The sequence below is a fragment of the Pseudophaeobacter profundi genome, from assembly GCF_029697505.1.
GTDB lineage: Bacteria > Pseudomonadota > Alphaproteobacteria > Rhodobacterales > Rhodobacteraceae > Pseudophaeobacter > Pseudophaeobacter profundi.
Map to the genome: position 1 here is coordinate 1 of NZ_JARJEF010000013.1, position 91,122 is coordinate 91,122.

89 protein-coding genes, 1 tRNA gene and 1 pseudogene are annotated in these 91,122 nt (G+C 59.3%); 57 read left to right on the forward strand and 34 right to left on the reverse strand.

Features of this window, described 5'->3' with window-relative positions; genetic code table 11:
* Nucleotides 1-113: 113 nt before the first annotated feature.
* The 4 genes from P2081_RS17135 to P2081_RS17150 form a co-directional block, all read right to left on the reverse strand.
* Nucleotides 114-428 carry a hypothetical protein gene (locus P2081_RS17135; protein WP_278924088.1) on the reverse strand — a complete coding sequence of 105 codons (315 nt, stop codon included), beginning with the start codon at nucleotides 426-428 and terminating at the stop codon, nucleotides 114-116.
* Nucleotides 425-898, reverse strand: a complete 474-nt coding sequence (locus P2081_RS21325) for a plasmid mobilization protein (protein WP_438826545.1) — start codon at nucleotides 896-898, stop codon at nucleotides 425-427. The genes P2081_RS17135 and P2081_RS21325 overlap by 4 nt, the downstream gene beginning before the upstream one ends.
* Entirely contained in the window at nucleotides 895-1,752 is an 858-nt protein-coding gene (locus P2081_RS17145) for a hypothetical protein (protein WP_278924090.1), read from the reverse strand. The genes P2081_RS21325 and P2081_RS17145 overlap by 4 nt, the downstream gene beginning before the upstream one ends.
* A gap of 155 nt (nucleotides 1,753-1,907) precedes the next feature.
* A tRNA-Arg gene (locus P2081_RS17150) sits at nucleotides 1,908-1,984 on the reverse strand.
* 180 nt (nucleotides 1,985-2,164) lie between these two features.
* On the opposite strand from P2081_RS17150, the gene P2081_RS17155 reads away from it, so the two are divergent.
* Both P2081_RS17155 and P2081_RS17160 read left to right on the forward strand, forming a co-directional pair.
* Nucleotides 2,165-3,190, forward strand: coding sequence for a LacI family DNA-binding transcriptional regulator (locus P2081_RS17155; protein WP_278924091.1), 1,026 nt, complete (start codon nucleotides 2,165-2,167; stop codon nucleotides 3,188-3,190).
* Nucleotides 3,190-4,404, forward strand: a complete 1,215-nt coding sequence (locus P2081_RS17160) for a winged helix-turn-helix domain-containing protein (RefSeq protein ID WP_278924092.1) — start codon at nucleotides 3,190-3,192, stop codon at nucleotides 4,402-4,404. Before P2081_RS17155 ends, P2081_RS17160 begins: the two co-directional genes overlap by 1 nt.
* A 14-nt stretch (nucleotides 4,405-4,418) precedes the next feature.
* Here P2081_RS17160 and P2081_RS17165 read toward each other — a convergent pair whose 3' ends face one another.
* The 6 genes from P2081_RS17165 to P2081_RS17190 form a co-directional block, all read right to left on the reverse strand.
* The gene (locus P2081_RS17165) at nucleotides 4,419-4,868 is read right to left on the reverse strand and encodes an acyl-CoA thioesterase (RefSeq protein ID WP_278924093.1); all 450 of its coding nucleotides are present in this window, start codon (nucleotides 4,866-4,868) and stop codon (nucleotides 4,419-4,421) included.
* A 159-nt stretch (nucleotides 4,869-5,027) separates the two neighbouring features.
* Nucleotides 5,028-6,533, reverse strand: a complete 1,506-nt coding sequence (locus P2081_RS17170; protein ID WP_278924094.1) for a TRAP transporter large permease — start codon at nucleotides 6,531-6,533, stop codon at nucleotides 5,028-5,030.
* A complete protein-coding gene (locus P2081_RS17175) occupies nucleotides 6,530-7,111 on the reverse strand; it encodes a TRAP transporter small permease (RefSeq protein WP_278924095.1) in 582 nt (193 codons plus the stop codon). Before P2081_RS17175 ends, P2081_RS17170 begins: the two co-directional genes overlap by 4 nt.
* 74 nt (nucleotides 7,112-7,185) lie before the next feature.
* On the reverse strand, nucleotides 7,186-8,232 hold the full coding sequence (locus tag P2081_RS17180) for a TRAP transporter substrate-binding protein (RefSeq protein WP_278924096.1): 1,047 nt from the start codon (nucleotides 8,230-8,232) through the stop codon (nucleotides 7,186-7,188).
* Nucleotides 8,233-8,819: 587 nt separating this feature from the next.
* Nucleotides 8,820-9,518 (reverse strand): fumarylacetoacetate hydrolase family protein, encoded by a 699-nt coding sequence (locus P2081_RS17185; protein ID WP_278924097.1) that lies wholly within the window; start codon nucleotides 9,516-9,518, stop codon nucleotides 8,820-8,822.
* Nucleotides 9,519-9,585: 67 nt separating this feature from the next.
* Complete coding sequence (locus P2081_RS17190; protein WP_278924098.1) at nucleotides 9,586-10,200, reverse strand: helix-turn-helix domain-containing protein; 615 nt, start codon at nucleotides 10,198-10,200, stop codon at nucleotides 9,586-9,588.
* 282 nt (nucleotides 10,201-10,482) lie between these two features.
* On the opposite strand from P2081_RS17190, the gene gcvT reads away from it, so the two are divergent.
* The 6 genes from gcvT to P2081_RS17220 all read left to right on the forward strand — a co-directional run bounded on the left by gcvT (nucleotide 10,483) and on the right by P2081_RS17220 (nucleotide 18,977).
* A complete protein-coding gene (gene gcvT, locus P2081_RS17195; RefSeq protein ID WP_278924170.1) occupies nucleotides 10,483-11,580 on the forward strand; it encodes a glycine cleavage system aminomethyltransferase GcvT in 1,098 nt (365 codons plus the stop codon).
* Nucleotides 11,581-11,615: 35 nt separating this feature from the next.
* Complete coding sequence (gene gcvH, locus P2081_RS17200; protein WP_278924099.1) at nucleotides 11,616-11,981, forward strand: glycine cleavage system protein GcvH; 366 nt, start codon at nucleotides 11,616-11,618, stop codon at nucleotides 11,979-11,981.
* A gap of 172 nt (nucleotides 11,982-12,153) precedes the next feature.
* Nucleotides 12,154-15,015 (forward strand): aminomethyl-transferring glycine dehydrogenase, encoded by a 2,862-nt coding sequence (gcvP, locus tag P2081_RS17205; RefSeq protein WP_278924100.1) that lies wholly within the window; start codon nucleotides 12,154-12,156, stop codon nucleotides 15,013-15,015.
* A 111-nt stretch (nucleotides 15,016-15,126) separates the two neighbouring features.
* Complete coding sequence (locus tag P2081_RS17210; protein ID WP_278924101.1) at nucleotides 15,127-16,125, forward strand: helix-turn-helix domain-containing protein; 999 nt, start codon at nucleotides 15,127-15,129, stop codon at nucleotides 16,123-16,125.
* 106 nt (nucleotides 16,126-16,231) lie between these two features.
* Nucleotides 16,232-18,532, forward strand: coding sequence for a heavy metal translocating P-type ATPase (locus P2081_RS17215; protein ID WP_438826546.1), 2,301 nt, complete (start codon nucleotides 16,232-16,234; stop codon nucleotides 18,530-18,532).
* Between the two features lies 1 nt (nucleotide 18,533).
* On the forward strand, nucleotides 18,534-18,977 hold the full coding sequence (locus tag P2081_RS17220; RefSeq protein WP_278924102.1) for a MerR family transcriptional regulator: 444 nt from the start codon (nucleotides 18,534-18,536) through the stop codon (nucleotides 18,975-18,977).
* A gap of 97 nt (nucleotides 18,978-19,074) precedes the next feature.
* Here the strand turns inward: P2081_RS17220 and trhO are convergent, their stop codons facing one another.
* A complete protein-coding gene (trhO, locus tag P2081_RS17225; RefSeq protein ID WP_278924103.1) occupies nucleotides 19,075-19,986 on the reverse strand; it encodes an oxygen-dependent tRNA uridine(34) hydroxylase TrhO in 912 nt (303 codons plus the stop codon).
* Between the two features lie 179 nt (nucleotides 19,987-20,165).
* Here trhO and pncA point away from each other — a divergent pair, with 179 nt between their 5' ends.
* The 8 genes from pncA (at nucleotide 20,166) to P2081_RS17265 (ending at nucleotide 29,640) form a co-directional block, all read left to right on the forward strand.
* On the forward strand, nucleotides 20,166-20,771 hold the full coding sequence (pncA, locus tag P2081_RS17230) for a bifunctional nicotinamidase/pyrazinamidase (protein ID WP_278924104.1): 606 nt from the start codon (nucleotides 20,166-20,168) through the stop codon (nucleotides 20,769-20,771).
* A 273-nt stretch (nucleotides 20,772-21,044) separates the two neighbouring features.
* Nucleotides 21,045-23,138: a PAS domain-containing hybrid sensor histidine kinase/response regulator gene (locus tag P2081_RS17235; protein WP_278924105.1), complete on the forward strand. Its 2,094-nt coding sequence runs from the start codon at nucleotides 21,045-21,047 to the stop codon at nucleotides 23,136-23,138.
* Nucleotides 23,139-23,212: 74 nt separating this feature from the next.
* Entirely contained in the window at nucleotides 23,213-24,502 is a 1,290-nt protein-coding gene (pncB, locus tag P2081_RS17240; RefSeq protein ID WP_278924106.1) for a nicotinate phosphoribosyltransferase, read from the forward strand.
* Between the two features lie 779 nt (nucleotides 24,503-25,281).
* Complete coding sequence (locus P2081_RS17245) at nucleotides 25,282-26,241, forward strand: dihydrodipicolinate synthase family protein (RefSeq protein WP_278924172.1); 960 nt, start codon at nucleotides 25,282-25,284, stop codon at nucleotides 26,239-26,241.
* Between the two features lie 32 nt (nucleotides 26,242-26,273).
* Nucleotides 26,274-26,675: a proline racemase family protein gene (locus tag P2081_RS17250; protein WP_278924107.1), complete on the forward strand. Its 402-nt coding sequence runs from the start codon at nucleotides 26,274-26,276 to the stop codon at nucleotides 26,673-26,675.
* A complete protein-coding gene (gene dctP, locus P2081_RS17255) occupies nucleotides 26,672-27,736 on the forward strand; it encodes a TRAP transporter substrate-binding protein DctP (protein WP_278924108.1) in 1,065 nt (354 codons plus the stop codon). Before P2081_RS17250 ends, dctP begins: the two co-directional genes overlap by 4 nt.
* Before the next feature lie 56 nt (nucleotides 27,737-27,792).
* Nucleotides 27,793-28,326, forward strand: coding sequence for a TRAP transporter small permease subunit (locus P2081_RS17260; RefSeq protein ID WP_278924109.1), 534 nt, complete (start codon nucleotides 27,793-27,795; stop codon nucleotides 28,324-28,326).
* An 18-nt stretch (nucleotides 28,327-28,344) separates the two neighbouring features.
* Nucleotides 28,345-29,640 (forward strand): TRAP transporter large permease, encoded by a 1,296-nt coding sequence (locus P2081_RS17265; protein WP_278924110.1) that lies wholly within the window; start codon nucleotides 28,345-28,347, stop codon nucleotides 29,638-29,640.
* 427 nt (nucleotides 29,641-30,067) lie between these two features.
* Here the strand turns inward: P2081_RS17265 and P2081_RS17270 are convergent, their stop codons facing one another.
* Nucleotides 30,068-31,138: an Ldh family oxidoreductase gene (locus tag P2081_RS17270; RefSeq protein WP_313790354.1), complete on the reverse strand. Its 1,071-nt coding sequence runs from the start codon at nucleotides 31,136-31,138 to the stop codon at nucleotides 30,068-30,070.
* A 112-nt stretch (nucleotides 31,139-31,250) separates the two neighbouring features.
* Here P2081_RS17270 and P2081_RS17275 point away from each other — a divergent pair, with 112 nt between their 5' ends.
* The 3 genes and pseudogenes from P2081_RS17275 to P2081_RS21330 all read left to right on the forward strand — a co-directional run.
* Nucleotides 31,251-31,931: a GntR family transcriptional regulator gene (locus P2081_RS17275; RefSeq protein ID WP_278924112.1), complete on the forward strand. Its 681-nt coding sequence runs from the start codon at nucleotides 31,251-31,253 to the stop codon at nucleotides 31,929-31,931.
* A gap of 103 nt (nucleotides 31,932-32,034) precedes the next feature.
* Complete coding sequence (locus P2081_RS17280) at nucleotides 32,035-33,546, forward strand: aldehyde dehydrogenase (NADP(+)) (RefSeq protein ID WP_278924113.1); 1,512 nt, start codon at nucleotides 32,035-32,037, stop codon at nucleotides 33,544-33,546.
* 498 nt (nucleotides 33,547-34,044) lie between these two features.
* Nucleotides 34,045-34,723 (forward strand): annotated as a pseudogene (locus P2081_RS21330) (BCCT family transporter); the annotation flags it as partial.
* Between the two features lie 208 nt (nucleotides 34,724-34,931).
* Here the strand turns inward: P2081_RS21330 and P2081_RS17290 are convergent.
* Together P2081_RS17290 and P2081_RS17295 are read right to left on the reverse strand one after the other, a co-directional pair.
* Nucleotides 34,932-35,264 (reverse strand): GYD domain-containing protein, encoded by a 333-nt coding sequence (locus P2081_RS17290; protein WP_278924114.1) that lies wholly within the window; start codon nucleotides 35,262-35,264, stop codon nucleotides 34,932-34,934.
* Nucleotides 35,265-35,462: 198 nt separating this feature from the next.
* A complete protein-coding gene (locus tag P2081_RS17295; protein WP_278924115.1) occupies nucleotides 35,463-36,233 on the reverse strand; it encodes a FadR/GntR family transcriptional regulator in 771 nt (256 codons plus the stop codon).
* 208 nt (nucleotides 36,234-36,441) lie between these two features.
* Between P2081_RS17295 and P2081_RS17300 the strand changes: the two genes are divergently transcribed.
* The 4 genes from P2081_RS17300 (at nucleotide 36,442) to P2081_RS17315 (ending at nucleotide 42,245) form a co-directional block, all read left to right on the forward strand.
* On the forward strand, nucleotides 36,442-37,650 hold the full coding sequence (locus tag P2081_RS17300) for an aminotransferase-like domain-containing protein (RefSeq protein ID WP_278924116.1): 1,209 nt from the start codon (nucleotides 36,442-36,444) through the stop codon (nucleotides 37,648-37,650).
* 76 nt (nucleotides 37,651-37,726) lie between these two features.
* Nucleotides 37,727-38,011, forward strand: coding sequence for a hypothetical protein (locus P2081_RS17305; protein WP_278924117.1), 285 nt, complete (start codon nucleotides 37,727-37,729; stop codon nucleotides 38,009-38,011).
* Between the two features lie 146 nt (nucleotides 38,012-38,157).
* Nucleotides 38,158-41,613, forward strand: coding sequence for a chromosome segregation SMC family protein (locus tag P2081_RS17310; protein WP_278924118.1), 3,456 nt, complete (start codon nucleotides 38,158-38,160; stop codon nucleotides 41,611-41,613).
* Nucleotides 41,614-41,774: 161 nt separating this feature from the next.
* A complete protein-coding gene (locus tag P2081_RS17315; protein WP_278924119.1) occupies nucleotides 41,775-42,245 on the forward strand; it encodes a YbjN domain-containing protein in 471 nt (156 codons plus the stop codon).
* A 111-nt stretch (nucleotides 42,246-42,356) separates the two neighbouring features.
* Here the strand turns inward: P2081_RS17315 and P2081_RS17320 are convergent, their stop codons facing one another.
* The 4 genes from P2081_RS17320 to P2081_RS17335 form a co-directional block, all read right to left on the reverse strand.
* Nucleotides 42,357-43,526 carry a lytic murein transglycosylase gene (locus P2081_RS17320; protein ID WP_278924120.1) on the reverse strand — a complete coding sequence of 390 codons (1,170 nt, stop codon included), beginning with the start codon at nucleotides 43,524-43,526 and terminating at the stop codon, nucleotides 42,357-42,359.
* Nucleotides 43,527-43,566: 40 nt separating this feature from the next.
* Nucleotides 43,567-44,478: an adenosylcobinamide-phosphate synthase CbiB gene (cbiB, locus tag P2081_RS17325; RefSeq protein WP_278924121.1), complete on the reverse strand. Its 912-nt coding sequence runs from the start codon at nucleotides 44,476-44,478 to the stop codon at nucleotides 43,567-43,569.
* Entirely contained in the window at nucleotides 44,475-45,449 is a 975-nt protein-coding gene (locus P2081_RS17330; RefSeq protein WP_278924122.1) for a threonine-phosphate decarboxylase, read from the reverse strand. Before P2081_RS17330 ends, cbiB begins: the two co-directional genes overlap by 4 nt.
* A 126-nt stretch (nucleotides 45,450-45,575) precedes the next feature.
* Nucleotides 45,576-46,550 (reverse strand): glutathione S-transferase family protein, encoded by a 975-nt coding sequence (locus tag P2081_RS17335; RefSeq protein WP_278924123.1) that lies wholly within the window; start codon nucleotides 46,548-46,550, stop codon nucleotides 45,576-45,578.
* Nucleotides 46,551-46,825: 275 nt separating this feature from the next.
* Here P2081_RS17335 and P2081_RS17340 point away from each other — a divergent pair, with 275 nt between their 5' ends.
* The gene (locus P2081_RS17340) at nucleotides 46,826-47,197 is read left to right on the forward strand and encodes a hypothetical protein (RefSeq protein ID WP_278924124.1); all 372 of its coding nucleotides are present in this window, start codon (nucleotides 46,826-46,828) and stop codon (nucleotides 47,195-47,197) included.
* A gap of 101 nt (nucleotides 47,198-47,298) precedes the next feature.
* Here P2081_RS17340 and P2081_RS17345 read toward each other — a convergent pair whose 3' ends face one another.
* A complete protein-coding gene (locus P2081_RS17345; RefSeq protein WP_278924125.1) occupies nucleotides 47,299-48,471 on the reverse strand; it encodes a MalY/PatB family protein in 1,173 nt (390 codons plus the stop codon).
* Between the two features lie 170 nt (nucleotides 48,472-48,641).
* Here P2081_RS17345 and def (P2081_RS17350) point away from each other — a divergent pair, with 170 nt between their 5' ends.
* The 6 genes from def (P2081_RS17350) to P2081_RS17375 are packed head-to-tail and all read left to right on the forward strand — an operon-like array spanning nucleotide 48,642 to nucleotide 51,604.
* A complete protein-coding gene (gene def, locus P2081_RS17350) occupies nucleotides 48,642-49,160 on the forward strand; it encodes a peptide deformylase (RefSeq protein ID WP_278924126.1) in 519 nt (172 codons plus the stop codon).
* 5 nt (nucleotides 49,161-49,165) lie between these two features.
* Nucleotides 49,166-49,672, forward strand: coding sequence for a peptide deformylase (gene def / locus P2081_RS17355; RefSeq protein WP_278924127.1), 507 nt, complete (start codon nucleotides 49,166-49,168; stop codon nucleotides 49,670-49,672).
* Complete coding sequence (gene def / locus P2081_RS17360) at nucleotides 49,669-50,166, forward strand: peptide deformylase (RefSeq protein ID WP_278924128.1); 498 nt, start codon at nucleotides 49,669-49,671, stop codon at nucleotides 50,164-50,166. The genes def (P2081_RS17355) and def (P2081_RS17360) overlap by 4 nt, the downstream gene beginning before the upstream one ends.
* An 18-nt stretch (nucleotides 50,167-50,184) precedes the next feature.
* Nucleotides 50,185-51,105 carry a methionyl-tRNA formyltransferase gene (gene fmt / locus P2081_RS17365; protein WP_278924129.1) on the forward strand — a complete coding sequence of 307 codons (921 nt, stop codon included), beginning with the start codon at nucleotides 50,185-50,187 and terminating at the stop codon, nucleotides 51,103-51,105.
* A gap of 13 nt (nucleotides 51,106-51,118) precedes the next feature.
* On the forward strand, nucleotides 51,119-51,355 hold the full coding sequence (locus tag P2081_RS17370; RefSeq protein WP_278924130.1) for a hypothetical protein: 237 nt from the start codon (nucleotides 51,119-51,121) through the stop codon (nucleotides 51,353-51,355).
* Between the two features lie 12 nt (nucleotides 51,356-51,367).
* The gene (locus P2081_RS17375) at nucleotides 51,368-51,604 is read left to right on the forward strand and encodes a GlsB/YeaQ/YmgE family stress response membrane protein (protein ID WP_278924131.1); all 237 of its coding nucleotides are present in this window, start codon (nucleotides 51,368-51,370) and stop codon (nucleotides 51,602-51,604) included.
* A 42-nt stretch (nucleotides 51,605-51,646) separates the two neighbouring features.
* Here the strand turns inward: P2081_RS17375 and P2081_RS17380 are convergent, their stop codons facing one another.
* The 5 genes from P2081_RS17380 to ispH form a co-directional block, all read right to left on the reverse strand.
* Entirely contained in the window at nucleotides 51,647-52,270 is a 624-nt protein-coding gene (locus P2081_RS17380) for a trimeric intracellular cation channel family protein (RefSeq protein WP_278924132.1), read from the reverse strand.
* Nucleotides 52,271-52,301: 31 nt separating this feature from the next.
* The gene (gene rnhA / locus P2081_RS17385) at nucleotides 52,302-52,769 is read right to left on the reverse strand and encodes a ribonuclease HI (protein ID WP_278924133.1); all 468 of its coding nucleotides are present in this window, start codon (nucleotides 52,767-52,769) and stop codon (nucleotides 52,302-52,304) included.
* Complete coding sequence (locus tag P2081_RS17390) at nucleotides 52,762-53,355, reverse strand: class I SAM-dependent DNA methyltransferase (RefSeq protein WP_278924173.1); 594 nt, start codon at nucleotides 53,353-53,355, stop codon at nucleotides 52,762-52,764. Before P2081_RS17390 ends, rnhA begins: the two co-directional genes overlap by 8 nt.
* Nucleotides 53,356-53,365: 10 nt before the next feature.
* Nucleotides 53,366-53,980, reverse strand: coding sequence for a LysE family translocator (locus tag P2081_RS17395; protein WP_278924134.1), 615 nt, complete (start codon nucleotides 53,978-53,980; stop codon nucleotides 53,366-53,368).
* A 166-nt stretch (nucleotides 53,981-54,146) separates the two neighbouring features.
* On the reverse strand, nucleotides 54,147-55,121 hold the full coding sequence (ispH, locus tag P2081_RS17400) for a 4-hydroxy-3-methylbut-2-enyl diphosphate reductase (protein WP_278924135.1): 975 nt from the start codon (nucleotides 55,119-55,121) through the stop codon (nucleotides 54,147-54,149).
* A 231-nt stretch (nucleotides 55,122-55,352) separates the two neighbouring features.
* Here ispH and P2081_RS17405 point away from each other — a divergent pair, with 231 nt between their 5' ends.
* Complete coding sequence (locus tag P2081_RS17405; RefSeq protein ID WP_278924136.1) at nucleotides 55,353-57,590, forward strand: ATP-binding protein; 2,238 nt, start codon at nucleotides 55,353-55,355, stop codon at nucleotides 57,588-57,590.
* A 210-nt stretch (nucleotides 57,591-57,800) separates the two neighbouring features.
* Here P2081_RS17405 and P2081_RS17410 read toward each other — a convergent pair whose 3' ends face one another.
* The gene (locus P2081_RS17410; protein WP_278924137.1) at nucleotides 57,801-58,376 is read right to left on the reverse strand and encodes a LabA-like NYN domain-containing protein; all 576 of its coding nucleotides are present in this window, start codon (nucleotides 58,374-58,376) and stop codon (nucleotides 57,801-57,803) included.
* A gap of 136 nt (nucleotides 58,377-58,512) precedes the next feature.
* On the opposite strand from P2081_RS17410, the gene folK reads away from it, so the two are divergent.
* From folK to recO, 12 genes are all read left to right on the forward strand, one after another.
* Nucleotides 58,513-59,082 carry a 2-amino-4-hydroxy-6-hydroxymethyldihydropteridine diphosphokinase gene (folK, locus tag P2081_RS17415; RefSeq protein WP_278924138.1) on the forward strand — a complete coding sequence of 190 codons (570 nt, stop codon included), beginning with the start codon at nucleotides 58,513-58,515 and terminating at the stop codon, nucleotides 59,080-59,082.
* A 72-nt stretch (nucleotides 59,083-59,154) separates the two neighbouring features.
* Nucleotides 59,155-59,508, forward strand: a complete 354-nt coding sequence (rpoZ, locus tag P2081_RS17420) for a DNA-directed RNA polymerase subunit omega (protein ID WP_278924139.1) — start codon at nucleotides 59,155-59,157, stop codon at nucleotides 59,506-59,508.
* Nucleotides 59,509-59,543: 35 nt separating this feature from the next.
* Nucleotides 59,544-61,676, forward strand: coding sequence for a RelA/SpoT family protein (locus tag P2081_RS17425; protein WP_278924140.1), 2,133 nt, complete (start codon nucleotides 59,544-59,546; stop codon nucleotides 61,674-61,676).
* Between the two features lie 32 nt (nucleotides 61,677-61,708).
* Entirely contained in the window at nucleotides 61,709-62,419 is a 711-nt protein-coding gene (locus P2081_RS17430; protein ID WP_278924141.1) for a DUF2062 domain-containing protein, read from the forward strand.
* A 96-nt stretch (nucleotides 62,420-62,515) separates the two neighbouring features.
* Nucleotides 62,516-63,262 (forward strand): pyridoxine 5'-phosphate synthase, encoded by a 747-nt coding sequence (locus P2081_RS17435; RefSeq protein ID WP_278924142.1) that lies wholly within the window; start codon nucleotides 62,516-62,518, stop codon nucleotides 63,260-63,262.
* Nucleotides 63,259-63,885 (forward strand): LysE family translocator, encoded by a 627-nt coding sequence (locus P2081_RS17440; RefSeq protein WP_278924143.1) that lies wholly within the window; start codon nucleotides 63,259-63,261, stop codon nucleotides 63,883-63,885. Before P2081_RS17435 ends, P2081_RS17440 begins: the two co-directional genes overlap by 4 nt.
* A 4-nt stretch (nucleotides 63,886-63,889) precedes the next feature.
* Nucleotides 63,890-64,321, forward strand: a complete 432-nt coding sequence (gene acpS / locus P2081_RS17445; RefSeq protein WP_278924144.1) for a holo-ACP synthase — start codon at nucleotides 63,890-63,892, stop codon at nucleotides 64,319-64,321.
* 61 nt (nucleotides 64,322-64,382) lie between these two features.
* Entirely contained in the window at nucleotides 64,383-65,219 is an 837-nt protein-coding gene (lepB, locus tag P2081_RS17450; RefSeq protein ID WP_278924145.1) for a signal peptidase I, read from the forward strand.
* Nucleotides 65,216-65,902, forward strand: a complete 687-nt coding sequence (gene rnc / locus P2081_RS17455) for a ribonuclease III (RefSeq protein ID WP_278924146.1) — start codon at nucleotides 65,216-65,218, stop codon at nucleotides 65,900-65,902. The genes lepB and rnc overlap by 4 nt, the downstream gene beginning before the upstream one ends.
* Nucleotides 65,899-66,807, forward strand: coding sequence for a GTPase Era (gene era / locus P2081_RS17460; protein ID WP_278924147.1), 909 nt, complete (start codon nucleotides 65,899-65,901; stop codon nucleotides 66,805-66,807). The genes rnc and era overlap by 4 nt, the downstream gene beginning before the upstream one ends.
* Complete coding sequence (locus P2081_RS17465) at nucleotides 66,804-67,133, forward strand: DUF1491 family protein (RefSeq protein WP_278924148.1); 330 nt, start codon at nucleotides 66,804-66,806, stop codon at nucleotides 67,131-67,133. The genes era and P2081_RS17465 overlap by 4 nt, the downstream gene beginning before the upstream one ends.
* A 45-nt stretch (nucleotides 67,134-67,178) precedes the next feature.
* Complete coding sequence (gene recO, locus P2081_RS17470) at nucleotides 67,179-67,904, forward strand: DNA repair protein RecO (protein ID WP_278924149.1); 726 nt, start codon at nucleotides 67,179-67,181, stop codon at nucleotides 67,902-67,904.
* 142 nt (nucleotides 67,905-68,046) lie between these two features.
* Here recO and P2081_RS17475 read toward each other — a convergent pair whose 3' ends face one another.
* Entirely contained in the window at nucleotides 68,047-69,732 is a 1,686-nt protein-coding gene (locus P2081_RS17475) for an acyl-CoA dehydrogenase family protein (RefSeq protein WP_278924150.1), read from the reverse strand.
* A 157-nt stretch (nucleotides 69,733-69,889) separates the two neighbouring features.
* On the opposite strand from P2081_RS17475, the gene P2081_RS17480 reads away from it, so the two are divergent.
* The 3 genes from P2081_RS17480 to dgt all read left to right on the forward strand — a co-directional run bounded on the left by P2081_RS17480 (nucleotide 69,890) and on the right by dgt (nucleotide 73,098).
* Nucleotides 69,890-70,669, forward strand: a complete 780-nt coding sequence (locus P2081_RS17480) for a sulfite exporter TauE/SafE family protein (protein WP_278924151.1) — start codon at nucleotides 69,890-69,892, stop codon at nucleotides 70,667-70,669.
* 66 nt (nucleotides 70,670-70,735) lie between these two features.
* The gene (locus tag P2081_RS17485; protein ID WP_278924152.1) at nucleotides 70,736-71,632 is read left to right on the forward strand and encodes a cation diffusion facilitator family transporter; all 897 of its coding nucleotides are present in this window, start codon (nucleotides 70,736-70,738) and stop codon (nucleotides 71,630-71,632) included.
* A 107-nt stretch (nucleotides 71,633-71,739) separates the two neighbouring features.
* Complete coding sequence (dgt, locus tag P2081_RS17490; protein WP_278924174.1) at nucleotides 71,740-73,098, forward strand: dGTP triphosphohydrolase; 1,359 nt, start codon at nucleotides 71,740-71,742, stop codon at nucleotides 73,096-73,098.
* A gap of 79 nt (nucleotides 73,099-73,177) precedes the next feature.
* On the opposite strand, the gene P2081_RS17495 is transcribed toward dgt, so the two are convergent.
* Complete coding sequence (locus P2081_RS17495; protein WP_278924153.1) at nucleotides 73,178-74,776, reverse strand: phosphoenolpyruvate carboxykinase; 1,599 nt, start codon at nucleotides 74,774-74,776, stop codon at nucleotides 73,178-73,180.
* A gap of 355 nt (nucleotides 74,777-75,131) precedes the next feature.
* Between P2081_RS17495 and P2081_RS17500 the strand changes: the two genes are divergently transcribed.
* From P2081_RS17500 to P2081_RS17530, 7 genes are all read left to right on the forward strand, one after another.
* Complete coding sequence (locus P2081_RS17500) at nucleotides 75,132-75,836, forward strand: response regulator transcription factor (protein ID WP_278924154.1); 705 nt, start codon at nucleotides 75,132-75,134, stop codon at nucleotides 75,834-75,836.
* Between the two features lie 33 nt (nucleotides 75,837-75,869).
* Nucleotides 75,870-77,585 (forward strand): sensor histidine kinase, encoded by a 1,716-nt coding sequence (locus P2081_RS17505; protein WP_278924155.1) that lies wholly within the window; start codon nucleotides 75,870-75,872, stop codon nucleotides 77,583-77,585.
* Nucleotides 77,586-77,588: 3 nt separating this feature from the next.
* Complete coding sequence (locus tag P2081_RS17510) at nucleotides 77,589-78,041, forward strand: HPr kinase/phosphorylase (RefSeq protein WP_278924156.1); 453 nt, start codon at nucleotides 77,589-77,591, stop codon at nucleotides 78,039-78,041.
* Nucleotides 78,042-78,106: 65 nt separating this feature from the next.
* The gene (gene rapZ, locus P2081_RS17515; RefSeq protein ID WP_278924157.1) at nucleotides 78,107-78,967 is read left to right on the forward strand and encodes an RNase adapter RapZ; all 861 of its coding nucleotides are present in this window, start codon (nucleotides 78,107-78,109) and stop codon (nucleotides 78,965-78,967) included.
* A gap of 21 nt (nucleotides 78,968-78,988) precedes the next feature.
* Nucleotides 78,989-79,396, forward strand: a complete 408-nt coding sequence (locus P2081_RS17520) for a PTS sugar transporter subunit IIA (protein ID WP_278924158.1) — start codon at nucleotides 78,989-78,991, stop codon at nucleotides 79,394-79,396.
* A complete protein-coding gene (locus P2081_RS17525; RefSeq protein ID WP_278924159.1) occupies nucleotides 79,397-79,666 on the forward strand; it encodes an HPr family phosphocarrier protein in 270 nt (89 codons plus the stop codon).
* Between the two features lie 33 nt (nucleotides 79,667-79,699).
* A complete protein-coding gene (locus P2081_RS17530; RefSeq protein ID WP_278924160.1) occupies nucleotides 79,700-80,599 on the forward strand; it encodes a lysophospholipid acyltransferase family protein in 900 nt (299 codons plus the stop codon).
* Between the two features lie 263 nt (nucleotides 80,600-80,862).
* Here the strand turns inward: P2081_RS17530 and P2081_RS17535 are convergent, their stop codons facing one another.
* A complete protein-coding gene (locus P2081_RS17535) occupies nucleotides 80,863-81,738 on the reverse strand; it encodes a 3-hydroxybutyryl-CoA dehydrogenase (protein ID WP_278924161.1) in 876 nt (291 codons plus the stop codon).
* 156 nt (nucleotides 81,739-81,894) lie between these two features.
* Between P2081_RS17535 and P2081_RS17540 the strand changes: the two genes are divergently transcribed.
* Entirely contained in the window at nucleotides 81,895-82,710 is an 816-nt protein-coding gene (locus P2081_RS17540) for a DUF6473 family protein (RefSeq protein ID WP_278924162.1), read from the forward strand.
* A gap of 104 nt (nucleotides 82,711-82,814) precedes the next feature.
* On the opposite strand, the gene P2081_RS17545 is transcribed toward P2081_RS17540, so the two are convergent.
* The 6 genes from P2081_RS17545 to P2081_RS17570 form a co-directional block, all read right to left on the reverse strand.
* Nucleotides 82,815-83,744: an electron transfer flavoprotein subunit alpha/FixB family protein gene (locus P2081_RS17545; protein WP_278924163.1), complete on the reverse strand. Its 930-nt coding sequence runs from the start codon at nucleotides 83,742-83,744 to the stop codon at nucleotides 82,815-82,817.
* The gene (locus tag P2081_RS17550; protein ID WP_278924164.1) at nucleotides 83,744-84,502 is read right to left on the reverse strand and encodes an electron transfer flavoprotein subunit beta/FixA family protein; all 759 of its coding nucleotides are present in this window, start codon (nucleotides 84,500-84,502) and stop codon (nucleotides 83,744-83,746) included. Before P2081_RS17550 ends, P2081_RS17545 begins: the two co-directional genes overlap by 1 nt.
* 371 nt (nucleotides 84,503-84,873) lie before the next feature.
* Entirely contained in the window at nucleotides 84,874-85,446 is a 573-nt protein-coding gene (locus tag P2081_RS17555) for a cob(I)yrinic acid a,c-diamide adenosyltransferase (protein ID WP_278924165.1), read from the reverse strand.
* A 29-nt stretch (nucleotides 85,447-85,475) separates the two neighbouring features.
* Nucleotides 85,476-85,682 (reverse strand): twin transmembrane helix small protein, encoded by a 207-nt coding sequence (locus P2081_RS17560; protein WP_278924166.1) that lies wholly within the window; start codon nucleotides 85,680-85,682, stop codon nucleotides 85,476-85,478.
* Nucleotides 85,683-85,752: 70 nt separating this feature from the next.
* Nucleotides 85,753-86,583 (reverse strand): SDR family NAD(P)-dependent oxidoreductase, encoded by an 831-nt coding sequence (locus P2081_RS17565; RefSeq protein WP_278924175.1) that lies wholly within the window; start codon nucleotides 86,581-86,583, stop codon nucleotides 85,753-85,755.
* Between the two features lie 54 nt (nucleotides 86,584-86,637).
* Nucleotides 86,638-87,366 (reverse strand): SH3 domain-containing protein, encoded by a 729-nt coding sequence (locus P2081_RS17570; RefSeq protein ID WP_278924167.1) that lies wholly within the window; start codon nucleotides 87,364-87,366, stop codon nucleotides 86,638-86,640.
* Between the two features lie 373 nt (nucleotides 87,367-87,739).
* Here P2081_RS17570 and P2081_RS17575 point away from each other — a divergent pair, with 373 nt between their 5' ends.
* The 3 genes from P2081_RS17575 to P2081_RS17585 all read left to right on the forward strand — a co-directional run.
* On the forward strand, nucleotides 87,740-90,085 hold the full coding sequence (locus P2081_RS17575; RefSeq protein WP_278924168.1) for a DNA topoisomerase IV subunit A: 2,346 nt from the start codon (nucleotides 87,740-87,742) through the stop codon (nucleotides 90,083-90,085).
* Between the two features lie 164 nt (nucleotides 90,086-90,249).
* On the forward strand, nucleotides 90,250-90,858 hold the full coding sequence (locus P2081_RS17580) for a hypothetical protein (RefSeq protein WP_278924169.1): 609 nt from the start codon (nucleotides 90,250-90,252) through the stop codon (nucleotides 90,856-90,858).
* A gap of 143 nt (nucleotides 90,859-91,001) precedes the next feature.
* A partial coding sequence (locus tag P2081_RS17585) for a GTP-binding protein (RefSeq protein WP_278924176.1) occupies nucleotides 91,002-91,122 on the forward strand: 121 nt, incomplete at its 3' end.

Genomic DNA, 91,122 nt, shown 5'->3' on the forward strand with positions numbered 1-91,122 from the left:
TCCCATGTCTATCACTCCCAATCCCCCCAACGAAAACCGTCGGGGCAGTGTGTTCACATGGGTCAATTCTCAGTGACAATTTATCGGCATACCGGGTCAGTTCTCAGTGACAATCAACAGGCCAGAGCCTCAAATAGCTCAATGGCCTCTTGCTGTGCGTCGGAACTGGGATCATCGCTCTCGGCAAAGCTGATGACGCCTGCCGTGTAGCTCCACTTGTTGGGGCTCGCGTCGATCAGGTCACGAGTTTGGTGGGGGGTGCCGTGCAGCACCTCGGGCAGCGGGTCGCGGATCTTGGTTTGCGGCTGGCCGGTGTCGTCGCGGATCAGGTTGCGGTTCTCGTCATAGGCCAGAACTTCGCGCGCTGTCAGGTAATCCACGGGAGCTGCACCGCCACCAGTGCCGGTGGAGAAGAACGAAATGATCATTCGCAGTTCTCGCCTGTGTGCGCCGCCACGATCTGCGCCAATTGCCGCTCGATGGCCACAAGCTGCGTCGCGACCTTGAGCGCATTGATCTGGTTCGCGCGGCCGGATTTGACCGCGCCGTTAATCCAGCGCGATAGCTGATTGAGGTTCCCGCCAACGCGGGTAATCGCAAAGGTCAGCTGCGGGTCAACGCGAGGGACGGGCTTGCGTCGACGTGCCTCGGTCAGCCCCAAGGCCTCGCGCATCAACGTGGCATTGGGCAGGCCAGCGGCGTGCGCCTTGGCCACAAGCGCTGCCTTTTCCGACGGGGTGCATCGAAAGATCACACTCTCGGAAAAGCCCTCTTTGACGCCGCTTGCGCGCGTCTGGTTGGGGTTTGAAGGGGAGGCTTGCCGCCCCTCACAAGTCCCGCAGATGTAATCGGTGGGTAACCTTGCTCTCTGTTCTTTGTGCGGATCGGTCGCACTCATGCCCTCAGCCCCGCGGCCTCAATTTCAGCAGGGCTGACGAGGTTTGCAGCCAACAAAGCAGTCACTTGACCCGGTGTGATGTGGCGGCACAGTGGATGTTTGTCTGTGACCCAGTCGGCCAAGCCTTTCAGCAGTTCGGCTTCTTTGGCCTTGCCCGCTTCTCGCGCCTCCTCGACGTCGTGAAGGTATTTCAACCAACGGCCAGAACTGAACCAATTGTCGGAGAAGCACGCCTTCGAGCGGGTGAAACCTTCGCTCTCGGTCGCATAGGCCCGCACGGCGTCCTCGAGGTCTTTGGCGTCCACTCCGTCGGCCAGCGCTTGGCGGATCTGTGAGAGGCAAACCGCTTTGCCGCGAATGCGATCCTCGGGATAGGCGGACAAAATCTTTTCTGAATTCTCATCTTCCACCGCCGCCTTCGCGTGCGAAGGATTTGGTTTTTTATATGGTTTATATCTGTTCTTATAAGATTTGCCCTCTGGGGCAGATGGCTTGCCCTCAGGGGAAAATGCATCATTTTCCCTTTCGGTCGGATCGATTTGCCCATTTGGGCAAATGGAGTTGCCCAGGGCATACCAACAGGTCCGGTCATAGCGATCATCGCTGAAATTGCCCTTGATGATCAGCTCTGCGCTGACCAGCTTTTCGAGCGCTGTTCGGATCTGCTTCTCGCTCAGATATGGGAACAACTCACCAAAGGCCGAGATCGAGTTGTAGGTCCAATACTGCCCGTCTCGAAGGTTGCGGCGATTGGCTTGGTTCTTCTCGATCCAGAAGGTGATGTTCTGGAAAATCACCGCTGCATTGAGACCGACACGTCCAGCGATTTCAGGATCAAAGCTATGGCGGCTCATGATTGACCCCCGAAATACGCACAAACGTGCGAATTTTGTACAGGTTTTGTACGAGAAATAGGCCGTTTCAGCCGATTTCGCCGCGAAAGCTGGCGGGACTTTCTACAAGCTTCCGCACAACATCCTGTAAATAAGTCATATTTTTCTAGTGGTTTTGGCGACCCCGGCAGGATTCGAACCTGCAACCTGCCCCTTAGGAGGGGGCTGCTCTATCCAGTTGAGCCACGGGGCCGGGCCTGATTTAGGCGATAGCAAATGATATCTGTTACCACAATGCAGCTCTGGCTGGTTGGGCGGAGTTTATTCGTCTCCAACCTGCACATATTAAATCTGCAGCCCGGTATGCCGCCCATTGTACTGACGGCGCGCACTGGCTAACCTGAAACCAACCAAAGATATGAGGCCTTTAATCGTGACCACGCAACCCAAGCGCCCGCTCACCCTTCGCGATGTATCAGAGGCCACAGGCGTGTCAGAAATGACGGTGAGCCGAGTGTTGCGCAATCGCGGCGACGTGTCGGAAAAAACCCGCGTCAAGGTGCTGACCGCTGCCAAGGAACTGGGCTATGTGCCTAACAAAATCGCGGGCGCGCTGGCCTCCAAACGGGTCAATCTAGTGGCGGTGATCATCCCCTCTCTGTCCAATATGGTGTTCCCTGAGGTGCTGACCGGCATCAATCAGGTACTGGAAAATACCGTATTGCAGCCGGTGGTCGGGGTGACGGATTATCAGCCGGAAAAAGAGGAAAAGGTCCTCTATGAGATGCTGTCCTGGCGGCCATCGGGGGTGATCATTGCTGGGCTGGAACATACCGAAGCGGCGCGGGCGATGCTGAATGCTTCTGGTATTCCGGTGGTGGAAATCATGGATACTGATGGTAAGCCGGTGGATGCCATGGTTGGGATTTCGCATCGTCGCGCTGGCCGCGAGATGGCCAAGGCCATCCTGAAGGCGGGCTATCGCCATATCGGCTTTATGGGCACGAAGATGCCGTTGGATCACCGCGCTCGCAAACGATTTGAAGGCTTCACCGAGGCCCTGGCCAAAGAGGGCGTCGAGATCGAAGATCGGGCGTTTTATTCAGGCGGTTCCGCCCTGGCCAAGGGGCGCGAGATGACGCAAGAGATGCTTGAGCGCTCGCCAGATCTGGATTTTCTGTATTATTCCAACGATATGATTGGGGCAGGTGGGCTGCTGTATCTGATGGATCAGGGCATTGATGTGCCTGGCCAGATTGGTCTTGCCGGGTTCAACGGGGTTGAGCTGTTGCAGGGGCTGCCCCGGCAACTGGCCACCATGGATGCCTGCCGTCTGGACATTGGTCGCAGGGCCGCTGAAATCATCGCGGCACAGCTGGATGACCCAGAGGCCGAGCCAGAGCGCCATGTGACGCTGACCCCCACCATTTCCTATGGTGATACCCTGAAACGGCGCTGATGACGCTGGCACGACTGGACAATTCTGCGGCGCGGCGGCTGTTCATGCAGCGCCACGCCTTGTTAGAGCCGCCAAGCGGGAGCGCCAAGGGGGCAGAGCTGTTGCAGCTGCTCACCCGGCTGGGGTTTGTCCAGCTTGACAGCATCAACACCGTGGCGCGGGCGCATGATGTGATCCTGTATTCGCGCCGTGCCAGCTATCGCCCGCAGTACCTGAGCGATCTTTATCATGGTGGGGGGGCTCTGTTTGAACACTGGACCCATGATGCCGCGATGATCCCTATGGGGTTTTATCCGCAGTGGCATCTGCGGTTTCAGCGCGATGAGCAATTGCTGCGCAAACGTTGGCGCAACTGGCGTCGTGACGGGTTTGAGCAGCAATTTGAGACCGTTCTGAACCATATTCGCGAACACGGCCCGGTCAGTTCTTCTGATCTGGGCAAGGATGAAAAAAAGGGCTCGGGCGGTTGGTGGGACTGGCACCCGTCCAAAACCGCGCTGGAGTATCTCTGGCGGACTGGCGCGCTGACAGTTGTTGGCCGATCCGGGTTTCAAAAACGCTATGATCTGACCGAACGCGTGATCGATGCGGGCCTGCACGCGCCCAGGGATCCGCTGGATCCCGCCGATACGGTGGATTGGCTGTGCAATAACGCGCTGGATCGGCTTGGCTTTGCCACGTCGGGAGAGCTCGCCGCTTTTTGGGATACCGCCAGCGCCGCCGAAGCACGGGCCTGGTGTCAGGCCGCCAAGGCGCGCGGTGAAATCGAAGAGATCGAGGTCGAGGCCGCCGATGGTAGCCTGCGCAAGAGCTTTGCCCGTCCAGATACGGTATCGCAGGCCGCCGATTTGGGGCCTGCGCCGGGGCGGCTGCGGCTTCTCAGTCCCTTTGATCCGATGTTGCGCGACCGCAAGCGGGCTGAACGGTTGTTTGGCTTTCACTATCGCATCGAGGTCTTTACCCCCGCGCCCAAGCGGCAATACGGCTATTATGTCTTTCCCCTGCTTGAGGGGCAGAAACTGGTGGGGCGGATCGACATGAAGGCCGAGCGCAGCGCCGACTGCCTGGTGGTGACGGCGCTCTGGCCCGAGCGCGGTGTCACCTTTACGGCCCCCCGTGTCAAACGGCTGGAAGCAGAACTGGCGCGGGTCGCCCGTTTTGCCGGGCTGGGCAGCGTCGTGTTTGCCAATGATTGGCTGCGCGCGCCCGTCTGACCACCAAGGGGGGGTTATTCGGGGCGCAGATTGGCCTCTATCACGGCGCGATAATCGGCAGGGGCGGGTTTGGCTTTGAACACATCGGGTTGAATGAACACGCAGGTAAAGCGGCCTTCAAAACAGAGGATCCCATTCTGGCGTGCATCAACCCGAAAGGTCACGGATTTGGTGCCAAGCGCTGAAGGCCAGACCTCACACTCCAGCCGATGCCGCGGGGTCACGGGGGAGCGGAACTCCAAGTTCATGCTGACAAAGGGTGTCCCGGTGCCGCGATCCAGTTCCATCTGGAACCAGCCGTCGCCGTCTAGCTGGTGTTCCCACCAGGCGTCGATTGCTTCCAGTGCAAAGCTGGGCAAGTGCCCGGTATAGGCGATCTGCGCCGGGTCGCAGTGGCCCCAGCCGACGCGGATAGAATGCACAAAGGTGGGGCTGTTATTGCTGTCGTTTATCGGGTGTGACATTTGCCTGTCCTTTGTCATCTGTCCTGCCGCGCCACTCTAGCTAGTGGCGCTGGGGCATACAAACGGCTTTGTATAAAAAACCCCCTCCCAGCGGCGCTGGAAGGGGGGAATTTCTGTGACAGACCAATGGATTTGTCGATCCGCGCTGCGCGGGCTGGGTCAGAGAAACAGCAGTAGCGGCAGCAGAGTGATGACCGGGAAGGCCACAAGGATGATCACCCGGATGATATCAGAGGCGACAAAGAACATCACCGCCTTGTAGGTATCGACCATGCGGGTTTTGCGATCCATCGCGTTGATGATGAACAGGTTCATCCCCACCGGTGGTGTGATCAGGCCGACCTCGACCACGATGAGCACCAGAATACCAAACCAGATGGCGACATATTCGGCCTCGATCCGGTTGACGCGGCCCTCGGTGACGCGGATGCCCAGTTCCTTCATCTGTTCGCGGGTCAGTTCGGTGCCTGTGGCGATGGCGTCCTGGATTGAGGCAAGCATCTCTGCCCCCATGCCTTCGGGCACCCCGTTGCGCAGCACCTCCATCGCGGCGTCTGCCTGCATATCAACCAGCGAGAGCAGGCCAAAATCCATCACCGAAATCACCGGAAAGAAGATCGGAATGGTCAACAGGATCATCGACAGGCTGTCCATCAGGCAGCCAAAGACCAGATAGAACGCCAGGATCAGTGCAAGCACTACCCAGGGGCTAAACCCTTGGCTGACAACAAAATCGGCCAGCTCTTGCGGTACCTTGGTCAGGGCGAGGAAGCCGTTGTAGAAGCCCGCGCCGAGGACGATGAAAAAGATCATCGCGGTAGAGCGCGCTGTTACCATGAAGCTGTCGATCAGATTGGGCCGGTCCAGCCCGCCATTCATCCAAGCGATAAGCCCAGTGCCAAAGGCACCAACCGCCGCCCCCTCGGTCGGGGTGAACAAGCCGCCGTAGATGCCGCCAACAACCAGGCCAAAGACCAGCAGTACGGGCCAGACCTTGACCAGATTACCAAGACGTTCGCCCCAGGGCACGGCGGGGCGGGTGCCTGCGGCCTCGGGGTAAAGCCGCACATAGATCGAGATCACGATGACATAGCCAATCGCCGCCAGCAGGCCGGGAATAAAGGCGGCAAGGAACAGTTTGGCGATATTCTGTTCGGTCAGGATGGCATAGATCACCAGCACCACCGATGGTGGGATCAGGATGCCCAGGGTGCCGCCCGCCGCCAGCGTGGCGGTGGAAAAGCCACCGGCATAGCCGTATTGCTTCAGTTCGGGCAGGGCGACCCGGCCCATGGTGGCCGCTGTGGCGAGTGATGATCCACAGATGGCGCCAAAGCCGGCGCAGGCCCCGATCGAGGCCATGGCGACGCCGCCTTTTTTATGGCCCAGAAAGCCTTCGGCAGCTTTGAACAGCGCCGATGACATGCCGCCCAAGGTGGCGAAATGCCCCATCAGCAGAAACATCGGCACGATGGTCAGCGAGTAGGAGGAAAAGGTCGTGTAGGTCTCGCTTTTGAGACGACCAAAGGCCACCTGGGTGCCATCGGTGACCAGGATCAGCCCGCCCAGGCCAACGAGGAACATCGACAGGCCAATCGGGACCCGCAGAAAGATCAGTCCCATCAGGACGGGAAAGGAGGCAATGCCAATTTCAAGAGTAGTCACTGTTCACCCTCCACGCCGTCCCAGATCTGGATGCGGCCGGTAAAAAATTCAAAACTGCGTACAGCGCCCATATAGATCCCCACAATGGCGGCGATCACGGCGGCAAACAGGCTGGCACCAAAGGCCCACCAGACCGGGAATTCCAGCAGGAAAGAGGTCTCGCCATTTTCAAACTTGCTGATCGTACCCGCGCCAAGACGCCAGGCGATCAACACCAGGGCGGCGGCAAACAGCAGTTCGGTCACCATGCGCAAAAACCGGTTCACGCCGCGCGGAAACGAATTGGCGACCACATCAACCGAGGCATGGCCGGCTGAGATCTGGCAAAGCGGTAGAAAGGCAAAGATGGCAAAGGCAACACCTGCCTCGACCAGTTCAAAATCTCCGTTGATTGGTCCGACCCAGTTGATCACCCAGTTGGAAAAGCCCGGCGCAATGGCCTGCAGCAAGTCGCCGTGAAACAGAGTATTGAGCATGCGCCCAACAATCGACAGGCAGGTCAAGATGATCAGGGATGAGAGGACCATACCGCCTAATATGGCCATGGATCTGGCCAGCCCCATCATGAGCTTGTGCATGGTTGAAACCCTTTATTGTGCGCAAAGGGCCGCGGCACCAAATGCTGCTGCGGCCCTTTGACAGTATTACAATCTTACTTCACGTATTGTGGCGTGTATTTTTCGATCAGGTAGCTGGCCTCTTCCAAAAGGGCCTGACCGTCGATGCCTTTTTCTGTCATGTCTGCCAGCCATTTGTCGTAGACAGGCTGTGCAAGCTCCCGCCATTCTGCGGTCTGATCGGCATCCAGGGTAATAACATTGTTGCCGTTGTCCAAGGCGAATTCACGCGCTGGCGCGTCGGAATCTTCCTGCACACCACCTGCAAAGACGGAAAATTCCAGACCGGAGTTTTCGTCGATAGCCTGCTTCTGCGCATCCGAGAGGCTCTCGTATTTCTCTTTGTTCATCGCCAGAACAAAGGTCAGTGTATAGAGTGCCTTGCCAGTGAATTCGGTGTGGTTTTCCACCAGTTCCGGCACTTTCAGCGCGGTGGTGACTTCCCATGGGATGGTGGTGCCGTCGATCACGCCTTTGGACAGGCCTTCGGGGATCGCAGGAACCGGCATGCCAACCGGCGTTGCGCCCAGCTGTGTCAGCAAAGAGTTGACCGAACGGCCACCGCCGCGGATCTTCATGCCCTGCAGGTCATCAGGTGTTTCCACCGGATCTGCGCTGTGGATCAGGCCGGGGCCATGTACCCAGGTGCCCAGGATTTTCACATCCTTGAACTCGGTGTCTTTCATGTGCTTTTCGAACATTTCCCAATAGGCGTGCGAGGTGGCACGGGCATTGGTCATCATGAAGGGCAGTTCAAAGACTTCGGTCGAAGGGAAGCGGCCAGGGGTGTAGCCCACAACCGTCCAGACGATATCGGCAACGCCGTCCATGGCCTGGTCCATCAGCTCTGGGGGTTTGCCACCCAGCTGCATTGACGGATAGCGATCAATGGTGATCTCGCCACCAGAAGAGGCCTCTACGTTATCGGCCCAGACATCCAGGATCAGCTTTGGCACATTGGCCTGGGCTGGTAGGAACTGGTGCATTTTCAGGGTTACGTTGTCGGCAAATGCCTGGGTTGCGCATAGGGCTGCAATGGCGGTTGCGCCTGCGGCTCCGAGTAGCTTCCTGCGAGTGGTCATGTGTTTCCTCCCTTTGACCTTCGTTCAATGTCAGTTGTCGCGGTGGTAAAACGATATTGCAACAACTGGCGCATTTCTTTTCATTTTGACCCCAAATTGCCGGGCAGAGTTCACTAAACGAACGATCTGGGCCCCCTGCTATTGGGTGCATTTGTAACTATCAATGCCGGATCATGCATTTTTCACTCATAAATTAGCGGCCACCGTGCCAGGCCGCTAGAGGCGACCCGTCTAGATTGTGGTGATCGTGTTTCGCTCGCCCGATTTAGCTGTGCTGGACTGCTCTGCTGGTGGGGTGGGCTTTGCGATGTGATGTTACTGAAATATGCCTTCTGCCGGATGTGTGATACACTTCAGCACTACGCGGCGCAGGTTTCAATCCCTCATTGAAACTTTACCGGGCGACACGAGGGCGCAGGTGATCCGGGTTTCTTTGCGTCTCGCCCCCCCATCATCCGAAACTGGATATCGCAGAGCAGCCTAGGCTGTCTCGCCTTCACTATGCAAAGCAAAGTGATCCGTGCGAATGGATTGAGCGCACATGATCTTGTCTGTTTCGCACCTTGTGACCTGCGAGGCGCCTTTTCCTATTGCGCTGCCGTCAGGGACAGGCTGACAGGTTCTAGCCCAGTGATGCCGCCCTGCATCTGCTGCCCCGCGTGTGCAGGGCCAACTCCGGCGGGGGTGCCCGTCAGGATCAGATCGCCAGGGCGCAGGTGGTAAAAGCCTGACAGGTGACAGATGATTTCTTCGACCGACCAGATCAGTTCGGCCAGGGTGGCATCCTGTTTGGTTTCCCCGTCCAGGGTAAGCCATATACGGCTATCCCCCTGCGGTGACCAGTCGGTCGCCTTGGTCAACGGCGCAAAGACCGTGCCCTGTTCCAGATCCTTGCCCAGATCCCAGGGGCGCTGTTTCTTGCGCTCGCGGATCTGCAGGTCGCGCCGGGTCATGTCCAGGGCACAGCCATAGCCATAGATGGCGGCGCGGGCCTCTGCCGGTGTGGCGCGAAACACTGGCGCGCCGATCGCCAGGGCCAGCTCCATTTCATAGTGAAAGTTATCGGTGCCGGGCGGGTAGGGGCTGCTGACACCGCTCAGCACCGCATTGGCGCTGGACTTGGTAAAGTAAAAGGGCGCCTCGCGGTCGACCTCTACCCCCATTTCAGCTGCATGGGCGGCGTAGTTGCGCCCAACGCAGAAAATCCGCCCAACCGGGTAGCCACCCGTTTCGTCGCGGACGGGAATGACCAGCGGGTCTGGTAAGGGAAACAGGGTCTTTGTCATTTTGTGGCTCCGGCTATTGCAGGTTGGGATCTGGCAGGGTCGCGCCCCTGCGGGCAGTCTTCGGGGGCTAGATTTCGAGAGAAACCCAAAGCACCTGGGCGTCTTCCTCGCTGGTGGACACGCAGCCATGGCCCATGCCGCTGTCATAATAGACAGAATCACCGGCGCTCATCGCCAGGGGGCGATAGTGTTCTGTATAGAGGACCAGTTCACCGCTAATCACATACATGAATTCCTCGCCACGATGGCGCACCCAGTTGTCATATTCGGTAACGTCGCGCGCTTTGATGGTGCTGATATAGGGCAGCATCCGCTTGCTGGTGAGTTCGGTGCAGAGCAGTTCGTGGTCGTAGGTCTTGGTTTCCTGGTGCTCGCCGCGCCCGGCCAGGGTGTAATCGCGTCGCCCCGAGATGGAGCTTTGGGCCGATTGCACAAACAATTGCGGCGTTTCCAGCTCAAGCGTTCGCATCAGGCGGCGGATGATCTCAAAGCTGGGGCGGGTCTGGTTGTTCTCGATCTTTGACAGGGTCGACCGGCCAATGGCCGCAGCCTTGGCGGCTTCTTCCAGGGTAAGACCCTTGTCTTTGCGCGCGTCGCGAATCATCTTGCCCAGAACTTGCCCGTCCGGGGCTTCGCCTGCCTCAGGCGCGAGCCCTGCTTCTTCTGACTGAACCGGTTCCATCTAGTTGTTTTCTCCTGTTGCCCGGAAACTTTAGCGTTGATGTCTCTGGGCGTCAAAAATTTCCACATGACTTCTTTTGTTGTTAAACGGGGAAAAGTTTCCTATAGGAACATTGTGGCGTGCGTGAAGGCCCTGTCCTTTTAAAGCGCGGAGCCCTGCAGCGCGACCGATTGGGATGCAATCCTGCCCCAAAGCAGGCCGCGCAGAGCTCCTTTGCTTCGCGATGCGCATTGCATGGTTATGGTTCCTGGCAACCGATCTTTGACAAGAAGGCTTCACATGATGACTGACGCACCCAAACGGACCCCGCTTTATGATCTGCACGTAGAGCTTGGCGGCAAGATGGTTGATTTTGCCGGTTGGGAAATGCCGGTTCAGTATCCCATGGGGATCATGGGAGAGCATAAGCAGTGTCGCGAAAAGGCCGGGCTGTTTGATGTGTCGCATATGGGGCAGGTGATCCTGAAAGGCGACGATATCGCCGCCAAGCTGGAAACCATTGCGCCCTCGGCCTTTACCACGCTGAAGGAGGGCAAGGCACGGTATACCTTCTTTACCAATGACGCCGGCGGCATCATGGATGATCTGATCGTATCCAACGCTGGCGATCATTTCTTTGTGGTGGTCAATGCCTCGATGCGTCACCAGGATATTCCACACATGGCGAAACACCTTGATGGGGTTGAGGTGATAGAGATCTTTGACCGCGCCCTGGTGGCGGTGCAGGGGCCTGTCGCCGAAGCCGTTGTCGGTGATCTCTGTCCTGCCGCGCGCGATATGAAATTCATGGAGACAATTGTCGCCGATATTATGGGGGTGGAATGCCGCCTGTCGCGTCTCGGCTATACTGGCGAAGATGGATATGAGATTTCCATTCCAGAAGACAAGGCCGTCGAAATCACCCGCGCCCTGCTGGCGCATGAGGATTGCGCCCCTGCCGGGCTGGGGGCACGCGACAGCCTGCGGCTGGAGGCCGGCCTGTGCCTCTATGGCAATGACATCGACAATGACACCACCCCGGTTGAGGCCGCGCTGACCTGGGCAATGCAGAAACGCCGCCGTGAAGAGGGCGGCTTTCCTGGCGCCGCGCGCATCCAGAAAGAACTGGCCGAGGGCGCTGCCCGCAAGCTGGTTGGCATCAAGCCCACGGGGCGCGCCCCGGCCCGCCAGGGGGTCGAGGTGCAGTCGCCAGAGGGCGAGACGATCGGCATGATCACATCGGGCGGCTTTGGCCCCACTGTTGGCGGCCCGGTTGCCATGGGTTATGTCGCAACAGAACAAGCGACACCGGGCCAGGCGGTGAACCTGATTATCCGGGGCAAGGCCCAACCGGCGGAAATCGTCGCGCTGCCCTTTGTCACCCAGAACTACAAACGCTGAATACAGATCACGACAGACTATGAGGAGCGTCACATATGACCACCTATTATTCCGAAGAGCATGAATGGATCACCGTTGAAGGGGAGACCGCCACGCTTGGCATCACCCAGCATGCGGCTGATCAGCTGGGCGAGATCGTCTTTTGCGAGCAAAAAGAGGTGGGCGACACCTTTGACAAGGCGGAAGAGATCGGCGTGATTGAATCGGTCAAGGCCGCCTCGGAAATCTACGCACCGCTGGATGGCGAAGTGATCGAGGCCAACCCTGCGCTGGAAGAAAACCCTGGTGCCCTGAACGAAAGCCCTGAAGGTGAGGCCTGGATCTACAAGATCAAGCTCACCGATGCGGCCCAGCTGGAAGATCTGATGGATCTGGACGGCTATAAGGCCTTTATCGGGTAGGAGACTGCCTGCTGCGCCCCTGGCTGTTGCGGCCGGGGGCGTCGGGCATCGCCAGACCGCGGCCCTGCCCAGCTGTCTGTGCGCCTGTCCACCTTTCTGCTTTCTGCGGCCCTTGTGGAACGCTGCTTTCCACCGGCCTCTTTCAAATGTTCTGACCCAAGGACCAAGACCCATGGCCTTTAAGCTAACCGACTACGAAGCCTACGACTTTGCCAACCGTCGCCACATCGGCCCGTCGCCCACAGAGATGGCGGAGATGCTGAAGGTGATTGGTTTCAAGACCCTGGATGAGCTGATCAACGCGACCGTGCCCGAAGCGATCCGCCAGCAAGAGCCGCTGGACTGGGGCCCGGCGATGACCGAACGCGATGCGCTGTTCCACATGAAAGAGGTGGCGAGCAAGAACAAGGTTCTGACCTCACTGATCGGTCAGGGCTATTACGGCACCACCACGCCTGCACCGATTCTGCGCAACATCCTGGAAAACCCTGCCTGGTACACCGCCTATACGCCCTACCAGCCCGAGATTTCGCAGGGTCGGCTTGAAGCGCTGTTGAACTTCCAGACCATGGTCAGCGACCTGACCGGCATGGATATCGCCAATGCCTCCTTGCTGGACGAGGCCACCGCCGCCGCCGAGGCCATGGCCATGGCCTTCCGTGGGGCGCGTTCCAAGGCCAATAACGCTGCCTTTTTTGTCGACCAGAACTGCCACGCCCAGACCATTGCCGTGATCCAGACACGCGCTGCCCCACTGGGCATCGACGTGGTGGTTGCCGATCCGGATGACCTGGATGCCGGTGCCGTCTTTGGCGCGATCTTCCAATATCCCGGGACCTATGGCCATGTGCGTGATTTCACCGATGAAATCACGGCCCTGCATGAACACAAGGGCATTGCCGTTGTTGCCGCCGACATCCTGTCGCTGGCGCTGCTGAAAAGCCCCGGTGAAATGGGCGCGGATATCGCCATCGGCTCGACCCAGCGCTTTGGCGTGCCCATGGGCTATGGTGGGCCACATGCGGCCTATATGGCAACCACCGACAAACTGAAGCGCGCCATGCCCGGCCGTATCATTGGTGTGTCGATCGACAGCCATGGCAACAAGGCCTATCGCCTGGCCCTGCAAACCCGCGAACAGCACATTCGCCGCGAAAAAGCCAATTCCAACGTCTGCACCGCGCAGGCGCTCTTGGCGGTCATGGCATCGATGTATGCGGTTTATCACGGCCCCGACGGCATCAAGGCCATCGCCCAGTCGGTGCACCGCAAGACCTCGCGTCTGGCGGCCGGGCTGGAAGAGCACGGCTTCAAGGTCGAACCAGAGGTCTTCTTTGATACCATCACGATTGAGGTTGGTCCGCTGCAGACAACCGTCATGGAGGCCGCAGTGGCCCGTGGCATCAACCTGCGCAGGGTGGGGGACACCAAGGTTGGCGTCAGCTTGGATGAGCAAACCCGCCGCGAAACAATTGAGGCTGTCTGGGGTGCCTTTGGCATCGACAAGAAAGACGACAGCCAGGCCAATCGCGCCTATCGTCTGCCCGATTATGCCCTGCGCGAAAGCGAATATCTGACCCATCCGATCTTCCACAAGAACCGTGCCGAGGCGGAAATCACCCGCTACATGCGCCGTCTTGCAGATCGCGATCTGGCGCTGGATCGGTCCATGATCCCGCTGGGGTCTTGCACCATGAAGCTGAACGCGACGGTTGAAATGATCCCGGTCACCTGGCCTGAATTTGGCAATCTGCACCCCTTCTGCCCGCAGGATCAGGCGCAGGGCTATCAGCAGATGATCGAAGATCTGAACGACAAGCTGTGCCAGATTACCGGCTATGATGCGATTTCCCAGCAGCCCAATTCTGGGGCGCAGGGTGAATACGCGGGCCTTCTGACCATTCGAAACTATCATGCGGCCCGCGGCGAAGCGCACCGCAATGTCTGTCTGATCCCGACCTCGGCCCATGGTACCAACCCGGCGACTGCCCAGATGGTTGGGTACAAGGTTGTGCCGGTTGTCGCGGATGAGGACGGCAATATCGACGTGGCTGATTTCCGGGCCAAGGCGGACAAGCACAGTGCCAATCTGGCCGCCTGCATGATCACCTATCCGTCTACCCACGGCGTGTTTGAGACCACCGTGCAAGAGGTCTGCCAGATCACCCATGATCACGGCGGTCAGGTCTATATCGACGGCGCCAATATGAACGCCATGGTCGGCCTGGCACGTCCGGGTGATATTGGCGGCGATGTCAGCCACCTGAACCTGCACAAGACCTTTTGCATTCCCCATGGCGGTGGTGGCCCCGGCATGGGACCCATCGGGGTGAAATCACACCTGACAGAACACCTGCCCGGCCACCCGGAATATGGCACTGCTGTTGGGCCGGTTTCGGCGGCGCCCTTTGGCTCTCCGTCGATCCTGCCCGTGTCCTGGGCCTATATCCTGTTGATGGGCGGCGCCGGGCTGACCCAGGCGACCAAGGTTGCGATTCTGAACGCCAACTATATCGCGGCCCGTCTAAAGGACGCCTACGGCGTGCTTTACACTTCGGCAACCGGGCGTGTGGCGCATGAATGCATCCTTGATACCCGGTCGCTGAATGACGAGGGCGGCATCACTGTGGATGACGTGGCCAAGCGCCTGGTCGATTCAGGGTTTCATGCGCCAACCATGTCCTGGCCAGTGGCTGGCACCTTGATGGTTGAGCCAACCGAGTCTGAGCCCAAGGCCGAATTGGATCGTTTCTGCGACGCCATGCTATCGATCCGGAGCGAGGCGCAGGATGTCATCGATGGCAAGATCGACCCGCAAAACAACCCGCTGAAAAACGCCCCCCACACGGTGCGCGATTTGGTGGGTGACTGGGATCGCCCCTATAGCCGCGAAGCGGCCTGCTTCCCGCCCGGCGCGCTTGGAGTGGATAAATACTGGTCACCGGTCAACCGGGTCGACAATGCCTATGGCGACCGCAACCTGGTCTGCACCTGCCCGCCGATGTCGGACTACGCAGAAGACGGCACCAGCTGACCAAGACGACCAAGGCCCGCCGCCCTGCCCATGGTGTGGCGGCGGGCGCTCCCCTTTGACATCGCGCGCCGCCCGACTGGCTGGGCGCGCCCGCAATCGGAGGAGGCCAGAATGACCGTTCACAGCCTATTATCACATCCTGCCGCTCCCTCTGATCAGGTGGCTATCTTGCTTCCAGAGGGAGCCCCCACAGGTGCGGGACAGGTGCTGGCGGATCTGCTGCTTGCGGCAAATGAAGTGATCCCGGAGGCGCAGTTTCGGGTGACGATCCAGCCTCTGTCGCAGGTGCAACACCCCAGCCGGGACGATCCGCGGCGCGCCATGAGCATCTTTCTTGGCGATATCCGGGCCCGCTGGCGGGTCAGCCGCCAGGACCGTGCCGCTCTGCAGGTGCTGTTGCAGCGCTCGGGCCAGCCGGTTCTGGTGGGCGGCGCGGTGTTCCTGCTGCGCGAGGCGGGGATGTTTGACAAACAGGCCCTGGCGGTGCATTCGAACTTTGCTGCTGCTGCCGAAGAAGAGGCCCTGCACGCGACCGAGACTGGCGCGCCCTACCATCTGGGTGATCCGGTGCATTCCGCTGTCAGCCCGCTGGCGGCGCTGCGTCTGCTGCAAGAACTGATCGGCCGCACCTATGGCGCGTTCATGGCCGACGCGCTGGGGGAATATGTCGGGCTTGATGCAGGTGACAGCCGGTTGCAAAGCAAGGTCACCCTGGACATCTTGCACCGAGCGGGCGGCGACAGCCTGATCAGGCAAAGCCTGTCCCTGATGCAGCAGAACATGGAAGAGCCGTTGTCAATCTGTGAACTGGCGCGCGAACAGGGCGTGTCGACCCGCAAACTGCAGCGCCGCTTCCGCGAGCGCACTGGCGGCGGGCCACAGACCGCCTATCGCCTGTTGCGGATAGAGCGGGCGCATCAGCTTCTCACCCATACCAGCCTCAACCTCTATGAAATTGTTGCGGCAACCGGGTTTGGCACCCGTTCTAATCTGTCGCGCTGGTTCCACAAACAGCTTGGTGTCAGCCCGCAGATGGTGCGTCGCCGCGCCTATAGCGAGATGGCTCCGCCCTGCTGCACTGACGGCGCTGCGGGTCTGAAACGGGTCTGACAGCTATTGCTTCCTGCCGGGGCAAAGCTTTTTGAAATAGGTCTTGAACCTCTAGTCGCTGAAGGGTTTATCTAGGGGAGGTCTTTACAAATTCCGAGGCCAGACCATGTCCCAAAACTGCTGTTCCCCCCGCTCTGCCGATATCACGCCTGCCGCACAGGATCCCGATCAGACCTCCGCTGTGGCCGGGGGCTGCTGTGGCAGTGCCGGGGCGGTGCCCGTGATGGATGCGGGCCAGATGAAAGCGGGGCGCAGCTTTCGGGTGAATGGTTTGGATTGCGCCGAAGAAGTGGCGATTTTGAACCGGGCACTGGGGGGCGCGGTGGGCGGGGCAGCGCAGCTCGGCTTTGATGTTCTGAACGGACGGATGACGTTGCTGGCCACGGCCACGCCGATTGCCGATGCCGAGGTGCTGCGCCTGGTGGCACAGACGGGCATGCGGGCCACCCCATGGGACGACGCCAGTGCCACGGCCGATCAGGCGGCGCATCTGACCCGGCAAAAACGGTTCACCGGCGCAAGTGCCGGGTTTTGGGCGGCTGGCCTGGCCTGGCATATTGGCCACTCTGGCGCAGGTGGCTTGGGGCAGCTCTTTGCCAGCCATGGCGCGCAGCCGGTGCCACTGCCGGAATTGGCGCTTTTTCTTGTGGCGATCCTGCTGGGGGTCTGGCTGGTGCTGCCCAAGGCCTGGTATGCGCTGCGCAATCTTGCCCCCGATATGAACCTGCTGATGGTGGTGGCGGTGGCTGGTGCGCTGACCCTTGGGGAATATTTCGAAGCCGCCACAGTTGCCTTTTTCTTTGCCCTGTCGCTGACGCTGGAATCCTGGAGCGTTGGGCGGGCACGCACGGCAGTGGCGGCCCTGCTCAACCTGGCGCCCCCTACGGCGCTGGTGCTTGCCGCTGATGGACGGGAGACAGAGATGCCCGCCGCCGAGGTTCAGATCGGGCAGCATTTTGTGGTGCGGGGCGGTGACCGGATCCCGCTGGACGGGCAGGTGATTGCCGGCGCCGGAGAGGTTGATCAAGCGCCCATCACCGGCGAGAGCGCCCCCGTGCCCAAAGAGGCCGGGGACGAGGTCTATGCCGGCACCATCAATGGTGAGGGCAGCCTGACGGTGGCGGCCAGCAAGGCTGCAAGCGACACGGTGCTGGCCAAGATCACCCGCATGGTGGGCGAAGCCCACGCGCGGCGTGCCCCAGTGGAACAATGGGTCACCAGATTTGCCCGCATCTATACCCCTGTGGTCATGGGGCTGGCCGTGGCGCTGGCGGTGTTGCCGCCAGTGCTGATGGGGGGCGACTGGGGCTTTTGGGTCTATAATGCGCTGGTGCTGCTGGTTATCGCCTGCCCCTGCGCATTGGTGATTTCTACACCAGTGTCGATTGTTGCCGCCCTTGCTGCCTCGGCGCGGGCTGGGGTGCTGATCAAGGGCGGTGCCTATATAGAGGCCCCAGGCCGACTGGACGCCGTCGCCCTGGACAAGACCGGCACCCTGACCGAGGGCCGCCCGGAAGTGAGCGGCCTGTACCCGCTTGGGGGGGGCGATGCGGCGGATCTGTTGCAGGCTGCCGCCGCACTGGAGGCACGGGCCTCGCACCCTCTGGCGCAGGCCATTCTGGCCGAGGCGCAGCAGCAGGGTGTTGCCGTCGTGGCGGCCAACGACACCCGGACCGTGCCGGGACGCGGCGTCGAGGGGCAGTTTCAGGGCCGCGCGCTCTGGCTGGGCTCGCCCCGGTTCGCCGTTGAAAAAGGGTTCGAAGCGGCGCTGCCAATGGCGCAGATGGCCGAGATCGAGGCGGCAGGCGCCACCCTGGTTGTGGTGGGTACCGATAGCGGGCTGTTAGGGCTGATCGCCCTGCGGGACCGGCTGCGCCCTGAGGCCCGCGAGACGGTGGCGGCGCTGCACCGGCTTGGCGTCAAGAAGGTGGTGATGCTGACCGGTGACAATGCGGTCACGGCCCGGGCCGTCGCGGTTGAAACCGGCATCGACGAAATCCACGCAGAGCTGCTGCCGGGCGACAAGCTGGCGGTGATCGAGCGCCTGACCAAAGAGCATAAGATGGTGGCCATGGTCGGGGACGGGGTCAATGATGCCCCGGCGATGGCGCGGGCGCATTTTGCTGTGGCGATGGGGGCCGTGGGATCTGATGCCGCCATCGAGACCGCCGATATCGCCTTGATGAGCGATGACATCAGCCGCCTGCCCTGGCTGCTGCGGCACTCGCGTCGTACCATGGCGGTGATCCGGCAGAACGTCACGGTCTCGTTGGTGACCAAATTGGCATTTGCCCTGGCGACCGTCTTTGGCCTGGCCTCCATGTGGGGGGCGATTGCCGCGGATGTTGGGGTGTCGCTGCTAGTTGTGGCCAATGCGCTGCGACTGCTGCGCGTAAAGGAGATTTGATATGCTGACCATTGGCGCACTGGCCAAACGCACCGGCACCAAGGTGCAGACGATCCGCTACTACGAGACCATCGGCCTGATGCCTGAACCCGCCCGCAGCGAGGGCGGCCAGCGGCGCTATGACCTAGCGGAACTGGATCGCCTGGCCTTTGTTCGGCATGGGCGGCAATTGGGGTTCTCGCTGGATGCCATTCGCGATTTGTTGGATCTGGCCGATAATCCGGCCCAGTCCTGCGCTGATGCGGATTCGATTGCGCAGCGGCAGCTGAAACAGGTGGAGGATCGCATTGCCCGGTTGCAGGCGCTTCAGTTTGAACTGAAGCGGATGATCAGCGACTGCGGCCAGGATTCTGTTGCGCAATGCCGGGTGCTGGAGGTGCTGCGCAACCATTCTGAATGCCTGACCGATCACGAGGTAGGCAGCGACCGATCAATCGGCAGCTAGAGCATGACACAAGCAGGCCGCGCGATCGGGGGGCGTTCTTCGTGAAAGGCGAAATTCAAGCCTGTTGCCCTGTGGGGGCTGGGTCTTGTCGCCGTCTTCAGACGCTGCGCCCACCGTGATGGGCTTCGCCACGTTCGCGGGCCAGGTGCATCTGTTTCTGCCGCTCACGAAAGCGCGCCTTGTCGGCCTCTGAGGTTTCGTCAATGCACTGATGGCAAGACACACCGAGTTCAAAACTGGGGTGAGCCTTGTCTTCGGGCACGATCGGGCGGCGACAGCCGTGGCACAATTCATGCGGGCCTTCGACCAGTCCGTGGCCAACCGATACGCGGTTGTCAAAGACAAAGCATTCGCCCTGCCAGCTGCTCTCTTCGGGCGGGGTTTCTTCCAGGTAGCGCAGAATGCCCCCCTTCAGGTGATAGACGTCCTCTACCCCTTGGCTCAGCAGATAGTTGGTCGATTTTTCACAGCGAATGCCGCCAGTGCAGAACATCGCCACCCGCTTGTTGTGAAAGCGATCCTTATTGGCCTGCCACCAGGCGGGGAATTCACGGAAACTGGCCGTTTCAGGGTCAATGGCACCTTCAAAGGTGCCGATCTTGACCTCATAGTCGTTGCGGGTATCGATGACCGCGACATCCTCGGCCCGGATCAGATCGTTCCAGTCTTCTGGTTCGACATAGTGGCCAACCCTGGCCTTGGGATCGACATCGGGCTGCCCCATGGTGACGATCTCTTTTTTAAGACGCACCTTGATCTTGCCAAAGGGGGCGTGATCGCTTGTCGCCTCTTTCCACTCCAGATCAGCGCAGCCGGGCAGCGCCTTGATATGGGTCAGCACCGCCTCGATTCCGCTGGCAGGGCCTGCGATGGTGCCATTGATACCTTCCTGCGCAAGCAGCAAAGAACCGGTGACCTGTTGTTGCAGGCAAAGATCCAGCAGCGCCGGTTTCAGGGCGGCGGGGTCGGTGAAGCGGGTGAAGTGATAGAGAGCTGCGATTCTGTACATACCGCGCCTTAGAACCACGCGGCAGATTTTTCAAGGAAAACCAATTGTGCACGGAAATATTGCGGCAATATGCCCGTTCTGCCGGAGGGAGTGGCGTATTTCCAGTGTGGCGTGACGACACGGTTCCCATAAAGATTGCAGCCGGGTAAAAGCTGGTATTACCGTGAGGAGTGGAACAGATGTCACAGGCACTGATCGTTATTGATGTACAGAATGATTTTTGCCCCGGTGGCGCCCTGGCCGTGCCCGATGGCGACGCCGTCGTGGCGCCAATCAATGTCATGATGGCAGATTTTGAAACCGTGATCCTGACCCAGGATTGGCATCCGGCGGGGCATTCTTCCTTTGCCAGTTCACATGCGGGAAAGGCACCGTTCGATCTGGTTGAAATGGCCTATGGCACCCAGGTCTTGTGGCCGGATCACTGTGTGCAGGGCCGCAAGGGGGCCAGTTTCCATGCGGATCTGGACACCAGCGGCGATCTGATTCTGCGCAAGGGCTTTCGCCGCAACATCGACAGCTATTCGGGCTTTTTTGAAAACGACCAACAGACCCCAACCGGGCTTGAGGGCTATTTGCGGACGCGGGGCATCACAGAGCTGACGCTGGTTGGTCTGGCGACCGATTTCTGCGTTGCCTACACGGCACTGGATGCAGCAAAACTGGGGTTTGATGTCAGTGTCGAGCTTTCAGCCTGTCGGGCCATTGATCTGGACGGATCCCTGAAACGTGCCCTTGCAGATATGCATGCCGCTGGGGTGCAGTTGCCGACTGGTCCAGCCTAATACCCCAACGCGCGGGCGCAGGCGGGCTTTAGGGAATTTGAAACATTGCAAGCCTATGAATTTGGCATTGCGCGGAGGCAACAGGCAGGCATGACTAGGGACCAGGAAAGTGGGGCTGTGACAAGACCGCTGGACCTACATCACGAGAGATATAGCCCTGATGGGCTATTCCTGCGGTATGCCCGCGGTCAAATCAGGATATTGTGGTCGCGTGTCGCCTTTTATGTCGTGGGTAGCCTGATTCTCTGGGGTATTGTTTCACTGCAGGCAGCCGTGATCGCCCTGACAGTTGCCCTTTTGGCCGAAGCGATCGAAGCAACTTGCTTGCGTCTGGGATATAAACGGGTCAGCGCCGGTGCGTCCGGGCTGGTCTGGCGGCGGATTACCACCGGGACAGCCTTGCTGCATGGGGGCGCTGTGGCCCTTTGCGCCACAACACCCGCTTGGGGCAATGCCTTGATGGGGGGCGAGGTCAACCCGGATGAGATTGCCTCTGTCTTTACCATCTGCCTGTTGGTGGGAACCGCCATTAATGTTGGATTGGTGTTTCCCTATCACCGCCCGGCAGCGATCGCGCGGCTCACTATCTTTTCGCTGACGCCAGTGGTTCTACTTTTTGTTGATATGGTTGATGTGGGCCACCAGCAGGTACAGTTGCAGGTGGCCGGCCTGGCGATTCTCTATGCTGGGCTGGGTTGGTTTTTAATTTTTGTGACCCGCAGTTTTGCCCGAACGCGGAGCATTCTGCTGACCCAGGCGCTGCAACAGCAGGAACTGGAAGGGGCATATGAACGCCTGGTAGAACAGCAGGCCGAAGCCAAGAAACTGGCCCTGGTGGCCCGTCACGCCAATGACAGCGTTATCCTTGTGGATCGAAATGGCGTGGCGCAATGGGTGAATGAGGCCTTTACCCGCATTACCGGCCATAGCTTTGGTGAAACCGTCGGGCGCAATCTTGGAACGTTGTTGAACCACCCTGATACCGATCCGGCCGCCATTCAGTTGATCGAAGACTGCCGGACTGCGGCCCGCCCAATCCGGGTGCAGGTGTTGAACCTGCACAAGGAGGGCCACGGGATCTGGATCGAAACCAATCAAGTGCCTATCCAGAACCACCAAGGCGAAGTGACCTCTTATATCGCCATTGAACGGGACATCACGGCGACCAAACAAAACGCGCAAAAGCTGGACGATGCCCGCCGCGCCGCAGAAGAAGGCGCGCGCGCCAAATCGGACTTTCTGGCCACGATGAGTCACGAAATCCGCACCCCGATGAATGGGGTGATCGGCATGGCGCAACTGCTGGAAGAATCCGACCTGGACGAGGACCAGAAGCTTTACTCCGATACTATTCTCAGCTCTGCCCGGACGCTGCTGGCCTTGATCAATGATATTCTGGATCTGTCAAAGCTGGAGGCAGGGCAAATCACCCTGAGCCCAACAAATTTTGACCTGCAGGCCTGTTTTGACGAGACCGTGCGCCTGCTGCGCAGTCAGGCAGAGATCAAGGGGCTGGAGTTGATCGTCGAGCAGGATGCTGATCTGCCCAGATCCCTTCATGGGGATGATCACCGGCTGCGACAAATTTTGATCAACCTGGTGGGCAACGCCATCAAGTTCACCGAAAAAGGCCGGGTCAAGGTCTCTGTCGAGGTGGAACCCACCAAGGATGCGGGCGTGTTGCTGCACTGTGCGGTGTCCGACACCGGGATTGGCATTCCGAAGGATATGCTCACCAGGATTTTTGAGCGCTTCTCGCAGGCAGATGCGGCCATCAGCCGCCGCTTTGGCGGCTCGGGGTTGGGGTTGGCGATTTCGCGGCGTCTGGCCGAGGCCATGGGCGGGCGGATTGCCGTCAGTTCGGAAATTGGGGCGGGGTCCTGTTTTACGCTGGTTCTGCCATTTGACGCTGCCACCGACAGCGTTGAAGCTGCCCTTTCGCTGGCACCAGAAGCGGGGAGCCGCGAGGATGAGCTGGCCGGGCTGCGGCTCTTGGTCGCCGAGGACAACCGGGTCAATCGCCTGTTGATCCAGAAATTCCTGAAAGACGCCGATTTGGAGCTGGAATTTGCCCATGACGGTGCCGAGGCGGTGGACAAGGCAGAGCATTTCAAGCCGGACATTATCCTGATGGATGTGAGCATGCCCGTGATGGACGGGCTGGAGGCGACGCAGATCATCCGGTCCTGGCCGCAGCCGCAGCCGGTAATCATCGCATTGACGGCAAATGCCTTTGACACCGACCGCAAGGCCTGCCTGGCAGTGGGCATGGACGAATTTGTGACCAAGCCGGTGAACCGAAGACAGCTACAGGATGTCCTGGCAACCTATTGGAGCGATAAGGCGCGGCGGCCACGCGCGGGCTGATCGCGCCCTGATTGCCTTGCTCTGACCGGTGGCCTAGCCTATCAATCCTTGACCCAACTTGCATGAGGCCGCCGGTGGATATCGCAACCCGCGTCTACAATCACAAATGGAAGATCGATCCGATCATCCGGTCGCTGATTGATACGGACTTTTATAAACTTCTGATGTGCCAATCAGTGTTTCGCAACAAGCCGGACACCGAGGTCACGTTCTCTCTGATCAACCGGACGACATCGGTGCCGCTGGCCCGACTGATCGACGAGGGAGAGCTGCGTGAACAGCTGGACCACATCCGCTCTTTGTCGCTGTCCCGTGGCGAAAGCACCTGGCTGCGCGGCAATACCTTTTACGGCAAGCGCCAGATGTTCCGTTCGGATTTCATGGAATGGTTCGAAGGCCTGCGCCTGCCGGCCTATCATCTGGAACGCATTGGCGATCAGTATGAGCTGACCTTTGAAGGCAAATGGCACGAGGTCATGCTCTGGGAGATTTCAGCCCTGGCGGTGCTGATGGAACTGCGCTCGCGCGCAGTGCTGAACGACATGGGTCGGTTTGAATTGCAGGTGCTTTATGCCCGCGCCATGACCCGCGTCTGGGAAAAGATCGAACGCCTGCGTGATATCGATGGGCTGAGCATTGCAGATTTTGGCACCCGCCGGCGGCATGGGTTTCTTTGGCAGGATTGGTGCGTACAGGCGATGCGCGAAGGGCTGGGTAGTAAATTCACCGGCACCTCGAACTGCCTGATTGCGATGCGGCGCGAGGTCGAGGCCATCGGCACCAACGCGCATGAGCTGCCTATGGTCTATTCCGCCCTGGCGGCGGATGATGCCGCCTTGGCACGCGCTCCCTACGACGTGCTGTCTGACTGGCATGAGGAACATGACGGCAACCTGCGCATCATCCTGCCCGATACCTATGGCACCCAGGGTTTTCTGGACCATGCGCCCGACTGGCTGGCAGGCTGGACAGGCATTCGCATCGACAGCGGTGATCCGGCAGCCGGGGCAGAGGTGGCGATCAAGTGGTGGCAGGACCGCGGCGAGGACCCGCAGGGCAAGCGCGTGATTTTCTCGGATGGTCTGGACGTGGACAAGATTGCCGAACTACAGGGGCAATTTGCGGGCCGCACCAAGGTTTCCTTTGGCTGGGGCACCCTGCTGACCAATGATTTCCGCGGTCTGGTGCCAGGGGATGCGCTTGCGCCTTTCTCATTGGTTTGCAAGGCGATCTCTGCCAATGGCAAACCCACTGTGAAATTGTCGGACAATCCGGAAAAGGCCATGGGCCCTGCGGCTGAAATCGCTCGCTACAAACGTGTTTTCGAGGTGGGCGCGCAAGAACGCCAAGACGTGATCGTCTGATTTGGCGAGGCAGCGATACGGCATTAGACAGACCGCCCCCGGTGCGAGCTATTTGGGGGGGCAGGTCAATGTCCGCAAAGCGGGCGACGCGAACCCTTGCCCGAATATGACCAATGACTGCTGTCAGCCCGCTCGGTGGAAAAACAGCGTGTTGCTGGCGCAGAAAAATAGGCTTTGAGGGTGGCGCGAACGCCGTTTCTTTAGGCTTTTCTCGTTTGCTGCGGTGCAGGATAAATCTCGGCCAGTTTGCGGGGGTTTTAGGCGGTCGCGGCGAGGAGAAATTCGTCGGTTGCCCCGCATGGTCCGCGCAATAGGAGTCTGTTCAAACCAGGGGGCGGGGCGGAGCAGCTACGGCGGAACTGTTTCAACTCGTGGCTTTTTGCCGCTGTTGTTCCCTGAGTGATGATGAAGAAGAGAATCTTCAGACATTCGGGTAACGGAGCGCCAGAGATCGCAGAGCCAGCAGCGGGGAAGCGGGCGTATGTGATTTGGGCTGCTGCATATTTTTCTAAGCTAAAACATGTGAATACAGGGTATTCAGGCGCTTTTTAGGCGGCCATTCGGCAAGCCGGATGGGCCTGAACACGGTCCAGAAAATTTAGGTATGGATTTTGGATACAACATCCATTATGCAAAAGGGGAACCACAAAACCGGGGCTGCACGGCGCGTGAGAATGCGTTGGGAACAGCTTCACCAGGATGAATTCCTGCGAAGGCAGATGTTGCGATGCAGCCAGCTACAGCTCGAAAGCGAGCCCATTTTGATGCGAAGGAAAACTATTATGTCCAATATCTTCTCCGGAACGATGCCCGCGTTGATGACGCCGTGCAAAGCCGACCGCACGCCTGATTTCGACGCGCTGGTCAAGAAAGGAACCGAGATGATCGCGGCAGGGATGTCCGCCGTTGTTTATTGTGGTTCCATGGGGGATTGGCCGTTGCTTTCGGATGAACAGCGGATGGAAGGCGTTGAAAGGCTGGTGAAGGCAGGCGTTCCGGTTGTTGTCGGCACTGGCGCGATCAATTCAAAAGTTGCAACAGCGCATGCAGCCCATGCCCAAGCCGTCGGCGCGGCAGGTCTGATGGTTATTCCGCGGGTTCTGTCGCGTGGTTTATCGCCCATCGCACAAAAGAACCATTTCAAGTCGATCCTGAGCGCGGCACCGGATGTGCCGGCTGTGATTTACAACAGCCCCGTATACGGGTTTGCCACCCGTGCCGATCTGTTCTTTGCACTGCGGTCTGAGCATCCAAATCTGATCGGCTTCAAAGAATTCGGCGGAAAAGATGACCTGAGATATGCAGCAGAGCATATTACCTCGCAGGACGATCAGGTCACATTGATGGTTGGTGTTGATACCGAGGTTTTTCACGGTTTCGTCAATTGCGGCGCAACGGGCTCGATTACGGGGATCGGTACAGCGCTGCCAAAAGAGGCTTTGTTGTTGGCTGCGTTGTCGCAAAAAGCAGCTGCCGGACATGCCGAAGCGCGGATGCGGGCATTGGAACTGGAAGAAGCCTTCGGCGTTCTGTCCAGTTTTGATGAAGGCACGGATCTTGTGTTGTTCTACAAATACCTTCTCGTGCTGAATGGCGAAGAAGAATACCGCCTGCATTTCAACGAAACCGATGCCCTGTCGGATGCGCAGCGGAACTACTGCGAACAGCAATACGCCCTGTTCCAGACATGGTTCGCTGACTGGTCCAAGCAGGGTGGGATTATTACCGAATGCATGTAATCGACAACCACACAGGCGGGGAGCCAGCCCGCATGATCCTGAGTGGTGGCCCCGACTTTGGGTCGGGGCCTTTGTCGGAACGCGCGAAAGTGTTTGCAACGCAGCGCAGAGATTTTTACCAGTCCGTGACGATGGAACCTCGCGGTCAGACTGCGATGGTCGGTGCGCTATTGGATGATCCTGTCGATCCCGACTGTGTCGTTGGCGTTGTCGAGAACTGCCTGTCCGGTGCAAATACGGTCTCCATCACCGACATTGCGCGCCTTCGCACTCATCGCGCGGCAGCCATGCTGCATTTCAACACGGACGATCCCCATAAAAACGGCATCTCCGACGCCCTTAATAACCAGAGCCGGAAGCAATTCGGCCGCAGCAATATTGCATGCTCCAATGGTGCCATGCTTCAACGTTCAACAGATCTGAGGACAACATGAAGATATCCAACTTTGTTACCGCAGGGGCAATTGCTCTTGCAATTTCAAGCCCCGTTCAGGCGGCTGAAGTCGAATGGAAAATGACCGCCGGCGTTGGTGAGGGGTCGTTTCTTTACCAAAACTTCATGGAACGGTTTGTTGGCAACGTCGACACCCTTACGCAGGGCCGGGTCGAAATCAAATCGTTTGGGGCGGGTGTTCTGGCCCCTGCGTTCAAAGCATATGAAACCGTGCAGGATGGCATCGTTGAAGCAGGGCATTCGACCCCCTCGTATCTGGTCAATCAGGATGCCACCAATGCGATCTTTGCCAGTTTCCCTGGTGGGATGTCCGCAGAAGCGACATTGCACTGGGTCTATGAAGGTGGCGGCGAAAAAATGTTGCAGGAATTCCGTCGTGAAGAGATGGGATTGCACAGCATTGTTGTCGGTATCGGCACCTCTGAAATCATGGCGCATTCGAACGTGAAAATTGAAACGGTCGAAGATCTTGCCGGGGTAAAGTTCCGTACTTCCGGTGCCTTTGCCGAAGTTCTGCAGAACGAATTTGGCGGGGTTCCGACGGTTGTGCCGGGGAATGAAATCTACACCCTGCTGCAACGCAAAGGCGTGGATGCGATTGAATGGTCTACTCCGGGTGCGAATATCACCGAAGGTTTCCACGAAGTTGCCCCCTATATGATCATGCCTGGTGTCCACCAGCCATCGTTCCTGTGGGAAGTGTTTGTAAAGGAAGAGACATGGGACGCGCTTCCAGAGGATTTGCAGGCGTTGATCACAGCCGCGGCAAAACTGACAACATATGAAGGGTATACCCGTTTCGGTGACAGTGATGTACGGGCCATGGCCGATTTTCGCGAAACCAATGTCGAGCTGGTCGTGATGGATCGCGCAGAATCCGAAAAGATCCGCGAAGCGGGCCGGGGCTGGGCGCAGAGCGAAGCCAAAGCCCAAAGCGATGCAGGAAGCCAGCGGATGCAGGACGTGCTTGATAGCTACTTGGCATACCAATCGAACTGGGCAAAGAACACGAACTATCTTGTTCGTGACACCGCTGAGTAACGCATCAAAATCCGGGTGGTCGGCAGCAACGCCGACCACCCTGTCAGGAGGCCCACATGGCACTTTTACAAAACCTCTGTGAACGATTTTCAGAAGCGTTGGGTTTTTTTGGCCGCTTGGCCATCTTTGCTCTGATCGTTGCGATGCTTTACGAAGTCGTGGCACGATATGCATTCGGCGCCCCGACTTTGTGGGCTTTTGACATTTCCTACATGTTGAACGGGTCCATCTTTCTGCTTGGCGCGGCCTATTCGCTGCAAGAAGACGCGCATGTGCGCATCGATTTTCTGTCGCAAAAATTCCCCATGCGTGTTCAGCAACTTCTGAATGGGTCGGTCTATCTGCTGGTGATGGCCCCTATCTCATTTGCATTCACTTGGGTCGCCGCAACCAAAGCACTCAAGGCCTTTACCACAGCCGAAGTTGAAGCGGTCAGCCCCTGGGCTCCACTGGTCTGGCCATTTTACGCGGTAATTGCGCTGGGGCTTTTTGCCTTTTCGCTGCAGTTCGTTGCCGAAGCGGTAAAATACCTCTCTGGTCAAAAACAACCCGGAACCGCCGAGTCCGAAATAACCGAGTTGGAGATCTGATAGATGATACCCCTGCTGATGTTTGCCGCACTGTTTGTGCTTGTCTTTGCTGGAATTCCAGTCGCCTTTTCACTGATGATTATCGCAGTGAGTTTTGGCTATTTCGTGTTCGGTGATCTGATCTTTCTTCAACTCTACGGCCCGTTGCTGAGCACCGCGTCGAATTTCGTATTGGCGGCGATTCCGCTGTTCATCTTTATGGGCGCAGTCCTTGAACGATCCGGCATTGCGCGGCGATTGTTTTATGCGCTGCAGCTTTGGCTCGGCGGTCTTCCAGGTGGTTTGTCGCTTTCAACGATTACGATGTGTGCAATTTTTGCCGCCGCGTCTGGCGTTGTTGGTGCGGTTGAAATTGTCGTCGGGTTAATGGCAATCCCGCCAATGATGAAAGCGGGCTACAAAAATGATTTGATCGCGGGTACGATTTGCGCAGGTGGATCATTGGGCACGATTATTCCGCCCTCCGTTATCGTGGTTGTCTATGCCTCTATTGCCCAGCTTTCGATTGGCCAGCTTTTCGCGGCTTCTATCTTCCCGGGCATTTTGATGGTGGCCTTCTTTGTCGGCTACATTCTGATCCGTAGCCTGCGACATCCAGCTGATGCGCCGCCCTTGCCGACCCAGGACCGCGCAATCCCCTTGAAGGAAAAGGTGTCGGTATCGCTGACGGCGATGTTGCCGCCGCTTGCGCTCATTGTCATGGTGCTTGGTTCTCTTTTGGCGGGTATCGCATCAGCAACAGAAGCCGCCGCTGTCGGCGCCGCAGGTACGCTGGTGTTGACGATGATGTTTCGCGAACTGACCGTGAAACTGCTGATGGATTCTCTTGGGGTGACCCTGAGGATCACGGCAATGATCATGCTTATCATTGCGGGTGGCACCATGTTCACCAGCATTTTTGCGGTCACTGGCGGGGGGGATTTGGTCCGCGATACGGTTGAAACAATCGGCTATGGCAATGTCGGAATTATCGTGTTTTTCCTGACAGTGGTCTTCTTTTCCGGCTTTGTGCTGGATTGGGTGTCGATTGTTCTGATCTTCGTTCCGATCTTTGCTCCGATCGTAAAAAGCGCCGGTATTGATCCAATCTGGTTCGCGATGATGGTTCTTGTGGTCATCCAGACCTCGTATCTGACACCGCCCATGGCCCCATCGATCTTCTATCTGCGTTCAATCGCACCGAGCAGTATGACCTACGGGCAGATGTATCGTGGTGTGCTCCCCTTTGTTGGTGCGCAGATGCTGGTCTTGGTCGTGATCATTCTCTTCCCCGCCTTGGTGACATGGCTGCCCTCTGTCCTTGTGGGCCTCTAGTGGGGCAGCGCGACGTAATCGTCATAGGCGCAAGAGGTCTCGGCATCAGCGCCGCCCGGAAGCTGCAAGGTTGCAGCGCGCGGGTGCTGGACCTTGCTGGCGTCGCGCAGGGGGCCTCGGCGGCTAGTGCCGGGGCCTTTGCCTTTACCGATGTGGTGCCATTGGCCGCGCCGCTGTCATGGCGTTGGGTTCGATCATCTGCAAAGCCCCGAGGCAATTGCGGAGATCGAGCCTGGTCTGTACCCGCGCTTCACCCATCCCGATCACACGCCGGACTGGGTAAACGTATTTTATGCTTGATCATGGGCATCTTGGTCTGCCCCAGTCTGCGGCGACCGCAGAACTGGTGACGGACCTGATATTGGGTGCTGATCTAGGACTGTCGATGGCAACCGATGCGCCATCGCGGTTTTGATTTGCGCCGTAGTTATGGCAACAGGGCCAGTAGATCATCAAACAGAGAGGCTGAAATTTCGACAAAGCCGCGATCCAGATTGCGCGCGCGTGCGGCATAGCGCCGTTGTGACGGCAGCCGCGCGCCCTGATCAACAATATCGGCAAACAGCCGTTCGGCGCGGGCATTATTGGCGTCGCTCTTACCGCCCGAGAATTGCACTGGATCAAAGGCCAGAATGATTTCCCCATGGTAGGGCGCACCACCGTTTCCCTGCGCGTATTCCATACTTTCAAAGCTGGTCAGATCGTCGATCAACGGGCCTGCCATGAGTTCGATCATGATTGACAGGGCCGAGCCTTTGTAGCCACCAAAGGTCAGCATAGCACCCTGCAGCGCTGCATCAGGATCGGTGGTCGGGTTGCCGTTCTTGTCGATCGCGACGCCTTCCGGCAGTGGTTTCCCGGTCCGTTTGTAAAGCTCAATCTCGCCGCGTGCAAAAGCGCTGGTCGCGAAATCAAACGTGAATGGTGTTGTGCCCTGGCGCGGCCAGCTAAAGGCGAGCGGATTGGTCCCAAGCGTCCCACGTGTCCCGCCGGCTGGCGCGACCCATGAATGACTGGGGACCATCGCGATCGCGGCAAGTCCAGCCGCCGATAGCCGTTCAACTTCGGGCCATAGCGCCGAAAAGTGGAAGCAGCGATTGATTGCAACTGCGGCAATACCAAATTCGCGGGTCTTTTGGATCAGCAGGGGAATGGCGGCTTCCATCGCGAGCAGAGACATTCCACCCCGTGCGTCCGCTTGGATGATGGCCTTTGCGGGATGTGCAATCTGTGGTTCGACTTGCCCGTCGATTTGCCCTGCTTTGATCGTTTGAACGCACATCAACAACCGGAATAAGCCATGCGACTGGCAATCATCCAGCTGACAGGTGTGCAGCATTTCGGAAATAGTTTCGGCATGGTTTTTGCCGTAGCCAGCACCGGTAAGGATGTTGAAGGCGAGACTTTTGACTTCTTCTAGGGGGATCTTGACGGTGTTGTGCATCGGTTTGACTTTTCTGTCGTGAATGGTATGTATTGGATAATGGATACAATGCATTCAATTGTCCATACCACCGGCAGGCGTCGGTAACTGCGGGCAATAGTTTCTTGGAATAACAATCCGAAATGGGTAACTGTATCCAAAATTCGAAACCGTAAGAGAGTGTGAAATGGGCGGCAAACGGGCGATCAAACGACAAAGTCTTCCTGATGTGATCGCCGACGACATTCGCGAACGCATTTTGAATGGTGATCTGGCTGAAGGCGCGACCATCCGGCAAGAGGCGCTGGCAGAAGAATACACCGTTTCGCGAATGCCTGTGCGCGAGGCGTTGAAACGGCTCGATGCCGAAGGCTTGGTGCAGCTGACCAACAATCAGGGCGCGACGGTCACCAAACATTCACTGGATGAAATTGGCGAGATTTTCGACCTGCGCATCCTGATCGAAGTAGATCTGTTCAGGAGCGCTATTCCGGTAATGTCTGCGTCGCAGATTGCCCGCTGCGAACAGATTCTCGAGGCGATGGAAACTTCATATGATGCTGATGACGTGGGTAAATGGGGGGCGTTGAACTATGATTATCATTCGGCTTTGTATGCCCCTGCGAACCGTTGGCTGACCAACGAAGTTTTGCAGCGCATCAACCTTCAATCTGATCGCTACGTTCGGATGCACCTCAGCGTTATGAAGCAACGTGATCCGGCCCGGGAAGAGCACCGTGAACTATTGGCCCTGGCCCGCGAAGGAAAAGTGGAAGAGGCTTGCGCGGTGTTGACCCACCATATTTCGCAGACCAAAGAAAATCTTTTGAAACTTATGGTTGCCAAACGCAACGGCGACACAGGCTGAAACCTGACCGGGGGCTGAGAGGGTTCTTGCATCTTTCGCAATTTTGGATACATTATCCACAATTGCGAAACCGTTTGCTTAGATAGCAGAAAAAGAGGGCTCGATGACATTCACACCACATGGAAAACACCTGATTGCAGGCAAATGGGTCGACGGGGATGGCACCTTTTCGTCGCAACCCGCGTCGGGAACACCACATAATTTTGCGGTCGGTCGCATTGCGGATGTCGAAGCGGCCGCTGCCGCGGCAGAAGACGCGTTTTGGAGTTTCGGATACTCCACCCGGAAAGAACGGGCCGCGCTGCTGAATGCCATTGCTGATGAAATCGAAGCACGTGGCACGGCGATCACAGAAATTGGCATGCAGGAAAGTGGCCTGCCCGAGGCACGCCTGAACGGTGAACGTGGCCGGACCACGGGCCAGTTGCGGTTGTTTGCCAGCCATATCCTGAAGGGCGACTACCTTGACCACCGTCACGATGAAGCCTTGCCGGATCGACAGCCGTTGCCCCGGTCCGACCTACAATTGATCCAGCGTCCGGTTGGTCCTGTGGCTGTGTTCGGGGCATCGAATTTCCCGCTCGCATTTTCCACGGCGGGCGGGGACACTGCTGCAGCGCTGGCCGCCGGTTGTCCGGTTGTCGTCAAGGGACACAGCGCGCACCCCGGCACCAGCGAGATCGTCGCCGAAGCCATTTGTGCGGCTGTCAAAACATGCGGAACCCACCCAGGGGTCTTTAGTCTTATCCAAGGCGGCAACCGTGAGGTTGGCGCAGCTTTGGTGCAACATCCCCTGATCAAGGCTGTCGGTTTTACCGGATCGCTTGGTGGTGGTCGCGCGCTGTTCGATCTCTGTGCAGCCCGCCCCGAGCCGATCCCGTTTTTTGGTGAGCTGGGTTCGGTAAACCCGATGTTTATCTTTGCAGCGGCGCTTGAAAATCGTGGCGAAGCCATCGCACAAGGCTGGGCCGGCTCGTTGACGATGGGGGCGGGCCAGTTCTGCACTAATCCTGGCGTTGCCGTGATGCTGGCAGGGGACGCGGCCGACGCATTTGTCAAAACCACAGGTGACGCCCTGTCGCAGGTGGGGCCACAAACGATGTTGACCGACGGAATTGCTGATGCTTATCGCAGCGGCCAGCGACGTGTCGCACAGGCGTCAGGCGTTCGTGAGGTTCTGACAACCCGTTGCGATCTGCGAAACGCGACGCCGTATCTATACGCCACCACTGCAAGGGCATGGCTGGACAACGAAGAACTGGCCGAAGAGGTCTTTGGCCCGCTTGGTGTGATTGTCACCGCCGAGACGGTCGAGGAAATGCTTGCGGTCGCACAGAGCCTTCAGGGACAGTTGACCTGCACGGTGCATGTGGATGCCGAAGATGCCGCAGCTGCCGCTGGTTTCATGCCGGTTCTTGAACGTAAGGCGGGCAGAATTCTGGCCAACGGTTTCCCGACCGGTGTTGAGGTCAGCGACGCAATGGTTCATGGGGGGCCGTATCCGGCGTCAACCAACTTTGGCGCCACCTCAGTTGGAACGCTGTCAATCCGCCGTTTCCTTCGGCCTGTTTGTTACCAGGACATGCCTGACAGCCTGTTGCCGGAAGACCTGTAAACCGGCAATACCTGCCCTGAGGATGAATATCCTCGGGGCTTCGATTTGCGCGGGGCCATCCGTGTTCGGTTGGAATTTGCTACATACCTTCGCGACCTTGGCTAGATGGGCAATAAAGGATCGCTCAAGAAACTTCACCAAGAAGACTTTGCGCAGGCAAACGGAGGTCTCCCTGGGTGGAAGCATGAACATGATAAGATAGCGGGCCTTCGTCCGAACAGCATCTTGCAAACCGGTACTTATCTGCCGCGTGGAGAAGTCCTGAAGCTGTTCGATCAAGTCGTTTTCAATATTCTCATTGCCAACATCTAACTGGTAGCATGCAGCTCAAAGTTAAGAAAAGTAGCAATGGATCAGCGGCCTCTCCTGCGGATGTTAGGAGAGGCTGATATTGGCTTGATCAGGGCGGTTCGCTCGACCGCCGAGCGTTTATCTCTCTGCGGCGATGGCCAGCACTTCGATGAGATAGTGCGGCTGAGCCATGCGGGCTGAAACGCATATTGGCAGGTGCTTTTGTTGGCCACCTTCCTGATCGGACTGGTGCTGATCGTGCTGTCGGGCAGCCGCGCTGTGATGGGGGGGCTGGTTCGGCCAGAGTTCTCGACCTTCCAATGGGGGGCGATGATCATGTGTACCCAAGTTGTTGGGGGGCAGGGTCTTTTGGGTCGCGGGGGAGCCGATGGCACATTTCCTGTCCTCGCCGCCGTTGTTTGGGGCCGAGGCTGGAACCTCTGAGGCCGTCGCGCCCGCGCTTGTGCAGGCGCAGAGCTTCATGCATTGGGGTTTTCTTGCTTGGGCGATCCTCGGCGCGCTGACCACCGTGATGCTGATGCATTACCACTATGAAAAGGGTCTGCCGCTTGCCCTGCGCACCCTCCTTTATCCGCTGTTCGGAGAGCGCGCGCTCAAGGGGCCGATCGGTTTCCTCGGGTTACAGGTCAGCTACGGTCTGAACACGCTCTTTGGCATCCCGGACAGCTTTGCCACGCAAGCCTTGGTGGTCGCGGGGCTGGTCATGCTCTATACGATTTCGGCGATGACGGGGCTGACGCGCGGCATTCAGTTGCTTAGCAAAATCAACGTAGTTCTCGCTGCAGGGTTGCTACTGTTCATGCTGGTTTTCGGTCCGACCGTTTTTATCTTCAAATGCTACTTAGCGGGCCTCGGATCCTACCTTTGCAAAGTCTTGGGATCTGCCAGTCGGGTGGCGGTCCCATGCTGCACGAACAATGGAAGGAGCAGACCTTCGTCGCAGGTGCAGTCACCAACCATCATCGAACAGAAGGCATGGGTGCAGAGCTGCCATTCGGCTTTCAAAATGCATCCGCCGTTCTCATCCCAGATCACTGGGGTAAATCCAAGAACCGCCGCAGCGGTTATGAAATTCAGCCACCCGGCGATTGGTACGATCCGGCGATCTTGCCCGCCTTCTTTTGGATTTCGGTGAATTCACTTGCTGTGAAGGCCCGAATTGTCTTCAGGTTACTTACTGCTCCGCTGGCGGCAGTTGCCATCAATCCCGCCATAAGGTCAGTGACATCATCTATGGTGACCTTGATCGAGAAATCGTTGTCGCCCGTTGTTAGGTAGAAGGACTCAAGCTTGCCACCTGCGGCTTCGACTATTGCGCGCGCGGCTGCTTCGCGATCGCTTGGCGTCTCCAGCATGGCCTTGATAGCCGACGATGTGTAGCTACCAGTTACAATGAATCTAGGCATTCGTGCCTCCCTAAGGGAGCAATGCGCCTCTCGGCCCCAGACACCATGTCCAGAGGTCCGCGGACGTCCCCCTGATGATCATCATAGCACAAATTTGATGCGACCGCGCGGCCATCGACCTTTTTGCACGTCCGAGCAAGGCGCACAGTGACCCGTCGCTGCTAGGTAGACGCTGGGAACTTTGGCGCGAGTATCGCACTATCCCTTGCTGCTTTCATGTTCTAGCCGCTGCTGGGCAATTTCTGCGTTACGCAGGCTGCGCTGATGGTCGATCAGCGATTGTTTCACATAGTCCAGATGGGCCTCGACGGCGGCACGGGCCCCTGCGGGGTCGCGGGCCTGCAGGGCGGCATTGATGGCGCTATGCTGGGCCAATAGCGCCTCGTAGGTGGTGTGACGGCTGAACATGATACGGCGATTGTAGAACACGCCCTTTTGCAGCAGATCAAACATCGCGCGCATCATGTGCAGCATCACCACATTATGGCTGGCATCCATGATTGCGGAATGAAACTGGGCATCCAGATTGGCCGCTGCATCCGAAACTGAGGGGGCTCCGGCGGCGACCATCTTGTCAAAAATGGTCTGGATCACCTTCAGATCTGCGTCAGAGCCAAATTTGGCGGCGCGTTCGGCTGCCAGCCCTTCCATGTCGCGACGAAAGCCGAGGTAGTCAAACACAGCCTCGTCGTGGCGGGCAAACAGTTCAATCAGCGCCGGGGAAAAGGCGGAGCCCAGCACATCGGCGACAAATATGCCCGAACCGGCCTTGGCGCAAAGCAACCCATCCGCCTGCAACTGCGAGATCGCATCGCGTAGCGAGGGGCGCGACACGCCAAGGCGCTCGGCCAGTTCGCGTTCTGATGGCAGGCGCTCGCCGGGAGAGAGGATGCCGCGCAACACCAGCTGTTCAATCTGGTGCACCACCGAGGCAGAGAGTTTTTCGGGCTGGATTTTCTGAAACGGCATCGGGGCCTCTGGCTGATCATCATGTCGCAGTACAGCGGCGCGGGTGCTGTAAATTGGTCAAAACATATGACCACGCCCGGCGCAAGCCTGCAAGCGCCGAGCAGGAATCAAAGGCTGGGGCCGCGAGGTTTGAAATTTTAGGTCATAACTATTGACTCATATTGAAATATTCTTACGTTGATCGGGAAACCTCAAACGGAGCACGCCAATGTTGCTGCAACAGCTCTTTGCCAGCCGAACCCAGCGGATGAAAGCCTCGGAAATTCGCGAGTTGCTGAAGCTGCTGAACCGTCCCGGCCTTTTGTCCTTTGCCGGCGGGATCCCGGATCCGGCGTTGTTTCCGGCGGCGGAGTTTTCGGCTGCATTCCAGGACTGCCTGACGCCAGAACGCCAGTCCGAGGCGCTGCAATATTCCCTCAGCGAGGGCTATCTGCCGCTGCGCGAGTGGATCCGGGGGGAAATGGCGCGGATGGGCGTGGTCTGTGATGTCGACAACATCCTGATTACATCGGGCTCTCAGCAGGCGCTGGACTATCTGGGCAAGCTGTTTCTGTCGCCAAATGACACTGCGCTGGTGGGCTGGCCCACCTATCTGGGGGCGCTGGCGGCCTTCAACGCCTATGAGCCGCGCTATGACCAGCTGAATCCGGGGGGCAACCGATCTGCCCTCAGCTATCGGCAGGCGGCAGAGGCAGCGGGAAGTCAGGTCAAATTCGCCTATCTGTCGCCTGATTTTGCCAATCCCACCGGGCAGACCCTGTCGCAGCAGGACCGTGACGCGCTGTTGGATCTGAGCGAAGATCTGGGCTGCGCCATTGTCGAGGATGGGGCCTATCAGGCGCTGCGCTATGACGGCGACCAGATCCCGTCGATTCTGGGGCTGGAAATTGCCCGGCGCGGTGATCTGGAGCTATGCCGCACGATCTATTGCGGCTCTTTCTCCAAGACCTTGTCACCGGGGCTGCGGCTGGGCTGGGTGGTGGCGGCCAAACCAGTGATCGCACAGATGGTTCTGATGAAGCAGGCGGCAGACCTGCACTCGGCGACCTTGAACCAGATGGCGGTGCATCAGGTGGCAGAACGCTGTTTTGAAACCCATGTCGCGCAGCTGCGGCAGGCCTATGGCAACCGCCGCGATGCCATGCTTGCGGCGCTGCAGTCACATATGCCCCAGGGCATCACATGGACCCGCCCCGAAGGTGGAATGTTCGTCTGGCTGACCCTGCCTGCGCATATTGATGCCGCGGCACTTCTGGTGCGGGCGCTGGACGAGGAAAATATCGCCTTTGTCCCCGGCCAGGCCTTTTTCGCTGATGGCAACGGTGCCAATACGCTCCGGCTAAGCTTCTCTGTGCTGGCGCCAGAGGCGATTCACAGCGGGGTAGAGCGGCTCGGGCGTCTCTTGCAACAGGCCTAGGGCAAGGCGTAGGGGCGCCGCCTTCGCGGGGTTTTGACTGGATTTCGCGTCTGGATTGCGTCAGGTTGACCGGGATATGCGCGGGTTTGTTCTTGTCCTGATATGTTGGCTTGCGGCCTGTTCTGACAGGGTGGGACATTTTGCCGGGGTGCCCGCGACGCTGGTTGAGGTTAGCGGTAGCCGGTTTGAGGTTCGCCTGCGCGGCACCCTGGCCGAGGCGACTCGCGTCAATCCGCAATATGCGCCCCGACTGGGGCCGTTGCGCCAACAGGCCGCCACCGCCATGGCGCGGGTAAGCGGCTGCGAGGTGCGCGGAGTTCTTGGCGATCAGGCGGTCATGACCGGAATCTTGCACTGTTAGGGGCGTGGTAGCACGTCCACATCACTGTTTCCACGATCTGACGCCGCCAGGGGTGGGATGAGGCGGCTCTTGCTGCCTGTTTACATTGACATAACAGTCACGAAGCTGCTCGAGTCAGACAAACACAGAATCACTCAGGGGCGGCTTTGCGCTTTTCCAAACTCAGGCTTACTGGCTTCAAGAGCTTTGTTGATCCGACCGATTTGATTATCGGCGACGGGCTGACAGGCGTGGTCGGTCCGAATGGCTGTGGCAAGTCCAACCTGTTGGAGGCCCTGCGCTGGGTGATGGGGGAAACCCGCGCCAAGGCAATGCGCGGCGGCGGCATGGAGGATGTGATCTTTGCCGGCACTACCTCGCGTTCGGCCCGCAACTTTGCCGAAGTGAACCTGCTGATTGATAACTCGGATCGGCTGGCCCCGTCGGGGTTTAACGATGCAGATCAGCTAGAGATTGTGCGCCGGATCACCCGAGATGCGGGCAGCGCCTATAAATCCAATGGCACCGATGTGCGCGCGCGCGATGTGCAGATGCTCTTTGCCGATGCCTCGACCGGGGCGCATTCGCCGGCGCTGGTGCGTCAGGGGCAGATTTCTGAACTGATCAACGCCAAACCCAAGGCGCGGCGGCGCATTCTGGAAGAAGCGGCAGGGATTTCGGGGTTGTATCAGCGCCGCCATGAGGCGGAGCTGAAGCTGAAGAATACCGAGCAGAACCTCTTGCGTGTGGATGATGTGATCGAACAGCTGGCGGGGCAGCTGGGGCAGCTGGCCCGTCAGGCCCGACAAGCGCAACGCTATCGTGACATCGGCGAAAAATTGCGCCTGGCCGAGGGGATGTTGCTGTACCGCCGCTGGCGCGAGGCAGATGATGCCCGGCTGAGCGCGGAACAGGACCTGACCCTGCGCGTTACCCAGGCGGCCAAGGGCGAGGCGCTGTCGCGCGCGGCATCTGCCAATCGGGCCGAGGCCGAAGAAGGGCTGCCTGCCCTGCGCGAAGAACAGGCGATTGCCGCAGCGGTGCTGCAGCGGCTGGTGGTGCAGCGCGATTCGCTTGGTGACCAGGAATCCCAGGCGCGCCAAGCGATTGAACGGCTCGTCAGTCGTATCCAGCAGCTGGGCAATGATATCGACCGCGAAGGCGGGCTGAACCGCGATGCGGGCGACACGATTGAACGGCTCGACTGGGAACAAAAAGAACTGGCGAAGGCAAGCGAGGGCCATGAGGCCCGCCTGCAAGAGGCGGCCGATCTGGCGCGCGAGGCGGCCCAGATTCTTGAATCGCGTGAAGATCACTTGACGCAGCTGAACGAAGATGTGGCGCGGCTCGCGGCTCGCTATCAGTCGGCGCAGCGTCTGGTCGAGGACTGCCAGCGCACTTTGACCCGGGCTGAAAACGAAGGCGCCGCAGCGCAAGAGGCCCAGGATCACGCCGCCGAGGCGCTGGAGCTGGCAGGCGAAGGCTTTGAGGCGGCTCTCGCCACCGAGGAAGAGGCGCGCGAGGCGGCTGAACTGGCCGAAGAGACGCTGGCGGCGGCAGATGAGGCGCGCACCGATACCCAGGCGCTGGAATCCGCCGCCCGGGCGCAGCGATCCGAGGCCGAGGGCGAGCTGGGCGCCATCCGTGCTGAAGTCACCGCCCTGGCCAAATTGCTGGAACGCGACACCGCCGAAAGCGGCCAGATCCTGGATGAGCTGAGCGTATCTCCGGGCTATGAAAAGGCGCTGGGGGCGGCGCTGGCGGATGATCTGCGCGCGCCTTTGGCTGCGGCGGATGGTCCGACAGGGTGGCTGACCCTGCCGAGCTATGACCGCGATGTGCCCCTGCCGGATGGGGTGGATCCGCTGGCGAAATATGTCTCAGGGCCTGACGCTCTGGCGCGTCGTATTGGCCAGATTGGCCTTGTCGACAGTGACACCGCGCGCAGCCTGCAGGCAGATCTGCAGCCGGGGCAGCGGCTGGTCACCCTGGAGGGCGATATCTGGCGCTGGGATGGCTACCGCGCCTGGGCCGAGGATGCCCCCAGCGCGGCGGCGCTGCGGTTGGAACAGCTGAACCGGCTGGAATCCCTAAAGCAAGAGCTGGAGCGGGTCAGCGCCAAGGCTGATGGCACCCGTGCCGCGCATGAAACGCTGATGCGTCGCTTGGAAGAGGTGACCCAAGCCGATCAAAACGCCCGCCAGGCCCGGCGGGTGGCGGATCAGCGGGTGGCGGATGCGGCGCGCGCGCTCAGCCGGGCCGAGGCAGAGCGCAACCTGGCGGAAGGCAAGCTGGAAACCCTGGGCATTGCGGTGACGCGCCACGGCGAAGATGCGATGAATGCGGCGTTGCAGTTGTCGCAGGCCCAGACGGCCCAGGCCGATCTGGGAGATCTGGACGCTGCCCGTGCCGGGGTCGAAGACGTCAAACAGGCGGTCGAGGCGGCGCGTATTACCATGCTCACCCACCGGTCATCCCATGATGAGCTGCGCCGCGACGGCGAGGCGCGCATCAAACGCGCCCAGCAGGTGACAAAGGAACTGTCCGGCTGGCGCCACCGTCTGGAGACTGCCGAACGGCGTATCGCTGAACTGGCGGAACGGCGCGAGGCCTCGCAGGAAGAGCTGGAAGAAGCCCATGCCGTCCCTGCTGAACTCGCTGAAAAGCGCGAGGAGCTGAGCGAGGCCATTGAGGATGCAGAGGCGCGCAAGACCACGGCCTCGGAGGCGCTGGTTGCCGCAGAAAACAGCCTGCGTGAAAAGGTGCAGATCGAACGCGAAGCAGAGCGGCTCGCCTCGGAAGCGCGCGAGGCGCGGGCGCGCTCTGAAGCCCTGTGTGAGGCGGCGCGTGAAACCGTGACCCATGCGGCTGAACGGATCAGCGAAGTGCAGAATTGCAGCCCTCAGACCCTGTTGGAGCAGCTAGAGGTCAGCCCCGACCAGATGCCTGACGCCGAGGAGCTGGAGGCGGAAGTGAACCGGCACAAACGGCAGCGCGATGCCCTTGGCGCGGTGAACCTGCGCGCCGAGGAAGACGCCCGCGAAATTCAGACCGAACATGATGAGTTGGTCTCGGAAAAATTGGATCTGGAAGAGGCGATCAAAACCCTGCGCAGCGGTATTGCCAGCCTCAACCGCGAGGGGCGCGAACGGTTGCTGACCGCTTTTGAAGAGGTGAACGCCAGCTTTGCCAATCTCTTTACCCATCTGTTTGGCGGCGGCGAGGCCAATCTGGTGATGGTGGAAAGCGATGATCCCTTGGACGCGGGGCTGGAAATCATGTGCCAGCCACCGGGCAAGAAGCTGTCGACCCTGTCGCTGTTGTCCGGCGGCGAACAGACGCTGACGGCCATGGCGCTGATCTTTGCGGTGTTCCTGTCCAACCCGGCGCCGATCTGTGTGCTCGACGAGGTGGACGCGCCGCTGGACGATGCCAATGTGACCCGGTTCTGCGATCTCTTGGATGAAATGTGCCGCCAGACTGAAACCCGTTTTCTGATCATTACCCACCATGCGGTGACTATGGCGCGGATGGATCGGCTGTTTGGCGTCACGATGCAGGAAAAAGGCGTTAGTCAGCTGGTCTCTGTTGATCTGAAAAAGGCCGAAGCCCTTGTGGCCTAGGTGAAACCCGCGCAAGCTTTGATAGCTGGCGTCGGCATCGCGTTGTGGTCTTGGGGGAAAACAGGGCCAAACGGCCCCCTTGCCCCGCAGGGTGATGGTTTTATAACCAGAGGCGAGGTCGCTCGCGCCCATGACAAGAACAATACCAATCGGAGGACATTATGAACCTGACCAAATTTTTTGCAGTTGCCGCACTGGCAGCCACCCCATTCGCTGCCCATGCTGAAAATGTGACAGCCAAATCGGCCAGCAGCCTGCAATCTTTCTTTCTGAGTGAAGGTGCTGATGTCGAGCTGTTGACTGACAATGTTGGCGACCCGCAGCTGAACGTCACCCATTATGGTAGTGAGTTCACGATTTTTTATTATGGTTGCTCCGATAGCACCAACTGTGATTCCATTCAGTTTTATTCTGGCTATGCCAGCAATGGTGGTGTGCGGCTGAAAACAGTGAATGAATTCAACGCTGAAAAGCGCTGGGTGCGGGCCTATGTGGCGGATGATGGGTCCACCAAGCTGGAAATGGATGTCTATATGGGCGATGCGGGCATCAGCGCCGATGATTTTGCCACCACTGTAGGCCTGTGGTCGCGCCACATGAGCGATTTTGAAACAGCTATCGACTTCAACTAAAGCCAGCAGCCGCCAGGCCTGAAGGCGGCTGGACTGTTCTGGTGTTTTGTCTGGTTGGCTGGGGGCATGATATCCATCATGCCCCTTTTCTGTTGTGCCGCTCTGCCGGAGCTAGAGCCGTTTCAGCAGCGCCGGTGTTGGCCAGGCATCGGCGGGCAGGCCCAGGCGTTGCTGTTCGTTTTGCACGGCGGCGCGTGTTTTGGCGCCAAGGATGCCATCAACCTTGCCCACGTCATGGCCCAGGTTTTGCAACCGCTCCTGCAGTTGTTTCATCTGCGCGCTAGACAGCCCCTGATCGGGTTTGCCCGCGTTATAGATCGAAGCGCCCTCTAGGCGGTTGGCAAAGTATGCGGCGGTCAAAACATAGGTAAAGCTTTGGTTCCACTCAAAATAGACGTCAAAGTTGGGGTAGGCGAGAAAGGCCGGCCCCCGGTGCCCCTGCGGCAAAAGCAGAGAGGCCATCATATTGCCAGAGGCCAAAGACCCCTCTTTGGCGCGCAGGCCCTGGCGCTGCCAGTCCCGGACTGATAGCTTTGTTTCGGTGCCTGTTTGTGCCAGATCCAGATCGCGCGGCAGGGTGACCTCTTGCAGCCAGGGTTGTCCCGGCTGCCAGCCCAGATGCGACAGCATCTTGGCACCGGACATCAGCGCATCCGGCGCCGAGGTCTTGAGGCTGACATGGCCGTCGCCATCGGCATCAACCCCGTTGTCGAGAATATCCTGCGGCAGCATCTGTACCATGCCAATTTCGCCCGCCCAGGCGCCGGTGGTTCTGGCGGGATCAAAATTGCCCCTCTTGTACAGTTCCAGCGCGGCAAAGATCTGCGGGCGGAACAACGCGGGGCGGCGGCAATCATGCGCCAGGGTCATCAGCGCATCGCGGGTGTTGAAATCCCCCTGAAAGGCACCGTAGTCGGTTTCAAACGCCCAGAAGGCCAGCAAAACACCGCGATTGATGCCATAGGTGGCCTCGATCCGGCGAAAGGTGCTGTCGTATTTCTGCGCCATGGAACGCCCGCGGTCGATACGGTTTTGTGAAATTAGGTGGCGCGAAAAGTCGATGAAGGGTTTTTGAAACACCCCCTGGGCGCGGTCCGCCCTGAGCACCTTTGGATCCTGACGCGCGCCTTTGAAAAAACCGTTGACCGTGGTGCGATCATAGCCTGCGGTCAGGGCCTCTTGTTTCAGGGACGCCACAAAGCCGGAGAAGCTGCCGCCACATTGGGCGAGGGCCACAGAGGGCATCAGCAGGGCGGCAAGGGCGAGGGGCAAAATGCGCATGTCGGGCGGTCCTTGATGAAGCTCTAAAGCAACGTATGTGCTAAAAGATGACGGTAAAAGCAACCAGAAGCCCCAGCCCCAGGGCCCAGGTCTGCCAAAGAACATCGCAGCAGCGCCGGATGGCGGGTCCGGTTATGCTCTTGGTGCCAGCCGCATTGACCCAGGCAAAGTTGTGCATTTCGCCATCGTAAGATCGCGGCCCGGCCAGAGAGAGCCCGAGCGCGCGCGCCATGGCAGCTTCGGGCCAGCCGGCATTGGGCGAGCGGTGCCGGGCTGCATCCTGGCCAATGGCAGGCCAGTCACGCAGGCAACCGCCGACCGTGGCCATCAGCACTGCCGTTAGCCGCGCGGGCAGCAGGTTGACCAGATCATCCAGCCGCGCTGTGGCCCAGCCAAAATCGCGGTATCGGGCATTGCGATACCCGATCATGCTGTCGCCTGTGTTGATCATCTTATAGGCCAGCAATCCCGGTAGACCGGCCAGCAGGAACCAAAAGGCCGGGGCGACCACCCCATCCGACATGTTTTCCGCGCCGCTCTCGATGGCGGAACGCGCAACCTGTGGTCCTGTCATGGTTTCGGTGTCGCGGCTGACGATCATCGCCACTGCCGCGCGGCCTTTGGCCAGCGATTGCGACAGCCCTTCGGCCACGGCGTGCAGGTGTTGTACCAGCGAACGCTGCGCCAAAAGGATGGTGGCAATCAGCACTTCGACAAATGGGCCAAACAGCGACAGGAGCCAGCCGAGGGTCAAGCCCAGCCCAAGCAGGCTGCCGGCGGCCAGCATCCCTTTGGCGCGCTTGGCCGTTCCAGCGTTCAGCCGGTTGTCCAGCCAGGTGACGCATTTGCCCATCAAGACCGCCGGGTGTGGCACCCGCGACCAGAGCCAGCCTGGCTCTCCCAGCAGGGCATCGAGCAAGAGCGCCAGCAGCAGCATTTCGGCGGTGTTCATAGCGCGGCCTCCAGCCGATCCCAGCCGGACGCGGGTGGCAGGCCAAGACGGATATAGGTTTCAGAGTAGGGGAAGGTGCGGCTCCAGATATGAGCCTTGGCCAGACGGTTCTGCCAGGCGGCGGCCTCGTCCACCTCATAGAGGCGAAACAAATCGGTGCCGCCGACCAGTCGGGCGCCCCGCTTGGTTGCCAGTTGATCCAGGCGTATCGCGTCGCGGGCAAGGCTCTGGCGGGTCTGGCTGGCCCAGTGATGATCCTGCAGGGCTTTGATCCCGGTCTTGAGCGCCGGGCCAGAGACGGCCCAGGGCCCCTGAATATGCGCCAGCGCCTGGATTAAGGCCGGATCGCCAATGGCAAATCCCAGCCGCATCCCGGCAAGGCCCCAAAATTTTCCAAAGCTTTTCAGCACGACCACACCAGGGCGCGCGGCCATATGGATCAGGCTCTGATCGGGGCAGATGTCGCAGAAACTCTCGTCGATGATGGTGAATGGCGCATCCAGTTCCGCCGCGCGCCACAGACGGCCGTCGGGGTTGTTGGGATGCACGGCCACCTGTGCGGCGGTTGCTGCCGCAGCGCAAATGGACCAGCCATGATGCGCGAAGGCCGCAGCATGTTCGTTATAGGTGGGCGTTTCGATCCTGACCTGAGCCGCAGGGACAAGGCCGGGCAACAGGGCAATCAGCGCCGAGGCTCCGGGCGCAGGCAGAACCGCAGCCCCGTCGGGCACCGACCAGAATTGTCGCGCGGCCTGTTGCAGCGCCTCATTGGCGGCACTGTCCGGCAGGGCGGTCCAATCTGTGTCAGTGAAAAACGGTAGCGGATAGGGGGTGGGATTGATCCCGGTCGAGAGATCAATCCAAGTGGCGCGCGCCCCGCCATATCGGGTGATGGCGGCGCTCAGGTTGCCGCCATGGTCGCGCTGGGTGGCGCCGGTTTCTATCCTGGCTTCAGACGTTTTTGCCGACATGGAAAAGGCTCCGACCTGCTATCAACCCCACCGCATATCGCGAGTGTGCCATGCGGGTATGAAACAGGCCAGAGCATAAGGCAAGCCAGCTCTGCCGGGCCGTTCTGGGGTGGGGCCGGGCAGGGGTTAGCCGCGATTATGTGGGGCCATCCAGTCGATATCCGGGTTCACCGGAATGATGCGGTAGGGGTTTATGGTGTCATGGCTGTAGTGATAGTGGCGCACGATATGGTCCATGCCCACGGTGTCGGCAACACCAGGAATCTGAAACAGTTCGCGGCAATAGGCCCAGAGATTGGGATAGTCGATGATCCGCTTCTTGTTGCATTTGAAATGCAGGTGATAGACTGGATCAAACCGCAGCAGCGTGGTGAACAGGCGCCAGTCTGCTTCGGTCAGTTCTGTGCCCATCAGATAGCGATGCTGCGACAGCAGATCTTCCAGCCAGTCAAGCGAGTCAAACAACGGCCCCACGGCGGCGTCATAGGCCTCTTGGCTGGTGGCAAATCCACATCTGTAGACGCCATTATTCACCGTGTCATAGACCCGCGTATTGACCGCCTCGATTGGCTCGCGCAGCTCTTCCGGCCAAAAATCACGGGTGTTGCCGGTGATGTCATCAAAGGCCGAATTGAACATGCGAATGATCTCGGCGCTTTCGTTTGACACGATGGTGCCGCGTTGCTTGTCCCAGAGGATCGGGACGGTGACGCGGCCGGAGTATTTGGGATCGGCACGTGTATAGATCTGATGCGCATAGTCGGACTGAAACAGATGATCGCCGGTGGCACCATGGTCGTCGCGCTCAAAGGTCCAGCCGTCGCCCAGCATGTCAGGATGCACAACCGAGACCGAGATATGATCTTCCAGTCCTTTCAGGGCGCGAAAAATCAGGGTGCGATGGGCCCAGGGGCAGGCCAGCGAGACATAAAGATGATAGCGTCCGCTTTCGGCCTGAAAGCCATCCTTGCCGCTGGGACCAGCGCTGCCATCCGGCGTGATCCAATTGCGAAACTGCGATTTGGAACGCTCAAAGGCACCGCCGGTTGATTTGGTATCATACCACTGATCTTTCCAGATCCCGTCAATCAAAAGTCCCATGGGCGCATCTCTCCTCAACTGCGGGCGGGCCAGCCCGTCGGTGTATCGTCGTTGCATCACAGATAGGCGCAGCTGGCGTTCAGGCCTAGGCTTGTGGTCGCGCAGGGGCTCTGCATCGGCGCACATCACACCTGGGTGTTGCAGGCAGACGGCGCGGTTGTCTCAAAATGTTCACTTGATTTTATCCATTTTCAAGTCACCCTCAGAAGGGAAAGACACAGCCGACCCGGATGCGATTCTCCATCGCTCGTTCACTTGCAAAAAGGGCCACTGCCATGACCACCTATGTGCCAAAAGCTGTACAAGAGGCGCTGGATGCTGCGCGCGTTTCGGGCCTGAAAAAGAAAAGCCGCCTGCGGGTGGCTGTCGATGGTGGCTATTTTCCGGTGCTGCGCACCTGGAAGAATGGCTTTTCTGTCGAAGAGGCATTTGTGCCGCAGCTGCGTGGGCTGGTCGATATTTATGATGGCGCGCGCCATGTGTCGCAGTGCCTGATCGTCGCCTCCGAGGCCGAGGGCGGTGAAATGCGCTATGAGTTTAAGCGTTCCACCGCAGCAGCGGCCAGCGCCCCGCTGGATTTCTACCGCGCCCCGGATGCGCCGGTGGGTCTGCTGGGCAATGAGGGCGCCGAAAGCCGCCTTGGATAACGACAGCGCGTTCATCTGTGCTGCACAGGCCTAGGCCAGAATGAAAAAAGACCCGCAGTCGGATGGCTGCGGGTCTTTTGTTTAGCGGGTCTTTGGATGTTTCACTGCAGGTCTGAAAAGGCCCGCGCCAGACGTTCGCCTGCCTCGATCACGCGGCTGCGCTGGGTGCCCATGTTGAAGCGCAGGAAGGTTTCGCCGCCGGTGCCAAAGGTGGTGCCATGGTTGGCAGCAATGCCGGCCCCCTGTTCAACCCGTTTTGTGAATTCTTCCCGGCTCATCCCGGTGCCGGAAAAATCAACCCATGACAGATATGTCGCCTGCAGCTTCATCGTGCTGAGGCCGGGAATTTCCGCGATGGCGGCATCAAAGACCTGACGGTTGCCATCGATATAGGCGACCAGCTCATCCGCCCATTTGGCACCTTCGGGCGAATAGACCGCCGCGGTGGCCAGCTGTCCGGCTGAATTTGGCGCCAGCGCCAGCGCCAGCATGCGGCGCTGAAATTTTTCCCGCAGATCGGGGTCGGGGATGATCACCTGCCCGGTGTGCAGCCCGGCAAAGTTAAAGGTCTTGGACGGAGCGGTCAGCATCAGCAACCGGTCAGTGATCTCGGGGACCGCGTTCTGCATCGGGATATGTGTCGCGCCATCAAACACCAGATCGTGGTGGATTTCATCCGACAGCAGGATCAGGTCATGGCGTTTGGCAAAATCCGCCACCGCCTGCAACTCTTCCTGGGTCCAGACGCGGCCGCCGGGGTTATGCGGTGAACAGAGGATGACCATCTTTTCCTTGCCGGTCATCTGGGCGTCATAGGCTGCCATATCCATTTCATAGCGGCCGTTTTCATTGATCATCTGGCATTCGACCACTTCGCGGCCGGCATTGTTAATGACCTTGGCAAAGGCGTGATAGACAGGCGTGAACAGAACGATGCCGTCGCCTGGCTGGGTGAAGGTATCCAGGCACATGCCAACGCCGTTCACCAGGCCGGTGGTGGTAAAGATCGCCTCTGGCTCGACAGTCCAGCCATGACGGTTTTGCATCCACCAGCAAATCGCATCCTTGTAGGGGGTGTCACAGTTGACATAGCCATAGATCCCGTGATCGGCCATTTCGCGCATCTTGTCTGTGACCATGGGTGGCACGGCAAAATCCATATCCGCGACCCACATCGCCAGCCCATCATCAGGAGAGACGCCATAGAGGCTCTCCATGTAGTCCCATTTGGCGCAATAGGTGCCGCGACGGTCAATGATGCTGTCAAAATCCATGAGATCCTCCGGTTGTTTTCAGCGAAGCTAGCGGCAAACGCGCCATGTGCAAGCGGATCCGTGCTTTCAGCCCGCGATGGCTTGGCGCCTGCGGTACTTTTTGGGCGGCGGGCAGGGATCTGCGGTGCCTAGCCGTTGCAGTGATGGGGGCAATGGCCTAAATCACCCCCATGAAACATTCGATCCTGATCCATCCTGATCCCCGTTTGAAAAAGGTCTGCGCCCCGGTGTCGGATCTTTCGGATAAACTGCGTCTGCTGGCCGATGACATGCTGGAAACCATGTATGCGGCCCCCGGCATTGGCCTGGCTGCGCCGCAGATCGGGGTTCTGGATCGCCTGATCGTGCTGGATTGCGAAAAGGCCGAGGGTGTCGCGGCCAAGCCTCTGGTGATGTTCAACCCTGAAGTCATCGCCGCCTCGGACGAGACAAACGTCTATGACGAAGGCTGCCTGTCGATCCCGGACCAATATGCCGAAGTGACCCGCCCCAAAGAGGTCGAGGTGCAGTGGGTGGACCGGAACGGAAAGGTGCAGCGCGAGACCTTTGATGGGCTTTGGGCCACCTGTGTCCAGCATGAAATCGACCATCTGCAAGGCAAGCTGTTCATCGACTACCTGAAACCGTTGAAGCGGCAGATGATCACGCGCAAGATGCAAAAGCTTAAGCGCGAAATGGCGCGGGACTGACGGGGATGGCGCTCTTGCCGATCGTTCAGTGGCCCGATCCCGGCCTGTCGACCCACTGCGCTGCGGTGGGCGATGAGGATCTGACAGGGCTGATCGCGGATATGTTTGATACCATGTATGACGCGCCGGGGCGCGGCCTGGCTGCGCCGCAGGTCGGGGTGTTGAAACGGCTGTTCGTGATGGATGTCAGCTGGAAAGAGGGCGCGCCGGCGCCGCTGGTGATGATCAATCCCGAAATCCTGTCTTTTGGCGAGGCCCAGCAGCCGGGTGAAGAAGGCTGCCTGTCCATACCAGGCGTTCTTGTGGCAGTGCAGCGCCCCACCACCGTGACACTGCGCTGGCAGGACGCTGGGCGCGCCTGGCAGCAGGGACGCTTTGATGGTTTTGCCGCCCGCTGCATTCAGCATGAATATGACCACCTTGATGGGCTTGTCACCTTTGACCGGCTGGGCCCTGCGGCCCGCGCCGAGGCGGAAGGCACCTATCGCCGCACTCTGGAGAGTTCTGCATGACCGCACGTATTTGCCTGCCCTGGCCCGACAAACGCCTGCGGACTGCGGCGGCCCCGGTAGATGAAATCACCGATGAAATCTGCCAGATCTGGCAGGATATGATCGACACGATGGAGGCGATGCCCGGTGTTGGACTTGGTGCCAATCAGATCGGGGTGATGCTGCGCCTTGCGGTGGTTGATGGCTCCAAGGAGCGTGGCCGCGCTGTGCGGATGGCCAATCCCGAGGTGTTGCATGCCTCCACTCAGTTGCGCGAACACGAAGAAGCCAGCCCCAATCTGCCTGGTGTCTCGGCCAAGATTAAACGCCCGCGTGCCGTCACCGTGCGCTACATGGATGAAACCGGCGCGATGACGGAACGCGATTTTGTCGGCATCGAGGCCACCAGCGTACAGCATCAGATCGACCACTTGAACGGCAAGCTGTATTTTGATCACCTCAGCAAGGTGAAGCGTGACATGCTGATAAAGAAATCCAGGAAATTGAACGGCTAAAAGCCAGGGAGCAGCTCCATGCGCATCATCTTTATGGGAACGCCGGATTTTTCGGTGCCGGTATTGGACGCGCTGGTTGCAGCGGGACATGACATCGCCGCCGTCTATTGCCAGCCCCCGCGCCCCGCAGGGCGCGGCAAGAAGGATCGGCCGACCCCTGTGCATGCCCGCGCGCTTGAACTGGGTTTTGAGGTGCGCCATCCGGTATCGCTGAAGGGCGCGGCCGAACAAGAGGCCTTTGCGGCCTTGCAGGCGGATGTTGCAGTGGTTGTAGCCTACGGGCTGATCCTGCCGCAGGCGGTATTGGATGCGCCGAAACGCGGCTGTCTGAATATTCATGCCAGCCTGCTGCCGCGGTGGCGCGGCGCAGCCCCCATTCATCGCGCGATCATGGCAGGGGATGAGGAAACCGGCGTCTGCATCATGCAGATGGAGGCAGGTCTGGATACCGGCCCGGTGCTGCTGCGCGAAGGCACCCCCATTGGTGCAGAAGAAACCACCAGCCAGCTGCACGACCGCCTGTCAGACATGGGTGCCTCGCTGATTGTCACCGCGCTTGGCCATCTCGATGGGCTGTCGCCGCAGGTGCAACCCGATGAGGGCGTGACCTATGCCGCCAAGATCGACAAGGCCGAAGCGCAGATCGACTGGACACAGCCCGCCGAGGAGGTCGACCGCAAGATCCGCGGGCTGTCGCCTTTTCCCGGTGCCTGGGTGGAAATTGATGGTCAGCGGGTCAAGTTGCTGGCCTCGCGTTTGGCGAGCGGAACTGGCCAGCCGGGGCAGGTGCTGGATGGTGATCGCCTGACCATTGCCTGTGGCACGGGCGACGGTGCTGGCGCGATTGAGCTTTTGCGGTTGCAACGGGCCGGTAAAGGCGCGCAGGATCGCGACATATTTGTGCTGGGCTTTCCGCTGGAAAGTGGTCGTCAGCTATAAGGAGAGCGTGGCGATGTTTTTAGCCCTGACGGGAACCATGGTGATCGCCGGGATCACCGGCTATATTGCCGAGAAAAGCGGCTTTACTCAGAATGGCTATCTGGCGTCGATCATCATCTGTATCGGCGGAGCCTTTCTGTTTTATTTCATGCGGATCATGTTCGGCCTTGGCTTTGTATCGCCGGGGGTGAACGCCATCCTGTCCTCTATCGGTGCGCTGATCATAGTGCCGTTCCACTGGCGCCGCTGAGGGAGAGCTTTCATGGCTATTATCTTTCTGATCATCATTGGCGCTGCGGCAGGCTTTCTGGCAACGCGGATCATGGGGCTTGAGCTGGATATCATCTCCACTGTGGTGATTGGCATCGCGGGTGCATTGATTGGCGGGCTGGTTTTGCGGATGCTGCTGTCGGTGATGGGGATGATGGCCGGGCTGGTGGGCGCGGTTCTTGGGGCGCTGGTGCTGATCTGGCTTTGGCAAGTCTATGTCAAACGCTAGCAGCACGGGCTGACGTGATCTGCCCAACCGGGCTGGCCTGGCCTAGCTGCGCGGTGGGCGGCTTTTGTAGACAGGTAGATGCCAGCCAAAAGCGATAGAGCCCGCCCGCAACCCCCAGCACACGCCTGCGCAGAGAATAAGCGCCAGCCCCGATGTGATGCCAAGTGAAATTGCGGCAACGGCGACAATGGCCCCGATCATGGCGCAGCTGATGTATAGCTCGCCTTGTTTCAGCACCAGGGGGACCTCGCCCACCACCACATCGCGCATCAAACCGCCAAGGCTCCCGGTGGCCATGCCCATCAAGACGACGATGACGGCGGGTTTGCCCATCGACAGGGCCGCGCCAGTGCCGGCAGATACCGCGATAGCAAGGGCAAAACTGTCCAGCCAGATCACCCAGCGCAGGCGGCTTTCGACAAGATGGGCGGTGAAGAACACCACCACCGCCGCACCGGATGCCAGCAGAATGAAATTGGGATCACCGACCCAAAACACCTGATCGCGGTTCAGCAACAAATCCCGTACCGTGCCGCCGCCCACCGCCGTCAGGCAGGAAATGAAGGCAAAACCGACGATATCCAGCTGCGCCCGGCTGGCCACCAGCGCCCCGGTCAGGGCAAAGACCAGAACCGAGGCGTAATCCAGCAGGGTGACCAGGGTCATGGCTGTCTCTCCCGGATCCCTGTCGCGCCAGTCATGCTTTTGATTTGCTCTTTTTGAAGGGGGCCATGCCCGCGCGGGCGAGCTCATCCGCGCGTTCGTTCTCGGGGTGGCCTGCGTGGCCCTTGACCCATTCCCAGGTGACCTGGTGGCGGTTTTGGGCGGCATCAAGGCGCTGCCAAAGCTCGACGTTTTTCACCGGCTTTTTGGCGGCATTCTTCCAGCCGTTCTTCTTCCAGCCAAAAATCCAGCCGGTGATGCCGTTTTTCACATAGTTGCTGTCGGTCACCACGGTCAGCGTCGAGGGCCGGTCCAGGCTTTCAAGGGCATTGATGGCCGCCAAAAGCTCCATCCGGTTGTTGGTGGTATTGGCCTCGCCGCCCTTCAGTTCTTTTTCTTTGACCACGGTATCGCCGTCCATGGCCCGCAACAGCGCACCCCAGCCTCCGGGGCCGGGATTGCCGGAACAGGCACCATCGGTATAGGCATAAAGTTTAGCCATGGGTCGCCACCGAAATCCAGCGGGCCATCTTGCCGTCCAGGCCTTCGCCCTTGCCATAAGAACAATCCAGCACGGTAAAACCGGCAGTCTTGAGCAGATTTTTCAATTCATCTTCCTTGTAGTAGGTATAAAGCCGCCCCAGGGTGTCGCGGGCCTCGCCCTTACCCAGCTTCAGCGCGATATAAAAGGCACCTTTGGGTTTGAGGCTGCACTTTATCGCTGCCAGATGCAGCGGCAGGTCCTGACGCGGGGCGTGCAACAGGCTGAAGTTGGCCCAGACCCCATCATAGATGGCGTCTTGTGCGAGGTCGCAAAAGGTTGCCTGCCAGGCGGTGACGCCGTCTTGGGCATTGGCCAGCGCAACCATTTCGCGCGAGGCATCCATGGCATCTGCCCGCAATCCCGCCTTGGCCATCACCAGGGCCGAGGTGCCGGGGCCACAGCCAAGATCCAGCACGCGCCCGCCTGTGGGGCAGGCAGCAATGAAGCTCTGCAGGCGCGGATCCTGCAACAGATGATCGCGATTCCTGGCGGCATAATCCGCTGCGCGGGTGTCATAGATCTGCAGGGTTTCGGGATCGCTCATCATCGGACCTCTAGGCGCGTTCCAGGGCCAGGCGGGTGGCAAGACCGGCAAAAATGGCGGCAAACCCCCGGTTGAGCCAGGTCACCACGGTTTCAGAGCCAAGCACAAATTGCCGGGCCTGGGCGGCAAAGACCCCATAGAGCACAAAGACCACAAAGGTGAGCGCCATGAAGACCGCGCCCATCGCGCCCATTTCAAGTGTCGCGGATGCGGGATCCCCCGACAGAAACGGCGGCAAGAGTGCCAGAAAGAAGATCGACAGTTTTGGGTTGAGGATATTGATCAGGGCACCGCGTTGGGCAATGCGCAGGCGTGCTTGCGGCTTGGCCACCGAGGTGATGCTGAGCGCTCCGCCTGCGCGCAGGGCCTGCCAGGCCAGATAAAGCAGGTAAAGCACCCCAAGGATTTTGACGATCTGAAACAAGACCGCCGAGCTGTGCAGTACCGCAGCCAGCCCCAGCGTCGCAGCGGTGAGATGGGGCAGGATGCCAAGGGTGCAGCCCAGGGCGGCCCAGATTGCAGCGCGCGCCCCTTGGCCAAGCCCCAGTGCAAGCGTGTAGAGAACGCCGGTGCCGGGGGCCAGAACAACCACAAGGGCGGTCATCAGAAACTGTGTCGAAATCATCAGTATATCCCTTTGCAATGCGCGTTTGGCCAATCGGGCATTGGGTGCAGCCTAGGTGCAAGCGGCGCAGCCGTAAACCGGCGGGGGCACAAAAGCCTTCACGATCCTGCGCGCCCGCAGCAAGGCCAGGCGCGCATGCAGGCAGGCATGGACGGCGCTGGGCGGGTTATGCCGAGGGGGTGATCGATGTGTCAGCTGATTGACGCAACACCCGCGGCACCTTGAATTCAACGCGTTCCACCGCAGTTTCGACGACCTCGACCGAGACATCAAACCGGGCGCGAAAGGCGTCGATCACTTCATTCACCAGCAGCTCTGGCGCCGAGGCCCCGGCGGTGATGGCAATGCTTGAGATCCCTTCCAGGGCGCGCCAGTCGATGTTTTCAGCCCGCTGCACCAGTTGGGTGTACTGGCAGCCCGCCTTGGCGCCAACCTCGACCAAACGCCGAGAGTTGGAAGAATTGGGCGCGCCGACAACCAGCATGGCGTCAGATTTGGGCGCTACGGCCTTCACGGCCTCTTGCCGATTGGTGGTGGCGTAGCAGATATCTTCCTTGTGGGGGCCGATAATGGCCGGAAAGCGCGCTTCGAGGGCGGCAACGATGCCCTTGGTGTCATCCACCGAGAGGGTGGTCTGGGTCACATAGGCCAGACGCTGCGGGTCGCGCACCTGCACTTCAGCCACATCTTCGGGGGTTTCCACCAAAAGCACCTCGCCCGCAGGCAGCTGGCCCATGGTGCCGATGGTTTCAGGATGGCCCTTGTGGCCGATCATGATCATTTGCAGCCCCTGTTCCGCATGGCGCTGGGCTTCGATATGCACCTTGCTGACCAGCGGGCAGGTGGCATCGACATAGACCATCTGGCGCGCTTCGGCGGCGGCGGGCACGGATTTGGGCACCCCGTGGGCAGAAAAGATGACCGGCCGGTCTTCGGGGCATTCTTCCAGCTCTTCGACAAAGACCGCGCCCTTGGCCCGCAGCCCATCGACGACAAACTTATTGTGCACGATCTCGTGGCGCACATAGACCGGGGCGCCCCATTTTTCGAGCGCCAGTTCCACAATCTTGATGGCGCGGTCCACACCGGCGCAGAAACCGCGCGGCGCGGCCAGATAGAGGGTGAGGGCAGGTTTGGTCATCGGCGTCTCCTTGTGGGCAGAGGTAAGGCTTTGCCGCCGCAAGGTCCAGTCTTGTGGCGGCAGTTTAATGCGCGGGGCTGGCGGGTCTCAGGCGCAGGGCTAGGTTGGGATGCCGCACTTGATCAGAAGAAAAGGATTATTTTAACGGCTCTGGTTCATGGTCGATTAACGGCCGATTCTGGGCTGCATTAAGTCTGGGCCCGCCCTGAGAATTGGTTGAGAGTATTTCGTATGGTTGACGAGACGTTAGCAAGCTGTGTGCCGGAAGAGGTGAGCCAGGTCGGCAGAGGCACCAGTACCAGCAAGCAGAAATTCATGGATCGCCAGTATCAGGTCACCATGGAGCGCCGGTTTCGCACGGTGAGGATAACCTGCAGAGCGGTTATCGCGCTCGCCATCGCCTGGATTTCTGTCGGATTTTTCATGGGTGCGCCTATCGTGGTGTTCAACGCGGCGGTGGCCATCACCGGCTGCGTTGTCGCGCTGATCCTGCTCCAGACCCGGTATACCCTGCTGGCGCGCGTGCTGTGGTATCTGATTAGTCTGGTGGCGGTGATGGGAGCGGTGTTTTCCATGCCAGAGAACAGCAATGCAGAGTTCTTTTTTGCCGTCCTGTTGGGGGGGCCTTTCATGACCTTTTCCATGCGGCGCGAAAAAACGGCGATCTATCTGTTGCTGGCAAGTGCCCTGTCCTGCTGGCTGTTAATCCGCTATCTGGGGCACGACTATTTTGGCCCGCCGGTGCTGGATGATGAGATTTCCGCATCCTATCTGTCTGGGGGGATTCTGGTCACGATTTTCACAATCTTCATCGTTGAAATGATGGCCTTCGGTCGTATGGCTGAAAGCTATAGTGATGATCTGCTCGACGCGCATCAGGATGAAGCCAAGGCGAACCAGGCCAAGAGCGACTTTCTGGCCGCGATGAGCCATGAAATCCGCACCCCGATGAACGGGGTTCTTGGCATGGTAGAGGTGCTGGGCCGCACGGAGCTGTCGCCGGAGCAGCGGCGCATTTTGAATACCATTCAGGAGTCTTCGAACTCGTTGTTGTGGATCATCGACGATATTCTGGATGTGTCCCGGATCGAGGCCGGCAAGATGGAACTGTTTGAGGCACCGATGCGCCTGCTGCCGCTGATCGAAGGGGCGACGGCCACCCTGCGCCCGCATGCACGCCAGATGCAGGTGGCCCTGTCGCTTTCTGTTCAGGCGGATTTGCCGGATACGCTAAAGGGGGATGCGGGGCGGCTGCGTCAGATCCTGCTTAACCTGCTGGGCAATGCAATCAAGTTTTCCGAACCAATGGAAGGCGAGGATGAGGGCAGGGTTGGGCTGCGCGTTGAAATCCGCAAGCCGGGCTGGATAGATTTCCTGATCGAAGACAATGGTATCGGCATCGAACCAGAGGTCCAAGAGGCGATCTTTGCGCCGTTTGAACGCTCTGCGATGACGTCCAAGCGGATGATCAAAGGCAATGGCCTGGGTTTGACGATCGTACAGCAGTTGGTGGCCAAGATGGGCGGCACGATTTCGGTTGATAGCAACCTAGGTGAGGGAAGCCGCTTTACTGTGCGTCTGCCAGTGCAAGAGCCGTCGGGGCCGATCAAGGCGCCTCGGTTGGCAGGTACCAAAGTCATCGCGATGATGCCGGTGGCGGGACAGGACTGTGGCTGGCCTGCCTATGTTCTGGCTGCGGACTGTGACTTGAAATGGGTGGCAAGCCGGGATGAATGGCTGGCGCAGGCGCGGCTGGTCGGGGGCGCGGCAATCTTTGTCTTGCCAGTCCCGGAAGATGGGGGTCAGCAGGATGCCTGGTGCCGCACACGCCTTCAAAAAGAGCTGCCGGATCTAAAGATTCTGGAGTTTAGCGCCGGGGATTCAATGCAGCAGGAACGGATAAGCTCTGACTGGGTGGTTGTTCAATCCGATCCAGTGCTTCCCAGTGACTTCTGGGAGGCACTGGACGTGCTGTCAGGGCGGGGTCATCAGCAGACCGGATCCAGGATCCATGTAGCATCCCCGCCTGTTACGCAGGACCTGCCGGGTGGGCGCATTCTGGTTGCCGAAGACAATGAAATCAATCGCGCAGTGATCGAGAGCCAACTGGCGCTGCTGAACTGCGAGGCGACACTGACGCGCGATGGGGCAGAATGCCTCTCGGCCTGGACCAAGGGGCGGTATGATATGATTCTGGCGGATTGCCAGATGCCGGTAATGGACGGGTTCGAGCTGACCCGCGCCATTCGTAAGATCGAGGCAGAGCAGGGCCTGCGCCACACGCCCATCGTGGCGGTGACGGCGAATGCGCAGGAAGCAGAGATCGAAAAATGTCTGGCAGAAGGCATGGATGCCTTCGTGTCAAAACCGGTGACAATCGCCGGATTGGAGGCTGTGATCCGCCAGCAGCTCCCGACGCCGAATGTCAGCGATGAAACACGGCGCTGGGCGATTGGCCACAGAGGATAATCTTCTCTCGGGTATGATCCGGGCCTAGGCCGCGTCGCTTTGGGAAGAGGGAGATCCTGCCAAAAAGGCCCTAAACACGCCCGGGGTGAGTGTGGCGGGTCGAGGGCCTTTGGGAGATATAGCTTGAGGCTTCACCAAGGCTGATGCCGCACACACAGTGTTATCTTCAGGTCGTTCTGGCACCCCTGATTGCGGCACCAGCGGGTCTGTCTAGGTGCTTGGCGCGGCAGCAACAGGCCGCGTATCAGAGGCATACTCTCGCGGTGGACGACCGATGACATCTTTCAGCTCTTCCAGTTCGATGAAATTATCGGCCTGGCGGCGCAGTTCATCCGAGATCATCGGCGGCTGGCTACGAATGGTCGAAACCACAGAGACCCGCACACCCTGGCGCTGCAGGCTGGCGATCAGCGGGCGGAAATCCCCATCGCCCGAAAACAGCACGATGTGATCCACGTGTGGTGCCAGTTCCATGGCATCCACGGCCAGCTCGATATCCATATTGCCTTTGACTTTGCGGCGGCCCATGCTGTCGGTGTATTCCTTGGCCGGCTTGGTCACCATGGTGAAGCCATTGTAATGCAGCCAATCAACAAGCGGACGGATGGGGGAATATTCATCATTTTCGAGCAGAGCCGTATAATAAAAGGCCCGCAGCATCTTTCCTCGGCGCATAAATTCCTGGCGCAAAAGCTTGTAGTCGATATCAAAACCCAACGCCTTGGCGGCAGCGTAGAGATTCGAACCGTCTATGAACAGCGCAAGCCGTTCGTCTTTGTAAAACATCCTAAAGTGTCCTTCTGGTAAATCCGCTTGCGCCAAATAGTCCGTGAGTGGATTTGATGCGGCGAAACGGGTGGACATATTGTAAGTACTTTGGCACCTGCTTCAAGTATACCGGGTTTCCTAAATGGGGTCAAAAGTGACCATTTCACGTCGAAAAGCGATCATTGCACTGGGTGGTAACTTACCTTTGGGCGGAATGTTGCCGCACGAAATACTATTGGCTGCAATTGAAGAAATTACTCCCTCTATGGGGGAAATATGTCAAGTTTCCCGGCTTTTTCAAACACCTTGTTTTCCAGCAGGGGTTGGACCCGACTATGTCAACGCGGCACTTGTGCTGGATACGAACCTAAAACCTACATCTTTAATGCACCAATTACAGGCGGTTGAGCAAAAATTTTCACGTGAGCGGGAGCAGCGCTGGGGAATGCGGACCCTAGATCTGGATCTGATTGCCTGCGGCGATTCTGTGCTTCCAAGCCCGTCCGAGTACCAGCACTGGCTTCATTTGCCGTTGGAACTACAGATGCGTCAGACGCCGCCGGAACTGATTCTCCCGCATCCCCGATTGCAGGACCGGGCCTTTGTTTTGGTGCCAATGTGTGATGTTTGCCCGGATTGGCGCCACCCCGTACTGGGTAAAACAGCGTCAGAACTCTGTGCGGCACTGCCAAAATCCGATCTAGAGGCGGTTCAGCCGCTTTAGTCGCTTGTCAACAAAAAGATTAGGGCGTAAAAGTCGCTCTTCCGGACCCACACTGATTTTGGAGAGTCGCCTATGGCCCGCGTAACGGTTGAAGACTGCGTAGATAAAGTACCAAACCGCTTTGAGTTGGTCATGCTGGCGGCCCATCGTGCCCGTGAAATCGCCGCCGGGGCAGCGCTCACGGTTGAGCGTGACAATGACAAGAACCCGGTCGTGTCGCTGCGCGAAATCGCAGAAGAGACCCAGCGCGCGGATGATCTGCGGGAACGTCTGATCGAAAACAACCAACATCAGATCGAAGTCGACGAGCCAGAAGAAGATTCGATGGCTCTGCTGATGGGCGCTGAAAACGACAAGCCAGCCGATGATGATATGTCAGAAGAAAAACTGCTGCGTGCCCTCATGGAGGCCCAGGGGCAGGGCTGATATCGGCACTCCCGATCTGAGGCTGCGGACCGGATATGATTACTCCTGAAGACCTGATCGCCCTGGTCCGCAACTACAACCCCAAGACCAATGCAGATAAGATCGCAGAGGCCTTCGCCTATGGCGAAGAGATGCACCATGGGCAGTTTCGCCATTCTGGTGAACGCTATTTTACCCATCCCGTAGCGGTTGCCGCCCTGTTGACCGAACAGCGTCTGGATGATGCCACCATCATCACCGCGCTGCTGCATGACACCATCGAAGATACCAAGGCCTCTTATGAAGAGGTGGCAGCGCGCTTTGGCGATGAGGTAGCGGAACTGGTCGATGGCGTCACCAAGCTGACCAACCTGCAACTGTCCAGCCGCGAGACAAAACAGGCGGAAAATTTCCGCAAACTGTTTATGGCCATGTCCAAGGACCTGCGGGTCATTCTGGTCAAGCTGGCCGACCGGCTGCACAATATGCGCACCATCAAGGCGATGCGCCCGGAAAAGCAGGCGCAGAAGGCCCGCGAAACCATGGATATCTACGCGCCGCTTGCGGGCCGTATGGGTATGCAGTGGATGCGCGAAGAACTGGAGGACCTGGCCTTCAAGGTGCTGAACCCAGAGGGCCGCCAGTCGATCATTCGCCGTTTTGTCACCCTGCAGCGTGAAACTGGTGATGTGATCCATCGGATCACCGGCGATATGCGCGCCGAACTGGACAAGGCCGGGATTGAGGCCGAAGTCTTTGGCCGGGCCAAGAAACCCTATTCGATCTGGCGCAAGATGCAGGCCAAGGATCAGGGGTTTTCGCGGCTTTCAGATATCTACGGTTTTCGGGTGATTACCCAGTGTGAAGAAGACAGCTATCGCGCGCTTGGTTGTATCCACCAGCGCTGGCGGGCGGTGCCGGGGCGGTTCAAGGACTATATCAGCCAGCCAAAATCCAACGGCTACCGCTCGATCCATACCACCGTGTCGGGGCGCGATGGCAAACGGGTAGAGGTGCAGATTCGCACCCGGCAGATGCATGATGTGGCGGAAACCGGGGTTGCGGCCCATTGGTCATATCGTGATGGCGTGCGCTCGCAGAACCCCTTTGCGGTGGATCCGGCAAAATGGATTGCCTCGCTGACCGAACAGTTTGATGCCGAGGAAGACCACGATGAATTCCTCGAGGCGGTCAAGCTGGAGATGTATTCCGATCAGGTGTTCTGTTTTACCCCAAAGGGGGACGTGACCAAACTGCCCAAGGGCGCGACGCCGATTGATTTTGCCTATGCCATCCATACCCGCATCGGTCATGCCTGCGTTGGCGCCAAGATTGATGGTATCCGGGTGCCGCTGTGGACGCGGATCCGCAATGGCCAATCGGTCGAGGTGATCACCGCCGAAGGCCAAAGCCCGCAGGTAAGCTGGCTGGAAATCGCCACCACTGGTAAGGCGCGCACCGCCATTCGCCGCGCGCTGCGCGAAGCTGATCGGGCGCGTTTTGTGAAACTGGGGCGGGAACTCGCGCGGTCTGCCTTTGAGCATGTGGAACGCAAGGCCACCGACAAGGCGCTGGAAACAGCAGCGCGGGCGCTGCGGATTGATACGGTGAATGAACTGCTGGCGCAGCTTGGGGCGGCAGAAATCACCACCCATGACGTGGTGCAGGCAGTCTATCCCGAGCTTACCCTGCAAGAAGGCGAGGTGGTGTCCCCTCGGCGGGCGGTCATCGGCCTGGAGGCCGGGCAGAGCTTTGAGCGCGCGCCTTGCTGTCAGCCGCTTCCCGGAGAGCGCATCATCGGTATCACCTATCGCGGCCGCGGGGTTGTGGTGCATGCGGCTGATTGCGACCGTTTGGTCTCCTTCGAGAGCCAGCCCGAGCGCTGGATGGATGTGCATTGGCACAGTGGCACCCATGCCGCGGCCTATGGTGTCTCGCTGGAGCTGACCATTGGCAATGATGCCGGTGTCCTGGGACGAATTTGCACATTGATTGGCGAGAAGAAGGCCAATATTTCCAATCTTGAATTTTCAGATCGGAAACCAGACTTTTACCGACTGATGATAAATGTCGAGCTGAGGGATGTGGAACAGCTGCATTCGCTGATGCTGACATTGGAAGCCGAGAGCGATGTTGCCGAGGTCGCGCGCTTCCGGGAAAAACCGGAGACGCGCCAGATTTCGGGATAGGGCGCGGTTGAAACGAGGAAGGACGCAGGGCTTTGGTATTCAGGCGCCGTGATAGACGCTCGCTCCTTCGGGCGGTTGCGGATTTCATCTGGCCCCGTGGGGGCTGGAAGCGGGCGTTTCTATACGTGAAGCACCGGGTCCGCCGCCTGCCAGATTCGCCTGAACGCATTGCCCGTGGCGTCTGGGCCGGGGTCTTCACCACCTTTACCCCGTTCTATGCGATGCATTTTGTTGTCGCCGCCCTTATCGCCCGCTTGATCAATGGCAATATCCTTGCCGCGCTGAGTGGTACCTTTTTTGGTAACCCGCTGACCTATGTGCCCATTGGCATCGCGGCGCTGCAGACAGGCCACTGGATGCTGGGCACCGAATTCAACGGCGAGCTAGAGACCTCTCTGGTGGGGAAATTCATTGATGCGGGCAAGGATCTGAAAGACAACCTGTTTGCGCTGTTTTATGATCAGCCTGCCGATTGGGATGGGTTGCACCTGTTCTACGACGAGGTGTTCTTTCCCTATCTGGTTGGCGGTATTGTGCCTGGCGTGATCACTGCGACGATCTGCTACATGCTTAGCCTGCCGGTGATCCGTGCCTATCAGCAGCACCGTCGCTCGCGTATCAAGGCCAAGTTTGACGCCATCAAAAAGCGTGCCGAGCGCGAAAGCAGCGGTGTTGCCCCGGTGGTAGAGCCTGCAAAGCGCAAGCCAAAGCGAAACTTGCCGCGGGTTTGCAAGGTAAAATAGCGCGCTTGGCAAGGGGCAGGGGTTGCCCTCGGCGGTATGCCGTCTAATCTTGCGCGTGTCAGAGACGATTTCACGACAGATCACGGGATAAAAGACATGGGCCAGAATACGCTGCGATTGGGTGTAAATATCGACCACGTGGCCACGGTGCGGAATGCCCGTGGCGGTGACAATCCCGATCCGGTGCGCGCCGCCCTTCTGGCGCAGAACGCGGGGGCCGATGGGATCACTGCCCACCTGCGAGAAGACCGCCGCCATATTGTGGATGCCGATATCGATGGCTTGATGGCCGCGCTGCGCATCCCGCTGAATTTTGAAATGGCTGCAACGTCGGAAATGCAGGCGATTGCTCTGCGTCATAAACCCCACGCGGTTTGCCTGGTGCCGGAAAAGCGCGAAGAACGCACCACCGAAGGCGGGCTGGATGTGGCGGGCAATGATATAGCGCTGGCCGAGTATATTACGCCGCTGCGGGATGCGGGCAGCCGGGTGTCAATGTTCATCGGCGCCGAAAAATCGCAGGTCGAGGCCAGCCACCGCATCGGCGCCCCGGTGATAGAACTGCACGCCGGTGCCTATGCCGATGCCTGGGCCGAGGGGCGTTGGGATGAACGCGATGCCGAATTGGCCAAGATTACCGAGATGGCGGCCTATGCCCATGGCCTAGGGCTGGAAGTGCATGTTGGCCATGGTCTGACCTACGAAAGCGTCGGCCCAATCGCGGCGCTGCAAGAGGTAAAGGAGTTGAACATTGGCCATTTCCTGATGGGCGAGGCGATGTTTGTCGGCCTGCCTGCGGCCCTGGCCGAAATGCGCCGCAAGATGGGGGAGGCGCGGGCATGATTGGTCCGGAATGGGCCGCCCTGTGGCTGGCATGGGTGCTGGCAGGCGGCAGTCCGGGCCCGGCGACGCTTTCCATTGCGGGCACCTCAATGAATACCGGTCGTCGCGCCGGGGTGATTTTCTCATTTGGCATCCTCTTTGGTTCGGCCTGTTGGGGGGTGGCGGCGGCGGCGGGTCTCAGCGCCCTGATGCTGGCCAATGCCTGGATCTTTGAGATTCTACGCTATTGCGGCGCGGGCTATCTGTTGTTCCTGGCGGTGAAATCCCTGGGCTCGGCCCTGACACCAAACGCGCCGATATCTCAGCGGGCCTATGGGGGCACGGCTTGGCAGATCTTCAGCAAAGGCGCGCTGATTCACCTGACAAACCCCAAGGCCATCCTGTCCTGGGCCTCGATCTACTCGCTGGTGCTGCCAGCAGGCTCCGCTCCAGCGGAGGTTTTTGGCCTCTTTGCTTTTCTCTACTCGGGCTCGATCCTGATCTTCATCGGCTATGCCTTCCTGTTCTCTACCCCTGGTGTGGTCGAGACCTACATGCGGATGAAGCGCTGGTTTGAGCTGGGTTTTTCCGGCTTTTTTGGCTTCGCTAGCCTCAAGATCCTGACGGCGCGATTGGACGGATAGCGCCATGATCCTTGGCGTCGGAACAGATCTTGCCAATATCGAACGCATCCAGCGCACTCTGGACCGTTTTGGCGATCGTTTCCGCAATCGGGTCTTTACCGAGGTCGAACAGCGAAAGGCTGAAAACCGCCGCGATGTGGCAGGCACCTATGCCAAACGCTGGGCCGCAAAAGAGGCCTGCTCCAAGGCACTGGGGACGGGGCTGCGCATGGGGATCGCCTGGAAAGACATGGCGGTGAGCAACCTTGCCACCGGGCAGCCTGTTATGGCTGTCACGGGATGGGCAGAAGAGCGCCTAGCCAAGATGACGCCACCGGGCCATAGCGCGGTGATCCATGTGACCTTGACAGATGATCACCCCTGGGCCCAAGCCTTTGTGGTGATCGAGGCCTATCCAATTGCCGCACAGCCCGTTGAAACGGATGGTGGCGCTTGACTCGCGCCCCCTGCGCCCTCATGTAGCGCCGGACCCTTTTATTTATACCCTGGAGAGCCTGATGACGGCAAAATCTAGCGCCGGCCAATCGATCCTCGAGACGGTAAAGACCATTGTTTACGCCCTGTTGATTGCAGGGGTCTTTCGGACCCTGTTTTTCCAGCCCTTCTGGATCCCGTCCGGGTCGATGAAGGAAACGCTGCTCATTGGTGATTTCCTCTTCGTTAACAAGATGGCCTATGGCTATTCCTACGCTTCTTGCCCCAGTGTCCGCATTGGGGCCATTGGGCTAGATATTGATGCCGAAGATGTCTGTGGCTTTCTGGGGGGCGACAATACCCGCTTTCTGGGCAGCGATCCCGAACGCGGCGATGTGGTGGTGTTTCGTCACCCGGTCACCGGCACGGATTTCATCAAGCGGCTGATCGGCCTGCCCGGTGACAGCATTCAGGTGAAAAACGGCGTCTTGTTCATCAATGGCACCGCAGTCGGCCTGGAGGATGCTGGCAATTTTGAGGAAGCCATGGCGCCGCAGGGGCCGCAGGGCTCTTTCCCGCGATGTGAAAATCAACCGGTTGGTCAGGGCGCGAACTGCCTGAAGTCACGTCAGATCGAAACCCTGCCCGGTGGTCGCCAGCATGCGATCCTGAATATTGGCAATCAATCGGCCGACCACACCGGCGTCTATAAGGTACCCGAGGGGCATTTCTTCTTTATGGGCGACAACCGCGATAATTCCAGCGATAGCCGTCTGGCACAGACCGCCGGAGGCGTTGGCTTTGTGCCGCTGGAAAACCTGATAGGTCGGGCTGATCGCATCATGTTCTCGTCTGCTGGCCGCTCCATGCTGTTTTTCTGGACTTGGCGCAGCGACCGCTATTTCAAGGGGATCGTGTGAAACTATCGAAAGAAATGCGCGCCTTTGAACAGCGGATCGGGCATGAGTTCACCCGCCCCGAACTCTTGGTGCGTGCCTTGACCCATCCTTCGGTTTCATCGCCCAATCGCAAGGACAATCAGCGGTTGGAATTTCTGGGCGACCGTGTGCTAGGCTTGGTCATGGCGACGGCCTTGCTGGACCAGGACAAACTGGCCAGCGAGGGTCAGCTGGCACCGCGGTTCAATGCGCTGGTGCGCAAAGAGGCCTGCGCCGATGTCGCCCGCGAGATCGGTCTGGGCGAGGTGCTGAAGCTGGGCCGATCTGAAATGATGTCAGGCGGGCGGCGCAAGCTGGCGCTCTTGGGCGACGGCATGGAGGCGGTGATTGCGGCCGTCTACAAGGACGCAGGTTTTGAGGTGGCGCAGCAGATGATCTTGCGGCTCTGGGGGGCGCGGGTGCATCAGGTCGAAGCGGATGCCCGCGATGCCAAAACCGCCCTGCAGGAATATGTTCAGGCACGGCGCCAATCGCCGCCCGACTATGTACAGGTGGCGCGCGAAGGCCCGGATCACCAACCCATCTTTACCATTGCCGTCCGGCTGGAAGATGGCACCGAAGAACGCGCCGTTGCAGGGTCAAAACGGCTCGCAGAACAGGCCGCAGCCAAGGCGCTCTTGGCACGTTTGGAGCAAAAAACATGACAACACGCGCCGGTTTCGTCGCCCTGATCGGAGAGCCCAACGCGGGCAAATCCACCCTCTTGAACCGTATGGTCGGGGCCAAGGTTTCAATCGTGACCCACAAGGTTCAGACCACCCGCACCCGTGTGCGCGGTATTGTGATGGAGGGCGACAGCCAGATCGTTTTTGTTGACACGCCCGGCCTGTTTCAACCGCGCCGCAGGCTTGATCGCGCCATGGTGGCAGCGGCCTGGGGTGGTGCTGCCGATGCAGATGTTGTGATGCTGCTGATTGAGGCCACTCGTGGCGTCACTGAAGGCGTTGAACGTATTCTTGAGGGGCTCGCGGAGCTGGGCAAGGGGCGGAAGGTGGCGCTGGTGATCAACAAGATTGACCGGGTGCAATCCGAGGTCCTGCTTGGTCTCACCAAAGATCTGAATGACCGGTATGGTTTTGACGAGACCTTCCTTATCTCGGCAGAACGTGGTCACGGGGTGGATACGCTGCGGCTCTGGCTGGCGGGTGAACTGCCTGAAGGCCCCTTGCTCTATCCTGAGGACCAGATCTCGGATCTGCCGATGCGGATGATCGCGGCGGAAATGACCCGCGAGAAACTGACCCTGCGGCTGCATCAGGAACTGCCCTATCAGATGACGGTGGAAACCGAAAACTGGGAAGAGCGCAAGGATGGCTCTGCCAAGGTGGACCAGGTCATCTATGTGGTGCGTGATGGTCATAAGGGCATCGTGCTGGGCAAGCGTGGCGAGACGATCAAATCCGTTTCCCAGGCCGCCCGAGAAGAGCTGACGGAATTTCTGGGCCGCAAGGTGCATCTGTTCCTGCAGGTCAAAGTGCGCCCCAACTGGCTGGAAGAGTCCGAGCGCTATTCGGAAATGGGTCTGGATTTCAAAGACGGAAACGAATGACCCGTCTGACCGCAGACTTTTGGGTGCATGCCTATCTGGCGCGTCTGCGTGGCGTTGGCATTCCGGCCTTTGTCACCGCCCATGGTGATGACACGGCGGGGGCGGTGCTGGTCAAGCTCAATACGCTGAATGGCCAGGCCCAGAGCTTTCATCGCTCCTATGATCTGATGAGCGGCGCACGCAAATGGGTGGAACATGCCAGCGGAGTAGAGGCTGATGTCGATGCCGCCATTCGCCGCCAGCAGGAATTTGATCCCGATCTTTGGGTGATCGAGGTCGAAGACCGGGCTGGCCGCCACCTGTTGGATGAGCCGGGGCTGGAGTAGGCTGCAGGGCGGTCAGATAGAGTTGCGATACGGAGGGTGTGATCGGTGGAATGGCGTGACCATGGCATCCTTCTGAGCTGTCGCCGTCACGGCGAGACGGCTGTCATCATCGATGTGTTCACCGAAGACCACGGCCGCCACGCAGGGATCGTGCATGGCGGTGCCAGCCGCAAGAAGGCGCCGGTGCTGCAACCGGGTGCCCAGCTGGATCTGTTGTGGCGGGCCCGGCTAGAGGATCATCTCGGCAGCTATCAGGCGGAACCCCTGCGCAGCCGCGTAGCGGCGGCCCTGTCGGGGCGTCTGGCTTTGGCGGGGCTGAATGCGGTGGCGGGGCTGTTGGGGTTCTGCCTGCCGGAACGGGCACCCTACCGCGATCTTTACAGGCAAACAGAGCAACTCTTGGATCTGCTGGGCCAGGATGATCTCTGGCCGCTGGCCTATCTGAAATGGGAAATGACCCTGCTGGAAACCATGGGTTTTGGCCTGGATCTGAGCGCCTGTGCCGTCTCTGGCCGCAATGAAGATCTGGCCTATATCTCGCCCAAGACCGGGCGGGCGGTGTCGCGTCAGGATGCCGGGCAATGGGTGAACCGGCTGCTGCCGCTGCCCCCTGTGCTGCGCGGCGAGGGGACAGGCCCGGATCATGAGGTGGCGCAGGGGCTGCGCACCACCGGATATTTTCTGGAAATGCATCTGGCCCCCAGCCTTGGCAACCGTCCACTGCCAGAGGCGCGTGGCCGGTTCATGGATGCCTTTGTCCGGCGTTTGTAGCTGAAGCCTTGGCCGCCCTTAACCTTGCTTGGGGTGCGCTTTCAGCGGGTGGGTCCGGCTAGGTCACTTGGTGCAAGAAGAGGCCCGACCAATGGCAAATATTGGCCGGGCCTCTCTGGATTGGCGTTTCTGGTGGTGCGGATCAGGCGAGCAAGCGGCGGGCGATCACCTGGGCCTGAATCTCTGCTGCACCTTCAAAGATATTGAGGATGCGCGCATCACAGAGCACCCGGCTGATCTTGTATTCCAGCGCAAAACCGTTGCCGCCGTGGATCTGCAAACCGTTGTCGGCCGCTGCCCAGGCAACGCGGGCGCCCAGCAGCTTGGCCATCCCGGCCTCTAGGTCGCAGCGGTGGCCGTTGTCCTTTTCCCAGGCGGAGAAATAGGTCAATTGACGCGCCACCATGATTTCGACCGCCATCATCGCCAGCTTGCCGGAAACGCGGGGAAACTCGATCAGGCTTTTGCCGAACTGTTTGCGATCCTGGGCGTATTGCATCGCGATATCCAGCGCTGATTGCGCCACGCCAATGGCGCGGGCCGCCGTCTGGATCCGGGCGCTCTCAAAGGTCTCCATCAGCTGTTTGAAGCCCTTGCCTTCGACACCGCCCAAGAGGTTGGCCTGTTTCACGGCAAATCCGTCAAAACCCAGCTCATACTCTTTCATGCCGCGATAGCCCAGTACCTCGATCTCGCCGCCGGTCATGCCGGGGGTGGGGAAGGGCTCTGCATCGGTGCCGGGGGTTTTTTCCGCCAGGAACATCGACAGGCCCCGGTGATCGGTGGTGTCGGGGTCGGTGCGCGCCAGCAGGGTCATCACATGGGTGCGCGCCGCATGGGTGATCCAGGTCTTGTTGCCGGTGACCTCATAGTCGCCCGCCGCGTTTTTCACCGCACGGGTGCGCAACGAGCCAAGGTCGGAACCGGTGTTTGGTTCGGTGAAAACAGCCGTCGGCAGGATCTCGGCGCTGGCGATCTTGGGCAGCCACTGCTCTTTCTGTTCATCCGTGCCGCCACAAAGGATCAGCTCAGCAGCGATTTCCGAGCGGGTGGCAAGAGAGCCCACACCGATGTAGCCGCGCGACAGTTCTTCGGAGACCACAACCATCGAGGCCTTGGAGAGACCGAAGCCGCCAAATTCTTCCGGGATGGTCAGGCCAAAGACACCCATCTCGGCCAGCTCTTCGATGACCTCCATCGGGATCAGCTCATCCTTCAGGTGCCAGTCATGGGCGTGGGGTTCGACCTTGTCCGAGGCATAGCGGCGGAACTGATCGCGGATCATTTCCAGCTCTTCTTCCAGACCCGAGGCGCCAAACAGGGTGGCGCCGGACTGATCCTGCATCAGTTCTGCCAGACGCGAGCGGGCGGCCTGGGTGTTGCCGCCATCGCTGAGGGCCGCCACGGCATCAGTCCGCAGTGTAGCAAGGGCATCCTGACCAAGACCAAGATCCTGCAGCCGCAGGATTTCACCCTGGTTCATCTGGATACCGCCCTGCACCTGGGCCAGGTATTCACCAAAGGCGATCTGGTGGATCAGCTGCTCCATCTCGCCAAAGCCGCCATCCTTTTGCAGTTTGTCGGCCCATTGCTGCATCTGCCGCAGGCTGTAGACATAGGTGGCAAGCCAGGACAGCCCGTGGGCGGCGGTCTGGTTGGCCTCGATCAATTGGCCCGAAACGCGGCCGTCTTGGCTGACAAGCCTGCGCACGGAATCCTGCGCCGCTTCCAGTAGGCCCTCAAGCGGAATGATCGCCGCGCCGGTGAGCGCCAGGAGATCGGGGAGCACAATAGGTTTCATTTGCAGGTCCTGTCCGTCATGAGCCATTGAATCACGTCCTTCTTGCTGGCTTGGTGGTAAATCACTTTGCAGGCGCAGCGCAACAAAAATACGCCGCAATGCGGCATTATGATCAATAATTGCGTGAGCGCATTTAACTTGGCCGGGCTGTTCTCTCTGCATCTTGGGGGTGATAGGCAGAGCCATGGAACAGTTTTTCTCTCTTATTTTCTCGGCGATTGAGCCGACAGATTTGGCGATTGCCTTTGCGATTGCGCTCTTTGCCGGCACCGTCAAGGGCATGGTGGGCTTTGCATTGCCGATGATCCTGGTCTCAGGTCTTAGCCTGTTTCTGGCACCAGAGCTGGCGCTGGCGGGGCTGATTCTGCCGACGCTGGTGACCAATGGGATGCAGGCGCTGCGTCAGGGGGTCGGGGCGGCCTTTGCCTCGCTCAAGCGGTTTTGGATCTTTCTGCTGGCGGTGCTGTTCTGCCTGCTGCTAAGCGCGCAAACGGTACGCATTCTGCCGCAACAGGTGATGTTTCTGTTGATTGGGGTGCCGGTTACCTTGTTTGTGCTGCTGCAGCTGTTGGGGTTGGCGCTGACCCTGGCCAAGCCGACCCCGCGTGTGGAGATCATGGTGGGGGCCTTTGCCGGGATGGTGGGCGGTGTTTCTGGTGTCTGGGGGCCGCCGACGGTGGCATATCTGACGGCGCTGAACCTGGAAAAGAGCGAGCAGATCCGGGTGCAGGGCGTGATTTATGGCATTGGGGCGGTGACCCTGTTTCTGGCCCATATCGGGTCTGGTGTCATTCGCAGCGAAACCCTGCCGTTTTCTATCCTTCTGGTTCTGCCGGCTGTGATAGGCATGTGGATCGGTGGGCGGCTGCATGATCGGATCGACCAGAAGCTGTTCAAACAGGCCACGCTTATTGTGTTGTTGGTGGCCGGGCTTAATCTGGTGCGGCGCGGGTTGATGGGGTAAGGCCGCAATAAGACGCGGTGCAATTGGATATGCCTGCGCCATGCGCGCGTGGCAGCAGGAATTGAGATGCAAGCGATGAATGCGGAACGGCTGGCTCTGGGGACGATCCTAATCGCGCTTCTGGTGCTGGGGCTGAAACTGGTGGCCTGGCAACTGACAGATTCGGTAGCGCTGTTTTCGGATGCGTTGGAATCCCTGGTGAACGTGGGCGGTGCGGTGATGGCCTGGATTGCAGTGCACTATGCCAAACGCCCAGCCGATGCAGGCCACCCCTTTGGCCACTACAAGGCGGAATATTTTTCGGCTGTGCTGGAAGGGATCATGATCATCATTGCCGCCTTGCTGATTGTGCAGCAGTCGGTGCAGGCGCTTGGCAACCTTGGCTCGCCGCAGGATTGGGGGCGTGCTGGGCTTTTGGTCAATGGGCTGGCGCTGGTGGTGAACCTGCTTTGGGCGCGGCTGCTGGTGTCGCGTGGCGGTCGGTTGAACTCTCCGGCGCTGACCGCAGGCGGGCGCCATCTGATGAGCGACGTCTGGACCTCGGTAGGGGTGCTGCTTGGGCTGGGGCTGGCGCTGGTGACGGGCTGGGCGGTGCTTGACCCGCTGCTCGCGCTCTTGGTGGCGGTGAACATCCTGCGCGAAGGCTACGGTGTTGTGGCGTCATCGGTGAATGGCCTGATGGATTCCGCCGCCCCCGAGGAAGAGCGCAGCCGCATCGAAGACCTGCTGCACCATGCTGCGGTGGGGGCCCTGCAGGTACATGGGCTCAAGACTCGCCGCGCAGGGGTGGCATTGTTTGTGGAATGTCACATGGTGGTTGAGGGCACGATGACGGTGCAGGCCTCGCATGCGATCTGTGATCGCATCGAAGAGGCGATCCAGGTGGATTTCCCCGAAGCCCTGGTCACCATCCATGTCGAGCCAGAGCACAAGCTGGAGCCTTCGGGCATCGCGCCGGGATAAGCTGCCCTGTCCGGTGCAGGAAGGCTGAGCGAAGCATTTGCATTCTGACGCGCGCTCCCGTTTAAGCGCAGCACAGGTTTGTGCAGACAGGGGCAGGAAAAATGACGATGCAATGGGACAGGTTGTTGAATGCGGGGCGTCTGTGCCGTCCGGATTTCCCCGAGGCCCCCGGCCGACCGGCCTATCTGCAGGACTATGATCGCATCCTGTTCTCAGAGCCCTTTCGTCGGCTGGCGCAAAAGACCCAGGTGCATCCGCTCTATGAGCATGACCATGTGCACCACCGGATGATCCACTCGCTGGAGACAGCTAGTGCCGGGCGCTCGCTTGGGGTGCTGGCGGGGCAGGCCATGTTGGAGCAGGGCCATATCACAGAGGCACAGCGCGAGGTGATTGCCGGCACAGTGCAGGCCGCCTGTCTGGTGCATGACATTGGCAACCCGCCCTTTGGCCACTCTGGCGAAGACAGCATCGGCCAGTGGTTCGCCCAGCAGTTTCAAGCAGAAACAGGGATGGCCGGGGCGATCCCACAGGCCCAGCAGGCGGAGTTTGAGGCCTTTGAGGGCAATGCCCAGGGCTTTCGCATCGCGGCGGCCCTGGAAATGGCGCGGCGTGACGGCGGCATGCGCCTGTCCTATGCGACCCTTGCGGCATTTATGAAATACCCCTGCACCGCCGAGGCACAGAAACTGGCGCGACAGGCCAGCAACGGGGGCTATGTGGGGCTCAAGAAATTTGGTGTCTTTGAGTCAGAGGCCGCATTGTTTGCCGAGGTGGCCGAGGCAACGGGGCTGCGCAGTGACGGCGCCGGGCCGGGCAAATACTGGCGGCGCCACCCGCTGGCCTTTCTGGTCGAGGCGGCAGATGACATCTGTTACCGGATCCTGGATCTGGAAGACGCCGCCACGGTGGGCGATCTGACTACCCGGCAGGTGATCACCTGTCTGGAAGATGTCGCAGGTAAGCCCAACCGCGCAGATGATGCGGCGATGACGGCGCGCGAAATTGTGGCGATGCGCCGGGCCAGCGCCATCCATCAGGCGATCATTTCTGCGGTTGCCGCCTTTATGGACAACTACGATGCCATTATGGCTGGTGAGTTCAACGAGGGTCTGATGGAGGTCTCCTCCAAGGCGGAGGCCTTTGACCAGATGAAAGAGATTTCAAACGCACGGATCTTTACGGCGCGGCGCAAGACCGAGCTGGAGATTGCCGGGCGTCAGGTGATCTTTGCGCTGCTGGATCACTTCCATGGGCTATATGGCGATCTGCGCGCCTGTGATTGGGATGTTGAGGCGTTTCTGGCGGACCATGGCTATTGGGCCAAATTGGTGCGGGCGGTAGATCTGGATCTGCGCGGCATTACGGACGAATATTCGGCGATGCATAGCCTGGCGGATTTTGTATCCGGCATGACCGACCGCTATGCGGTGAAGGTGCGGGACATGGTGGCAGGGCGGATCTGAAACCGCCTCCAAATCAGAGCATGATAGATAAAAAACCCGGCCACAGGCCGGGTTTTCCATTTCTGCGGTGATGCAGGCCTTAGCTGATCGCGGCGGCTTTTACGTCGTCGTCGATATAGGGCAGGTATTGTTCAAAGTTGTCCGAGAACATCTGCACCAGCTTGGCAGCCTGTTTGTCATAGGCGGCCTGATCGTCCCAGGTGCGGCGGGGGTCCAGCAGGACTTCGGCAACGCCGGGCGCCGAGACTGGCACGTCAAAGCCAAAGTTGCTGTCCTTGCGGAATTCAACCTCGGCCAGGGTGCCTTCAAGCGCGGCCGTCAGCAGCCCACGGGTGGCACGGATCGGCATCCGCGAGCCAACGCCATAGGCCCCACCGGTCCAGCCGGTATTCACCAGCCAGCAGGTGGCACCGTGTTGTGCGATCTTCTCACGCAGCAGATTGCCATAAACCTCGGGGCGGCGTGGCATGAACGGCGCACCAAAGCAGGTAGAGAAAGTCGGCTCTGGCTCGGTCACGCCGCGTTCGGTGCCAGCCACCTTGGAGGTGAAACCAGATAGGAAGTGATACATCGCCTGCGCCGGGGTCAGGCGGGCAATGGGGGGCAGCACGCCAAAGGCATCACAGGTCAGCATGATGATGTTCTTGGGGTGGCCACCAAGCGCGGTGCTCGAAGCATTGGAGATATAGTGCAGCGGATAGGCGCAGCGCATGTTGGCGGTCAGGCTGTCGTCTTCAAAATCCAGCTCTTTGGTCTCGGGGTCGAAAACCATGTTTTCGATCACGGTGCCAAATTTGGAGGTGGTCGCGTAGATCTCTGGCTCGGCCTCTGGGTTGAGGCTGATGGTCTTGGCGTAGCAGCCGCCTTCAAAGTTGAAGGTGCCCGTGTCGGCCCAGCCATGTTCGTCATCGCCGATCAACACGCGATCGGGGTCGGCCGACAGGGTGGTCTTGCCGGTGCCGGACAGGCCAAAGAACACGGCTGTATCAACCGGGTTGTCTTTGGCGTGGTTGGCAGAACAGTGCATCGGCATGATGCCTTTTTCCGGCAGCAGATAGTTCAGCAGGGTGAAGACGGATTTCTTGTTCTCGCCGGCATATTCGGTGCCACCGATCAGGATGAGCTTGCGATCAAAGTTCATCGCGATCACGGTTTCCGACCGGCAATCGTGGCGCTTGGGATCGGCCTGAAAGCTGGGGCAGTTGATGACGGTGAAATCGGCAACAAAATCATTCAGGTCTTCGCGCTCGGGGCGACGCAGCATGGTGCGGATGAACAGCCCGTGCCAGGCCAGTTCGGTGACCATGCGCACATTGATCGAATGTTTGGCATCGGCACCGCCAACCAGATCCTGCACGTGGTAGTCGCCACCCTTCATATGCTCCAGCATATCGACATAGAGATTGTCAAAGCCTTCGGGCGACATCTCGGCGTTGTTTTCCCACCAGATGGTATCAACGACGCTGTCAGATTTTACGACGTGTTTATCCTTGGGGGAACGGCCGGTGAACTTGCCGGTGGTCACAAGGAACGCGCCGCCCTTGCCCAGAGTGCCTTCGTCGCGCTTTAGAGCGGCCTCAACCAGGGCGGGCTCCATGAGGTTGTAATGGACATTGCCCAGACCCTCGATACCTTGATCCTCGAGGCGGAAATTCGGGTTAACCCGTCCAGATGCCATGTGTTCTCTCTCCTGTGGCGGCTGCGCCCAGCCGCATACATTAAAAGCTGCGCCCCAAGGCAAATCGGGGCAAAAACGCCGGTGGCGATACCGGTTGAACGGGTCATAACATGAGGTTTCTGTGACTGAACAGGACGGTTTGGCGCAGTTAGCGCCATCAAGGCGGAGTTTAGCGCAACCATTCCTGACGATGCCCAGTCGCCGGTCGCCGTTCAGCGGATGATAAGACATTTTTGCCCTAATTGTGCCCAAAGATCGCCCCGATTCGCCAATGGGGATTGATTCGCTCTGCCAGACGGGCGATGAAGGATGAAAAATTCAGGCGATATAAAGAGCAGATTTAGGGGCAGATCCGATGTCGAAGATTGCTTTGGTGGATGATGACCGCAACATTTTGACCTCTGTGGCGATGACGCTAGAGGCCGAAGGGTTTGAGGTCGAGACCTACAATGACGGGCAGGCCGCGCTGGATGCCTTTAACAAGAAGCTGCCGGATATGGCGGTGCTTGATATAAAAATGCCGCGTATGGATGGCATGGACCTGTTGCAGCGGCTGCGCCAGAAAACCCAGATGCCGGTGATCTTTCTCACCTCCAAGGATGATGAAATCGACGAGGTGCTTGGTCTGCGCATGGGGGCGGATGACTACGTCAAGAAACCCTTTTCACAGCGTCTGCTGGTGGAACGCATTCGTACCCTGCTGCGGCGTCAAGATGCGCTCAAGAGTGACGAAGCTGGCACGGAAGCACCGGAAACCAAGGTCATGGACCGTGGTGATCTTCGGATGGATCCGCTGCGCCACGCGGTGAGTTGGAAGGGCAAGGATGTTTCGCTGACTGTGACCGAGTTCCTGTTGCTGCAGGCGCTGGCTCAGCGCCCCGGGTTCGTCAAAAGCCGGGATCAACTGATGGATGTGGCCTATGACGATCAGGTCTATGTGGATGACCGCACCATTGATAGCCACATCAAACGGCTGCGTAAAAAGATGCGCACGGCGGATGGCGATTTTGCGGCGATCGAGACCCTCTATGGGATCGGCTATCGCTACAATGAAGAATAGGGCCAGCGGCCCCATCCAGGGAGGCGTGCAGCAATGCGTGACACTGGTCTGACAGGACGTCAGCAAGATGGCGATGTAGTTCTGGGCGACGATTGGGTCTCGCCGGATCAGACTGTTGCGGCGGAAATGCAGGTGAAGCGGGCGCGCCGGGGCTTTTTCTCGCTGAAGGGATCGCCGCTGACACGCAAGATCATCACCTTCAACCTGATTGCCCTGATCATTCTGGTCGCAGGGATCCTGTATCTCAATTCTTCACGCCAAAGCCTGGTCAAGCAGCGCGCAGGTGCGCTGGTGGCCGAGGTCTCGTTGATCGCGGATGTGTTTGAAGCAGTGCTGCCTTCCTCTGGGGCGGTCAGCCTGACAACCGGAGACGGCATCGACGTTGAACAGACGCTGACAGCCTTGACCCTGCGCGGCGGGGTAGAGGCCTTTGTCTTTGATACCTCTGGCGTGCTGGTGGCTCAGGTCACTGGGGTCAACCGCCCCGATACACTGAATTCGTTGAACGAGGGCGCAAAGAGCCGCACCCTGATCTCCGATAATCTTTCGGCGCTGTGGTCGGCGATTGGTTCGGTGTTTCAATCGCAACCCTCTGAGACTGCGCAAACGCAACCAATGCAGGATCAGTTGCGCCAACAGGCGCAACAATCCTTGTCCGGCACCGCAAAGATCAACGTGGTGGTAGATACGAGCGGAGGGACCATCTTTTCCGCCGTGGCCCCAATCCTGAGCAATGGAACGGCGATCGGCGCGGTGGCGCTGGCTTCGCCAGCAGGTGAAATCGATGCGCTGGTGCGCGGCGAGCGTGAGCGGGTCTTGCAGATCTTCATCATCGCTCTGCTGGTCTCTATCGGGCTGAGCCTGGTGCTGGCCTCGACCATTGCCAATCCATTGGCTGATCTGGCTGAAGCGGCAGAACTGGGGCGTGACCGCGATGCGCGGCGGGCCCAGTCAGGTCGGATCCGCATTCCAGATCTATCCGCCCGCCCCGACGAAATCGGCCGGTTGAGCCGGGCGCTGCGTGGCATGGTCAAGGCGCTGTACAGCCGGATCGACAGCAACGAACAATTTGCCGCAGATGTCGCGCATGAGATCAAGAACCCGCTGGCCAGCCTGCAATCGGCGGTGGGCACCCTGCGGATGGTCAAACGGGATGATCAGCGCGAAAAGCTGCTGGAGGTCATTGAACATGACGTGCGCCGACTGGATCGCCTGGTCAGCGATATCTCCAATGCCTCACGTCTGGATGCCGAACTGGTGAAAGAGGAAGAGGAAGAATTCGACCTGCTGCAGATGCTGACCAACCTGAACCAGTATCTGGGCGAGGATGCCCGTGCCAAGCGGATCGACTATATCACCGACCTGCCGCAGCGCCCGGTGATGATCCAGGGGCTGGAGGCGCGTCTGGCACAGGTCTTTGTCAATCTGATCACCAATGCGATTTCGTTCTGCGAAGAAGGGGATGCCATCCGGGTCTGGGCGCGCCGCCGCGACAACCGGGTTCTGATTGTGGTCGAAGACACCGGCCCCGGCATCCCCGAACAGGCGCTGGCAAAGATCTTCAAGCGCTTCTACTCGCAACGCCCGGATGAGCATTTTGGCAATAACTCCGGCCTTGGGTTGGCGATTTCCAAGCAGATTGTCGAAGCACATGGCGGTGTGGTCTGGGCAGAAAATATTCGCCCCACCGAAGCCGATATCACGTCACAACCGCTGGGGGCGCGATTTGTTGTTGGTCTGCCCGTCTGATCCGTGAGCGCGGAACAGCCCGCCCGCCTGACCCTGCATGCCAGCTGTGTGGCGCTTGCAGGGCGCGGAGTTTTGATCCGGGGCGCATCGGGCTGTGGAAAATCCGCCCTGGCGTTGCAGTTGATGGGCTATGGCGCCGATCTGGTGGCAGATGACCGTGTGCAGCTCTGGCAAGAAAAGGGGCTGGTCCTGGCTCGTGCCCCTGTAGCGCTGCGTGGCATGATAGAGGCGCGCGGCTTTGGTATCCTGCGTGCTGAGGCACTGCCGCAGGCGGAGATCTGTGCGATCGTAGATCTTGATCATCTGGAAGAGGCACGCCTGCCGGTTCAGCGGTTTGAAAGAGTTTTGGGCCAGGATATAGTGGTGTTTCACCGGCTGGAGGGCGCCTATTTTGCCGCCGCCTTGCTGCAATACCTCAAATCCGGAGTGCTGGACCCTGATGCAAAGCCTGAATAGCCTCTCTCGCTGGAAACGGTGGCGTTTGTTCACTTTGACCTGGTTGCCAAATGTGGAGCCTTGCAATGTCTGACACCAAGGCCACCCCGATTGTTCTGGTGACCGGTCCTTCGGGCGCCGGGCGTACAACTGCGATCAATGTGCTGGAAGACCTTGGCTTTGAGGCCATCGACAACCTGCCACTGCGGCTGTTGCCGGGGCTTGTCTCAGCTGCGGGAGGCGGGGGGCCCATGGCGCTGGGGCTGGACAGCCGCAACCGGGATTTCTCTCCGGCGGCGCTGCTGGATGTCATTGATATGCTGGAGGCACGCGAAGGCTGCGAATTGTCGGTTCTCTATCTGGATGCGCGCCCCGAAGTATTGCTGCGGCGCTATTCAGAAACCCGTCGCCGCCACCCGCTGGCCCCGGCGGAAACCCCCGAGGTGGGGGTGCACCGAGAGCTGAACCTGATGTCTTCGATCCGGGACAGGGCCAGTCTGGTCTTGGAAACCTCGGATATGAATGTGCATCAGCTGAAGGCGGAAATCGAACATCTCTTTGTGCCGGGTGGACGCAAACTGGCGGTGTCGATCCAGAGCTTTTCCTATAAGCGCGGGGTACCGCGCAGCATCGATATGGCCTTTGATTGCCGCTTTCTGGGTAATCCCTATTGGGTGCCCGAACTGCGTGAGTTGGACGGGCGCGATGTGGCGGTGCAGGCCCATGTCCGGGCTGATGCGCGCTATGATGGTTTTTTCGCGCGGGTGCTTGATCTGGTGCAGTTTCTGTTGCCGGCCTACCGGGAAGAGGGGAAATCGCACCTGTCGATCGCCTTTGGCTGTACCGGTGGTCAGCATCGCTCTGTCACCTTGGCAGAAAGCCTTGCGAAAGCCCTTGCAGAAGATGGCCAGCAGGTGTCAATTAGACACCGCGAGCTGCAAGGCTAGCGGGGAAACGGAGTTGCAGGATTGATCGGCATTGTGATCGTTGCGCATGGTGGGCTGGCCAAAGAATACTTGGCGGCGGTCGAGCATGTGGTGGGCCCACAGCCCAATCTTATGGCGATTGCCATCGGGCCGGATGACGACCGTGAAGACAAGCAATGCGAAATCTGCGCCGCAGCTGACAAGGTTGATAGCGGCGATGGGGTGGTGATTGTCACTGATCTTTATGGTGGATCCCCGTCGAATCTCAGCCTGCGCGCCTGCGCGCCAATCAACCGGCGTATTTTGTACGGTGCAAACCTGCCCCTCTTGATCAAACTGGCCAAATCCCGCCATCTTGCGGTGGGGCAGGCGGTGCGCCAGGCCATGGAAGCGGGACGCAAGTATATTAACTCTCAAAACATAAATCCCGAAGGGGAGCAGGCGCGTTAAATGACCTTGAAGACATTGAAAATCGTGAACGAAAAAGGGCTGCATGCCCGCGCCTCTGCAAAGCTGGTTGAGGTCGTCGAGGGCTTCGATGCCGCAGCCGAGATTTCAAAGGACGGTCTGTCAGCGTCGGGAGATAGCATTATGGGGCTTTTGATGTTGGCAGCCTCGAAAGGAACGACTATTGACGTCGAGACTTCGGGGCCGGATGCTTGCGCCCTTGCTGAAGCGGTGGAAGCCCTAGTGGCGGACAAATTCGGCGAAGGCTTTTAGTCTCGACCCCTTCGAACTGACGGGAATGGCACAGTGGCGGATACCGCACATGAGCAGAACACCGGCCAAACGCCGGAGACCGAAGACAGCACTGGCGAGGTCTATGACCGCCGCACCCTGACCTATGCCAATTCTTTTGATGACCGCTGGACCGCCCTGGCGATCAAGGCGATCGAGTGGATGACCGGCAAGCTGACCATCCTGCGTATGGTCAAGAAGTTTGAGCGCCAGAATGCCGAATACCGCGGCCAGAAATTCTGGCGTGGCGCTTTGAATATCATGGGCATCAACCTGATGACCCCGGAAGAGCAGATCAACCGTATCCCGCAGGATGGCCCGGTGGTGATTGTTGCCAACCATCCGCACGGTATGGTGGATGGGATGATCTTTGCCGATCTGATTGGCCGGGTGCGGCAGGATTACCGAATCCTGACACGCTCTGTCCTGACTGGTCTGGATGAGGCTGCGACCTCTTTCATGATCCCGGTGCCTTTCCCACATGATCCCGATGCGCAGCGCAAAATGGTTGAGATGCGCGCCAAGACCATGACCCATCTGAAAGAGGGCGGGGTGGTGGCGCTGTTTCCATCCGGGGTGGTTATGTCATCCAAAACCTGGTTCGGCCCCCCGGTCGAGCAGGAATGGAACGTCTTTACTGCCCAGCTGATCCGGCGATCCGGTGCCCGTGTGGTGCCGATCTTCTTTCCTGGCCGCAACTCTCGCAGCTATCAGATCGCCAATAAGATTTCGCCGATCCTGCGCCAAGGGCTGCTGCTGCATGAAATCGTGCGCTCTTGCAACAAGCCACAGGCACCTGTTGTGGGCGCGCCGCTGACCGACGAGCAGATGGCCCAGCTGCACAGTGATCCGCGTGGCTTTATGGCCTGGCTGCGGGCCCATACCCTGGCCCTGGGCGAGAAGAGCGGGTCGTGATGGCGGTACGCCCGGTATGAGCGGTCAGGCTGACAGGTTTTGTCGGCTGCGGCAGGTCAGCTTCTGAGTCACCAAAGCAGCAGCCCCAGAGCCCTCATTGCCTGTTCCCTGCCTGACAGCGCCTCTGCCATGTCACAAGCAAAATAGCGGTTTCCACACCGCAAGCGGCGCGGAGCCTCCGCGATTTGGCTGGTGCCCTGTCCTGGCCGCCGTCTTGCCGTGATCAGGCGATGAGGGCTCCGAAGCAGCGGCGCGGGGGAGCCTTAGCGGGTGGGGACGGGGGTTTCGCCGCGATAGTCGTAAAACCCGCGTTGGGTTTTGCGGCCCAGCCAGCCGGCCTCAACATATTTGGTCAAGAGCGGGCATGGGCGGTATTTGGTATCCGCGAGGCCTTCGTGCAGCACATTCATGATGGCCAGGCAGGTGTCCAGGCCAATGAAATCGGCCAGTTCAAGCGGTCCCATTGGGTGGTTGGCGCCCAGTTTCATGGATTCATCAATGGATTTGACCGAGCCGACGCCTTCATAGAGGGTATAGACCGCTTCGTTGATCATCGGCATCAGGATGCGGTTGACGATGAAGGCGGGGAAGTCTTCGGCGCTGGCAGAGGTCTTGCCGAGCCGTTCAACCACCTGGCGGCAGCTTTCAAAGGTTTCTTCATCGGTGGCAATGCCGCGGATCAATTCGACCAGCTGCATCACCGGCACCGGGTTCATAAAGTGGAACCCCATGAAGCGTTCCGGCCGGTCGGTGCGGCTGGCCAGGCGGGTGATCGAGATCGAGGAGGTGTTAGAGGTGAGAATCGTATGCGGCTGAAGGTGCGGCTGCAGATCCTCAAAGATCGCCTGCTTGACAGTTTCACGTTCGGTTGCCGCTTCGATCACAAGATCAGTGGCACCGATATCGGCCAGCGCCAGGGTGGTGGTGATGCGGGCCAATGCGTCGCTGACCTCTGCCTCGGCGATTTTGCCACGGCTGGCCTGACGCGCCATGTTTTTGTGAATTGCGCTGATTGCGGCATCCAAAGATTGCTGACTAATGTCATTCAAAACAACGTCATAGCCCGCAAGCGCCATGACATGCGCGATGCCATTGCCCATCTGGCCTGCGCCGATGATGCCAATCTTTTTGATGTCCATGTCTCGGGCTCCTCGTTTGCCTGCGCTGCAACCTTATCGGTGGCTTTGGGGCAGATACAAGGCTCGTCGTTCTGAATTTTAGGTGAAATTTAGGTTTAGGGAAATTGCAATCCTTCACCGCCAAAGTGATCTTCGGGTGAATTATAAGGTGGGACCATGAGCTATGAACTCAAGAGCGCCAATGCGCTTGCAGGGGGAACGTGCTGTTATGCCGGATCGCGGCTGCCGGTACGAGGCCCCAAAAGAGATTTAACGCGTCCATACTTTGCATTTCTCGGCGGAACCGAGATGTTTGGGCGCTTCGTAAAAACCCCTTTTTCTGATGTCAGCGAATCCTTGATAGAGGTGCCCTGTGTCAATATTGCGGCGGTGAATGCGGGGTTGGATACTTTTGCCAGTGATGCGGCGGTTCTGAAGGTTGCGCGGCAGGCGCGGGTTGCGGTGGTGCAGCTGATGGGAGCGCAGAATATCTCTAACCGGTATTACCGGGTGCACCCCCGGCGAAATGACCGTTTTTTGCAGGCGCAGCCTGATCTGAAGGCGCTGTTCCCCGAAGTGGATTATACCGAGTTCCACTTTAACAAACATTTGCTGACAACGCTGCAGGCCCTGTCCGAAGAGCGGTTTGATGACGTGCGCCGTCACCTGCAAGAGACCTGGGTTATCAAGATGCAAAAGGTGATCGAGGCGCTGGAGGGGCGGGTTTTGATGCTCTGGTTGACCTATGATCTGCAGGGGCGGTCTGCCTTCAGTTATGAGCCGACTTTGGTCGAGCGCAGCATGGTGAAAGCCTTGCAAGCCCGTACCAAGGGTTTGGTCGAAGTGTCGGTGACCCCGGCTGGGCGGGTGGATGATCTTGAGGGGATGCAGTTGGGAGAGCTAGATTTACCTGCAGCGCAGCATGTGCTGGGCCCCAAAGAGCACGCTCGCATTGGCTGTGCCCTGGCAGAGGCATTGCAGGGCCTGTCCTGATCGCTGGGCGTGCGGTGCCTGGATCTGGCGCTGCCATATAAAAACGGGGCCCGCGATATTCGCGCGCCCCGTTCTGCATTTTGTGGCCTTGTGTGGCGTGTGGATTAGCCGAGTTTTTCGGTCAGCTCAGGCACGGCTGCAAAGAGGTCGGCAACTAGGCCAAAGTCGGCAACCTGGAAGATTGGCGCTTCTTCGTCCTTGTTGATCGCCACGATCACCTTGGAGTCTTTCATGCCGGCCAGGTGCTGGATCGCGCCAGAGATGCCGATGGCAATATAGAGATCCGGAGCGACGACCTTACCGGTCTGGCCAACTTGCCAGTCGTTGGGGGCATAGCCGGAATCAACCGCCGCACGCGAGGCACCAACCGCCGCGCCCAGCTTGTCTGCCAGGCCTTCGATCAGTTTGAAGTCATCTTCGGAGCCAACGCCGCGACCACCAGAAACAACCACACCAGCCGAGGTCAGCTCGGGGCGATCGCTTGCGGCAACCTTGTCTTCGATCCATTCGGACAGGCCGGGGTTTTCGGCGGCACCGATGGTTTCAACTGCGGCAGAGCCACCGTCGCCAGCTGCGTCAAATGTCGCGGTGCGGAAAGAAATTACTTTCTTTGCATCCGAGGATTTGACAGTCTGGATTGCGTTGCCTGCATAGATGGGGCGTTCAAAGGTGGAGCCGTCAACAACAGCTGTCACATCCGAGATCACCATGACGTCCAGCAGCGCGGCCACGCGGGGCAGCACGTTTTTGGCGTCGGTGGTGGCGGGGGCAACGATGTGCTCATAGTCACCAGCCAGCGAGACGATCAGCGCCGCTGTGGGTTCCGCCAGGCGGTGGCCCAGGGATGCATCTTCAGCGACCAGAACCTTGGCAACACCAGCGATTTTGGCGGCTTCGGCACCAGCTGCGGCGGCAGAGGCACCAGCGGCTAGAACAGTCACGTCGCCCAGAGCTGCGGCAGCGGTCACAGCCTTTGCGGTTGCGTCCAGCGCGAGGGCGCCATCGGTGACTTCAGCAAGGAGAAGAACAGCCATTACACAGCCCCCGCTTCTTTGAGTTTCTCGACCAGCTCGTCAACCGAACCAACCATGATACCGGCGGCACGCGCCGCTGGTTCGGAGGTGGAGACCACTTCCAGGCGTGGCGTGGTATCGACGCCGTAATCCGCAGCGGTCTTTTCCGCCATCGGCTTTTTCTTTGCCTTCATGATGTTGGGCAGCGACGCATAGCGTGGCTCGTTCAGGCGCAGGTCAACGGTAACGATGGCAGGCATCTTTACCGAAATGGTCTGCAGGCCACCGTCAACTTCACGGGTCACTTTGGCGGTGTCGCCGTCGATGTCCAGCTCAGAGGCAAAGGTGCCCTGCGACCAGCCCAGAAGGGCGGACAGCATCTGACCAGTGGCGTTCATGTCGTTGTCGATCGCCTGCTTGCCGGCAAGCACGATGCCTGGCTGCTCTTCTTCCACAACCTTGGCCAGGATCTTGGCAACGGCGAGGGGTTCGATATCGGTGTGAACATCCTCTGCTGCAACAACCAGGATGGCGCGGTCTGCGCCCATAGCCAGCGCGGTGCGCAGGGTTTCCTGGGCTTGTTTCACGCCGATGGAAACAGCGACGACTTCATCAGCCTTGCCTGCTTCCTTGAGGCGAATGGCCTCTTCGACAGCGATTTCGTCGAAGGGATTCATCGACATTTTGACGTTGGCGAGATCGACACCGCTTCCGTCCGCTTTGACGCGGACTTTCACGTTATAGTCAATCACGCGTTTGACAGGCACGAGTACCTTCATTTGCGTTCTCTCCTTAACAAACGGCATACCGCCAAGACGGCTGCCCTCTCTGCTCTCGCGCTGTTGATACCGGGTCAGTCCGGGGCACAACAGGGGAAAATCGTCACGTTGTCCTTCGCAGACGTCGCGTTTGGCTTTTTGTCACGACAATCTTGCAAGAATGTTGCGCGATCTCTGCGGTGGATTTCGCTGGGTGCAACACCTGGCTGGTGGCTTGCTCCGGTGTGACGGGGGCCGGAACAAGGATTTCGTAGGGCCGAATCGCGGCCCTGTCGATAGGGGAGTGCCGGGGGTGACGCCGCGACGCAGCATGTGACGCTGGGTGCTTTTGCCCGCATTGGGGGATAGCGCCCTCTGGACGGTCTTGTGGCTTAGCGGTTGGCGCCAGGCACCCAGAGCACATCTTTGGCGCCATTGTCATTGGCTTTGCGCGAGGCGACAAAAAACCAATCAGACAGCCGGTTTAGATAGGTTACCGCCACCTGGTTGATGGACTGAACGCCCGCCAGATCGGTTGCCAGCCGTTCTGCCCGTCGGGCCACGGTACGGCAGACATGCAGATGTGCCGCCAGCGCGCTGCCGCCAGGCAGGACAAAGCTGCGCAGGCTGGCCAGATCCGCGTTCATCGCATCGATTTCGGCCTCAAGCCGGTCGACCTGCGCCTGCACCACCCGCAGCGGCGGGTAGTCGGCTTCGGCATCTTTTTCCATCTCGGGGCGGCAAAGATCGGCGCCCAGATCAAACAGATCGTTCTGAATGCGCGACAGGGCGGCATCCATCTCGCCCTCGGCCTCTAGCCGGGCGACGCCGATAAAGGCGTTCAATTCATCCGAAGTGCCATAGGCGTTGACGCGCGGATCGTGCTTGGCCACGCGGGTCCCATTGCCAAGCGCGGTGTCGCCCTTGTCGCCGGTGCGGGTGTAGATCTTGTTCAGAACCACCATGATTTCAGGCCTCTTGTGATCGCTGTGGGTTATTGGCCGGCTTGGCCGCGCAGATAGACATAGGTCACCAAAAGCACCACGGCAATAAACTGAAAGAACAGTCGCAGCCGCATCAGCTTGTTGCCGTATTTCTTGCTGATATCGCCGCCCTTGCCAAAACTGCCAAGCCCGAGAAGCAGAACCACCACCACGGCCGCCATGGCCAGTATTGCCAGTAGATAAAGTGGGTCACCCATGTGATCTCTCTTTCGTATTTACCTGATATCGGTCTAGCCGTTGCCGCCAGGATTGGCGACAGCGAATTGCCTATCTGAGCCTTCTCAGGATGCGGTCAATTGCCCGGGTCGTCAGGACACGGCGCAGCAGACCGGCCATATGGGTGGGGGTCGTCACATGGTAGCGCGGCCGGGGGCGGGATGATTCGCAGGCCAGGATCAGCTTGGCAGTCACCGCCGAGGCCGGCAGTTCAAAGCGATCCGGCCCGGAGCTTTCATAGAGCCGCTTTTGCAGGTTCTGTTCGTAAAAGGGCCGCAGGGCAGAGTTGCGCCAATCTACGTAGCGTTCAAAATGGGGTATCGAATTCTCGCGGAACTTTGAGGTGATCGGCCCCGGCTCTATCAGCACTACCTTGATATCGGTGTCCATAAGTTCCACCCGCAGCGTATCTGTCAGCCCTTCCAGGGCGTATTTGGTAGCCACATATGCGCCGCGCCAGGGCATCGCGACAAAACCCAGGATGGAAGAGTTCTGCACAATGCGCCCATGGCCCTGTGCCCGCATCACCGGGAGCACCTGCCGGGTCAGCTCGTGCCAGCCGAAGACGTTGCTTTCAAAGATATCGCGCAGCGCCTCGGTTGGCAGGTCTTCGACCGCGCCGGCCAGGCCGTGGGCACCGTTGTTGAACAGGACATCCAGCGTGCCACCGGTTGCCTGCAGCACCTCGGCCAGGCCCTGGGCGATGCTGTCTGTATCAGTGTAGTCAATGCGCGGGCTGTCAAAGCCTTCGGCGCGTAGGTGGTCGCAGTCCTGCGCCTGACGACAAGAGGCAAAGACCTTCCAGCCGCGATCCCTCATGCCACGGGCCGCGTCCAGGCCGATGCCAGAAGAGCAGCCGGTGATCAGAATTGTTTTTTGCATCATGCGACCCTGCAATAGAAACCCCCAAGGCAATTGCCGGGGCTGTTTACAGGGTTATGAAGCTTTCTTGCTGACCAGGGAAGCGGCAACCCAACCGATCTTGTTGCCTTTTTGCGTGCGCAGATGCAGCCAGCCGGTGCCGCTGTCTTCTATCACCAGGACCTTATCCCCGGCCAGCAGGCGGCCCATCACCGGATAGATCGTTCCTGGACCCTGGCGCATATTCACCCGCGAGGCCCGTATTTGGCGAATATCGAGATAGGCCTCGGGGGGCGGGGCGGGTTGTTGCGCCGCACTGTTGGAAAAGCGGGTGTTCAGCGTCATGCCCTGACGATTCTGACCCGATGTCATGGCGACCAGCCCGCCCTGGATACCGCCCTGGGCCGCGTCCATATGCAGCAGGCCAGTTTCGGCAGTGGCGGCAAAGGCGCTGCTGGAGCTTTGCAGGCTGGTGCCAGAGGCGGCGATCTTGGCCAGAGCGATGGCCTGGCGCTGTTCGGGGTCTGCCTGGGGCCGGGCTGGTGTGGTCGCAGCGCGCGCAGCGGTGGCGGTGGCGGTGGGCATGGGCTGGTGTCGCGCCGCAGCGACCACCAGTTCAGCCGCGCGCAGCCTGGCAGGGCGCTGGAATTTATCGTCCAAAGCGGCCTGGCTGCCAGAGGCGACTTCACGGCTATGAGGGGGATCTGCGTCCGGGCGTTCGGGGGGCGCAAAATCGCTGCCGCCACTGATTTCGTAAAAAGCCAGGCCCAAAAAAGCAAAAGACACAATAACAAAGCGCGACATAGCGCATCCCCCTGGATAAACTTCAAAGGCTGCATGGGTTGGTGGCGGGCCCAAATCGCTTGGAACTCGGAGCGCGGGCATGGGCCGCTGCGGCAGTGCTAAGACCGCCTGACCCTAGGCAGGTTTGATTAATGTAGTACGAATATCATCAAGGCACAGGCCCAACACAGGGGAGACTGCTTCGGCTTCTCCCCCTTGGCGCTTTGTGATGTGCTGGTCAAAGGGCTTGGCCGCGATGAAGCGGTGGCAAGGACGGGCCGCACAGTGGGCAACATAGCAGGGGCCAACATAAAAGAGTGGCGCTGTCGCCAAGGCGGTGGATAAAAGTGAACCACCGCTTTACCGCGCCGGGTGGGCAAAGTATCACCAAGGGATGAACGACACCGTAGATAATACCGATGCCCCTCAGCCGCAGAACGGCGAGATCCTGGAACCCCTGCGCCGCGCCATCGGCGAGCGCTACCTGACCTATGCGCTGAGCACCATCATGCACCGGGCCCTGCCCGATGCACGTGACGGGCTGAAACCTGTGCACCGGCGGATCCTCTACGCCATGAGCCGCCTGCGGCTCAGCTCCTCGGGCGGGTTTTTGAAATCGGCCAAGATTTCGGGCGATACCATGGGGGATTTCCACCCGCATGGGGATGCGGCGATCTATGATGCCATGGCCCGCCTGGCGCAGGATTTCAACGTGCGCTACCCGCTCGTTGACGGCCAGGGCAACTTTGGCAATATCGACGGCGATAACCCGGCGGCCTCGCGCTATACAGAGGCGCGCATGACCTTCGTCGCCGAGGCCATGCTGGACGGCCTGTCAGAGGATGCTGTTGATTTTCGCGACAACTACGATGGTCGCCTGACGGAACCTGCGGTTCTGCCTGCGACCTTTCCGAACATTCTGGCGAATGGCGCGGCGGGTATCGCTGTGGGCATGGCGACCAATATTCCGCCGCATAACATCGTCGAGCTTGTCGATGCCTGTATCCACCTGATCAAGTCACCCGGAGCCGATGATGATACGCTGCTGAAACATGTGCCGGGGCCGGATTTCCCCACCGGTGGCATCATTGTTGAACCGCGTGATAACATCGCCAAGGCCTATCGCACCGGGCGCGGCTCCTTCCGATTGCGCTGTAGCCATGAGGTCGAAGACCTGGGCCGCGGCCAGTGGCAGATTGTCATCACCGAAATTCCCTATCAGGTGCAGAAATCCAAGCTGATCGAAAAGATCGCCGAGTTGATCCAGACCAAGAAGGTGCCGATTCTTGCGGATGTGCGCGATGAATCCGCTGATGATATCCGCGTCATTCTGGAGCCAAAGTCAAAGAACGTCGATCCAGACGTTTTGATGAACATGATGTTCCGCAATTCGGATCTTGAGGTCAGGTTCAGCCTGAACATGAATGTTCTGATCGACGGGGTCACGCCCAAGGTCTGTTCGATGAAAGAGGTGCTGCGCGCCTTCCTCGATCATCGCCGCGATGTGCTTCAGCGTCGCTCGCAGCACCGTATGGCCAAGATCGATCACCGGCTGGAAGTGCTGGATGGTTTTATCATTGCCTTCCTCAATCTGGATCGGGTGATCGACATCATCCGCTATGACGAAGACCCAAAGGCCGCGCTGATGCGGGAAAACTGGGCTCTGGATCATCCGCGTGCCTATGATGAAGCCGACTATGTCTCGCCCAAGGCTGGCACCGGAGAGCTGAGCGAAGTCCAGGCCGAAGCGATTCTCAACATGCGGCTGCGGTCGTTGCGTCGCCTTGAAGAGGTGGAACTGACCCGTGAACGCGATGCGCTGCGCGATGAACGCGCCGGACTGGTCGAGCTGTTGGCCTCGGATGATCTGCAATGGAGCCAGATCACCGATCAGTTGCGCGCCACCAAAAAGCAATTTGGCAAGGATTATGTTGGCGGCGCCCGCCGCTCCCGCTTTGCCGAGGCGGGCGAAGTCGAAGAGGTGCCGCTGGAGGCGATGATCGACCGCGAGCCCATCACCGTGGTCTGCAGTCAAATGGGCTGGGTGCGGGCGATGACGGGGCATATCGATCTGACGCGCGAGCTGAAGTTCAAGGATGGCGATGGTCCGCGCTTTGTCTTCCACGCGGAAACCACCGACCGGCTGCTGGTCTTCGGTAGCAACGGCCGGTTCTACACCATCAGCGCCGCCAATCTGCCCGGTGGCCGCGGCATGGGCGAACCCCTGCGCCTGATGGTCGATCTGCCCAACGAAGTCGAAATTGTTGATATCCTGATCCACAACCCCGAGGGGCGCCTGCTGGTGGCCTCTTCTGCGGGGAATGGTTTCATCTGCGCCGAAACAGATATCGTTGCCCAGACCCGTGGCGGCAAGCAGGTGCTGAACGTCAAGGATGACGACCGCGCCCAGGTCTGCATCCCGGTCACCGGCGATCATGTGGCGATCGTATCTGAAAACGGCAAGTTCCTGGTCTTCTCTGTCGAAGAGATGCCAGAGCTTACCCGTGGCAAAGGCGTGCGGCTGCAAAAGTACAATATGGCACGCGGCAAGCAGGGCTCTCTGGAACTGGACGGTGGCCTTAGCGATATCACCACCTTCAACTGGGAAGAAGGAATTTCCTGGGAGATGGGCGGTGGCAAGACCCGGCATGAAACCGATCTGAGCCAATGGTTGGGCAAGCGGGCCGGGGTCGGCAAACGTCCGCCTCATGGCTTCCCGCGCAACTATAAATTCAAGTGAACTGGGGCTTTAGCCACCTTCACCGCTCTTATTCGCACCTGTTTTCTGTGACGGATCCGCCACCGAATGGCACGACGGCCGCCTTATCGGTTTACCGGTTGGGCGGCTTTGGTTTATCTGATCCGAGTTTACCCCTGTTGCCCTACTTGATGAGGCCTTTCTGAATGTTTCGAACTCTTGCTCTTCTGGCCTCGATGGTCCTGCTGGCGGCCTGTGAAGAAACCCAACTTGATGAGGCCAAGGAGGATCTTGGCGATTTCAATATGCGGGTTTCCTTTGTCTACACTGACAAGGCGCTGCAATGGCCCCTGTCGCGTTCGGCAGAACCGTCGGAGTGGAACGAGCCTATCGAGCGTGCGCTTGAGGCCCGGTTGGGGCGCTACGATGGCGCTGGAAAATATGACGTGGCGGTCACGCTTGAAGGCTATTTGCTGGCCACCGGCGGTATCCCGGTTCTGGTCAATCCCAAGAGCGCAGCCGTGGTGAATGTCTTTGTCTATGATGTCACCACCAAGAGCTATCTGGTCCGCGAGCACCAGATGCAGATCTTTGAGGATACCACGGGCGAAAGCGCCATTATCGGTTCTGGCTATAGCCGCACCAAGGCAGAGCAGATTGATGGGCTGGCGCTCAAGATTGTCGATGGCCTGGAAGAGTATATGGCAGAGCAACATGCTGAAAACGGATGGTTTGACGGTGCCTCTGCTGCGGTGGCAGCAGAGCCGGATGCGGCGGCGCCAGCCCCCTCCGACCTCGCCCCCGTGGCTGAGTGAGAGTTTGTTGGCCAAAGATAGCCAAAAGCAGCTATGTCAAGCAGGAACGGCTTGATTTTGGTTTCTAAATCAAATATGCGGCGCGCGCAGAGGAAATCTTTGGGTCGGTTGTCGGCCCTCTCTTTCAAAAGGGCGCCTACAGAATGGCTAAGGAAAAGTTTGAACGTAATAAGCCGCACGTCAACATCGGCACCATCGGCCACGTTGACCACGGTAAAACCACTCTGACCGCAGCGATCACCAAATATTTTGGTGACTTCAAAG

Bases quoted from the DNA above. Each gene is read 5' to 3' on its own strand.
- P2081_RS17135 (WP_278924088.1), bottom strand. From the start codon at position 428: ATGATCATTTCGTTCTTCTCCACCGGCACTGGTGGCGGTGCAGCTCCC.
- P2081_RS21325 (WP_438826545.1), bottom strand. From the start codon at position 898: ATGAGTGCGACCGATCCGCACAAAGAACAGAGAGCAAGGTTACCCACC.
- P2081_RS17145 (WP_278924090.1), bottom strand. From the start codon at position 1,752: ATGAGCCGCCATAGCTTTGATCCTGAAATCGCTGGACGTGTCGGTCTC.
- P2081_RS17160 (WP_278924092.1), top strand. From the start codon at position 3,190: ATGACGCTGGCACGACTGGACAATTCTGCGGCGCGGCGGCTGTTCATG.
- P2081_RS17165 (WP_278924093.1), bottom strand. From the start codon at position 4,868: ATGTCACACCCGATAAACGACAGCAATAACAGCCCCACCTTTGTGCAT.
- P2081_RS17175 (WP_278924095.1), bottom strand. From the start codon at position 7,111: ATGCACAAGCTCATGATGGGGCTGGCCAGATCCATGGCCATATTAGGC.
- P2081_RS17180 (WP_278924096.1), bottom strand. From the start codon at position 8,232: ATGACCACTCGCAGGAAGCTACTCGGAGCCGCAGGCGCAACCGCCATT.
- P2081_RS17185 (WP_278924097.1), bottom strand. From the start codon at position 9,518: ATGACAAAGACCCTGTTTCCCTTACCAGACCCGCTGGTCATTCCCGTC.
- P2081_RS17190 (WP_278924098.1), bottom strand. From the start codon at position 10,200: ATGGAACCGGTTCAGTCAGAAGAAGCAGGGCTCGCGCCTGAGGCAGGC.
- gcvT (WP_278924170.1), top strand. From the start codon at position 10,483: ATGACTGACGCACCCAAACGGACCCCGCTTTATGATCTGCACGTAGAG.
- gcvH (WP_278924099.1), top strand. From the start codon at position 11,616: ATGACCACCTATTATTCCGAAGAGCATGAATGGATCACCGTTGAAGGG.
- gcvP (WP_278924100.1), top strand. From the start codon at position 12,154: ATGGCCTTTAAGCTAACCGACTACGAAGCCTACGACTTTGCCAACCGT.
- P2081_RS17210 (WP_278924101.1), top strand. From the start codon at position 15,127: ATGACCGTTCACAGCCTATTATCACATCCTGCCGCTCCCTCTGATCAG.
- P2081_RS17215 (WP_438826546.1), top strand. From the start codon at position 16,232: ATGTCCCAAAACTGCTGTTCCCCCCGCTCTGCCGATATCACGCCTGCC.
- P2081_RS17220 (WP_278924102.1), top strand. From the start codon at position 18,534: ATGCTGACCATTGGCGCACTGGCCAAACGCACCGGCACCAAGGTGCAG.
- trhO (WP_278924103.1), bottom strand. From the start codon at position 19,986: ATGTACAGAATCGCAGCTCTCTATCACTTCACCCGCTTCACCGACCCC.
- pncA (WP_278924104.1), top strand. From the start codon at position 20,166: ATGTCACAGGCACTGATCGTTATTGATGTACAGAATGATTTTTGCCCC.
- P2081_RS17250 (WP_278924107.1), top strand. From the start codon at position 26,274: ATGATCCTGAGTGGTGGCCCCGACTTTGGGTCGGGGCCTTTGTCGGAA.
- dctP (WP_278924108.1), top strand. From the start codon at position 26,672: ATGAAGATATCCAACTTTGTTACCGCAGGGGCAATTGCTCTTGCAATT.
- P2081_RS17260 (WP_278924109.1), top strand. From the start codon at position 27,793: ATGGCACTTTTACAAAACCTCTGTGAACGATTTTCAGAAGCGTTGGGT.
- P2081_RS17265 (WP_278924110.1), top strand. From the start codon at position 28,345: ATGTTTGCCGCACTGTTTGTGCTTGTCTTTGCTGGAATTCCAGTCGCC.
- P2081_RS17270 (WP_313790354.1), bottom strand. From the start codon at position 31,138: ATGCATTGTATCCATTATCCAATACATACCATTCACGACAGAAAAGTC.
- P2081_RS17275 (WP_278924112.1), top strand. From the start codon at position 31,251: ATGGGCGGCAAACGGGCGATCAAACGACAAAGTCTTCCTGATGTGATC.
- P2081_RS17280 (WP_278924113.1), top strand. From the start codon at position 32,035: ATGACATTCACACCACATGGAAAACACCTGATTGCAGGCAAATGGGTC.
- P2081_RS17290 (WP_278924114.1), bottom strand. From the start codon at position 35,264: ATGCCTAGATTCATTGTAACTGGTAGCTACACATCGTCGGCTATCAAG.
- P2081_RS17295 (WP_278924115.1), bottom strand. From the start codon at position 36,233: ATGCCGTTTCAGAAAATCCAGCCCGAAAAACTCTCTGCCTCGGTGGTG.
- P2081_RS17300 (WP_278924116.1), top strand. From the start codon at position 36,442: ATGTTGCTGCAACAGCTCTTTGCCAGCCGAACCCAGCGGATGAAAGCC.
- P2081_RS17305 (WP_278924117.1), top strand. From the start codon at position 37,727: ATGCGCGGGTTTGTTCTTGTCCTGATATGTTGGCTTGCGGCCTGTTCT.
- P2081_RS17315 (WP_278924119.1), top strand. From the start codon at position 41,775: ATGAACCTGACCAAATTTTTTGCAGTTGCCGCACTGGCAGCCACCCCA.
- P2081_RS17320 (WP_278924120.1), bottom strand. From the start codon at position 43,526: ATGCGCATTTTGCCCCTCGCCCTTGCCGCCCTGCTGATGCCCTCTGTG.
- cbiB (WP_278924121.1), bottom strand. From the start codon at position 44,478: ATGAACACCGCCGAAATGCTGCTGCTGGCGCTCTTGCTCGATGCCCTG.
- P2081_RS17330 (WP_278924122.1), bottom strand. From the start codon at position 45,449: ATGTCGGCAAAAACGTCTGAAGCCAGGATAGAAACCGGCGCCACCCAG.
- P2081_RS17335 (WP_278924123.1), bottom strand. From the start codon at position 46,550: ATGGGACTTTTGATTGACGGGATCTGGAAAGATCAGTGGTATGATACC.
- P2081_RS17340 (WP_278924124.1), top strand. From the start codon at position 46,826: ATGACCACCTATGTGCCAAAAGCTGTACAAGAGGCGCTGGATGCTGCG.
- P2081_RS17345 (WP_278924125.1), bottom strand. From the start codon at position 48,471: ATGGATTTTGACAGCATCATTGACCGTCGCGGCACCTATTGCGCCAAA.
- def (WP_278924126.1), top strand. From the start codon at position 48,642: ATGAAACATTCGATCCTGATCCATCCTGATCCCCGTTTGAAAAAGGTC.
- def (WP_278924127.1), top strand. From the start codon at position 49,166: ATGGCGCTCTTGCCGATCGTTCAGTGGCCCGATCCCGGCCTGTCGACC.
- def (WP_278924128.1), top strand. From the start codon at position 49,669: ATGACCGCACGTATTTGCCTGCCCTGGCCCGACAAACGCCTGCGGACT.
- fmt (WP_278924129.1), top strand. From the start codon at position 50,185: ATGCGCATCATCTTTATGGGAACGCCGGATTTTTCGGTGCCGGTATTG.
- P2081_RS17370 (WP_278924130.1), top strand. From the start codon at position 51,119: ATGTTTTTAGCCCTGACGGGAACCATGGTGATCGCCGGGATCACCGGC.
- P2081_RS17375 (WP_278924131.1), top strand. From the start codon at position 51,368: ATGGCTATTATCTTTCTGATCATCATTGGCGCTGCGGCAGGCTTTCTG.
- P2081_RS17380 (WP_278924132.1), bottom strand. From the start codon at position 52,270: ATGACCCTGGTCACCCTGCTGGATTACGCCTCGGTTCTGGTCTTTGCC.
- rnhA (WP_278924133.1), bottom strand. From the start codon at position 52,769: ATGGCTAAACTTTATGCCTATACCGATGGTGCCTGTTCCGGCAATCCC.
- P2081_RS17390 (WP_278924173.1), bottom strand. From the start codon at position 53,355: ATGAGCGATCCCGAAACCCTGCAGATCTATGACACCCGCGCAGCGGAT.
- P2081_RS17395 (WP_278924134.1), bottom strand. From the start codon at position 53,980: ATGATTTCGACACAGTTTCTGATGACCGCCCTTGTGGTTGTTCTGGCC.
- ispH (WP_278924135.1), bottom strand. From the start codon at position 55,121: ATGACCAAACCTGCCCTCACCCTCTATCTGGCCGCGCCGCGCGGTTTC.
- P2081_RS17405 (WP_278924136.1), top strand. From the start codon at position 55,353: ATGGTTGACGAGACGTTAGCAAGCTGTGTGCCGGAAGAGGTGAGCCAG.
- P2081_RS17410 (WP_278924137.1), bottom strand. From the start codon at position 58,376: ATGTTTTACAAAGACGAACGGCTTGCGCTGTTCATAGACGGTTCGAAT.
- rpoZ (WP_278924139.1), top strand. From the start codon at position 59,155: ATGGCCCGCGTAACGGTTGAAGACTGCGTAGATAAAGTACCAAACCGC.
- P2081_RS17425 (WP_278924140.1), top strand. From the start codon at position 59,544: ATGATTACTCCTGAAGACCTGATCGCCCTGGTCCGCAACTACAACCCC.
- P2081_RS17435 (WP_278924142.1), top strand. From the start codon at position 62,516: ATGGGCCAGAATACGCTGCGATTGGGTGTAAATATCGACCACGTGGCC.
- P2081_RS17440 (WP_278924143.1), top strand. From the start codon at position 63,259: ATGATTGGTCCGGAATGGGCCGCCCTGTGGCTGGCATGGGTGCTGGCA.
- acpS (WP_278924144.1), top strand. From the start codon at position 63,890: ATGATCCTTGGCGTCGGAACAGATCTTGCCAATATCGAACGCATCCAG.
- lepB (WP_278924145.1), top strand. From the start codon at position 64,383: ATGACGGCAAAATCTAGCGCCGGCCAATCGATCCTCGAGACGGTAAAG.
- era (WP_278924147.1), top strand. From the start codon at position 65,899: ATGACAACACGCGCCGGTTTCGTCGCCCTGATCGGAGAGCCCAACGCG.
- P2081_RS17465 (WP_278924148.1), top strand. From the start codon at position 66,804: ATGACCCGTCTGACCGCAGACTTTTGGGTGCATGCCTATCTGGCGCGT.
- P2081_RS17475 (WP_278924150.1), bottom strand. From the start codon at position 69,732: ATGGCTCATGACGGACAGGACCTGCAAATGAAACCTATTGTGCTCCCC.
- P2081_RS17480 (WP_278924151.1), top strand. From the start codon at position 69,890: ATGGAACAGTTTTTCTCTCTTATTTTCTCGGCGATTGAGCCGACAGAT.
- P2081_RS17485 (WP_278924152.1), top strand. From the start codon at position 70,736: ATGCAAGCGATGAATGCGGAACGGCTGGCTCTGGGGACGATCCTAATC.
- dgt (WP_278924174.1), top strand. From the start codon at position 71,740: ATGCAATGGGACAGGTTGTTGAATGCGGGGCGTCTGTGCCGTCCGGAT.
- P2081_RS17495 (WP_278924153.1), bottom strand. From the start codon at position 74,776: ATGGCATCTGGACGGGTTAACCCGAATTTCCGCCTCGAGGATCAAGGT.
- P2081_RS17500 (WP_278924154.1), top strand. From the start codon at position 75,132: ATGTCGAAGATTGCTTTGGTGGATGATGACCGCAACATTTTGACCTCT.
- P2081_RS17505 (WP_278924155.1), top strand. From the start codon at position 75,870: ATGCGTGACACTGGTCTGACAGGACGTCAGCAAGATGGCGATGTAGTT.
- rapZ (WP_278924157.1), top strand. From the start codon at position 78,107: ATGTCTGACACCAAGGCCACCCCGATTGTTCTGGTGACCGGTCCTTCG.
- P2081_RS17525 (WP_278924159.1), top strand. From the start codon at position 79,397: ATGACCTTGAAGACATTGAAAATCGTGAACGAAAAAGGGCTGCATGCC.
- P2081_RS17535 (WP_278924161.1), bottom strand. From the start codon at position 81,738: ATGGACATCAAAAAGATTGGCATCATCGGCGCAGGCCAGATGGGCAAT.
- P2081_RS17540 (WP_278924162.1), top strand. From the start codon at position 81,895: ATGAGCTATGAACTCAAGAGCGCCAATGCGCTTGCAGGGGGAACGTGC.
- P2081_RS17545 (WP_278924163.1), bottom strand. From the start codon at position 83,744: ATGGCTGTTCTTCTCCTTGCTGAAGTCACCGATGGCGCCCTCGCGCTG.
- P2081_RS17550 (WP_278924164.1), bottom strand. From the start codon at position 84,502: ATGAAGGTACTCGTGCCTGTCAAACGCGTGATTGACTATAACGTGAAA.
- P2081_RS17555 (WP_278924165.1), bottom strand. From the start codon at position 85,446: ATGGTGGTTCTGAACAAGATCTACACCCGCACCGGCGACAAGGGCGAC.
- P2081_RS17560 (WP_278924166.1), bottom strand. From the start codon at position 85,682: ATGGGTGACCCACTTTATCTACTGGCAATACTGGCCATGGCGGCCGTG.
- P2081_RS17565 (WP_278924175.1), bottom strand. From the start codon at position 86,583: ATGCAAAAAACAATTCTGATCACCGGCTGCTCTTCTGGCATCGGCCTG.
- P2081_RS17570 (WP_278924167.1), bottom strand. From the start codon at position 87,366: ATGTCGCGCTTTGTTATTGTGTCTTTTGCTTTTTTGGGCCTGGCTTTT.
- P2081_RS17575 (WP_278924168.1), top strand. From the start codon at position 87,740: ATGAACGACACCGTAGATAATACCGATGCCCCTCAGCCGCAGAACGGC.
- P2081_RS17580 (WP_278924169.1), top strand. From the start codon at position 90,250: ATGTTTCGAACTCTTGCTCTTCTGGCCTCGATGGTCCTGCTGGCGGCC.